Raw genomic sequence first — 111868 nt, forward strand, 5'->3', positions numbered from 1 at the left:
TGGCGATCGAGACGCCGGCGCGCGCGGCGACGTCGTAGACGGTCACGGACCTGCTCACGATGAATGCTCCGTCCTGGTGGTCGCGCCCCGGCGCCGGGACGTCAGGCCAGGGTACCCGGCGGATCACACCGCACCGCGGTCAGCGCACCGTGCGGGCGCGAGCTCGCCTCGCCCGGCCGACGATCACGGCGCTCGGCCGACACCACCGTGAAGCCCGCGTCGACGAGCAGCGCCCCGAGAGCCTCGGCCGACCAGAAGTACGCGGTCGTCACCCGGTGCCCGAACTCCTCGCGTGCGGTGCCGTCGAAGTAGCCGAGCAGCAGGCTCCCGCCGGGCCGGAGCACCCGCGCGAACTCCGCCAGCACGGCGGGCACCTCGGCGGGCGGGGTGTGGATCAGCGAGTACCAGGCGAGGATGCCGCCGAGCGAGGCATCCGCTGCGGGGATCTCCCGGAACGATCCGACCGCGAAGGTCGTCTCCGGGAAGCGCGCCCTGGCCGAGGCGACGAACGCCTCGGTGACGTCGAGGCCCCAGACGTCGCGCCCGCCTTCGTCGCGCGTGCCGCCGCCGAGGAACCGCGTCCACATGCCCGGCCCGCTGCCGGCATCCAGCAGCGTTCCCGTCGTGGAGTCGCGCCAGGCCGCGATGGTCGCGCGGTCCGCAGCATCCAGCTGCTCGATATCACCCAGCACGCGCACGTACTCCTCGGCGCGGGCGGAGTACGCCGCGGCGATCACGCTGTCCGATGTGACCGCCTCCGACGCGACCGCGTCCGACATGCGCGTGGCTAGCCCTTCTTCGCGGCGAGCGCGGCCTGGTACAGGTCGCGCGACGACAGCCCCGTGAGTCCGGCGACCTCGGAGGCGGCATCCTTCAGGCGGATGCCGTCGGCGACGAGCCGCTGCACCTGCGCGAGCGCGTCCTCGGGCGAGGCATCGCGACGCGGCGCCCCCTCGACGACCACGACGATCTCCCCCTTCACGCCGCCCTCGGCCCAGGCGACGAGTTCGGCGGCCGTTCCCCGGCGCACCTCCTCGTAGAACTTGGTGAGCTCGCGGCAGACGGCGATGCGCCGGTCGTCGCCGAAGGCCGCCCCCATGTCGGCGAGCGCCGAGGCGAGGCGGGCCGGCGACTCGAAGAACACCATCGTGCGCGGCTCGGAGGCGAGCGCCCGCAGCGCCGTGCGGCGCTCGGCGGGCTTGCGGGGCAGGAACCCCTCGAAAGTGAAGCGGTCGGTGGGAAGGCCCGAGATCGCCAGTGCCATCAGCGGCGCGCTCGGCCCGGGGATGGCGGTGACCGTCACTCCCTGGGCTACCGCCTCGGCGACGAGCCCGTAGCCGGGGTCGCTCACCGTCGGCATGCCCGCATCGCTCATCACGACGACGTCGGTCTCGATCGCGAGGGTCGCGAGCTCGGCGGCCTTCTGCTTCTCGTTGTGATCGTGCAGCGCGATCAGACGCGGACGGTTGGCGATCTCGAGCGCCTTCAACAGCTTCTGCGTGGTGCGGGTGTCCTCCGCCACGACGACCTCCGCGTTCTCGAGCACCTCGATGAGGCGGCGCGAGGCATCGCCGAGATTTCCGATCGGGGTCGCAGCGAGGATGATCACCCGCCCAGCCTAGGCTGTACCCGTGACGTCGCCCGATCCCGCTCCTGCGCTGCCAGTGCACCTGCCTGCACACGTGGAGCGCACGACCTGGTGGGGGCGCACCCGCGACCGTCTGCTGCTCGATCCGGAGTGGAACAGCATCCTGAACTGGCTCGCGCCGTTCGCGGTGACCCTGCTCGCGGCCTTCCTGCGACTGGTGAACGTCGGGCACCCGCACGAGCTCGCCTTCGACGAGACGTACTACGTCAAGGACGCCTGGTCGCTGTGGACGCTCGGCTACGAGGGCACGTGGGGCGACGGCGCGAACGAGGCGTTCGTCGCGAACCAGGATCTCCCGCTGTCGGAGAAGGGCTCGTTCATCGTCCACCCGCCGCTCGGCAAGTGGCTGATCGCGCTCGGCATGGCCGCCGGCGGACCGGCCGACAGCCTCGGTTGGCGCCTCGCCACCGGCATCCTCGGCACCGCCTCCGTGCTGCTGGTCTACCTGATCGCACGCGTGCTGACGGGATCGACCGTCGCCGCGACCGTCGCCGGCTTCCTGCTCGCGATCGACGGCCTGAGCATCGTGCTCAGCCGCATCGCCCTGCTCGACGGCCCGCTCACCTTCTTCGTGCTGCTCGGGGTGCTCTTCGTGCTCCTCGACAGGCGCCGCACGATCCCGCTCCTCGAACGGGGCGACCCCGACAGACCCGAGCCGCTGTGGGGTCCGATCCTGTGGCGGCGCCCCTGGCTGATCGCGGCGGGCGTCGCCCTCGGCGCCGCCTCCGCCGTGAAGTGGTCGGGCCTGTACGCGCTCGCGGGCTTCGGCCTGTACGTCGTGGTGACGGATGCCCTCGCACGGCGCCGGGCGGGCGTCGTGGTCTGGCCGTCCGACGCGGTCTTCCGGCAGGGCCCGGTCTCGTTCGCGCTGCTGGTCTTCCCCGCGCTCGCGACCTACCTCGTCAGCTGGACAGGATGGCTGGTCACCGCGGGAGGGTACGACCGGCAGAGCGACCCGAATCCGCTGATCGCGCTGTGGAACTACCACCAGTCCATGCTCGGGTTCCACGTCGGGCTCACCCGCGGGCACCCCTACGCGAGTCCCGCGTGGGAGTGGCCGTTCCTCCTGCGCCCCACCGCGGTGTGGGTCGACAGCGACCCTGGCCCCTGCGGCACCGACCACTGCATCGCCGTGATCTCCTCGATCCCGAACCCGCTGATCTGGTACGCCGGAGTCGCGGCATCCGTCTACCTGCTCTACCGGCTCGTGCGCGGCTGGGTGCTGCGGCAGCCGGTCGGCGCCGAGATCGGCATCCCGCTCGTCGGCCTCGCGGTGACGTACGTGCCCTGGCTGATGTTCCCCGAGCGCACGATCTTCCAGTTCTACACGGTCGTCATGATGCCGTTCCTCGTGATCGCGCTCGCCCTGACGCTGCGCACGATCGCCGGTCGGCGCGACGACCCTCTTTACAGACGGCAGTCCGGCGAGCGCACCGTGATCGTCTTCCTGGTCGTCGCCGTGCTGGTGTCGATCTTCTTCCTACCGTCGTGGGTCGGCATGAGCGTGCCGTACCCGTTCTGGCTCGTGCACAACTGGCTGCCCGGCTGGGTGTGATCAGCGCCGGCGTGTGAGGCGTGCGACGACCCAGAGCGCGAGCGTCAGCCCGGCCGTGAGCAGCAGTTGCGTGCGAGCCGCGGCATCGAACGCCGCGAGCACGACGACGCCGGCGATCAGAGCGACGCACAGCCACGACAGCCAGGGGAAGCCCCACATGCGGATCGGCAGCTCCGTGCCCGTGCGCTCGGCGCGGCGGCGCAGGATGATCTGCGACACCGCGACGGCCGCCCACGTCACGAGCAGCGTCGAGCCCACCACGTTCAGCAGCACCGGGAGCACGACGTCGGGGAACGCCCAGTTCAGCCCCACGGCCACGAAGCCGAAGGCGACCGAGGCGACGACGGCGATCCGCGGGACCCCCTTCACGGTGGTGCGCGTGAGCGCGCGGGGCGCGAGGCCGCGCTCCCCCAGCGAGAACACCATGCGCGAGGCGCCGTAGATGTTGGCGTTCATGGCCGACAACAGCGCCACGACGACGATGATCGACATCACCAGATCGACGCCGGGAAGGCGCAGGGTGGCGAGCACGGCCGAGAACGGCCCGTCGAGCACCGCCGGGGTGTTCCACGGCAGCACGGCGACGATCACGAAGATCGAGCCCAGGTAGAACACGAGGATGCGCACGAGCACCTGGCGCACGATCCGGCGGATGCTGCGGCCGGGGTCCGCCGATTCCGCCGCCGCGATCGCGACGAGTTCGGTGCCGCCGAACGCGAAGACGACGATGAGCAGGGCGGCGGCGATGCCGGCGGCGCCGTTCGGGGCGAAGCCGCCCTCGTCGAAGAGATGCGCGATGCCGGTCGCCGGCACCCCGGGGAACAGCCCGAGGATCGCGCAGACGCCGATCACGAGGAACACGATGATCGCGGTCACCTTGATCGCCGCGAACCAGAACTCGAACCGTCCGTAGCCGCTCACCGCGAAGAGGTTGATGGCGGTGAACGCGGCGACGAACAGCAGTACCCACACCCACGCGGGCACGGCCGGCACCCACCCCGCGACGATCCCCGCGGCGCCCGTCGCCTCGGCGGCGATCACGACCACGAGCTGGATCCAGTACATCCATCCGACCGCGCTGCCGGCGCTGCGCCCCATCGCATCCTGCGCGTAGGAGCTGAAGGCGCCGGAGCTGGGGCGCGCGGCCACCATCTCGGCGAGCATCGCCATCACCAGCACGACGATGGAACCCGCCACGAGGTACGAGATCAGCACCGCGGGACCGGCCAGACCGATCGCCTGCCCCGAGCCGACGAAGAGACCGGCACCGATCGCGCTGCCGAGCCCCATCATCGAGATCTGACGGCGCGTCAGCCCCGGCTTCAACGAGGTCGATGCGGTGCTCGACGCGGGGGCGGGTGCGGTGGGGGCGGAGTCGGTCACCGCGCCACCCTAGACGGCGACCCTCTCGCGCGACAATTCGTGAGGCTCGCTCACCGGAAGCAGGCACACGAAGCCGCGGCAGTCGTAGGCCAGACCCTCCGTGCCCGAGCGCCCGGCGAACAGCTCGAACCCGGCCGCGGCGAACTCCTCGGCCTGTGCGGGCGACACGACGCCGACCACGTCGGCATCCGCACGTCGGGCGGCGACGGCGAGTGCGCCCGCCGGATCGTCGGTGACCACCACGATCTGCCGCGGCGGATCGACGAGCCCGGCCGCGACACGCAGCAGACTGCCGTGCGCGAACGGTTGGGACAGGGCGGATGCCGCGTAGGCGTGCACCACGGACGCGGCCGCCTCGCGATACCGTTCCCCCACCCCGAGGCGCCACGCGGTCAGCGCTGCCTGAGCGAGTGCTGCGGAGCCGGACGGTAGATCGCCGTCGGTCTGATCGGGAGACGAGGCGATCCCCTGCGCGCTCAGCAGCGGATCGCCGGCGATGCCGTCGAGGGCGAGATCGACGATGCCCTGTGCGGCGATCGCCCACGTCGCCTCCCCCGTCGCGAGAGCCAGCGCGAAGAGGCCGTCGGCGAGGAGGCCGAGATCGGAGGGGGTCGCGACGGCCGTCGATGACACACCGTCGAGCGACGCGCGCACGAGGGCACCGCTCGCATCGCGGTTGGTGGTGAGCACGGCATCCGCGGCCCGCCGGGCGGCGTCGACCCAGGATGCTTCGCCCAGAGCAGCGCCCGCGCGCGCGAGGGCACCGATCGCGAGGCCGTTCCAGCCCGTGATCACCTTGCCGTCGACGGCCGGCGGTTCGAGACCTCGACGCCCGGCGGCATCACGGAGGTAGTAGCCGCCCTCGCTGCGCTCGCCGTCGATCCATGACTCGGAATCCTGGGCGGCTCCGAACCCGCCGCCTTCGCGCCCGAGGACGTCGATGAGGAAGCCGGCGACCCCGCGCACGGTGGGCTCGTCGCCGTCGTCCAGCGCGACATCCAGCAGCTGCGCGTTGTCGGTGAGCATCCGCTCGTAGTGGGGCACCGTCCAGTCGCGCTGCGTCGCGTAGCGGAAGAACCCGCCCTCGACGTCGTCGCGCAGATCGCTCGCGGCCATCGCGGAGAGAGCCCGCCGCCCCGCCTCCGCCGCCGGCGCGTTCTCCCGGCACACGAGCGGCGCCTGCAGGAACCGCAGCACCGTCGCGACGGGGAACTTCGGAGCACCCCCGAAACCGCCGTGCTGCGGGTCTTCGCGGTCGGCGATCGCCGATGCCGCGCCCGCGAGCGCCGCGGCATCGGGCAGGTCCGAGGGCGTCGTCTCGGCGGCGCGCGCGAGTGCTTCGATCACGGCATCCGCCGACTCCTCGGCCTGCGCCCGGCGCTGCGTCCACCCCTCCTGCACCGCCGCGAGCACCTCGCGGAACGAGGGCATCGGCGGGCGGGAGTCCGGCGGCCAATAGGTGCCCGCGAAGAACGTGCGCCCGCGCGGGGTCGCGAAGACGGTGAGCGGCCAGCCGAGGTTCTGGGTGAAGGCGGATGCCGCGGCCATGTACGCCCCGTCGACCTCGGGATGCTCCTCGCGGTCGACCTTCACCGCCACGAAGTCGCGGTTCACGATCTCCGCGGTCTCGGGGTCGGCGAAGGACTCGCGCGCCATCACATGGCACCAGTGGCACGTCGAGTACCCGATCGAGATCATCAGTGGCACGTCGCGGCGCTGCGCCTCGGCGAACGCCTCCTCGCCCCACGGGTACCAGTCGACGGGGTTCTCGGCGTGCGCGCGGAGGTACGGGCTGAGCGTGTCGGCGAGCCGGTTGGTCATGCCCTCACGCTACGCGCCCCGACCGACATCGCGGCCGGAACGTCACTCAGATCGCGAGAGCCGCGAGGGGCTGCGAGGCCGCGTAGTTCACGAGCGGCAGCGCACGATCGGCGGCGAGGTCGATGCGCGAGCGCAGCACGTCGGAGTTGATCTCGTAGCCGTCGAAGTCGGTGTTGCTCGCGTACACGCCGATCGGCAGCGTGAGCGCCTGGAAGAACGCGAACAGCGGGCGCAGTTGGTGCTCGATGATGAGGGCATGGCGCTCGCCGCCGCCCGTCGCCGCCAGCAGCACCGGCTTGCCGACGAGCTCGTACTGCCCGACGAAGTCGAAGAGGTGCTTGAAGAGTCCCGTGAACGACGCACGGTAGACGGGGCTGCCGACGATCAGCAGATCGGCCTGCTCGATCGCGACGAGCTTCTCCTCGACCCGGGCCGGCAGCTGATCGCGGCTCAGAGCGCCCGCGAGGTCCGGGCCGATGTCGGTGAGCTCGATGACCTCGACCTCGACCGCCGTGCGCTCGGCCACGGCGGCGGCGATCGCACGGATGAGGGCGGTCGTCTTGCTGGGCTCGTGGAGCGACCCGGACACGGCGACGACGCGGTAGGGAGCTGTCATGTCCTCGACGGTACCCACGAAGACGCCCCGTGTCGCGGGCTGGCGACACGGGGCGTCATCTGTGGATTCCTGTCGAATCCGCGACGGGATCAGTTCACCTCGTCGGGGTGCGCACCGACGCGGCCCGAGCCGTCGAGCGGGTCGAGGGCGTCGATCGCGGCGATCTCGGCATCCGTCAGCTCGAACCCGAAGACGTCGAGGTTCTCGCGCAGGCGCTCGGCGCGCACCGACTTCGGGAACACGATCACGCCCTTCTGCAGGTGCCAGCGCAGCACCGCCTGCGCGGGGGTGACGCCGTGGGCCGCCGCGGCCTCCGCGATCGCGGGAGTGCCGAACAGGTCGTACTTGCCCTGGCCGAGCGGACCCCAGGCCTCGATCTTGATGCCGTGCGCGTCGGCCCAGGCCACGACCTCACGCTGCTGGTAGGCCGGGTGCAGCTCGATCTGGTTCACGGCGGGGGTGACGCCGGTCTCGGACACCACGCGCTCGAGGTGCGGCACGAGGAAGTTGGAGACGCCGATGCTGCGGGTCAGGCCCGCCTCACGCAGCTCGATGAGCTTCGCGAACGCGTGCACGTAGTCGTCCTTGGCGGGGGTCGGCCAGTGCACGAGGTACAGGTCGACCTTCTCGAGTCCGAGCTTGTCGAGGCTCTCGCCGATCGCGGCGCGGGGCTCGTCGTCGTGGTGGCGGTCGTTCCACAGCTTCGTGGTGATGTAGAGCTCGTCGCGAGCGATGCCCGAGGCCGCGATCGCCGCGCCCACGCCCTCTTCGTTGCCGTAGATCGCGGCGGTGTCGATGTGGCGGTAGCCGATCTCGAGCGCTTCGCTCACCGCGCGCTCGGTCTCGTCGGCCGGCACCTTGAAGACGCCGTAGCCGAGCTGGGGGATGGAGGAGCCGTCGTTCAGTTCGAGGGAGGGAATCGTCATGCATCCAGCCTAGGACGCGTGATGTCGGGCCGGGCCGGAACCTCCGCCATTCTGCGCGCGGCGAAACCGACCAGGCGCTCGAGCGGACCCCGCCCGACGAAGATCGACCACGCGGTGGTGACGAACAGCATCCCGATCGCGAGCACGCCCCAGAACACGTTGCTCGTGTAGTACCCACCGGGCCCCGTGATCAGCGCGATCGCCAGCACGTGTCCGCTGTATGCCGACAGCGGCATGGACCCGAGCGCGCCGATCGGCAGCAGCGGCCAGCGCAGCGGACGACTGAGCAGCAGGCACAGTGCGATCACGGCGAGGGCGAAACCACCCGAGCCCAGGATCTCGGCGGTGCCACCGCTGTGCGGCTCGACGGCGAAGATCGCGTGCAGCAGCGCCCCGAGCGGATCGGCCTGAGCGAGCGCATCGGCGTATCCGGGCCACCCCGACGCAGGCGGCTCCTCGAACGACGAACCCGACTCGAAGCCGCGCACGATGTCGCTCCCGACGGCGCCGAGACCGTAGCCGACGATCGCCAGCACGACGCCGGTGACCAGGGCGATCACCGCGGTGCGCACGGTCGCGACGTGCAAGCGCCCGAGCGCCATGCCGCCGAGCACGAACGCCATCCACACCGTGAGGGGGTAGCTGCCGTAGAGCACGAATCCGATGCCCGCCCCGAACGGGTTCAGCGTGACGGCGCCGAGGAGGGCCAGCAGCGCGGGCCCCGCGAGCGCGAGCACGCCGGCTCCGAGCAGCAGCTGCCACGGCTTCCACCGCAGGAACGGGATGACGGCGACGTAGAGCAGCCCGTAGACGGTGAGGATCACCGCGATCGGGGTGTTGAGGAACTCGAGGGCGAGGCCGATGAGGAAGATCACGGCGCCGCGGCCGATGAGCCCGAGACGGATGCCGGGCAACCGGGCGGGGTCGGGCAGCGCGCTGCGACCGGTCATCAGGGCGATCGACACCCCAGCGAGCACGGCGAAGAGGATCGAGGAGCGCCCGTGCACGAGGTCGGTCCAGGTCGCAGGGTCGAGCCAGTCGAACGTCGACGTCTCGCCGATGTGCGCTCCGGCCATGCCGAGGATCGCGAGGCCGCGGGCCACGTCGAGGCCGAGGATGCGCGGCGGGCGGCCGAACTCGCGGAACCAGCGCACGGGAGCGCTGAGGGAAGGCGGAGCGGTGGTCACCCGATGCATCGTAGGGGGTCGAGGTCGGCATACGATGAAGGGCTATGTCCTCTCCCGTGATCTCCTTCCCCCCGGAGCTGCCCGTCAGCGCGGCCCGGGCGGAGATCGCCGACGCCATCCGCGACCACCAGGTCGTGATCGTGGCCGGTGCCACGGGTTCGGGCAAGACCACGCAGCTCCCCAAGATCGCCCTCGAGCTGGGGCGCGAGCGCATCGCGCACACGCAGCCGCGACGTCTCGCCGCCCGCACGATCGCGGAGCGCGTCGCCGAGGAGCTGCAGGTCGAGCTGGGCACCCTCGTCGGCTACAAGGTGCGCTTCACCGACAAGGTGTCCGACGACACCCGCATCGCGCTGATGACCGACGGCATCCTGCTCAACGAGATCCACCGCGACCGGCTGCTCACCCGCTACGACACGATCATCATCGACGAGGCGCACGAGCGCTCCCTCAACGTCGACTTCCTGCTCGGCTACCTCGCGCGCATCCTGCCCGAACGCCCCGACCTCAAGGTGATCATCACCTCGGCGACGATCGACCCCGAGAGCTTCGCGAAGCACTTCTCCGTTCCCGGCCCGGGCGACGACCGAGTGCCGGCGCCGATCATCGAGGTCTCCGGCCGCACCTATCCGGTCGAGATCCGCTACCGCCCGCTGGTCGCCGACGCCGACGACGACGAGACGGACGACGCTTCACGGGTCCCTGAGCCTGTCGAAGGGCCCGAGGACGAGGTCTCGGCGATCGTCGCGGCGCTCCGCGAACTCGACCGCGAGGAGCCTGGCGACGTGCTGGTCTTCCTCCCCGGCGAAGCCGAGATCCGCGATGCCGCCGACGCCGTGCGGGGCGCGTATTCGAAGGACCGCTCCCCCACCGAGGTGCTCCCCCTGTACGGGCGCCTCTCCGCCGCGGAGCAGCACCGCGTGTTCGAGCGCAGCCGAGTGGCGGGTGTCCGCCGCCGCGTGATCCTCGCGACGAACGTCGCCGAGACGAGCCTCACGGTTCCCGGCATCCGCTATGTGATCGACACGGGCACCGCCCGCATCTCGCGCTACAGCAACCGATCGAAGGTGCAGCGTCTGCCGATCGAGGCGATCTCGCAGGCATCCGCGAACCAACGCTCCGGTCGCGCCGGTCGCACGAGCGACGGCATCGCGATCCGCCTGTACTCGGAGGACGACTTCGCCAAGCGGCCGGAGTTCACCGAGCCCGAGATCCTGCGCACCTCGCTCGCCTCCGTCATCCTGCAGATGCTGTCGCTCGGATTCGGCGACATCTCGGACTTCCCCTTCCTCACCCCGCCCGACTCGCGGGGTGTCAAGGCGGCGTTCGACCTGCTCACCGAACTCGGTGCGGTCGAACCGTCGCGGCGCGACGGGTCCCCGCACCTCACGCGCATCGGCCGCGACATCTCGCGCATGCCGATCGACCCGCGCTTCGCCCGCATGCTGATCGAGGCCGGGCGCCACGGCGTCACCCACGATCTGCTGCCGATCGTGTCGGGCATGACGATCCAAGACGTCCGCGAGCGACCGGAGGAGCGCCGCGAGGAGGCCGACCGGCTGCACGCGCGCTTCGTCGACCCGACCAGCGACTTCATCACCCTGCTCAACCTCTGGAACCACCTGCGCGAACAGCAGCGCGAGCTCGGATCCAGCGCGTTCCGCCGCCTCTGCCGCGCCGAGCACCTGAACTACGTGCGCGTGCGGGAGTGGTTCGACGTGCACCGTCAGCTCAAGACGCTGGTGAAGAGCGCCGAGCTGAAGGGCGACGGCAGCAGCGATCCCGACGCGATCCACCGGGCGATCCTCGCGGGACTCCTCTCGCAGATCGGACTCCTCGACGAGCGCACCGCCCCCGCCGGCAAGACGCACGCACCCGCGAAGGACAAGGGGCGCCGCATCGCCGAGTACCGGGGAGCGCGCGGCATCCGCTTCTCGATCTTCCCGGGGTCGGGTCTGCGCAAGAAGAGCCCGCGCGCGGTCATCGCGGCCGAGATCGTCGAGACCTCGCGCACCTTCGCCCGCACCGTCGCCGCGATCGATCCGGCGTGGGCCGAGCCGCTCGCCGGCGACCTCGCCAAGCGCCAGGTCACCGAGCCGCACTGGTCGAAGGATGCCGGCGCGGCCGTCGCCTACGAGAAGGTGACGCTGTTCGGCCTCGAGATCATCCCGCGCAGACGCGTGCAGTTCGCGCGCATCGACCGCGCGGCCTCGCGCGAGCTGTTCGTGCGGCACGCGCTCGTCGAGGGCGAGTGGGATCCGAGCCGCATCGACAAGCGCGTGAGCGCCTTCTGGCGTAGCAACGCCGAACTGCGCAAGCGTCTCGAGAAGCTCGAGGAGCGCGAACGCCGCCGCGACATCCTCGCCGGTGACGAGGCGGTGTTCCGTTTCTACGACGAGCGCATCCCCGCCGAGGTCTTCGACGTGCGGTCGTTCGAGACGTGGTGGCGGGAGGCGCTGACGACGACGCCGAAGCTCCTCGTCATGCGCGAAGCCGACCTGATCGACGACGAGGGGCGGGCCTCGCAGAACGAGTTCCCCACCCGCTGGACGCAGGGCGACCAGGTGCTCGGCCTCGCCTACCGGTTCGAGCCGGGCGCCGCCGATGACGGCGTGAGCGTCGTGGTGCCGCTGGCCCTGCTCGCCCAGATCGAGGACACCGGGTTCGACTGGCAGGTGCCGGGGCTGCGCGCCGAACTCATCACGGGCCTGCTGCGTGCGCTGCCGAAGGCGATCCGGCGTCACGTCGTGCCCGCCGCCGATTGGGCCGACAAGTTCGGCGCCGAGCTCGCGGGCCAGGGACCCGAAGACCACGACGGTCGCCCGAGCAGGTCGTTGAAGGAGGCGCTCGCGCGCCTGATCCAGCCGCTGGCGAACCAGCTCGTCTCGGCCGCCGACTTCGAGGACGAGCGGGTGCCCGCTCATCTGCGCATGAACTTCCGTGCGGTCGACGAGCGCGGGCGCGTGGCCGGTTCCCACCGCGACCTCGCGACCCTGCAGGCGGAACTCTCCGATCGCGCGCGCAGCAGCGTCGCGCGCTCGATCGCGAAGCCCGAGCGCGGACCGCGCGCACGGGGTGGTTCCGAGGCGGTGGCCGCGGCATCCGCTCGGGGTCCGATCGAGCAGGCGGGTCTCACCGCCTGGACGTTCGGCGACCTTCCCGAGGTGCTCGATACGCGCGTCGCCGGTGGCGTCGTGCGCGGCTACCCGGCGATCGTCGACGAGGGCAAGAGCGTCGCGGTGCGCGTGGAGTCATCGGCGGATGCCGCGGCCGACGCCACCCGTGACGGCGTGCTGCGTCTCGTGCTGCTGGCCGTGCCGTCGCCCTCGTCGTACGTGCAGCAGCACCTCACCAGCCAGGAGAAGCTCGCCCTCGCGGCCTCGCCGTACCCGTCGGCGGCCGCGCTCATCGAGGACTGCCGTGCGGCCGTGGCGCGGAAGGTGATCGACGCTTCGACAGGCTCAGCGACCGGGGGTGTCGGCGTCGTGCGCACCGAGGCAGACTTCGGGCGGGTGCGGGATGCCGTGTCGGCCGCGCTCGTCGACCAGCTGTTCGCATGCGTGTCGCTCGTCGCCCGCATCCTCACGCAGTCGCGCGAGGTCGAGCGCGGCATCAAGTCGCAGAACTCCCTCGCCCTCCTCGGGCCGTTGAACGACATCCGCACGCAGCTCTCGGGGCTTCTGCATCCGGGCTTCGTGTCGGCCGCCGGGGTCGACCGGATCGCGCACTTCCCCCGCTACCTCAGCGGCATGGTCGACCGGTTGAAGACCCTCTCGTCGGAACCCGGCAAGGACCGCACGCGCATGAGCGAGTACGAACGGATGGCGAAGGCCTTCGAGGATGCCGGGGGAACGATCCCGCTCCCCCGCGGTGCCGCTGCGTCGCTCGTCGAGACCCGCTGGCTACTGGAGGAGTACCGGGTGAGCGTGTTCGCCCAGCGCCTCGGCACCGCGCAGCCCGTGTCGCCGCAGCGCATCATGAAGGCCCTCGCGGGGAAGTAGCGCGGGTAGCGAACCAAAAGTCACAGATGGGTCGGCAGATAGCGGAGACTCCATTAGCATGAACGCGTGACAGACGGCGCAATCGACCCCTTGCACGGCTTGCTTCCACCAGGAGGTACTTATTTCGGGCGCCCAGAACGCGTGGATACCTCAGAGTGGCCCGCGCGACATGCGCTCTCATTCCACGTCGGAGATGTGCTCCTCGCTGCCGCCGATCTGGATGCCAACCTGACTACGTTGATTGCGGTGCTCGTGAATCGGGACCACCCAAATCGAGAACTTGCGAAGGGTCGTTTCGTCAGCGACAAGATCCAGATCCTAGAGAGCGTCTATCCGCAGGGATGGCGCGACACTAACGCCCTCACTCGGAGTCTCAAGCGGGTAACTCAGGACCGGAACTCATTAGCGCACGCATTTTGGGAACCGGACCTTGAAGCGCTCAAAGAGACGGATCCCTCCGCGATGGAGGACGAGCCTCAGGAGCTGAAGCTACGACTCCACCGAGAAAAATCCAAGAAGAGCACCCCAGTGGACTTTAACGCTCTTTATCAAACGCGAGTGGACGTCGGACTCCTCAACATGGTCTGCCTCGACATCACGAATCGGTGGCTTTTCGGCGAACTCGACGACGTCTCTATTCCAGAGTATGTACAGAGTTTGGGTGAGAACCCGCTCTACATCGGTTGGCCAAAGTCGGCGGAATGGGCCGCTGACGTGAATCGGGTGTTCTCCTCCTGATCTTCACCGATCGCTCCTCTCCGTAAACGGGCACGCACGAGCATCATCGGCATAGCGAACAAGTCGGCTGCCGCGCCGAGCCCCGCAGCCGGAGGTTCCACACAAGGCGGGTGGACGTCGTACCCGTATCGCCAAAGCCTCGGCCTCGTGAACATCTCGACTAGCGTGGGGTGATGGCTCGCGCGATCGTCTACACCGAAATCGGCTCCCCCGACGTCCTCCACCTCACGGAGGTGCCCGATCCCCTCGCCGGTCCCGGCGAGATCGTGGTGCGCATCGAGGCCGCGGGCGTCAACCCGATCGATGCGAAGATCCGCGGCGGACGCCGCCCCTCGCCGCCCATCACCGAACCCCGCCCGGTCGGCTTCGACGGTGCGGGTGTCGTCGATCAGGTCGGCGACGGTGTGGAAGGCTTCGCGGTCGGCGACCGGGTCGCGATCCGCGACGCCCACGGCACCTACGCGTCGGCCCTGCTCGTGCGCCCCGAGAACCTCGCCCTCCTGCCCGACGCGGTGACCGCCGCGGAGGGCGCCGGCATCGGCATCCCCGCCGGCACCGCCTATCAGGTGCTGCGCTCGCTCGCCGTGGGCCCCGACGACGTGCTGCTCGTGCACGCGGGTTCCGGTGCCGTCGGCCAGGCGGCCGTGCAGTTCGCCGTGGCGTGGGGCGCGACCGTGATCGCGACCGCCAGCCCCTCGCGCCACGCGCAGCTGCGCGAGCTCGGTGCGATCCCCGTGGCCTACGGCGACGGCCTGCTCGAACGCGTGCGCGACGCCGCACCTTCCGACGTCACCGTCGTGTTCGACGGCGCCGGCACCGACGAAGCCATCGAGGTGTCACTCGCGCTCGTCGCCGACCGCGACCGCATCGGCACGATCGTGCGCGGACCGGACGCCGCATCGTTCGGCATCCGCGCCTTCTCGGGCGGCTCGCCGGTCCCGCTCACCGACGAGGAGCAGGCCTGGCGCGCCGAGGCGCTGCCGAAGACCATCGAACTCCTCGCCAGCGGCGACTTCGTGATCGAACTCGGACCCGAGCTGCCCCTCGCCGAGGCCGCCCGGGCCCACGAACTCGTCGAGGCGCACGTCGCGGGCAAGATCGTGCTGCTGCCGTAGGGCGCGTTCCCATGTCGGTCACACCCTCTACGCTGGGGACATGACTGGTCTTCGATGGGGAATCCTCGCGACGGGCGGCATCGCCGGCTCGTTCGCTTCCGACCTGCGCGCCGCGGGTCTCGACCTGGTGGCCGTGGGGTCGCGTTCGCAGGAATCGGCGGATGCCTTCGCCGCCCGCTTCGACATCCCGCACGCCCACCCGTCCTACGAGGCTCTCGTCGCCGATCCCGACGTCGACATCATCTACGTCTCGACCCCGCACCCGATGCACCACGCGAACGCGCGCCTGGCGCTCGAGGCCGGCAAGCACGTGCTCGTCGAGAAGGCCTTCACGCTGAACCAGGCCGAGGCCGCCGACCTGCAGGCCCTCGCCACCGAGCGCGGTCTGCTCGCGACCGAGGCGATGTGGACCCGCTATCTGCCGCACATGATCCGGGTGCGTGAGATCGTCGCCTCCGGCATCCTCGGCGAGGTGCGCTCGGTGAGCGCCGACCACACGCAGCTGCTGCCCTCCGACCCCGAGCACCGTTTGAACGCGCTCGAGCTCGGCGGGGGCGCCCTCCTCGACCTGGCGATCTACCCGATCTCGTTCGTCTGGGACATCCTCGGTGCGCCCACCAGCATCCACAGCGTCGCGCGTCTGATCGAGACCGGTGCCGACGCCGAGGTCGCGACCGTCATGACCCACGAAGGCGGCGCGGTCTCGACCACGCTCTCCTCGTCGCGCACGGCCGGCCCGAACCGCGCGACGATCCTCGGCACGAAGGCCCGCATCGAGATCGATCGCTTCTTCTGGTCGCCGTCGGTGCTGCGCGTGATCGACCCCGAGGGCACGGTGCTCGAGGAGTTCGACGGGCGTCTCGACCCCGAGGCCGGCGGCCGCGGCATGCAGTTCGAGGCTCTCGCCGCCGAACGCCTCGTGCGCGAGGGGAACCTCGCCGGCGACATCCTGCCGCTCGCCGAGTCCGTCGCGATCATGGGCACGCTCGACGAGATCCGCCGTCAGATCGGCGTCCGCTATCCCGGCGAGTCGACCGGCGAGCAGGCCTGAGCATGGCCGAGCCCACCGACGTCCGCGTCGCGGTCTACCTCGACTTCGACAACATCGTCATCTCCTGGTACGACCGGGTCCACGGTCGTAACGCCTACGGCAAGGACCGTCAGCGCATCAGCGAGAACCCGAACGATCCCGAGGTCGCCGAGCGCCTGAGCCTCGCGATGATCGAGGTCGGCGCGATCATCGACTACGCCGCCTCCTTCGGCACGCTCGTGCTCACCCGCGCCTACGCGGACTGGTCCTCGCCCGTGAACGCGGTCTACCGCTCGCAGCTCGTCGCCCGCGCGGTCGACCTGGTGCAGCTGTTCCCGGCCGCCGCATACGCGAAGAACGGGGCAGACATCCGCCTCGCGGTGGATGCGGTCGAAGACATGTTCCGCCTGCCCGACCTCACGCACGTGGTGATCGTCGCCGGCGACAGCGACTACGTGCCGCTCGCCCAGCGCTGCAAGCGTCTCGGCCGGTACGTGATCGGCGTCGGCGTCGCCGGGTCCACCGCGAAGTCGCTGGCCGCGGCCTGCGACGAGTTCGAGGCCTACGACTCGCTCCCCGGCGTGCACCGTCCCGTCAAGGCCGCCCCGGTGGCCGAGGTCGTCGCCGCGCCCGCCGAGACGGCCGAAGCGGAGGCCGAGCCGGCGGCCGAGGCTCCGACCGACACGGTCAAGAAGAGCACCCGCTCGCGTCGCGCCAAGTCGGCACCGGCCGCGCCGCCGCCCGAGCCCGTGATCGACCCGCAGAACGAGGCGACGCAGCTGCTCGAGCGGGCGCTGCGCCTGGGGCACGACAAGGCGGATGCCGACGAGTGGCTGCACAGCTCGGCGGTCAAGACGCACATGCGCCGCATGGATCCGTCGTTCAGCGAGAAGGGACTCGGCTACCGGTCGTTCTCGGACTTCCTGAAGTCCCGCGACGACATCGCCGAGCTCGAAGAGACCGGGCACGAGCGCTTGGTCAGGCTGCGCGACCGCTGACCTCGTCGCCGCTTCCGTCGCCGCTCCCGTCGTGACGCCCGAGGGCGCGCCACGAGAGGGCGGCCACGACGACCGTGACCGCGCCGACGACGGCGTAGGCGAGGCGCGGGTCGGTGAGTTGCGCGAGCGCACCCACGAGCACGCCGGTCACGACGGTCGATCCCGGCAGCGCCATGGCCCAGATGCCCATGACGCGGCCGCGGATCGGCGTCGGGGTCGAGAGCATGACGAGCGCGTTGGCGCGCGCGATGAACCACATCACGATCGCCCCGACCACCGCGAGGCCGATGAACAGAAGCGGCAGACTGGGTGCCGCCGCCGACAGCAGCACCGCCAGGCCCATCAGCGCCGCCAGCATCCGCACCTCGCCGCCGCGCGGTGTCGTCGGCCCGGTCGCCGAGAAGAATGCGCCGGGCAACGCGCCCAGACCGAAGGCGACGGCCAGCAGCCCGTAGGTTCCGCCGTCGGCGCGGAAGACGTTCGCGACGATCAAGGGGATCACGACCGCGATGTTGTACCCGGCCGCCGCGCACACGGCGAGCAGGAGCGTCTGCCGCACCGCAGGCGCGCGGGCCACGAACCGCCAGGCGCCCGTCGTCGGCGGGTCGGGCGCGGCCGATTCCTCGACCACCGGAGCCGACGTCGGCCGCGACCGCGGCCGCAGCGTCAGCAGCACGATGATCGACGGCACGAACACCAGGGCGTTCACGACGAAGCACCACGCGGCATCCGCGAACACGAGCAGCACTCCCGCCACCGCGGGGCCCAGCACCCGCGCGCCGTTGATGATGACCTCGTTCATGCTCACCGCGCTCGTCACGCGCTCGCGCCCGACGAGGTCGAGCACCAGCAGCTGACGCGCCGGGTTGTCGGCGGCGAACGCGAGGCCGTGCGCGAGCGAGAGCGCCATCAGCATCCAGATCTCGAGCGCACCGCCGAAGGCGAGCGCGGCCAGCACGGCGGCCACCGCCATCTGTGCGACGGCCGTCACCAGCAGCACCGAGCGCCGCGAGTAGCGATCCACGAGCACGCCGATGAACGGGCCGAGGGCGAGCGTCGGCACCATCATGCAGGCCGTCACGGCACCGAGCGCGAGCCCATCGCCCCCGAGTTCGACCACGAGCCACGCGATCGCGATCTGCGAGGCGGCCCCGCCCGCCGCCGACAGCAGCTGCGCGATGCTCCATCGGCGGTAGTCGCGGATGCGCAGCGCGGCGAACGACCGGGTCAGGGCTTCGCGCGTGAAGCGATCGCGCCAGGAGCTCACTGGTTGCTGAATGCGGCGTCGAACGAGGCCGTCGGCTTCGGCCACAGCAGCGACCGCACGTACTCGGCTGCCTGCGCTGCGCCGTGCAGACGATCCATGCCGGCGTCCTCCCACTCGATCGAGATGGGGCCCGCGTATCCGATGGCGTCGAGCGCGCGGAACGAATCCTCCCAGGGCACGTCACCGTGCCCGGTCGAGACGAAGTCCCAGCCACGGCGCGGGTCGCCCCAGGGCAGGTGCGAACCGAGCACGCCCGCGCGTCCGTTGTGCGGGCGCAGTCGGGTGTCCTTGCAGTCGACGTGGTAGATGCGGTCGGCGAAGTCGACGATGAAACCCACCGGATCGATGTTCTGCCACATCATGTGCGAGGGGTCCCAGTTGAAGCCGAAGGCCTCCCGGTGGTCGATCGCTTCGAGGGCCCGCACCGACGACCAGTAGTCGTAGGCGATCTCGCTCGGGTGCACCTCGTGCGCGAACCGCACGCCCTCGGCGTCGAAGACATCGAGGATCGGGTTCCAGCGTGCCGCGAAGTCCTCGAATCCTCCGTCGATCACCGACTCGGGCACCGGCGGGAACATCGCCACGTAGGGCCAGATCGACGAACCGGTGAACCCGACCACGGTGTCGACGCCGAGCTTGCGGGCCACGCGCGCGGCGCGCTTCATGTCGTCGGCGGCACGCTGACGCACGCCTTCGGCCTCGCCGTCGCCCCACACGTAGTCGCGGAGGATCGCCTGATGGCGGAAGTCGATCGGCGCATCGCACACCGCTTGACCGGCGAGGTGGTTCGAGATCGCGAAGACCTGCAGGCCGTGGCGGTCGAGGATCTCGAGGCGGGAGGCCGCATAGGCGTCGTCCTCGTCCGCGCGCTGCAGGTCGAGGTGGTCTCCGGATGCCGCGATCTCCAACCCGTCGTAGCCCCACGAGGCGGCGAGCCGGGCCACCTCCTCGAACGGCAGATCAGCCCACTGGCCGGTGAACAGGGTGACGGGATGCGTGCTCATCGATGTGCCTCCGTTGGCGCTGCGGGGTAGTTCTCGGCGATCCACGCCCAGCTCGTCTTCGCGCTCTCGAACGGCTCCATGCTGGGCTTGTCGACCTCGATCAGAACCGTACCGCCGAAGTCGTCCGGCAGCTCGGCGAGCGCCTCGCGGATCGGCACGTCGCCGAGCCCGGGCTCGAGGAAGAAGCGCTCGGCCATGACGTCGAAGTAGGGCGTCTTCTTCTCGCGCGCGGTCTTCGCGAGCGCGAGATCCATGTCCTTCACGTGCAGGTCCGAGATGCGATCGGCGTGCGCGGCGACCCAGGCCACGACATCCGTGCCCGTCCACGCGAGGTGCCCGATGTCGGGCCCGGCGGCGAGCAGGGACGGCGAGATCGCGTCGAGCACGTGGTCGTACTCGGCCTCGGTCTCGATCCACGTGCCGACGTGGTTGTGCAGCGCGGGCGTCACGCCCTCGGCCGTCAGCACCTCCGCCGCCTCGCCGATGACGTTCACGACCCGATCGAGCCGCGCGGCGTCGAAGGCATGGCCGGAGGCCGCCGCCTCGTCGATGCGCGGCCGCCCGGGGGCCATGTCGGCCGCGAGGAACACGCGGTCGAGACCGAGGTACAGCGACTCCTCGGCACGCCGACGGATGCCGTCGAACCAGCGGAAGTGCGCCTCGTCGTCACCCGTGTGATCGCGCCCGAACTCCTCGGGGAGCCCGATGTGCACGTAGCCCGGTGTGACCTTCAGCCCCGAGTCCGCGACGACGCGGGCGTACGCCTGCAGGGTCTGGGTCGGGAGCACCTCGAGCATGACCGACGAGAACCCGGCGTCGCGCACCTGACCGAGCACGATCGGCTGGCGGGCGAGGAAGCTCGGGCGGTCGAACTCCCATCCGACGCTGCCCGGGTCGCCCGTCGAGTCGCCGAGCGAGACGGTGATCCACTGGAGGGTGTTGAGCGAGAAGTGATCCCTGGTGAGTGTCATCGTGTCACTCCGTGATCTCTGCGACCCAGCGGGCCGTGTGGTGGGCGCTGGCGACCGGGTCCATGCTGGCGCGATCGACCTCGATGATCACCCAGCCGTCCCATCCCTCGGGCAGCTGCTCGAGCGTGCCCCGCAGGTCTACCTGCCCGAGCCCGGGCTCGAGGTAGAGTCCGAGGTCGGTCGCCCGCTCGTAGCTCAGTCCCTCCTCGCGGCTGCGCCGAGCGAGTTCGAGGTCGAGATCCTTCAGGTGCAGATCCTGCACGCGGTCCGCCCAGCGCGCGATGGTGTCCTTCGCGCTGATGCCCGCCCACTCCAGGTGACCGATGTCGAAGGCCGCGCCGAGGCGCTGCGCGTCGATCGCGTTCAGCACGTGCTCGTACTCGTGCTGCGTCTCGATCCAGGTGCCGACGTGGTTGTGCAGCCCGGGCTTCACTCCCTCGGCGTTCAGCACGTCGACGGCCTCGTCGATCAGGTCGGTGAGCTCGTCGAGGCGATCCTGCGAGAAGTCCGCGCCGATGGCCGGCTTCTGCCAGCGGATCGCCGTCTGGTCGACCTCGGCGGCGAGGAAGATCGTGCCGATCCCGAAGTAGTTCGACTCCTCGGCCTTGCGACGCACCGCGTCGAACCAGTGGATGCGCTCGAAGGTGCCGCGCTCGAGCCGTCCGCCGTGATCGCTCGCCAGCGGAACCTGCACGTACCCCGGGGCGAGGGTCAGACCCGACTCCCGCACCATCGCCGCGTAGTTCTGCAGGGTCTGCGTGTCGAGCACCTCCATCATCGTGGCCCCGAACCCGGCCTGTCGGATCTCGCGGAGCACATCGGGGTACTCGGCGACGAACGCGGGGTCGGCGAAGCGCCACAGACTCGCGCTCTCGAGGTCTTCCGGGTCCTCCTTCACGTTGATCCACTGGATCGCGTTGAGGGCGAACTTCAGGTCCTTCACGGCCATGGGAGGGGTCCTTTCGAGGGGGTCGCTGCAGGGGTCACGACGCGGCGGTCACTTCAGACCGGTGGCGGCGACGCCCTGGATGAAGTACTTCTGCAGGAAGAGGAACAGGATGAGGATCGGCAGCAGCACGACCATCGCACCGGCCAGCAGCAGACCGAAGGAGATGGTGTTGGATGCCTGCGACGCGACCGAGAGTCCGACCGGCGCGGTGTAGGTGTCCTGCGACTGGGCGACGACGAGCGGCCAGAGGAAGTTGTTCCACGAGGTGAGGAACGACAGGATCGCGACGGTCGCGAGGCCGGGACCGGTGAGCGGCAGGAAGACCCGGAAGAAGATCCGGCCCTCCCCCGCGCCGTCCAGACGCGCGGCCTCCATGAGCTCGAACGGCACGCCGTGCGCGAACTGGCGCATGATGAACACGCACAGCGGCAGCACGAGCACCGGCAGGATGATCGCGATGAGCGAGTTCACCAGGCCCATCTGCACGACGATCACGAACTGCGGCACGAAGAGCGCCACGTACGGCACGATCATCGATGCGATCACGAGCGGGAACACGAGGCCGCGTCCGCGGAAGCGCAGCTTCGCGAGCGCATACCCGGCCATCGCGCTGAAGAGCACGTTGCCCACGATCGCGACGCTCGAGACCACGATGCTGTTGAGCATGTAGGTGCCGAAACCGCGGTCGGCGAACAGCTGGATGTAGTTCTGGATCTGGAACGACTCCGGGAACCACGCCCCCGGGTTGCCGAGGAACTCGGCCTGCGTCTTGAACGATCCGAAGAACACCCAGACGAAGGGCAGGAGCATGAAGACGGTGATGACGGTGAGCGCCGTGTAGTTCAGCGCTTGACGCGTCGGAGACAGAGTTTTCAATGTTTCGGCCTCAGGATTCTGAACTGGACGATCGCGACGATTCCGACGAGCACGAGCAGCAGCACCGATCCCGCCATCGAGGCGGAGACGTTGCCGAACCCGAACTGCTCGTACACCCAGACGGCGATCGACTTGGTGGATCCGAGCGGGCCGCCCTTGGTGAGCAGGTACGGCTCTTCGAAGATGTTGAGGAACGAGACCGTCTGCAGCACCGTGACGAGCAGGGTCGTCGGGCGCAGCAGCGGCAGCGTGATCGACCAGAGCCGGCGCCAGGCACCCGCCCCGTCGGTGGCCGCGGCCTCGTAGATCTCCTCCGGCACGGCCTGGAGGCCGGCGAGGAAGAGGATCATGCAGGTTCCGGTCGTGCGCCACACGCCCATCATCACGACGGTGGTGATGGCCCAGCCCGGCTCGCCGAGCCAGTTCGGCGCTCCGAGTCCCAGATCCGTGAGGGTCGTGTTCACCGGCCCGGTGATCGAGAACGCGTACTGCCAGATCACGGCGGCGGCGACGATGTTGGTGATCACCGGCACGTAGGCCGCGGCCCGGAAGAAGTTGCGCAGGCGACGGATGCCGTTGTTGAGCATGAGCGCCAGGGCGAGGCCCAGGGCCATGCTGATCGGCACGCAGATCACCACGAACATCACGGTGTTCAGGAACGCGCTCTGGAATCCGGGGTTGTTGATGATGTCGATGAAGCCCTGGAAGCCCGTGAAGTTCACATTGAACGGATCGCGGATGTCACGGGCGCTGATGTCGGTCAGGCTCGCCCCGATCGCGAGCACGGCGGGGATGCCGGTGAAGAGCAGGAAGATCGCGAGGAACGGGGCGAGGAACAGCCACGCGGTGGTGGCTTCGGCCCGCGATCCCTCGTGCACCTTCCTGATCCGTCGAGGACCGGTGCCCCGGGGGCGTCGCGAGGACGCCCCCGAGGTGACCATGGTGCGGGTCGCAGTGGTGGACATGATCGGGGTCAGTTACCCGTCCCGATGGACTCGGCCTGCGCCTGAGCCTCGTCGAGAGCGTCCTGCGCCGACACTCCGCCGCGGACGACCTTCTCCATCTGCTCACCGATCACGGTGCCGACCTGGCTCCAGGTCGAGACCTTCGGCAGGGTGACGCCGGTCTCGAGACCGGCCTCGACCGTCTGCAGCAGACGGTCCCCGGCGAGCGCCGGGTCCTCCCACGCCGACTTCACGGCCGGCATGTTCTTGAAGATCTCGAACCACTTGACCTGGCTCTCGGGCTCCGACATGAAGCGGGCGAACTTCCACGCCGCGTCCTTGTTCTCGGAGTCCGAGGGCACGAACCAGCTGCCGCCGCCGACCGTGGTCGCGGCGTCGCCGTCGGGGCCGACGGGCATCGTGGCGAGCGAGAGGTGCTCGTCCGCCCAGCCCTCGCCGTTGGCATCGTCGAACCAGCCGACGAACCAGGGGCCGCCGTCGATGATCGCGGCGTTCTTGCCGGTGGTCGACCACGAGACCGTGTCGAGGAAGGCGGGGCCGTCGGGCGAGGCCAGGCCGTCGGCCATCAGGCCCGCCCAGTACTCGAGCGCCTCGACGTTCTCGGGCGAGTTGATCGTCCACGTCGAGAGGTCGTCGGAGATGAACCCGCCGCCGTTCTGCTTCGCGAAGGTCAGCAGCTGACGGGCGGTGTACGAGTCGTAGGCCGCGTAGAGCGCGAGCGGCCACTCGACACCGGAGGCCTTGAGGTCCTCACCGAAGGTGCGCAGACTGTCCCAGTCGGTGGGGGCCTCGGCACCCGCGGCCTCGGCCAGGTCGGTGCGGTAGATGACCATGTCGGCGTAGGCGTACCACGGCACGCCGTAGGCCACGTCGTCGTAGACCGAGTTGTCCCAGATGACCTCGAAGAAGTCGTCCGGGTCGACGAGGCCGTCGGGCACGGCGTCGAATCCACCGGTCGAGATCAGCGACGACTGCGTCTCGGTGAACGCGTAGATCAGGTCGGGCACGGTGCCCGCGGTGATCGCCGCGGTCATCTTCGATGCGAACTCCGCTTCCGGGATCTGCGTCATGTTGATCTCGACGTCGGGGTTGTCCTTCGTGAACTCCTCGAACATCTGGGGCAGTTCGGCGCCGTCGGCGCCCTGCGTCCAGATCTCGAGGGTTCCGGTGGCCGGCTCGTCGTCGACCTTCGTGGAAGCGCCGGCATCGCCGCCGCCGCTGTCGCCGCCGCGGCCGCAGCCGGTGAGCAGCAGGGCGCCGGACGTGACCAGCGCGATTCCGAGCATCGTCGCCCGGCGTCGCGAAGTGGTGTGGAAGTGCATCGCGATCATCTCCTTGGTGGGTAGGGGTACTGCAGGGTCAGAGGGAAGCGGCGACCGCGCGCGCGATGCGCACCGAGAGCGTGGCTCCGGTGAGCGTCGAGTTGCACGTCAACGCGGTCGGGATCACGCCGTTGCCGGCGAGATACAGGTTGTCGAAGCCCCAGACACGGCCGTCCGTGTCCACGACGCTCGTGCCGTCGTCATCGGGCCCCATCCGGACGGTGCCGGTGTAGTGCAGGGATGCCCCGGGGGGCTGCACCTCGCGGTCCTCGGTCGGGAAGTCCCCGATCACGGCCGCTGCCGTCCGCTGCACCTCCTGGGTGCGGCGGATCTCCTCGAGGTCGGCGTCGGAGTACGAGAAGTGCACGGTCATGTGCGGCATGCCGAGGGCATCCGTCAGCTCGTCGGAGAACTCGATGCGGTTCTCGGCGCGGATCTCGGTGGCGCAGTACCATCCGACGCTGAGCTTGTGGCGCCCCTCGAACTCGCGCTCCATGAGCTGGCCGTGCGCGGGGCGGGCGGCGCCGATCGACGGGCTCCAGAACGAGCCGATGAACGGCTCCCCCGCGGGCGGCTGGAGGATGTCGGCATCCGTCAGCCCGAAGCGGGAGGCGTCGATGTCGACCTCGCCGTCGATCGTCGCGTGCTCGTTGAGGTAGGCGCCGAGGGCGGTGGGGCGGATGCCGGAGGCCCAGAGCAGCTGCGGGGTGCGCAGCGCGTCGCCCGCGATCAGCACCTGCGCGCCGTGGGCGGTCGCTTCCTCGCCGGTGACGAGGTCGCGGTAGGAGAGTCCGGTGACGCGCGTTCCGTCGTGCTCGATGCGGTGCACCAGCACGCCGCTGCGGAGCGTGACGTTCGGCTCGCTGCCGTCGAAGACGAAGGGCGCGATGTCCCGGGGGCCGGTGCGGGCGAAGGGCTCGCCGACGCGCGGCACGCCGCCCATCGGCATGTACCCGAACTCGCGGGCGGGATCGGGGCTCGGCACGGCCTCGCGGAGAGCGGCGAACAGCGGCTGCTCGAACGGGTTCGGCACGCCCGCGACGAGGGGCCCGACGTAGGTGCGCAGCAGACCGCGCGCCGTCTCGAGGTCGGCGTCCCATTCCGTGCGCGGCAGGAAGGCGGGGATCTCCTCTGCGTAGGGCCAGGGGGTCGCGGCGGTCCAGTGCACGCCCATCCCGCCGATGTTCCAGGCGACGGACGCCCCCGGGAAAGCGGCGAAGTTGTGCCCGAAGAACGCGGCGGGGAACACACCCGAGGACTCGGGGTCCCATCCGTCGCCCTCGATCGCGCTCATCGAGACCGCGTCCTTGACGTACTCGATCTGGCGCGCGCGGCGCATGAGGTCGTCGTACGAGGCGTTCATCGCGCTCTCATCGGCCTCGACGAGGTGCTCGCCCGGCACCGAGGTGATCTCGCGACCGGCCTCGAGCACCAGGATCGTCGCCTCGGGCACCTGCTGGTGCACCTGCTGCGCGATGATCGCGCCGTTCGGACCGGTGCCGACGATCACGAGGTCGAAGTTGTCAGTCATCTGTGTTCCTTCTGTTCTGCGTTGAATCAGGAGAGGTGCATGCACCGGGGGTCAGAGTGCGGGGGTGTCGACCCAGCGCTGCTCGTCGGCGGCGATCAGCACGGCCTCGGTGAGCTGAGCGGCGCGCACACCGTCGTCGAAGGTGGGTAGGCCGTCGGGTGACTCACCGCGGATCGCCGCGTAGGCGTCGGCGACGAAGCCGTTGAAGGCGTCCTGATAGCCCTGCGCGTGACCGGCGGGAACGGTCGAGAACCGGGCGACTCCGGGGTGAGCGGTCTGCGGGTCGCGGAAGAGGTGCCTGCTGCCCTCGCGCTCGCCGATCCACAGCTCCTCCGGGCGTTCCTGGTCGAAGCGGATGCTGGCCTGCGCACCGTGGAGTTCGAGGGTGAGGGAGTTCTTGCGGCCGGCGGCCATCTGCGAGATCAGCAGCGTGCCGATCGCGCCCGACTCCATCTCGACGAGGATCGACACGGCATCCTCGTTGGTGACGGCGCGCCCGGCGCGCTCGGCGTAGACGCGGCGCGTGCGGGCGGTGAGGCGCACGATCCGCTCCCCCGCGACGAACTCGAGCAGGTCGCACAGGTGCGAGCCGATGTCGGCGAAGGCGCGGGAGGGTCCGCCGTCGGCGGAGGTGACGCGCCAATCGTCGTCACCGGGCAGGAGCATCCAGTCCTGCAGGTATCCGCAGTCCACCGTGAGGAGATCTCCGATCTCACCGGCGGCGACGCGGGCGCGGGCCTCGCGCACCATCGGGTGGTACCGGTAGACGAAGGGCACCACGGCGACCACACCGCGCTCGGCGGCTGCGGCGGCGAGCGCGCGGGCGTCGTCGACGTGCGTGGCGAGCGGCTTCTCGCAGATCACGTGCACGCCGGCCTCGATCACCGCGAGGGCGAAGGCGGCGTGGGTGGCGTTGGGGGTGCACACGTGCACCACGTCCACGTCCTGGGTGAGCAGTTCGGCGAGATCCTCGGCGGCGCGTTCGATCCCGAGGTCCTGAGCGGCGGTGAGGGCCCGCTCCCGCGAGGAGCTCGCGAGCACTGCGGTGGTGGCACCGGCGGCGCGTGCTGCGCGGCTGTGCACCTGGGCCATGAATCCTCCGCCGAGGAATCCGGATCGGATCGTCCCGACGCCGGTAGCTGTGACGTCCGTTGTCATGTCGATGATTCTGACACGAGTCCTCCTACTTTTGCTAGATCTTCGTCAAAAGATTTTTCTCCATCGTCAGATCTCCTCCGCTGAGCAATGGAAGTCCTGTGATTTACTGACCCCTATGAGTGATGCGGAACGCCACCTCCCGAACGCCTCCACGGGCGCGGGCGACATCTTCCAGCTCCTGCTGGACGGTCAGGCGCGCACCAAGGCCGACCTCGTGCACCTCACCGGCCTCGCCCGTTCCACCGTGTCGGCGCGCGTCGATGCCCTCCTCTCCGCCGGACTGCTCGTCGCCGCGGGCGAGGCCGCGTCCACCGGCGGGCGACCCCCGTCGCGCGTCGCCTTCAACCCGCGCGCGGGCCTCGTGCTGGCCGTCGACCTCGGCGCCTCACACGCCACGATCGCCATCGCCGACCTCGGCGGCAGGATCCTCGGCTCCACCACGCATCCGCTCGACATCGCCGGCGGGCCCGAGCCGGTGCTCGATCGGATGCTCGTCGAGGCCGAGGCCCTTCTCTCCAACCTCGAGACGCCCACGAGCGCGCTCGTCGGCGTCGGGATCGGCGTGCCCGGCCCGGTCGAGCACTCGACCGGCCGCCCCTACAACCCGCCGATCATGCCGGGATGGGACCGCTTCGACATCCCCGGGTACGTGCAGCGCACGTTCGACGTGCCGGTGCTCGTCGACAACGACGTGAACGTGCTCGCCCTCGGCGAGCAGACCACCAGCTTCCCCGACACCACCGATCTCATCTTCGTCAAGGTCGCCACCGGCATCGGCGCCGGCATCATCGCGGGCGGCCAGCTGCAGCGCGGCGCGCAGGGCTCGGCCGGCGACATGGGGCACGTCCGCGTGCCGCACTCCGCCGAGTCCACGCACGCCGCCGATGAGGAGCGAGACCTCGAGGACCTCGCCAGCGGCAGCGCGATCGCCGCGTCACTGCGCGCGCAGGGGATCGACGCCGAGACCAGCCGAGACGTGACCGAGCTGGTGCGGGCGGGGAACACCGCGGCGATCGAAGCGCTGCGCCAGGCAGGGCGCGACGTCGGCGAGGTGCTCGCCACGGTCGTGAACCTGCTCAACCCCTCGATCGTCGTGCTCGGCGGCAGCATCGCTCGAGCGGGCGAGCACCTGCTGGCCGGTGTCCGCGAGGTCGTCTACCGCCGCTCGATCCCCCTCGCCACCCAGCATCTCGCCATCGTGCAGTCCCCGACCGGGGAGCGCGCCGCGGTGCTGGGCGCGGCGATCATGGTCGCCCGCGAGGTGCTCTCCCCCGCCAACGTCGAACGATACGTGTCAATGAGAACCCGATGAGTTCACCGTATGAGCGCGCGCTCGGAGATCGCATCTCCGAGCTCCACCCGAAGACCGCCTGGTACTTCCGCACGATCCCCGATGGTCAGGTCGGCATCGGCACCGGGGTCTTCACCCGAGCCGGGTCCCCGCATCGCTGGCTGTGGCCGGTCTTCCGCATCGCCGAGTCCCTGGGCGTCGCGTTCGCCGGGTGGGAGCGCGACGTGCCCTTCCGCATCGAGAACCGCACGATCGGCGGCACGGCCGTCGCGGTGCGGTACTTCGACCTCCCCGGCCGCACCTGGGTCATGCCCGACACGGTCGCCCTCGGCGAGAATCGCGTCCTCCGCAACGAGATCGGCCCGCACCGCACCGTCGTGACGACCTTCGACCTCGACGTTCACGACGGCGCGGTCGTGCTCACCATCCGACGTGTCGGGATGCGGTTCGGGCGGCTGCGCATCGCCGCTCCGCGCTTCCTGCGCCCGCGCATCGGCCTCGTCGAGCGCTGGGACGAAGACCGGCAGCAGCACCACGTGAACATGACCATCGACGCGCCACTCCTCGGTCGCGTCTACGAGTACACGGGCTACTTCGACTACGTGATCGAGAGCGAGACCCCGTGACCGATGCCACGCCCCTCCCCGCGGGCCCCGTCGTCATCGGCGGCTCCTCGGGATTCATGGGCAGGCACCTCGTCCCGCGCCTGCGGTCCGCCGGACGCGAGGTCATCACGATCTCGCGATCGGGAGCCGACATCTCCTGGGGCGAGCAGCGCGCGATCGATCGCGCCGTCGACGGCGCGTCGCTCGTGATCGGTTTGGCCGGCAAGAGCGTGAACTGCCGATACACGCCCGAGAACCGCGCCGAGATCTTCCGGTCGCGGCTCGACACCACCGCGTCGCTGAGCTCGGCCATCGCCGACGCGACGGACCCGCCGCCCCTGTGGATCAACTCCTCGACGGCGACGATCTACCGCCATGCCGAGGATCGACCGATGACCGAGTCGTCCGGGGATCTCGGCGCCGGTTTCTCCGTGGACGTGGCGAAGGCCTGGGAACGCGCTTTGTTCGCCGACGATCTGCCGCACACCCGACGGGTCGCACTGCGCAGCGCCATCGTGCTCGGCCACGGCGGTGTGCTCGGTCCGCTCGAACGCCTGGCGAGACTCGGGCTGGGCGGCGCACAGCACGACGGACGCTGGCCCGTCAGCCGGGCGCGCCGCGCCGCCGGAACCGGGCACTTTTCGGGAGCACTCCACGGCACGCAGAGGTTCAGCTGGGTGCACGTCGACGACGTGGCCCGGATCATCGACTTCCTCGAGGTCACCCCCTCGATCGAGGGCCCGGTGAACGCGGCCTCCCCGAACCCCTCCGACAACGCCGGGTTCATGGCCACCGTGCGCCGAGTGCTCGGCGTCGGCTTCGGGCCCCCGCTCCCCCGATGGATGCTCGAACTCGGCGCCATCGGCATCCGCACCGAGACCGAACTGGTCCTGAAGAGCCGCTGGGTCATCCCCGAGAGGCTCACGACCGCCGGGTTCGCCTTCGCCTATCCGGAGCTCGAGGGCGCGGTCCGTGAATCCTTCTCGCGCACGTCGCGCAGCGCCGGCTCCAGCTCGGGGAAGGCGAAGGCGTAGCCTGCGTCCTCGAGCACTCTGGGAGCGATCCACCGACTGTTGAGCACCAGATCCGGCTCGGCGCGCAGCACCCACATCGCCGGCTCGAGCATGAACCGCCACGAGGGCAGCCCGATCGGCATCCCGACGACACGACGCAGCGCCCGCATCAGTCCGCGGTTGTCCACGACGCCCGGCGCCGACATGTTCACCGGACCCGAGACGCGCGCGTCGTCGCGGATGAACCGCACGGCGCCCACGAGGTCGTCGATGTGGATCCAGCTGAACCGCTGATGCCCGCGGGATCGCCGTCCGAGCGGCTTCCGCGGCTCGGTCGGGTGCGGGCCGATGCCGCGATAGCGCCGGTGCGGGAACCACCAGCCGTCGAACTGCGGCCCGCCGACGCCGAAGCGAGCGAGGCGGAAGAGCAGTGCCGGCGCGGGACCGTCGCCGACCACGAAGGTGATCCGCAGCGCCACCCGCCTCGTCGACGGCAGATCGCCCCGGAACAGCTCGGCTTCCCAGGCCCGGGTCACGTCCGGCAGGAAGCCGGTGTCGCGCTCGGTGTCGGCCTCGGTCTGAGCGCAATCGAGCGCGTAGCGGTAGACCGCCGCGCTGGAGGCGTTCATCCAGACGGCGGGCGGACGCTCGGCTCCCGCGATGGCGTCGTGGAGCGCGCGGGTCGTGTCGATGCGCGACTGGAGGATCTCCTCGCGATTGCGATCGGTGAACCGCGCGTTGATGCTCTTGCCCGCGAGGCCGATGACCAGGTCCGCGCCGTCGACGACGCGCCGGATCGACGCGGGGTCGTCCCAGCGGGCGTCCGGGCCGTGGCGGCCGATCACGCTCACCGCGTATCCGTCGGCCTCGAGCGCCCGCGTCAGCGCCGTGCCGACGAATCCACTCCCGCCGCCGATGACGGCCCGTTTCGCCATGTCAGAGGCCTTCCCCGCCGGATTCGCCGGCATCTCGCTTGCGCTTCTCGATCTCCTCGCGCAGGCGCCATTCCTCGATCTCGCGATCGAGGTCGGCGATCTGCTGCTCGGTCGTGCGGATGTCGCGGGGCGGCGCCGGGGGTGCCGCGGTGCCCGTCGACGGGGCCGTGCGAGGAGCCCTCCGCAGACGCGGGATCGCGATCCCCGCGTCGCCGTAATCCCGACCGAGGCCGAACCACAGCAGGGCTCCGAGGAGGGGCAGCAGGATCACCACGATCAGCCAGACGAGGCGGGGCAGGAACCGCACCTGCGAGTCCTCGCGCCGCACGATGTCGACCACCGCGCCGATCGTCAGCGCGAGAGTGATGATCGTGAACAGGAACGGCATGAACTCAGAGTAGATCAGGGAAGCAGGTGCCCGGCAGCCCGGAACAGCTCGTACCACTCCTCACGGGTGAGTTCGACATCCGCCCCGGCCGCGGCATCCGTCACCCGCTCGGGCGTCGTGGTGCCGAGGACGACCTGCATGCGCGCCGGGTGACGGACGATCCACGCCGTCGCGATCGCGATCGGCGTCACGCCGTGCGCGGCGGCGAGCCGGTCGATGACCGCGTTCAGCTCGGCGTACTGCGGGTTGCCGAGGAAGACGCCGGTGAAGAAGCCGCCCTGGAACGGCGACCACGCCTGGATCGTGATGCCGTTGATGCGGCAGTACTCGATGATCCCGCCGCCGTCGCGCACGATGCTCTGGTCCTCGGCCGCCATGTTCATCGCGATCGGCTGGGCGATGATCGGGGCGTGCGTGATCGAGAGCTGCAACTGGTTCGCGACGAGGGGCTGGCGCACCGCGGTGCGCAGCAGGTCGATCTGGCGCGGCGTGTGGTTCGACACCCCGAATGCGCGCACCTTGCCCGAGGCTTCGAGCTCGTCGAACGCGCGCGCGACCTCCTCGGGTTCGACCAGCGCGTCCGGGCGGTGCAGCAGCAGCACGTCGAGGCGGTCGGTGCGCAGCGAACGCAGAGATCCCTCGACCTGCGCGACGATGTGCTCGTACGAGAAGTCGAACATCCCCTTGTCGGGCACGATGCCGCACTTGGTCTGCAGCACGATCTCGTCGCGCTCGGCGGCGGTGAGACGCAGAGCAGCGGCGAACCGGGACTCGCAGTGGTGCATGCGTCCGCCGTAGATGTCGGCGTGATCGAAGAAGTCGATCCCGGCGGCGCGCGCCGTGTCGTACAGGGCCCGGATGTGGGCGTCGTCCTTGTCGTCGATGCGCATCATCCCGGCGACGACGGCGGGTGCGGTGGTGGTTCCGAAAGGCACGGTCTTCATGGCGCCACGATATCGCGGCGGCGGGCACCCGCGTCAGTGATCAGCGGTCGGCGGTCAGCGGTCAGCGACCCGAGCGCAGGTCGGGGAGGAGGGATGCCGGCGAACGATCCAGCGCCTCGGCGATGCGCGCGAGGTCGACGACGCTGATGTCGGCCTGCGCGTCGAGCTTGCGACGTAGGGTGGAGTAGGCGATTCCGGAGTGCTCCGCGAGCCATCTCTTCGAACGCTGACTCTCACGCAGGGCGGAGACGATCGCGGATGCCACCAATTGTCGATCATCTGCCGTCACACGTAGACAGTATCCTCCCGATTGGCGACACGCAACACGGCATGTGTCCAATATGACGGCATACTGCATCCATCACGGTGCTATCGTGACTCGTGTGAAGACATCAGCGGAGCTGTTCAACGCGGCCGTCGGCCGTCAGCTGCGGGCCGAGATCGCCGCCGCAGGAAGCAGCATCGCCGCCATGGCGCGCGATGCGGGAGTCGCGCGGAGCGCGCTCGACAACTACGTCACCGGCAAACGCGCCATCCCCGTCCCGGTCGTCTACACGGTCTGCGCGATCATCAACGTGGCTCCGCACCTCGTGCTCGCGCGCGCCGAAGAGCGCCTGAGCGCCGACATCGCGAGCGCTCCGGCGACGATCACTCCCCTGCACCGCCGCCCCGATGTCGCACCCCTCGGCCAGGATGTCCCTGAAGTCGCCTTCGGCTCTCCCCTGCCGCACGATCGCGATACCGACGACCTCTATTCGTAGGAACGACATGGACCCGCAGCTCCTCCGCCTCGCCGAGGAGCGCGGGCTGCACATCGTCGAACGCGCCGGCCCCACGCGTGGCGGCTTCGACCCCGCGCACAGCATCATCCGCGTCACCCCCGGCATGAGCGCCCGCACCACCCGCAGCGTCCTGGCCCACGAACTCGGGCACGCCACGCTCCGTCACGCGCCGACGACGCACGCGCGCCTGCGCGCTCGCCAGGAGCGCCAGGCCGATGCCTGGGCCGCACGCCTCCTGATCTCCCCGCAGGCCTACGCCGCCGCCGAGAACCTCCGTGGGCCGCACCCGGCGAGCCTCGCGTTCGAGCTCGACGTCACGGTCGAACTGGTGATCGCCTACCAGGCGCTCCTCGCCCGCGCGAGTGAACGACAGCGCCGCGCTGGTTGAATGGCCGCATGGCTTTTCTCGTTCCCCCCGCGCCCGTCACGCTCACCGGCCACCTCGTCGAACTGCGTCCGCTCGACGCGTCGTACCGCGACTCCCTCATCGAAGCCGTCGAAGAGGGCGACCTCTGGCAGACGGCCTGGTACACCTCGGTACCCGCACCCGACGGGGTCGCCGCAGAGATCGATCGGCGGCTCGATCACTGCGCGAAGGGCGAGATGATCCCCTTCGTCGCCGTCGATGCGACCGGTCGCGTGCTCGGCATGACCTCGTACTATGACATCGCCGAGGACGTGCCCCGCCTGCACATCGGGTACACGTGGAACCGCCCCTCCGCCCACGGTACCGGCACGAACGCGGAGTCGAAGCTGCTGCTCCTGCGCCACGCCTTCGAGACGCTCGGCGTCTTCCGCGTCGGACTCACGACCCAGTGGGTCAACTTCCAGTCCCGTGCGGCGATCGAACGCCTCGGGGCCAAGCAGGACGGCGTGATGCGCGCGATATCTCGCTACCGCAACGGTGCACTCCGCGACAGCGTCGAGTATTCGATCATCGAGCCGGAGTGGCCGGCCGTGCGCGCGAACCTCGAGATGCGGTTGTCGCGCAGGACGTGAGGGCGCCGGCGCTGGCCGTGATCAGTCGGTGGAGGGGCCCGACCAGTTCTTCGAGCGCCGCGTGGCCGAGCCGCGCTCGCGCATCATGAAGGCGAGCGACAGCATCGTGATCAGGAGACCCGCGACGAAGATGATCGCCTGGTAGTCCTCGGCGGTCTGCGCGAAGGCCATGAGGTAGATCCCTCCGAGGAAGAGGATCAGGAAGAAGATGAAGCTGAGGATCACGGGATCTCCTGTCGTAGCGGCCGCCTCTCCAGCCTACCGCGCGTAGCGCAGGGCACCGATCCGCGGAAGCCCCTTCGCGCGCGCGGCATCCGCTGCTCTACTCGTCATCATGGATACCGCGCTCACCGCACTCGCCATCACCTGCACGCTCAAGCCCTCCCCCGCCGACTCGAGCTCCGACCTGCTCGCCACGCAGATCCTCGACGCTCTCGCCGACCACGGCGTCACCGGTGATCTGGTGCGCGCCGTCGACCTCGCCGTGAAGCCGGGCGTCGAGACCGACATGGGCGACGGCGACGAGTGGCCCGCCATCCGCGAGAAGGTGCTCGGCGCCGACATCCTTGTGCTCGTGACCCCGACGTGGATGGGGCAGCACTCGAGCGTCGCCCAGCGGGTGCTCGAGCGCCTCGACGCCGAACTCGCCGAGACGGATGCCGAGGGGCGCCCGATCCTGTTCGACAAGGTCGCGATCGCCGGGATCGTGGGCAACGAGGACGGCGCGCACCACATCGCCGCGATCCTCTTCCAGTCGCTCAACGACGTCGGGTACACGATCCCCGCGCAGGCGTCGGTCTACTGGAACGGTGAAGCGATGCAGGGCGTCGACTACAAGGACCTCGACGAGACGCCGGAGAAGGTCGTGGAGACGATCACGACGGCGTCGCGGAACGCCGCGCATCTCGCCCGGGCGCTGAAGACGAGCGCGTATCCGGCCGACTGAACGTGACGACCTCGTCGCGACGCGATCGATCCACCGAGAGACCTGCGAGCTCCAGCCGACGGAACGCGCGCTTCGGCAGACCCGGCAGCCCGCGCTCCACACCGCGCGGAGGTGTGACGAGCCCCAGGAGGAGCGACAGGTCGACGCCTTCGGCGCGCACCTCGATGCGCGCATAGTCGCTGCGTGGCCTCCACAGCAGGCGGTCGAGGTCGCGATAGGGGACGCGATGGTGCACCGAGCCGACCGTGAGGCGCAGCTCGTCGTTCCCGAACTCGATGACGGTGGGAACGGACCGACGCCGCGCACAGGCGGTGAACACGAAATACACCGGCAAGCCGACGAGCAGGCCCAGCGCGATGATCACGATGCGCGGGCCGAGCCTCATCGCGAGGTCGTCGAAGACGACCATCAGCACGAACGCCACGAGCCCGGCCGGCAGGATCATCCCGACGATCGCCAGCGTGAGGGCGCGCATGCGCATCTCGACCGCGTCGACGCGCAGCTCCGAGCCGTCGCCGCTCGGCGCACGCTCCCAGGTGCGGAGAACCGGAGCCGGACGCTTCGCGGCATCTCGACGGCTCATCACCGAGGTCACGCGCGAGAGCAGCCCGAGCCAGATCCATCCCGCCGCCGGGATCGCGGCCATCTGCAGTACCACCACGACCGCGCGCACCGGCTCGGAGAGCGTCGCGAGCCAGGGCCCGGCGAACTCGACCACGACGATCATCAGCGCGGCCAGCACCACGGCGACCCCGATGTGAAGGGGAACGCCCGTGCGATTCGGCATCCGCAGCGTGAGGCCCACGAAGGCGAAGCCGAAGCACCACCCGCCCACCAGCATCAGGAGGAACGGGAAGAAGCTCAGGTCGTCGCCGGCCAGGGTCGCCGCGAGGGCGGCGGCGAGGAGGACGACTCCCCAGAAGAGCGGACGGCGCAGCACGGGACAAGCTTAGGATCAAGCCCGCCCCGTGCTGCGCCGGGTGTCGGTTGCGGATCAGCTGCGGCGCGCGCGGCGCACGGCCATCGTCGCTGCTCCGGCGAGCAGCAGCATCAGACCGAAGCCGACGGCGTACCAGGGCAGGTCGCCTCCGGTGAGGGCCAGGCCGGCGCCTGCCTGGCCGGCCGCGTTCCCTCCGACGGCGGCAGCAGCCGGCACGGTGACGGTCACGGCCGCGGATGCCGATCCGGTGAGGAGGTTCTCATCGGGGTCCACCGCGGAACCCGCGGCACCGTTGGTCAGCGTTCCGACGTCGGCGGCGCGCACCTCGTACGACACGGTGCAGGTGAGCACATCGCCGGGGGCGAGCGTCACGGGTGCGGTCGTGTCGCACTCGAGGTCACCCAGCGGAGCCGATCCCGAGAAGTCGGTGTCCGTCAGCGTGACATCGGAGAGGGTCACGGCGCCGGCGTTCGTCGCGGTGAGCGTGTAGAGAACGTCGTCGCCGACCGCGGCGGTCGATACCGATGCCGTCTTGGTCACGGCGAGGGCGGATTCACCCTCGACCGCGACGAGCGCGGTGGACGCAGCGGATGCCGACGACACCGTGGTGTCGGCGATCAGCGCCGTCGCGACGGCCTCGTTGCTCACACCACCGGCGTCGACATCGGCCTGCGTGATCTCGTAGGGCGCCTGGCACGTGGTGCTCTCGCCGACGGCGAGTTCGGTGACGGGGCACACGATCTCGCCGAGCTCGCCCGTACCCGAGAAGGCCGTCTCGTCGATCGCGAGACCGTCGACCGGCAGGTCGCCGTCGTTCGTGACGGCGAAGTCGTAGACGACCGTGTCGCCCGCGACCGCGGTGGTCGGGCTCACGGTCTTCACGAGGCCGAGCGACGCCGCCTTAGCGGTGTTCGTGACCGTGCAGCTGACCGCGTCACCGGCGACCAGGGCGAGCTGCTGGCTCGCGCCCGCGCCCTCCGGCAGCTCGGTGGTGCTGGTCGCATTCGCGTTGGTGCACGCCCAGTCGGCGTCGTAGTAATCCACCGGGCTCGCAGAGCCCGCGGTCGACGCTTCGGAGAGCGTGAGCGGACCGCTCGGGATCACCGGCACGACGTCGGTCGACGCCGAGTCGGAGTCGCCCGTCGAGGCGGATGCCAGAAGCGGACCCTCGCTCGATGCGACACTCAGGTCAAACGAGTCGGTGGGGTCGACGCGGCTGGCGACCTGCTTGTCGACCGAGACGCTGGCGGTGCGGATGCCGAAGGCGAGGCCTTCGCGCTCACCGCGTGCGTACATGAAGAGCGATCCGGTGATCGAGGTCGCCGACGGGGCGGCGAGGATCGACCCGTAGGCCGACGGGCTACCCGCGACACCGGGGTTGCACTGCACCGCGGTCGTGCCGTTTCCGTTGAGCGGTATCGCGCACGCGCCCCCACTGGTGATCGGGGCGTGGCTGTCGATCAGCGTGAGAGGAGTGTTGGCAGACCAGTAGACGAACTCTCCCAGGTTGCCGGTCACGGCATCCGTCGTCTCCGGCGCCGCCGTGACGAGGTCGTAGCCCGTCACGGGGGTGCCGTTCAGCGAAACCTGGAAGTTGGTGACGTTGATCTGCACCGCGCCGTACAGTGCTCCCGACGACGAGTAGAGGAACGGCTGACCCGGGATGCCGTTGTAGTACCCGGGAACACCCATCACGAATGGACCGGCGTTGGCCGGCTGCGCGGTGACCGCGCGGGTGCTCCACCCGGCTACCGGGCGCTCGGTCACGGTGTAAGAGACGTCGTACGCCCCCAGCGACATCTCGAACTGCTGCCCCTCGGCGGTCAAACCGACGGTGGAGTCGTAACCGGCGAAGTCGAGCCAACAGATCGAGTCGGGGAACTTCCCGCCCCCGTCCGGGTTGGCGTACCCGCAACTGGACTCGATCGGAGCGGCGGATGCCGGAACCGCCGCGACTCCCGTGAACAATATGGCCAACAGTGCTGCTGCGCCGGCGAACGCCGACAGTTTCTTGACGCTCACAAGCGCTCTCCCCTGGGTAAAGGTGGGCAGCGTCCCATCAACGCCTCCCCTTCAAGAGACGCCGGAACGGCCCGATCATTACGCGCATCTGTCGGATACCGATGCGCGCACCACCGGCACATCGCGTTCTTTCGAATCCCCCGCGATATTTCGGTCAGCTCACCCTATTGGACAGGAAGTGTCGAATGCGAGATGTGCGCCACACGTCATCCGCAATTTACTTTGAACGTTGATTCAGTCTTGCCGCCCGGGCGCGATGCGGGTGTATGTTTCGGAAATGGAGCCGTTGCGCGTAGGGCTCGTCGCAGATCCGGCTTCGCCCACGGCCGTGGCTCGTCGGATGACCGACCTCGCGCCGCCGATCACCGCCGAGGCCGTCGGCTGGACGGTCGAAGTCGTCAGCGAACCGTTCACCCTCGGATCCGAAGATGTCGACGTCGCCGTGGCTCGACTCGGCGAGCACGCCGAGCAGAACGGGTGGGATCTCGTCGTCGGTGTCACCGAGCTCCCGCTGCGCGCCGACGACGGCCGCTATCTGCTGGCGGCGATCGACGCGCGGCGCCGGTCCGCGGTGCTGTCACTGCCCGCTCTGGGCGGCGTGCGGGTACAGGCGCGAGCACGCCACGCCGTGCGAGGGCTCATGGATGAGATGGCCGAACCCGCCACGCGCGAGGATCAGCGCCTGCCGCTCCCCCGGATCAGCGCCCGCGGGCGCCTGCTCATGGCCATGGTGCTGGCGAACCGCCCGTGGATGCTCGCCGCGGGACTCAAGTCGGCATTGGTTGCGGCCCTGGCGACTGGCGCCGTGGCGACGATCGAACCGACGGTATGGTCGCTCGCGATCTCCCTGTCGGGCTGGCGTCTGGCGGCGGCGATGGTCGCCTCCATCGCTATCCTCATCGCCTGGATCGTGATCGACGGCGAGCTCTGGGACCGCCCCGAGGACGACTCGCCCGCGTCGCGGGAGAGATCCCGGCTCTACAACACCTCGACGATTCTGACTCTGACCGTGGGGATCGTCATCTGCTATCTGGCCCTGTACGCCGTGAACCTCGCCTGGGCCCTCTTCGTCCTCGATACGGCGGTGATGAGCGACGCCCTCGGTCGCGCCGTCGAGCTTCCCGACCTGTTCTTGCTCACCTGGTTCGTCGCGTCGGCCGCGACGCTCGGCGGGGCACTGGGCACCGGTTTGGAGTCGGACGATTCGATCCGCGCCGCCACCTACTCGAAACGCGAGGAGGAGCGGCGCGCTCGCCTTGCCGGCGAGCGCGCCTGAACCGATCACGAGCGCGCCGGAACCGATCAGGCGAGATGATCGCCGAGCGGACCGCCCCGCTGACAGGACCTCAGAAGTCCCAGTCGTCGTCTTCCGTCGCCTCGGCCTTGCCGATGACGTAGGAGGAACCCGAACCCGAGAAGAAGTCGTGGTTCTCGTCGGCGTTCGGCGACAGGGCCGACAGGATCGCCGGGTTCACGTTCGTGACCGTCGACGGGAACATCGCCTCGTAGCCGAGGTTCATGAGTGCCTTGTTGGCGTTGTAGTGCAGGAACTTCTTGACGTCCTCGGTCAGCCCGACGCCGTCGTAGAGGTCCTGCGTGTACTGCACCTCGTTGTCGTAGAGCTCGTAGAGGAGCGAGAAGGTGTAGTCCTTCAGCTCGTCGCGGCGCTCCTGGGTCTCGTTCTCGAGACCCTTCTGGAACTTGTAGCCGATGTAGTAGCCGTGCACGGCCTCGTCACGGATGATGAGGCGGATGAGGTCGGCCGTGTTCGTCAGCTTCGCCTTCGACGACCAGTAGATCGGCAGGTAGAAGCCCGAGTAGAACAGGAACGACTCGAGCAGGGTCGAGGCGATCTTGCGCTTGAGCGGGTCGTCGCCCTGGTAGTAGTCCATGATGATCTGAGCCTTCTTCTGAAGGTTCGGATTCTCGGTCGACCACCGGAACGCCTCGTCGATCTCCTTCGTCGACGCGAGCGTCGAGAAGATCGAGGAGTAGCTCTTCGCGTGCACCGACTCCATGAACGCGATGTTGGTGTACACCGCCTCTTCGTGCGGGGTGATCGAGTCGGGGATGAGCGACACTGCGCCCACGGTTCCCTGGATCGTGTCGAGCAGCGTGAGACCCGTGAAGACGCGCATCGTCAGCAGCTGCTCCTCGGGGGTGAGCGTGTTCCACGACTGGATGTCGTTCGACAGCGGCACCTTCTCGGGCAGCCAGAAGTTGTTCACCAGACGGTTCCAGACCTCGAGGTCCTTGTCGTCTTCGATGCGGTTCCAGTTGATCGCCTGCACGCTGTCGACCAGCTTGAGCGGAGGGTGAGGAGTCATGTTCGTCGTTTCTCGATAATCAGTGACGGGTCAGAGCATGCAGGAGACGCACTCGGTCATGTCGGTGCCCTCGAGCGCCATCTGACGCAGACGGATGTAGTAGATCGTCTTGATGCCCTTGCGCCATGCGTAGATCTGCGCCTTGTTGATGTCGCGCGTCGTGGCGGTGTCCTTGAAGAACAGCGTCAGCGACAGGCCCTGGTCGACGTGCTGCGTCGCCGCGGCGTACGTGTCGATGACCTTCTCGTAGCCGATCTCGTAGGCGTCCTGGTAGTACTCCAGGTTGTCGTTCGTCATGAACGCCGCCGGGTAGTAGACGCGACCGAGCTTGCCTTCCTTGCGGATCTCGATCTTCGACGCGATCGGGTGGATCGACGACGTCGAGTTGTTGATGTACGAGATCGAGCCGGTCGGCGGCACCGCCTGCAGGTTCTGGTTGTAGATGCCGTGCTCCTGGATGGACGCCTTCAGCGCCACCCAGTCGGCCTGCGTCGGGATGTGCTTGCCCGCGAAGAGCTCCTTGACCTTCTCGGTCGCCGGAACCCACTCCTGGTCGATGTACTTGTCGAAGAACGCGCCCGAGGCGTACGTCGAGTCCTCGAAGCCGTCGAACGCCTGCTTGCGCTCGATCGCGAGGTTGTTCGAGGCGCGCAGCGCGTGGAACAGCACCGTGTAGAAGTAGATGTTCGTGAAGTCGATGCCCTCTTCGGAGCCGTAGTAGACGTGCTCGCGAGCGAGGTAGCCGTGCAGGTTCATCTGGCCGAGGCCGATGGCGTGCGAGCGGTCGTTGCCGTCTTCGATCGAACGGACCGAGCGGATGTGGCTCTGGTCGCTCACCGCGCTGAGCGCACGGATCGCCGTCTCGACGGTCTGACCGAGGTCGTCGGCATCCATCGACAGCGCGATGTTCATCGAGCCGAGGTTGCAGGAGATGTCCTTGCCGATCTGGTCGTACGACAGGTCGTCGTTGTACGTGGTCGGCGTGTTCACCTGCAGGATCTCGCTGCAGAGGTTCGACATGTTGATGCGGCCCTTGATCGGGTTGGCCTTGTTCACCGTGTCCTCGAACATGATGTACGGGTAGCCCGACTCGAACTGGATCTCGGCGACGGTCTGGAAGAACTCGCGCGCGTTGATCTTGGTCTTCTTGATGCGCGAGTCGTCGACCATCTCGCGGTACTTTTCGGTGACCGAGATGTCACCGAAGGGCACGCCGTAGACCTTCTCGACGTCGTACGGCGAGAAGAGGTACATGTCCTCGCCGTTCTTGGCGAGCTCGAAGGTGATGTCGGGAACGACGACACCCAGCGAGAGGGTCTTGATGCGGATCTTCTCGTCGGCGTTCTCGCGCTTGGTGTCGAGGAACCGCATGATGTCGGGGTGGTGCGCGTTGAGGTACACCGCACCCGCGCCCTGACGGGCACCGAGCTGGTTGGCGTAGCTGAAGCTGTCTTCGAGCAGCTTCATCACGGGGATGATGCCCGAGGACTGGTTCTCGATCTGCTTGATCGGGGCGCCGGCCTCACGGATGTTCGAGAGCAGCAGCGCCACGCCGCCGCCGCGCTTGGAGAGCTGCAGCGCCGAGTTGATGCCGCGGGCGATCGACTCCATGTTGTCTTCGATGCGCAGCAGGAAGCAGCTGACGAGCTCGCCGCGCTGCGCCTTGCCCGCGTTGAGGAACGTCGGCGTCGCCGGCTGGAAACGGCCGGAGATGATCTCCTCCACCAGGGCGACGGCGAGCTTCTCGTCACCGTCGGCGAGTCCGAGGGCGGTCATGACGACGCGGTCCTCGAAGCGCTCGAGGTAGCGCTTGCCGTCGAACGTCTTGAGCGTGTAGCTCGTGTAGTACTTGAAGGCGCCGAGGAACGTCTCGAAGCGGAACTTCTTGCCGTAAGCGAGGTCGTTGAGCTTCTGGATGAACTCGAGCGAGTACTGCTCGATCACGGCCGGCTCGTAGTACTCCTTCTCGACCAGGTAGTCGAGGCGCTCCTTGAGGGAGTGGAAGAAGACCGTGTTCTGGTTGACGTGCTGCAGGAAGTACTCCCGCGCCGCACGCTTGTCGGCGTCGAACTGGATCTTGCCGTTCGCGTCGTAGAGGTTCAGCATCGCGTTCAGGGCGTGGTAGTCCAGCCCCTCGTACGCCTGGTTCATCTTGAACGCCGCCTGCTGTGTCACGGTCTGCTCGTCAACTGCGCTGCCCACACTCGTTCCAATCCGTCGCTGACGCGATCCACGTCGTCCTGTGTGCCGAAGATTTCTAGCCGATACAAGTGAGGCACGTGGCACTTGCGGCTGATGATGTCGCCGGCGAGGCAGAATGCCTCGCCGAAGTTGGTGTTGCCTGCGGAGATCACTCCGCGGATGTGACGACGGTTGCGCTCGTCGTTGAGGAACCGGATCACCTGCTTGGGCACGGCGCCCCGCTCGACGCCTCGCCCCTCGCCCCCGCCATAGGTCGGGGTGACCAGAACGTAGGGCTCGTCGATGACGAGCTCTCCGTCGTTCCGGTGGAGCGGGATACGTCGGGCGGGAAGGCCCAGTTTCTCGATGAAGCGCGCCGTGTTTCCGGACACGCTCGAGAAGTAGACGAGGAGCGGTGCTGCGGTCGCGATGGCGTTCATGCGTCGATTCGCTCTCTCACCCCGCTGCGCGGCTGCCCGATCAGGCCAGACGGGTCGCGAGCTCGTCGATCTTGTCGGGACGGAAGCCCGACCAGTGGTCCTCGTCGGTGACGACGACCGGCGCCTGCATGTAGCCCAGCGCCTTGACCTGCTCCAGGGCCGTCGGGTCCTCCGACAGGTCGTGGATCTCGTACTCGATGCCCTTGGCATCCAGGGCGCGGTAGGTCGCGTTGCACTGGACGCAGGAAGGCTTGGTGTAGACCGTGATCGACATCTGTTTCCCCTCAGAATCGTTGTGTGGCCGGCAGTCCTCCGCCGGGAGTTCAATACTACATATAGGGACGGACACTCTGAGTGACCACAAGGGGTAGTAGTTACATTCGTGTAGTTTTTCCACCGCTCTCCCCAGATACAACACAGGTTCTCCACCGTTTCTTCCACAGGCGGAGGGGCGGGCGCAGGGCTCCCGAACCGCGAGAAATCGCGGCTGGGAGGCACCTGTGAGAGATCCATCCACAGGTCGCACGCTACGCCGGGCATCCGACATTCGGATTCCTGTGGAAACTGCTCCTCGGCGTGTCGTCGGCGTGTCGCCGATGCCGGGGCATCCGACCGTTCCCGTAGCGTCCGCGGCTGCCGGTACCGTTGTCTGGTGGCGGGATATCAGGACCTTCTTCGCACGCCCGGAGTGGCGCGCATGATCGCGGCTCAGCTGACGGCGCGATTCCCCAACGGCATGTCCTCGCTCGCGATCCTGCTGCACGTCGAGCAGCAGACCGGGTCGTACGGCGCCGCGGGCCTCGTGCTCGCCGCGACGAGCGTCGGGCAGGCCGTCGCCGGCCCCGTGACCAGCCGCTGGATGGGCGCGTGGGGCATGCGTCGCGTCCTCACCCTCACCCTCTCGGTCTGCGTCGTCGCCGTGCTCTGCCTGGCCCTGCTCCCCCTGAGCCTGCCGGGCTACATGGCGCTCGGTCTGATCGCCGGGCTCTCGACACCGCCCGTGCAGTCGGCGGTGCGCACGATCTACCCCAAGCTCGTCAACGCCAAGCAGCTCACTCCCCTCTTCTCCCTCGACGCCTCGCTGCAGGAGATCATCTGGATCCTCGCCCCGGTGGTCATCACGCTGGTCTCGACCCAGGTCGGCACCACGCAGGGTCTGCTCCTCGTGGCGGTGTTCCTCGTCGGCGGCGGCTCGTGGTTCATCCTCTCCCCCGAGGTCGGGCGCGTGCGCATTCCGCGCAGCCGCAGCGCGCTCGGCAAGGTGGTGCTCAAGCCCCCGGTGCTGATGGCCACCATGATCGGCTTCCTCCTCATCGGCGCGTGCTCCGCGGTCGAGGTGGGCGTGGTCGCGACCTTCGAGCACGGCAGTCTCGAGGCGGGCCTGGTGCTCGCGGTCTTCGCGGTGGGGAGCCTCGCGGGGGGTCTGTCGTTCGGGCACATCCCGATCGGACCGTGGGCGATGGCGCGCCGCCTCACGATCGTGACGGTCGGCCTCGCGCTCACCATGGTCTCGCTCAATGTGTTCTGGCTCGGCGGCACGCTCATCCTCGCCGGTATCGGCATCGCGCCGGCCCTCGCGGTGCTGTTCGCGATCACGACGGCGAGCGTCAAGTTCAGCGAGACCGCCGAGGCCTTCGGCTGGGCGGGCACCGGTCAGCTCATCGGCGCCGCTGCCGGATCCGCGGTGGCCGGCTTCCTCGTCGATGCCACCGACGCCCGCGGAGCCTACTTCGCCGCCGTCCTCTTCGCCGCGCTCGGTCTGGTCGTCTCGATCGTCTTCGTCCGCGCCCTCCCCGACCTGCGTCATCGCGACGCGAGCCCCTACCCCGACACCGAACCCCTGGCGGTCACCCCCTCATGAGCACGCTCCCCTCTTCTCCGTCCGCGCCCGAGGTCGTCTGCATCGGCGAATCCATGGGCCTCGTCACCGCGCTGGGCGCTCCCCTGGCCGAGACCGAGACCGCCGCCCTCGGCATCGCGGGCGCCGAGGGCAACGTCGCGGTCGGCCTGGTCGCCGCGGGGCACCGGGCCGTGTGGGCGTCGCGCCTCGGCGACGATCCCATCGCTGAGCGCATCACCGGCGAGCTGGCTCGGCGCGGGGTCGAGCTCTGGGCCGAGAAGGACGCGGATGCTCCCACCGGCGTCATGTTCAAGGATCCGGGCGTCGAGTCCTCGTCGGTGTACTACTACCGCCGCGGATCGGCCGCCTCCCTGATGGATTCCGGCTTCCTCTCCGTCGACCGGCTGCGGGGCGTGCGCGTCGTGCACACGACCGGCATCACGCCCGCGCTCTCCGCCTCGTGCCGCGCCATGGTCGACGACCTGTACGTCGACGCCCGCGAGGCGGGGGCCCTCGTCTCGTTCGATGTGAACGACCGCCGAGCGCTGTGGTCGATGGACGACGCGCAGGCCACTCTGACCCGCCTCGCCGACGCCGCCGACATCGCCTTCGTGGGCCGTGACGAGGCCGAGCGGCTCTGGGGCACCGCGACCGCCGCCGATGTGCGCGCCCATCTGCCGAACTGCGCTCTCCTGATCGTCAAGGACGGCGACGTCGGCGCGACCGCCTTCGCTGCGGGCGAGGAGCCCGTGTTCGTCCCCGCTCCACGCGTCGACGTCGTCGAGCCCGTCGGAGCCGGCGACGCCTTCGCCGCGGGTTTCCTCGCCGCGACCCTCGATGGCACGGCCCTCGCCGACCGGCTCTCCGCCGGGCACGCGGCCGCCGCGCGCGTGCTCCGCACCCACGGAGACCTGCCGCCGCTCGGATGACGGCGATCGACGCCCGACGGAGACTCCCTCCCGTCGCGGTTCTAGGCTGAGGGCATGGCCGCACCGCTCATGCTCCCCCGCCTCTCCTGGGGCGATCCGACCGCCGACCGCCATGCGCTCCTCGTGCACGGGCTGGGGTCGTCCGGCGCGCTGATGTGGCGCCTCGGCGAGGCCCTCGCCGAGTCCGGGTGGCACGCGGTCGCCGTCGACCTGCGCGGTCACGGCGACGCACCGCGGGCGCTCGACTACACCGTCGCCGCGTACGCCGCGGATCTCGGGATCGCGCGACCGCAGCGCGGAGGCGCGTGGGATGCCGTCGTCGGCCACTCGCTCGGCGGCGCCGCGAGCACGGTGGCCGCGGCCTCCGACCCGGACTGGACGCGCCGCCTGATCCTGCTCGACCCCGCGATCTTCGTCGAGGGCCGCGACGCGAAGATCGTGCGCAAGAGTCAGGAGCGCGCGTTCGCGGACCAGCGGATCGAGGTCGTGCAGCAGGAGCATCCGCACTGGCACCCGCAGGACTGGGAGCTCAAGGTCGACGCGGTCCGTCGGGCGAGCGCCTGGGCGGTCGAGCAGACCAGCGTGCAGAACACCCCCTGGGACGTGCGAGCGGATGCCGCGCGCCTCGCCGTTCCCACGCACGTGATCGCCTCGGATCCCGAGGTCTACAGCATCTTCACCGGCGACACCGCGACCGACGTGCTGAGCGCGAACCCGCTCGTGACGATGTCGATCGTCGACGGCGCCGGACACTCGCTGCACCGCGACAAGCCGGAGGAGTCGATCCGTCAGCTCCGGGAGGCCCTGGCATGAGCGCCTTCGACCCGGCCGCCTTCCTGCCCGACGATCTGCTCGAGCGGATCCGCGAACGCGCGCCGATCCACGACCGCGAGAACACGTTCCCCCAGCAGGATCTCGACGAGCTCCGCGCCGCCGGGTACCTCGCCATCCTCGTCCCGGCCGACCGCGGAGGTGCGGGACTCGGGCTCGCCGAGGCGGCGATCCTGCAGCAGCGCCTCGCCACGGCCGCGCCGGCGACCGCGCTGGCGATCAACATGCACCTCGTCTGGACGGGTGTCGCGAAGGTGTTCTCCGACCGCGGGGTCCCCGGCCTCGAGTTCGTGCAGGACGGCGCAGTCGCGGGCGAGGTCTTCGCCTTCGGCATCAGCGAGGGCGGCAACGACCTCGTGCTGTTCGGCAGCGACACGGATGCCCTGCCCACCGCCGACGGCGGCTACACGTTCACCGGCACGAAGATCTTCACCTCGCTCGCCCCGGTGTGGACGAAGCTCGGACTGCACGGCCTCGACACGACGAGCGCCGACGCTCCGAAGCTTGTGTTCGCGTTCGTGGAGCGCACGGATGCCGTCGTCACCGGCGACGACTGGGACACCCTCGGCATGCGCGCCACCCAGAGCCGCACCACTCGCCTGTCGGGGGCAGTGGCCTCCCCCGAGCACGTCGTGCGGCGCATCGACCCGGGACCGAACCCCGATCCGATCGTGTTCGGCATCTTCAGCGTATTCGAGGTGCTGCTGGCCTCGGTCTACACCGGGCTCGCCCGCCGCGCGCTCGATCTCGCGGTCGAGACCGCCCACCGGCGCCGCTCGAAGAGCACCGGTGCCGCGTACAGCCAGGACCCCGACATCCGCTGGCGGATCGCCGACATGGGCCTCGCCTACGACGCGCTCCCGCCGCAGATCCGGGCCCTCGCGCGCGACGTCGACGAGCGCGTCGATCACGGCGCCCGCTGGTTCACGCTGCTGTCGGGGCTCAAGCACCGCGCGATCACGACGGCGAAGCAGGTCGTCGACGAGGCGATGCTCGTCGCCGGAGGCGGCTCGTACTTCTCGAGCAACGAGCTGTCCCGCCTCTACCGCGACGTGCTCGCCGGGGCCTTCCACCCCTCCGACCCCGAATCCGCCCACGCGACGGCGGCGAGCGCCTGGCTTGGCCCCCGCGAAACCTGACACTTCCTGCCGAATTCGCAGATTGAATGAATCGATCCTGCGAAATCGGTTGAAATGACCAGCCACGGGTGCGAGGATCGCACCATGGTCTCCTCGAAGAAGCAGTCCCCCCTCGATGCCGTCTCCAAGACGATCATCGAGCTGCTCCAGGACGACGGGCGTCGCTCGTACTCCGACATCGGCCGCGTCGTCGGCCTGAGCGAAGCGGCGGTCCGTCAGCGCGTGCAGCGGCTCACCGAATCCGGGGTGATGCAGATCGTGGCGGTCACCGACCCCATGCAGCTCGGCTTCCACCGGCAGGCGATGATCGGCATCCGCGTGTCCGGCGATGCGCGCCGCGTCGCCGAGGCCGTCGCCGAGATCGAGGCGATCGACTACGTCGTCATCACGGTCGGCGCCTTCGACGTGCTCGCCGAGGTCGTCTGCGAGGACGACGAAGACCTGCTGTCCCTGATCAACGACGTCATCCGACCGATCGACGGCGTGCTGTCGACCGAGACCTTCATCTACGCCAAGCTGCAGAAGCAGCTCTACAACTGGGGGACCCGATGAACACCGCTCTCTCACCCGAGGCCGAGGCCGCACTCCAGGCGAAGGCTCAGGACCACCTCTGGATGCACTTCACGCGCCAGTCGACCATGGCCACCTCCGGTGTGCCGATCATCGTCAAGGGCGAGGGCCACCGCATCTGGGACGCGAAGGGCAAGGAGTACTTCGACGGGCTCGCCGGCCTCTTCGTCGTCAACGCCGGCCACGGGCGGCAGCGTCTCGCCGAGGCCGCGGCGAAGCAGGCATCCGAGCTCGCGTTCTTCCCGCTGTGGTCGTACGCGCACCCGGCGGCGATCGAACTCGCCGACCGCCTCGCCGACGAGGCACCCGGCGACCTCAACCGCGTCTTCTTCTCGACCGGTGGCGGTGAAGCCGTCGAGACCGCGCTCAAGCTCGCGAAGCACTACTGGAAGCTGCAGGGCAAGCCCACCAAGCACAAGGTGATCTCGCGCTCGGTCGCCTATCACGGCACCCCGCACGGCGCCCTGGCGATCACCGGCATCCCCGCGATGAAGGCGATGTTCGAGCCGGTCGCCCCGGGCGGATTCCGGGTGCCGAACACCAACTTCTACCGGGCGGCCGAGATGGGTGCCCCCGCCGACGACCTCGAGGCCTTCGGCCGCTGGGCCGCCGACCGCATCGAGGAGATGATCCTCTTCGAGGGCGCCGACACCGTCGCCGCGGTCTTCCTCGAACCGGTGCAGAACTCCGGCGGGTGCTTTCCGCCCCCTCCCGGCTACTTCCAGCGGGTGCGCGAGATCTGCGACCGGCACGACGTGCTGCTCGTCTCGGACGAGGTCATCTGCGCCTTCGGGCGCCTCGGCCACACCTTCGCGTGCACCGGACTCGGCTACGAGCCCGACATGATCACCTGCGCGAAGGGCATGACGAGCGGGTACTCGCCGATCGGCGCGACGATCGTCAGCGACCGCATCTACGAGCCGTTCTCGAAGGGCGACCTGTCGTTCCCGCACGGCTACACGTTCGGCGGCCACCCGGTCTCGGCGGCGGTGGCGCTCGAGAACCTCGCGATCTTCGACGAGGAAGGCCTCAACGCCCGCGTCCGCGAGAACTCGCCGCTGTTCCGCACCGAGCTCGAGAAGCTGAGCGATCTGCCGATCGTGGGCGATGTGCGCGGCGACGGCTACTTCTTCGGCATCGAGCTGGTGAAGGACAAGGCGACGCGCGAGACCTTCGACGACGCCGAGTCCGAGCGCCTCCTGCGCGGTTTCCTCTCCCCCGCACTGTTCGAGGCCGGTCTCTACTGTCGCGCCGACGACCGCGGCGATCCCGTGATCCAGCTCGCGCCGCCGCTGACCGTGGGGCCGGCCGAGTTCCGCGAGATCGAGCAGATCCTGCGCGACGTGCTCACCCGCGCGCAGGCCGTTCTCTGAGCAGCCCCTCTCCCCCTTCCCGTCATACCCCCAGGAGCACTGTGGACGTCGTCCGTCATGTCATCAACGGTTCGGAGACCGCCGAGGCGGCCCGCACCGGTCAGATCTTCAACCCCGCGACCGGTGAGGTGACCCGCGAGGTCGCGTTCGCCTCGACCGCCGAGGTCGACGGCGCGATCGCCGCCGCCGCGGCCGCCGCCCCCGCCTGGCGCGAGACGAGCCTGATCAAGCGCGCCGACGTGTTCTTCCGGCTGCGCCAGCTGCTCAAGGAGCGCACGCCCGAGCTCGCGGCGATCGTCACCTCCGAGCACGGCAAGGTGCTCTCCGATGCCGCGGGCGAGGTGTCGCGCGGCATCGAGAACGTCGAGTTCGCCGCCGGTCTCGTGCACCTGCTCAAGGGCGAGCGCAGCGAACAGGTCTCACGCGGCGTCGACGTGCACTCGGTCAAGCAGCCGGTGGGGGTGGTCGCCGCGATCACGCCGTTCAACTTCCCCGTGATGGTGCCGCTGTGGATGGTCGCCTCGGCGATCGCCTGCGGCAACACGGTCGTGCTCAAGCCCAGCGAGAAGGACCCGTCGGCCGCCGTGTGGCTGGCGAAGCTCTTCCAGGAGGCGGGCCTCCCCGACGGCGTGCTCAACGTCGTGCACGGCGACAAGGAGGCCGTCGATGCCCTGCTCGAGTCGCCCACCGTGTCGGCCGTCAGCTTCGTGGGCTCCACGCCGATCGCCCGCTCGATCTACCAGCGGGCCTCGGCCGCGGGCAAGCGCGTGCAGGCCCTCGGGGGCGCGAAGAACCACATGGTCGTGATGCCGGATGCCGACATCGACGCGGCGGCCGATGCCGCGGTCTCCGCCGCCTACGGCTCGGCCGGCGAGCGCTGCATGGCCGTGTCGGTGCTCGTCGCCGTCGGCGACGTCGCCGACGACCTGGTCTCGGCGATCGCCTCCCGCATCGACGGACTCACGATCGGCGACGGCACCGATCCCTCCAGCGAGATGGGACCGCTCATCACCCGCGAGCACCGCGACCGGGTGGCCTCGTACGTCACGGGGGCGGCGGCCGAGGGCGCCACGGTCGTCGTCGACGGCACCGCGAAGGAGTTCGACTCGAACGGCTTCTTCCTGGGCGTCAGTCTGATCGACCACGTCACCTCCGGCACGAAGGTGTACGACGATGAGATCTTCGGCCCGGTGCTGTCGGTCGTGCGCGTCGACACCTACGCGGATGCCGTGGCGCTCGTGAACGCCAACGCCTACGGCAACGGCACCGCGATCTTCACCCGCGACGGCGGAACGGCCCGTCAGTACGAGTTCGACATCGAGGTCGGGATGGTCGGGGTCAACGTGCCGATCCCCGTGCCGATCGGTGCGTACTCGTTCGGCGGCTGGAAGGACTCGCTGTTCGGCGACTCCCACATCTACGGCCCCGAGTCCGTGCACTTCTACACGCGTTCCAAAGTGGTGACCACTCGCTGGCCCGACCACACGCCGTCGCAGATCGACCTCGGCTTCCCGAGCAACCACTGATCGAGGAGCACGACCGATGACGAACTTCACCGACCGCCACGGTGCGGCCCACGCGCTGCCCGCTCCGGATGCCGAGGCGCGGGTGCGCGCCGACGATCGCGGACACGTCTTCCACTCGTGGAGCGCACAGGCTCTGATCGATCCTCTCCCCGTCGCCGCCGGCGAGGGGTCAACGTTCTGGGACTACGCGGGCAACGCCTACCTCGACTTCTCGAGTCAGCTCGTGAACCTCAACCTCGGCCACCAGCATCCCGATCTGGTCGCGGCGATCCAGCAGCAGGCCGGCCGGCTCGCGACCATCCAGCCGTCGATGGCGAACGACGTGCGCGGCGAACTCGCCCGCCTGATCTCCGAGGTCGCGCCCGCGGGCATGCAGAAGGTGTTCTTCACCAACGGCGGCGCCGAGGCCAACGAGTACGCCGTGCGCATGGCTCGCCAGTTCACCGGCCGCCGCAAGGTGCTCTCGATGTACCGCAGCTACCACGGGTCGACCTCCACCGCGATCTCGCTCACCGGCGACCCGCGGCGCTGGGCGAACGACGGCGTCGACAACGGCACGGTGCGCTTCTTCGGCCCCTACCTGTACCGGTCGCCCTTCCACGCCGAGACGCCCGAGCAGGAGTCCGAGCGCGCGCTCGCACACCTCGAGCAGACGATCCAGCTCGAGGGTCCGGCCACGATCGCGGCGATCATCATCGAGACGGTCGTGGGCACCAACGGCGTGCTCGTGCCGCCGCCCGGGTATCTCCAGGGAGTGCGCGAGCTGTGCGACCGCTACGGCATCGTCTACATCGCCGACGAGGTGATGGTCGGGTTCGGCCGCCTCGGCGAGTGGTTCGGCATCGACGCGTTCGATGCGGCACCCGACCTGATCAGCTTCGCGAAGGGTGTCAACTCCGGCTACGTACCGCTGGGCGGCGTGGTGATCTCGGATCGCATCTCCGCGGCGTTCGACGAGATGCCGTTCGCGGGCGGACTCACCTACTCCGGGCATCCGCTCGCGTGCGCGGCGGGCGTCGCGACCTTCGAGGTGTTCCGTCGCGACGGCATCCTCGAGCGCGTGCGCGATCTGGGCGAGCGCATCGTCGAACCGACCCTGCGCCGCTGGACCGAGACGCATCCGAGCGTCGGCGAGGTGCGCGGACGCGGCCTCTTCTGGGCGATCGAGCTGGTGCGCGACCGCGCGACCCGCGAACCGCTCGTACCGTTCAATGCGTCCGGAGCGGATGCCGCGCCGATGGGTGCCTTCGCCGCCGCGGCGAAGAAGGGCGGCGTCTGGCCGTTCGTGCACTTCAACCGCGTGCACGTCGCGCCGCCGCTGATCATCTCGGAGGACGACCTGGTGCGCGGACTCGCCGTGATCGATGAGGCGCTGAACGTCGCCGACGAGGCGGCCGCGCGCTGACGGACGGCGCGGCTGCCGGGATTCAGATCAGGAACCCGCGCAGCAGGGCCTCGGAACCGGCGAGGTGGTCGCGCATCGCGGCCTCCGCGACGTCGGGCCGACCCGCGAGGATCGCCGTGACGATGCGCTCGTGCTGCTCTCCCGAGTGCTGGATGTTGCGCGGCAGGAGGGGGAAGGTGTCGAGCCAGGCGTTGACGTCGGCCCGGTTCTCGGCGACGAGCGCCACGAGTGACGGGATGCCCGCGGCCTCGGCGATCGCCAGGTGCAGCAGCGTGTCGAGTCGGCGGTACTCCTCGGGGCCGGCCGGAAGCGCCGATTCGTGCCGTGCCCACAGATCCGCCCGCGTCGCGGCATCCAGCGTGCGGCTCGCCGCCGCGCGCACGGCACCGGTCTCGAGCACGCGCCGGAGGCCGAGCACGTCGTCGATCTCGGCCGCGGTCACCGCCCCGGCATCCGAGGGTTCCGGCAGCGGATCCGCGACGAACGTGCCGCCGTACCGCCCGCGCTTCGGCACCAGATACCCGGTGTCGGCGAGCTCACGGATCGCGTCACGCACGGTGTCGCGGCTCACCCCGAAGGACGCCGCGAGCTCGCGCTCCGGCGGCAGCGACTCCCCCGGAGCGACGACGCCGAGTCGGATGGTCTGCACGAGGCGAGCGACCGCATCCTCGAGGGCGTTCCCGCGGCGCAGCGGGCGGTAGACCGCCCGGCGCACCTCGACGAGATCGCCGTCGAAAGGGTGCTCGCTCATGCTTCTCAGCCTGTCACAGCGACATGATCCCGCTTCACAGCATCCGACATCACCGCATCCCGCTTTACAGTGGAGTGACGTAGGCGTTGGTGATGCCGCCGTCGACGACGAAGGCGCTGGCGGTGATGAACGACGAGTCGTCGGAGGCGAGGAAGGCGACAGCGGCGGCGAGTTCGGACGGCTCGGCGAAGCGCCCCATCGGCACGTGCACGAGACGCCGCTGCGCGCGCTCGGGGTCCTTCGCGAACAGCTCCTGCAGCAGCGGGGTGTTCACCGGCCCCGGGCAGAGCGCGTTGACCCGTACGCCCTGCCGGGCGAACTGCACGCCCAGCTCGCGCGACATCGCGAGCACGCCGCCCTTCGACGCGGTGTAGCTGATCTGCGAGGTCGCCGATCCCAGCAGCGCGACGAACGAGGCGGTGTTGATGATCGATCCGCGGCCCGCCGGCACCATGTGACGCAGAGCCGCACGGCTGCACAGGTACACGCTCTTGAGGTTCACGTCCTGCACGCGGTCCCAGGCGGGCAGCTCGGTCGTCTCGATCGAGTCGTCGTCGGCGGGCGAGATTCCGGCGTTGTTGAAGGCGATGTCGATGCGCCCGAACTCCGCTGCCACGCCGTCGAACAGCGCGTCGACCTTGGTCTGGTCGGCGACGTCGACCGGGCGGAACGCCCCGCCGACCTCGGCCGCCGCCTTCTCGCCCGAGGTGGGGTCGACGTCGGCGATGACGACGAACGCCCCCTCGGCGGCGAAGCGCTGGGCGGTGGCGAAGCCGATGCCGCTCGCTCCACCGGTGATGATGGCGACGCGGTCCTTCAGGCGCTGGGTCAGATCGATGCTCATGTGTGTTTCTCCGTTGCAGGTGGTCGAGGGGGTCGGGGTCGCGCTCAGTCGATCGCGAAGAAGACGTTCTTGGTCTCGGTGAAGTGCTCGGCAGCGTCCGGCCCCAGCTCGCGTCCGAGTCCGGAGGCCTTCATGCCGCCGAAGGGCGTCGCGTAGCGCACCGAGGAGTGCGAGTTCACCGACAGCACGCCGCTCTGCACGCCGCGCGAGACGCGGACGGCGCGGCCGAGGTTCTCGGTCCAGAGGGAGCCGGCGAGGCCGTAGGCGGTGTCGTTCGCGAGACGGATCGCGTCGGCTTCGTCGTCGAAGGGCATGACCGCGACGACCGGACCGAACACCTCCTGCTGCGCGATCCGATCGGCGGGGTCGGCCAGCACCACCGCGGGCGCGAACCAGAACCCATCGCCCTCCGGTGCACTCCCCCGGAATGCGATCGTCGCGTCGTCGAGGAACCCGGCGACCGTGTCGCGGTGACCGGCGGAGATGAGCGGACCCATGTCGGTGTCGGCACTCGACGGGTCACCGACCCGCCACGCCGCGACCGCCGGCTCCAACAGCTCGAGGAACCGGTCGTACACCGAACGCTGCACGAGGAGCCTGCTGCGCGCGCAGCAGTCCTGCCCCGCGTTGTCGAACACCGATCCCGGGACGGCCGCGGCGGCCTTCTCGAGATCGGCGTCCGCGAAGACGATGTTGGCGCTCTTGCCACCGAGTTCGAGGGTGACGGGCTTGAGCGCCCGCGCGCAGCCGGCTGCGACCTCGATGCCGACCTCGGTCGACCCCGTGAAGACCACCTTGCGCACGTCCGGATGCTCGACGAGACGCTGCCCCACCACGGAGCCCGAACCGGTCACGACCTCGAAGAGTCCCGCGGGCAGCCCCGCTTCGAGCGCGAGCTCGCCCAGACGGATCGCGGTCAGCGGGGTCAGTTCGGCGGGTTTCAGCACCACCGCGTTGCCCGCGGCGAGCGCCGGAGCGAACGCCCACGCGGCGATCGTCATCGGGAAGTTCCACGGCACGATCACCCCGACCACGCCGTAGGGATCGTGGAAGGTGACGTCGAGCCCACCCGCCACCGGGATCTGCCGGCCCGAGAGTCGTTCGGGGTCGGCGGAGTAGTAGTTGAGCACCTGGGCGACGTGACCCGCCTCCCAACGGGCGGAGCCGATCGGATGCCCGGAGTTGAGCACCTCCAGGTGCGCCAGCTCCTCGGCGGCGCCCTCGACGGCGCGCGCGAACGACCGCAGCGCATCGGCGCGCGCGACGGGGGCGAGCCCCGCCCACCGGCGCTGAGCGGACACGGCGCGCGCGATCGCGGCATCCGTCTCTCCGACATCTGCGCGGGCGATCTCGCGGATCGCCGCGCCCGTCGACGGGTTGATGACCGTGAACGCGCTCATCGGGCGTCCTCCTTCCGCCGCGCGGCGAACGCGCGTGCCTGTGTGACGAGATCGGCGAAGAGTCGCCGGTCCTCGGCGTTCTCCTCGGGGTGCCATTGCACGCCGACGATGTGGGCGCCTGCCGTGTCGACGAAGGCCTGAACGAGGCCGTCATCGGAGTGCGCGGCGGCGACGAGCCCGTCGCCCAACCGGCCGACGCCCTGGTGGTGGTAGCTGTGCACGCGCATGTCGGTCTCTCCGAGGATTTCGGCGAGCGCCGTATCGACCTCGACCGCGATGTCGTTCTCGGCGAACACGCCGCCGCCGATCCGGTACCTCTCGGTCCCGAGCGATTCGGGCAGGTGCTGCTGCAGCGTGCCGCCGCGGGCGACGTTCACGAGCTGCAGCCCCCGGCAGATCGCGAGCACCGGGATCCCGCGACGCTCGGCCGCATGGAACAGCGCGAGCTCCCACGCGTCGCGATCGACCCGCGCGGGGTCGGTGAGCGGATGCCGCCGCTCGCCGTAGAGTTCGGGGGCGACGTCCGCGCCGCCGGAGAGCACGAGCCCGTCCATTCCCGCGATGGCCGCGTCGGCGGCATCCGGATCCTGCGGCGGCAGCAGCAGCGCGATACCGCCGGACGACGTCACACTCGTGAGGTACTGCTCGGGCAGGAAGGCCGCCCGTACGTCCCACACCCCCTGCTGCGCGCGCTCCAGGTACGTCGTGATGCCGATCAGCGGCGCGGAGTCAGAGGCGCTCGAAACCACGGATGCGCTCCCAGTCGGTGACGGCCGCGTCGTAGGCCTCGACCTCGATGCGCGCCTGGTTCAGGTAGTGCTCGACCACGTCGTCGCCGAACGCCGCCCGAGCGATCGTCGACTCGCGGAAGAGCTGCGCGGCCTCGCGCAGCGTCGTGGGCAGGTGATCGACGCCCGCCTCGTAGGCGTTGCCGGTGAAGCGCTCGGGCAGCGGCAGCTCGTTCTCGATGCCGTGCAGACCGCCGGCGATGATCGCCGCGATGCCGAGGTAGGGATTCACGTCTCCGCCCGGCACCCGGTTCTCGACGCGCAGACCCGATCCGGATCCGACGACGCGCAGGGCGCAGGTGCGGTTGTCGATGCCCCACGCGACCCCCGTCGGGGCGAAGCTGCCCTCGGCGAAGCGCTTGTAGGAGTTGATGTTCGGGGCGAACAGCAGGGTGAACTCGCGCAGCGTCGCGAGGATGCCGGCGATCCAGTGCTCCATGACGGGGCTGAAGCCGTGCTCGCCGTCACCGGCCATCACCGGAGCGCCCGACCGATCTCGCAGGGACAGATGGATATGGCAGCTGTTGCCCTCGCGCTCGTTGAACTTGGCCATGAACGTGAGCGACTGACCGTGCTGTTCGGCGATCTCCTTCGCGCCGTTCTTGTAGATCGCGTGCTGGTCGGCGGTCTCGCGCACCTCGGCGTAGCGGAAGGCGATCTCCTGCTGACCGAAGTTGCACTCGCCCTTGACGCCCTCGCAGTAGAGACCTGCGCCGTCCATGCCGTTGCGGATGTCGCGCAGCAGCGGTTCCATGCGGGTCGATGCGAGCAGGTTGTAGTCGACGTTGTAGTCGGTGGCGGGGGTGAGCCCCTCGTACTTGCGCGCCCAGGCCTCGCGATAGGTGTCTTCGAACACGATGAACTCGAGCTCCGTGCCCGAGTACGCGGTCCAGCCGTGTTCGGCGAGCCGGTCGCGCTGACGGTCGAGGATGGCCCGGGGTGACGGTCCGACCGGCTCGCCGTTCTGCCAGACGAGGTCGGCCATCACGAGCGCCGTCCCCTCGAGCCACGGGATGTTGCGGAGCGTCTCGGCGTCGGGCCGCAGCACCATGTCACCGTACCCGCGGTCCCATCCCGACATCGCGTAGCCGTCGACGGTGTTCATGTCGACATCGACCGACAGCAGATAGTCGCAGGCCTCGGCGCCGTGCGACAGGATGTCCTCCTGGAACAGGCGGGCCGAGACGCGCTTGCCGACCAGACGCCCCTGCGCATCGGCGAAGGCCACGATCACGGTGTCGATCTCGCCGGCGGCGATGCCGGCGTCCAGCTGCTCGATGCTCAGGTTTCCCGACATCTGACGCTCCGTTCTCCTGCGGTGAAGCGATCGGCCGACCGGCTTCGCCCTCAGAGTAGATCACCTCGACGTTTAAAGGTAGACGAAACCACCATTGACTGTCACAATCATCCGCAAGGTGCACCCGGCGCCTGCATGCGAGTGAGCGGAGAACGTATGTCTGGGCAGAGCAATGAATCCCGCAAGGTCGCCGGAGCGACCTATACACGTGCCGGGAGCGAATACTTCGAGAAACGCACACTGAAGAGGTCGGCCGGCGTCTGGGGCCTGTGGGGACTCGCGGTCGCCGCCGTCATCTCGGGCGACTTCTCGGGATGGAACTTCGGTATCGACTTCGCGGGGTTCGGCGGGATGCTCATCGCCTTCGTCATCCTCGTGGCGATGTACTACGGCATGATCTTCGCCATCGGCGAGATGGCGGCTGCGATGCCGCACACCGGTGGCGCCTACTCCTTCGCCCGCTCGGCCATGGGGCCCTGGGGCGGTCTGGTCACCGGAGCCGCCGAGACGATCGAGTACGTCGCGACCACGGCGGTGATCGTCTACTTCTCGGCGTCGTATGCCAATGGGATCACGAGCGAACTGCTCGGTCTCGAACTCCCCGGATGGGTCTGGTACCTCATCCTCTACGTCGTCTTCATCGCACTGAACTCCGCGGGAGCGGCCATCTCGTTCCGCTTCGCGATCGTCGTCTCGGTGATCTCGATCGGCATCATCCTCGTCTTCTCGCTCATGGCGCTGTTCTCCGGTGCGTTCTCGTGGGATGCCCTGTGGGACATCGTCCCCGACGAGGGCCAGTCGACCTTCCTCCCCCACGGCGTCCTGCCGATCCTGTTCGCCCTCCCGTTCGCGATGTGGTTCTTCCTCGGCATCGAAGAGCTGCCGCTCGCGGCCGAGGAATCGCACAACCCCACCCGCGACATCCCGAAGGCCGGGTTCTGGGCGCGCGGCACCCTCATCGTCACCGGACTCCTGGTGCTGTTCCTCAACACCGGCGTGATCGGTGCCGAAGCGACCGGAACCGCAGGAGAGCCCCTGCTCGACGGCTTCCGCGCGATCGTGGGAGACCAGCTCGCCGCCGTGCTCGCGTTGTTCGCCCTGATCGGCCTGCTCGCCTCGCTGCAGGGCATCATGTTCGCCTACGGCCGCAACATGTACTCGCTGTCGCGCGCCGGGTACTACCCGCGCTTCCTCTCGCTGACGGGCAAGCGCCAGACACCGTGGGTCGCTCTCACGGTCGGCGCCGCGATCGGGTTCGTCGCCCTGATCGTGCTCGACGTGCTCACCGCGGTCGACTCCGAGGGCGCGGGCACCGTGGCCGGGGCGATCGTGCTGAACATCGCGGTCTGGGGCGCGGTCGTCGCCTACGGGCTGCAGCTCGTGTCGTTCATCATCCTGCGCAAGAAGTTCCCGAACGTCGATCGCCCGTACGTCAGCCCCTGGGGCATCCCGGGTGCGGTCATCGCGCTCGTCATCGCGGCGCTCATCTTCGTCGGCTTCCTGCTCAACCCGACGTTCGGGCCGGCCATCATCGCGATCGCGATCGTGTACGCGATCATCCTGCTCGGATTCGGGCTCTTCTTCCGCCACCGCCTCGTACTCTCCCCCGAAGAGGAGTACGCGCTCTCGGGCGGCTCGCACGGAGACCCGCAGGCCGAGGGCTACGACGCGATGGAGGGCGAGGTCTTCGACGGCAAGGCGTGAGCGGCGAGGAGCGCTACTTCGAATCGAAGTCGAATGCCTTGAGCAGCTCGGCGACGGCCTGGTCGCGCTCCTCCCCGCCCGCCTCGAACATGTGCGTCACGTGGGTGCGCAGATGGTTCTCGAGCAGCAGCCGGTTGAGGGACTCGAGCGACTTCTGGATCGCGCGGGACTGCGTGATGATGTCCATGCAGTAGTCCTCGCTCTCGATCATCCGAGCGACCCCGCGGAGCTGCCCCTCGAGGATGGCGGTGCGGTGCAGGGCGCGCTTCTTGATGTCTTCGATCACGCATCGAGGTTACCCCGCTCATGAGTCGCTGAGCCCGTCGAAGGGATCGACCACCGGGAGCCCGGGAACGTCGAAGTCCTTCACGTTGCGGGTCACCAGCGTGAGCCCGTGGTGAAGAGCGGTCGCGGCGATCAACGCATCACCGAGGGGACGACGATCGGGCACCTGGATCGCCGCCGCCAGCTGCGCGACCGCACCGGTCACCTCGAGCGCGGGATTGGCGAGGCCCTGCAGCACGGACCGGAACCATCGGTCGAGTGATGCTGCGGCGACGGCATCACGACGCTGCACGAGAAGGATGCCGCGTCGGAGTTCGAGCTCGGTGACCACGCTGATCCGCAGGGATCGCCGCGGCGTCGCCTCGAACCAGCGCACGACACCGGCATCGGGCCGCGGTCGACGGGTCTCCGAGACCACGTTCGTGTCGAGCAGGAACCCCGTCACAGGTCGACCTCCCGCCCGAGGTCGCGCGCTCGCTCCGACGCGAGGTCGTCCATGATGCGGCCGAAGACGTCGTCGGGATCCGCGCTCGTCGGCACGGGCGCGATCACATCGAGCAGCGACCGATCGTCGCCTGCGGGCGACTCCGACCGCAGCCGCTCGTATTCGTCGATGTTCAGCAGCACGTAGGCCGGCTCGCCTCGGCGGGTCACGAGCACCGGCTCCTCGTCGGCGATGCGCTGCGCGCGCGCGACGGACTGATTGAAATCTCGAGCGGTCATACGGAACACGATGCACCTCGTTTTCTGATGTAGTGAGGGTACTACACAGACACGGCGTGAAAGGATGCCTTCATGCCGCGCACACCGATGGCGATGCTCTCGCCCGCCGATCAGGTCCGTCTCCGCGCGCTGCGCCGTATGAAGGCGGTCGCCCTGGGGGCGCTGATCTTCATGGCCGTCGTGTTCGTGTTCGCCTTCGCGTTCCAGGAGCGGATGAGCTGGCTCGGGTACGTGCGCGCCGCGGCCGAGGGCGGAATGGTGGGTGCTCTCGCCGACTGGTTCGCGGTGACGGCGCTCTTCCGCCGCCCGCTGGGCCTACCCATCCCGCACACCGCGATCATCCCGAGCCGCAAGGACGAGATCGGCCGCAGCCTGGGCGAGTTCGTCGAGACGAACTTCCTCGAGGCGAGCGTCGTGCGCACGAAGCTGTCGTCCACCGCCATCGCGCAGCGTGCCGGCGAGTGGCTGCGCGAGACGCCGCACGCCGAGCGGGTCGGCGCCGAAGGCGCGACGATCGCCACCGCGATCCTCAACGGGCTCAGCGACGACGACGTGCGCGATCTCATCTCCGACCTCGCGCGCGAGCACCTCGTCTCCCCCGAGTGGGGCCCGCCCGCGGGTGCCTGGCTCGAGAAGATCGTCGAGGCCGACGCCCATCACGGCGCGGTCGACCTCGCCGCCGACAGCATCGGGCGCTGGCTCGAGGCGAACGCCGAGTCGTTCTCCGGCCTCGTCTCCCGGCGCCTGCCTTCATGGGTGCCGCGGCTCGCGCACCGCTTCGTCGACGACACCGTTTACAACGAGGCCGTGAAGTTCGTGCAGGCGGTGCAGGCCGACCCCCGGCATCCGGCCCGTCTGGCGATCGACGGCTACCTCGGCCGTCTCGCCGACAGTCTGCAGAACGACCCGACCACCCGCGCGAAGCTCGAGAACGCGAAGGCGTCGCTGTTCGACAGCCCCCGCGTCGGTGCCCTCGCCGCCGAGGCGTGGAACACCGCGAAGAACGGCCTGCTCACGGCCCTGGCCGACCCCGAGAGCGGGCTGCGCCGCCGGGCCGTGCAGGCGCTCCAGGAGGTGGGCGAGCGTCTGACGACGGATGCCGCGCTGCAGCGCCGCGTCGACACCTGGGTATCGGATGCCGCGGTCTTCCTCGTCGACCGCTACCGCCACGACATCGCCTCGATCATCACCGACACCGTCGAACGCTGGGACCCGGCCGAGACGACCGAGAAGATCGAGCTCATGGTCGGCCGCGACCTGCAGTACATCCGCCTGAACGGCACGTTCGTCGGTGCTCTCGCCGGCCTCGCCATCTTCTCGATCGCCCACGCCCTGATCCCCGGAGTCTGACATGGCCCTCTCGCACGATCCCCTCTGGCCGCGCGCCGGATCCTGGCCCTCTCCCGACGCCGTCGACGACGCGGATGCCGTGCTGCTGGGTGTCCCGGTCTGGCGCACGTCGCTCTCGCCCACGGGTGCCGGGGCGACTCCGGCCGCGGTCCGCGACGCACTCCCCCGCTACGGCACCGCGCTGGTGGGCCCGCCGGCGATCGACCTGAACGAGGTGCTGCGCATCGCGGATGCCGGCGACGTGCACGAGCCCGACGGCGACGAGGGCGAGGCATCCGTCATCGCGCGGGTGCGGGAGCTCTCGGAGTCGTTCGTCATCGCGCTCGGCGGCGACAATTCCCTCACCTACCCCGTGGCGCTGGGCGCCCAGGCGACCGGGTTGATTACCTTCGACGCGCACTTCGACCTGCGCGACGGCGTCTCGAACGGAACCCCGGTGCGCCGGCTCGTCGAAGACGTGCCCGTGCTCTCGGCGCTCGACACCGCCCGCATCGACCCGACGCGCATCGTGCAGATCGGCATCGCCGACTTCGCGAACTCGGTCGCTTACGCCCGCCGGGCAGCGGACTGGGGCATCCGGGTGATCACGCTCGACGAGGTGCGCCGCCGCGGTGTCGACGACGTCGTGAACGAAGCCCTCGAGATCGCCGGTGCCGGATCAGATGCCCGCGTCCACCTCGACATCGACGTCGACGTCTGCGACCGCTCGGTCGCCCCCGGTTGCCCCGCGAGCGTGCCCGGCGGCCTGCAGGCGTGGGAGCTGCGCGCCCTCACCCGCGCCGTCGCCGCCGACCCGCGCGTCGTCAGCGCCGACCTCGCCGAGGTCGATGCCGCAGCGGATGCCGACGACGCCCGCACCGTGCGCCTCGCCGCCCTCTGCGTGCTCGAGCTGCTCGCCGGACTCGCCTCGCGCTGAGTACTCCAGCCAGCCGTCGGAAAAGCAGAAACCCCCGGGCGACTGCCCGGGGGTTTCTGCGGTGGTGGACCTAAGGGGATTCGAACCCCTGACCTCCTCGATGCGAACGAGGCGCGCTACCAACTGCGCCATAGGCCCTTACGGAGATCAACATTATCACGACGCCGACCCCACCTCGGACGTCGCGATCACCCGGCCGCGCGACGGGCGAGCATGTCGCGCACGTGCGCCTCGATCTCGGCGTCGTCCACGAAGCCCATCTTCGCGTAGGGCGAAGCCTCGGCGGCGGGAGCGGTACGCGGGGCGGGAATCTGCATGGGCGCCGGAGCCTGCTCGGCGGCGATCTGCTCGGCGCGGGCGCGGAGTTCCGCGAGGCGGGCGGCCTTGCGCAGCTGCTCCTGCGCGTCGATCTCGGCGCGGGCGGTCTGAGCTCGCGATCCGGCGACCGCGACGAGCGGCTCGGGCAGCGGGCGCGGGGTCCACGTCGCACGACCCTGGTCGTGGATCTCGGGCGCGACGCGCTCTCGCGGCGCCTCGGCGACCACATGACTCGCACGGGCGACTCGACCAGCGACGGCGGCCATCCGCTGCAGCGCGATCGCGCCGAGCAGGGCCAGAGACCCGCCGACCCACAGCAGGGTCGACGCTCCGGTCGCGAGCAGTTGCCACACGCCGAGTCCCGCGAGCACCACTCCGACGAGCGCGGCGACGGTCGACAGCATCCGCACCCGACGGCGCGCACGCGCCTGACGGATCACCGGATCGGCCCGCGTCGCCGCGAGTTCGGCACGCAGCGCCTCGAGTTCTGCGGACTCGCGCTCGGACTGCACGCGCTTGGCGAGCTTCTGCTGCGCCAGGGCGGTGCGAGCGCTCAGCTCGACGCGCACCTCTTCGGGGGTCTCGCTCGTCTCCGCGAGGATCCGCAGTGCCTGGTTCAGGCGAACGGCGTTGCGCTCGGCGGCGTTGTACTGGAAACGGCCGCGCCACGAGGGCAGTAGATAGAGCATCCACAGGAGCACGGCGACGAGCACGATCACTCCCCCGCTCAGCACCGGCCCGTCCATATCGATAACGGTAAGGGTACGAAGGTCGCTCGGCCCCCAGCCGGGCGCGTGTCGCGACCAGACGGATGCTTCCGACGGCGTGTCGTCAGACGGAGAGCCGGTCCGACGGAGGGATCGTCGCGGCATCCGGAGGAACCTGACCGCTCAACCAGCGCGCCAGCACCCCCTGCGGCACGTCCTCCTTCGTCAGCGCGAACGCGTAGTGGTCGCGCCAATCGCCGTCGATGTGGATGTACCGACGACGCAGTCCCTCGTAACGGAAACCGAGCTTCTGCACCACCCGCAGGCTCGCCGCGTTCTCGGGGCGGATGCAGATCTCCATGCGGTGCAGGCCGTACTCGACGAAGCACGCGTCCGTCGCGAGTGCGACCGCGGTGGGGGTGATGCCCTTGCCCGCGAACTTCTCGCTGACCCAGTAGCCGATCGTCGCCGAGCAGAGCGACCCGCGTGAGACTCCCCACACGTTCAACTGACCGGCGACCTCGCCGTCGTACTCCATGACGAACGGATATCCGGCGCCGTCGCGGTACTGCTGGAGCAGACGACGGATACTCAGGCGCATGTCGAAAGACACCGAGCCGTAGGGAACCGTGGCCTCCCACGGCTGCAACCAGGACCGGTTCGCGAGCAGCTCCTGCTGGAGCACGCGGGCATCCTTCGTGCGCACGAGGCGCAGCTCGATCGATCCGTGTCGCATGCCCGCCATGAGATCCATCATCTCGCGCTCGACCCGCCGGAGGCCTAGAGGCGCTCGGCGAACTCCTTCAACCACGGGCGCAGCTCGCCGCCGAGGTCGTCGCGGTCCGAGGCCAACTGCACGATCGCCTTGATGTACTCGACCCGGTCACCGGTGTCGTACCGCCGACCGCCGAAGATCACGCCGACCACTCCGGGGCCCGACGGGTCGGCCGCCATCTCCTGCAGCGCATCGGTCAGCTGGATCTCCCCTCCCTTGCCGGGTTCGGTGTGCTCGAGGATGTCGAAGATCGACGCGGGAAGCACGTAGCGCCCGATCACCGCGAGGTTCGACGGGGCGTCCTCGCGCGCGGGCTTCTCGACGAGGCCGGTGACGCGCACGGCATCCGATCCCTCGATGTCCTCGACGGCCGCCGTGCCGTACATGTGGATGTTCGCGGGATCGACCTCCATGAGGGCGATCACGGCGGCGCCGGAGCGCTCGTGCTCGGCCAGCATCTCGGTGAGCAGCGGATCGCGCTCGTCGATGAGATCATCGCCCAGGAGCACGGCGAAGGAGCTGTCGCCGACGTGTGCGCGGGCACGCAGCACGGCATGGCCGAGTCCCTTCGGCTCGCCCTGTCGCACGAAGTGGATGTCGGCGAGGTCGCTCGAGCGCACGACGCGCTCCAGGCGACCGTGGTCGCCCTTCTCCATGAGCTTGACCTCGAGCTCGGGCACCGAGTCGAAGTGGTTGGAGATCGCGTTCTTGTTGCGCCCGATGATGACGAGGATGTCGTCGATCCCGGCGTCCGCCGCCTCTTCGACCACGTACTGGATGGCCGGCTTGTCGACGACCGGCAGCATCTCCTTCGGCATCGCCTTCGTCGCCGGCAGGAAGCGCGTCCCCAGACCTGCCGCAGGAATGACCGCCTTGAACTTCTGTGTACCCATCCCGACAGCCTACCGGTGGGCGCCGCGTAGACTCTGAGCCATGTCGAACGAGGTCGAGCACGCCAAGCGCGCACTGCGCGCCGAGCTCCGCGAACGCCGGGCGCTCCTCTCCGATGCGCAACGCGATGCCGCCGCCTCCTCGATCGGCGAACGCCTCGACGAACTCGTCGAGAGCCTCGGTGCCCAGTCGATCTCCTGCTACCTCTCGGCGACCGCCGAGCCGGGCACCCGTGAGTTCGTCACGCGAGCGGTGCGCCGCGGCATCCGCGTGTTGCTCCCCGTCACCCGCGCCGACGGACTGCTCGACTGGGCCGTCGCGAACGACGACGACGATGTCGCCGAGGGACTCTTCGGCCTGCCCGAACCGACCGGCGAGGTGCTCGGCCCCATCGCGGTGAACGACGTCGACCTGATGATCGTGCCCGCCGCCGCGGTCGACCGTTCGGGCATGCGCATGGGCTGGGGCCGCGGCTATTTCGACAAGACCATCGGGTCGATGGAGAAGTGCCCTCCCGTGTACGCGGTCATCTATGATTCCGAGATACTCGACTCCCTGCCTCGCGAGGTGCACGACCAGCCGGTCGACGGCATCGTGACGCCGACGCAGACCCTCTCCCTGTCGCAGACGCGACGCTGACCCTCCGAGGACACCATGCCCACCTACGCCTATGCCTGCACGTCGTGCGGCCACCGCTTCGACGCCGTGCAGAGCTTCGCCGACGCGTCGCTCACCGTCTGCCCCGAGTGCGGTGGCACCCTGCGCAAGCAGTACGGGTCGATCGGCGTGACCTTCAACGGCTCCGGCTTCTATCGCACGGACTCGCGGGCGAAGAGTGGCGGATCATCGGATGCTTCGACATCATCGAAGAAGGAGTCGACGACCACCAGCGCCCCCGCGCCGACGTCGAGCCCGACCTCATCCTGATTCCCCACCACTCGGAGGTTCGCATGCTCAAAGGATTCAAGGACTTCATCCTCCGCGGCAACGTCATCGACCTCGCGGTCGCCGTCGTCATCGGCACGGCGTTCACCGCGATCGTCAACGCCGTGGTCGCCAGTGTCATCAACCCGCTCGTCGCCCTCTTCTTCAAGGCCGACGCGATGGGCGGCTTCGGCCCGCAGGTCACCAACATCTACGGCGACACGGTCACGTTCCCGCTCGGCGACCTGATCTCGGCCGTCATCAGCTTCCTCGCGGTCGCCCTCGTCGTGTACTTCGTGTTCGTGCTGCCGATGAACACCTTCAAGGCGCACGTCGAGGCCCGCAAGGGAACGTCCGCCGAGCAGCCCGAAGAGGAGCCGGCCGCCGCGACCGAGGCCGAGCTGCTCGTCGAGATCCGCGACCTGCTCGCGAAGAGCAACGCCCGCGACTGACGGGCACACCCTCGCTGCACAGGCAGCCGCACCGGACGTCCCGTTCCGCTCCGCAGCGTCACCACGACGCTCAGTAGTGGGGCGGGACGTCCTGCATCATGCGGTCGTCATTGGGACCCGCGGGGCCGTCCGGGCGCCGCTTCCGGTCTTTCGCGACCGAGTCGGGACCGCTCTCGGGGTCGGGATCGCTTCCCTCCACCGGCGTCAGGCGTGCGCGGCGGGAACCCGGCACGCGCTCGACCCGCTGCCGCGGAGCATCCGATGCGGGCTCCCCCGGAGAGGCATCCTCAGGCATCCGCTCGGTCAGCCGTTCGCGCCGTCATCGAGGTCGAGCGGCTGCGTGTCGTTCTCGGCACGCGCGGTCGACGGCGAGATGCCGAGCACCGAGGCGATCCGCGTCGCCGCCGTGGCCGGGTCGCTGTAGAGGTCGAACGCGTGCACGCGCACGTAGTGCCAGCCGAGTCGGCGCAGCACGTGCGGGCGCAGACGCAGGGTCTCGCGCAGCGAGTCGCCGCGCGATTCCGGATCGCACTCGATCACGACGGCCTTGCCGCCGTGCTGCGCGACTAGCGGCAGCAGACCGCGGTAGTCCACGTCGACGGATGCTCCGAGCCGGCGCAGCTCGCGGGCGAGCGCGAGGGTCAACGGGTCGGCGAGGTCTTCGAGACGCGCGTCGCGGGCACGGGCAGCCAGGCCGCCGAGGATCGACATGAGCGTCGCGGCGCCGTGCTCGAGGCGTCCATCGTCGAAGGACGACGGACGGATCGACGACACGATCACCATGGAACGGCGCGCGCGGGTCATGCCGACCGTGAGCAGCCGCTCGCCGTCGGGCGTCGAGAGATCGCCGAAGTCGCTGAGCACACGGCCGTGCTTGGTCAGACCGAAGCCGAGCGAGAAGATCACCCGGTCGCGGCTCTCGGCAACGGACTGCTCGAGGGTGAGAACGGCGAAGGGCTCCGCGGTATCGCGCCCCACGAAGTCGGCGACGTCGGAGCGTCCGGCGAAGGCTGCCGTGACCGCGGCGCGCACGCGCTCGGCATGACGGGCGCTGGCGGTCACGACCATGAGCGACTCGGACGGGCGGTGCACGGCATGCTCGACCACGAGCGTCACCACGCGGGCGACCTCGGCGTCGGGGCTCTCGACCGCACCCGAGATCGGGTCGGGCGTGCCCGTGCCTCCTTCGACGTAGTCGACCGTGAGGCTTCCCCGACCGAGATACGACCCGGCCCAGGGCAGCGACACGATCTCGCCGCCGTAGAAGGCGTCGTTGATGAGCTCGGCGAGGTCTTCTCCCCCGGCGCGGTAGCTGCGCGTGAGCGTCATCACCGGAAGCAGCTCCGAGAGACGTTCGAACACCGAGGTCTCGTCGAACTCGACCTCGGGCTCCCAGAGGTCATCGGGGTCGACGGCGATCTGGAACGGCGACGGGCGCTGGGTCACCGGGTCGCCGAACGCGACGACCTGCCGCGCACGACGGATCGCGGGCGCGGCCTCGGCGAGGTTGATCGCCGCGGCATCCACCAGGAGAACGGCGTCGAACTCGACGGAGTCCGGGATCTCGGGAACGAGGTACGGCGAGGAGATCCAGACCGGAGCGAGCGTGGAGACGAGAGTCGGGGCGGCGCTGATCACCTCGGCGGACGTCGTCGTGCTCTGCGTCAGGGCACGACGCAGGTTCGTGGACTCCTGCGGCTCGTCGACGATCGCGATCTTCCACTGGTTGGCGAGCTGCCAGGCCAGCAGCGGGCCGGCCATCGCGGCGTGCGCCTCGTCGACGAGACGGAAGTCGCGCTCGAGCCGATCGACGACCGCGGTGTTCGCGCCGAGGAGGGCGCGGTTGTCCTGGAGGGCGCGCTCGAGGAGAGACTGCCACCACGCGAACTCGAGCTCGTCGCCCACGCGCGACTCGGAGACGTGACGCACCGAGAGGTCGGTGAGCAGGGGCTCGAGGCCGAGGAGGGCGAGTTCGTCGCGCAGCTCCGCACGCTCGACGAGGTTTTCGAAGACATCGGACTTCGCCGCGAGACCCGCGAGCGTGCGCACCAGACGCGCCACGGGCAGCGTCGCCAGCGGTTCACGTCGGCCGAGGGCCGCGTCGAGTTCGGCGAGTTCGGCCTCGACGCGCTGCCACGCGGCCGCGACCTCGCCGAGACCCAGCGGGATCTCGGGGGCGACGCCCGCATCGACGCAACGCTGCCACTGCGTGCGCTGGGTCTGGATGCGCAACAGCGCCTCGTGCATCTCGGTGACGTGCACACCGGGGCGCACGTACTCCTTCGCCAGGCGGCGCAACCGCCGACGGTTCGCCGACGACATCCCCGGTGCATCGCGGCGGGACCCGTGCGCCTGGATCAGCTCGCCCAGCGGGCGCTCGAACACGGTCGGGCTGAAGCGGTCGAGCGAGTCGCGGATGCCCTCGAGCAGCCGCAGGTAGTCGCCGAGCTCGTCGATGGTCGAGAACGGGCGCATGTGGGTCTGGGCGATGAGTTCGTAGCCCCGCTCGAGCAGCGCCGGAACGCTGTCGGAGTGCAGGCGGCCCGCCAGCTCGTGCGCGGCGCGTGCGGCCTCGGTCGTGGCGAAGGTGACGCCGTACCAGGGCGAATCGTCGGGGCCGAAGCGGAACTCCCCGAGACGCGCGGCCTGCGCGAGGGCGGCGGCGGCCGGCCCGCGATCGCCGGCGAGACGCCGCAGGGACTCGTTGCTGAGTCGCGCCGTGGTCGACGGCGGGGTGGGCAGAGAGGCGAGTCGGGTGAGGTGACGGGTCGCCTCGAGCACGGAGGCATCCATCCCGGGCACGGGAGACGTGAGCGCGTGACGGTAGTCGCGGAGCACGGTGCGCAGGCGCACGAGCGCGTCGTCGACCTCTCCAACCTTGGGAGCGCTCGCCTTCTCGTTGCGACCGATGGCGCGCACGAGGTCACGACGCACGCTCACCGGCGAGATCGCGAGGCTGTCGAGACCGATCCCGGCCAGGCGGTGGCGGACTCCGTCGAGCGTCGAGCGGCGGGCCGAGACGACGAGCACGCGCTTCCCCGCCCGGACGAGCTCGCCCAGCGCGTTGATCACGGTCTGCGTGCCGCCGGTGCCGGGCAGCGTCGCGACGGTCAGCGAGTGGCCGGCAGCGATCCGCGAGAGCACGGCCTCCTGCTCGGCATCCGCATCGAGCAGCAGGGTGTCGGACGCCGGCGCGCGGTCGTCCGGCCCGGTGAAGTGCGGCGTGGCCCGCGGGGCCCTGACCCGCTCGCGGTCGCCGACGTGACCGGCGAGGGCGTTGAGCACCTGGTGGTCGAGCGTTCGGGTGTCACGCGACATGGAGCCCGCGACGTCGGCGAAGGTCGACACGACCAGGCGCGGTTCGACCGAGAAGGTGTCGATCGTGCGGGTGATCGCACGCAGGCTGTCGATGACCGGCTGAGGCTTGAAGATGCCCCCGTCGTAGGCGAGGGATGCCAGGGTCGACGCGTCGATCGAGATGCCGAAGTGCTCGCGGGCGATGCGGACGAGTTCGGGATTGACCTCGAACGCCCCCTGCAGCTTCAGCTCGTAGTCGGAGTGGTGGCGGCGGATCGCGAGCGGGCGCAGCAGCACGGGGGCGGCGAAGAACGCGCCCCCGATCCGCCAGCGGGCGACGCCGACGGCGAGGTGCACGGCCTCGATGCCGCGCACGGTGCGCAGCTCGGTGTTCTTCGCGGTGATCCGCTCGGCGGCGAGTCGCGCGGTGCGCAGACCGACCTCGTCGCGGAAGAGGTTCGACAGTAGCGTCGATTTTCCGGTGATGAACTGCGGGAGACTGCCGGGATGCGCCTTGGAGATGTCGATACCGGACTCGGCCCCGTCGCGGAAGCTGGTCAGCGGCGAGGGGCCACCCAGATCGGCGGCTTCACTACGGAGTCGCGAGCGCTCGCCCTCGGCGGCGTGGGTCACGATGACGCCGGTCGACGAGGACCGGAGGTCGCTGAGGGTCACGGCGAGCGCTGCTCCCGTGTCTTCTACCGTCTTGCCTTCCCGTCGCCACACAACTCACACACTAAGCGCGCCGGGCGCGAGGCCCGGTATCCCGGGCGGGTTTCGCGGAATTCCGGTCGCGGATGCCGCGGCGAACTCCTTCTGCACCGCCACCCTTCGAGAGCGACTCTCCCCCGTCCGTGGACCTGCCCTCACGGCAGGCGATCGCCGGGCGTCAGGATGGACGCATGACCTTCCGCTACGACTTCGCCCCCACGCCCTTCGGCGATGCGCTCGCGGTGTTCTCCGAGGAGGGCATCGTGCGCTTCGATCTGTCCGAGTCGGAAGACCCCTCGGTCCCGTGGCTCCTCGAGAACGTCGCCCGGGAGCTGCGGGCGGTGCCCGAGCCCGACCCGGGTGCGGCCGATGAGCTGGCCGACCTCCTCGACCGCTACTTCGACGGCGCGCCGATCCGGTTCGACGAGCACCTCTCTCTCGACTGGCGCCTCGTCGACGGCTTCCCTCGACGCGCCCTCGAGGCGATCGGAACGATCGAGTGGGGCGAGACCCTGAGTTACGGGGAGGTCGCCGTCCTCGCCGGCCACCCGGGCGCGGCCCGCGCCGTGGGATCGGCCTGCCGCATCACCCCGTTCTCGATCATCGTGCCCGTGCACCGCGTCATCCGCTCCGACGGCTCTCCCGGTCACTACGGGGCGCACCCCGAGCGCAAGCGGTTCCTCCTCGACCTCGAATCGGGCGGGCGGAGCGTCTAGCGCCACAGGATCGGCGCGGGTCCTGCCGAGTAGGCCGTCGGGATCCGCGCCGGAGGGGCGCCGGTGGTAATCTCACCGCGTGACGGGAACGGCGCCGTCGCGCGGAAGGCAGGTGGCCGTGAGCACTCCGACCGGAACCGAATCCGACACCGAGCTCATCGCCCGCGCCGTGCGGGAACTCGCCCGCCGCACCCGGTTCCCGGTCGCCTTCGGCGGCCTCCTCGATGACGGTGTCGTGCACGTGACGACGATCGTCGGCAACCGCACCCGCAGTCTCGACGGCCTGCGTGTTCGACCCGAGCGAGGACTCGGAGGGCGAGCGATGATGGAGCTCCGTCCGCGCATGACCAGCGACTACGGGTCCTCGCAGCAGATCACGCACGACTACGACATCTTCGTGCTCGGCGAAGGGCTGCGCACACTCCTGGCGGTTCCGATCGTCGTCGCGGGACGATCCCGCGGCGTGCTCTACGCAGGCGCCTGGGACGACGAGCAGATCGGCGGGATCACCACCGCCCCGGCCATGCAGGTCGCGCAATCGGTCGCCGACGAGTTGCGCATCCGCGAGGAGGTCGAACGCCGACTTCGCGCCGGCGCCCCGGCATCCACCCCCCTGCCGGCCGGTCAACAGGAGCAGTTGCGTGAGTCCTTCGCCGATCTGCGCAGCATCGCCGCGTCGATCGACGACGACGAGCTGCGCGCCCGGCTCGCTCGCGTCGAGGGGCGTCTGCTCGCCCTCTCGGGTGAGCAGACGACGACCGCGACCGGCCCGTCGTCCGTGGTCCGCCTCTCGCCGCGCGAGACCGATGTCCTCTCGTGCGCCGCGCTCGGGGCGACGAATGCCGAGATCGCATCGCAGCTCGGCCTCCGCGAGGGGACCGTCAAGGCATACCTCGGCACCGCCATGTCGAAGCTCGACGCATCGACCCGGCATTCCGCTGTCGCTCGAGCCCGGCGGGCGGGGCTCCTGCCGTGATCGCCTAAATCACACCGGAATTCCATTTGCATTCACTCCTGTATGCAAAAGGAATCGCCGTCCAATTGATTGCCGCAATTAGATTCGGCGAGTAATGTTCACTCCATGGCGAGACGAATTGTGCATCAACTGGTCGACGATATCGACGGCAGCGTTCTGGAGATCGGCGAGGGAGAGACCGTTCATTTCTCCCTCAACGGCACCGCGTGGGAGATCGATCTGAACTCGGAGCACGCCGCGGAACTACGCGCAGCCCTCGAGCCCTACATCTCCGCCGGGCGTCGTGCGGGTTCCGCGAGCTCCCCGCGCAGCTCTTCGGGTTCCGCCCGTAAGCGACCCGCGCGCAACCCCGAGGTCGCGGCCATCCGCGCCTGGGCGAATGACAACGGATACTCGCTCTCGGAGCGCGGACGAATTCCCGCACCCGTCATCGAGGCATACAACAAAGCGCACTGATCGCGCACGAATACCACGAATGAAGGCTCTCCTCCGGGGGAGCCTTCATTCGTCGTGCTCGGTGACCCAGGCCTCATCGGGCAGGGCGATCTCCTGCGTCATGTCCTCGAGGAAGCGAATGACGACCGCACGCTCCTCGCGCGTGAGCCTGGCCGCGGCGTAGAACCGCTTCGCCTGCTGACGCCCCACGGTCTGCATCGCCGCGTGGCGGGTCTCCTCGGTGATCGTGATCGCGAGCGCCCGGCGGTCGGTCGGGTGGGGCGAGCGCACGATGTGACCGCCCTTCTCGAGGCGGTCGAGCAGCTTGGTGGTCGACGCGGTCGAGATCGCAAGGTGCTGCGCGATGCCGCCCGGGGTCGCGATCGCGTGCCGGTTGGCGCACACGATGAGGTAATGCAGGGCACGCATGTCGGTCTCGTTGAGCTGCATGTAGCGACGCGAGGCGCGGGACAGCTTCTGCTCGGCCTCGCGCAACTCGCCGAGCGCTCCCATCACGAGCGCGATCTGCTGCAGGTCCTCCGGCGCGACCCCCGAGCGATCGACGAGTGCACTGCGCGGGTCGCTCGCCTCGACGTCGTAGATCGCGGCGTGGCTGAGCCCGTCGGCCGCGGCATCCGCTCGCGTACCGTCGACCGGCGCCCCCGTCTTCGGGGTAGTGCCGGGTGCAGTGTCCATGCGATCATGTTACACAACGATCTATTTCATGCTAAGTTAATTACTCGCCAAGCTAGTGAAATGACCTGCAGAGGACGCCATGGACGACGTGACCCTTCTCGACGAGAACGGAACCGCGATCGGTTCCCTGCCGAAGAGCGACGTCCACACCACCGACACCCCTCTTCACCTGGCCTTCTCCTGCCACCTGCTGAACGAGCGCGGACAGGTTCTGCTCACCCGCCGTTCGCTCGCCAAGAAGACCTGGCCCGGCGTGTGGACGAACAGCTTCTGCGGGCATCCCCGCCCGGGTGAGGCGATCGCGGATGCCGTGCACCGCCGAGCACACGAAGAACTCGGTGCGCGCGTCGTCGATCTGCGGCCCGCGCTCCCCGATTACCGCTACCGCGCCGTCGACGCGAGCGGCATCGTCGAGAACGAGGTGTGCCCCGTCTACGTCGCCCGACTCGACGGCGACCTCTCCCCCCGACCGGACGAGGTCGCGGAATGGGCGTGGGCGGATGCCGCCGACATCGCCGCCGCCGTCGCCGGGACCCCCTTCGCCTTCAGCCCCTGGCTGGTCGAGCAGCTTCCGCTGCTCCGAGAGAGCGGAGCACTCTGATCATGGCTTCCGTCGCGACTCAGGACGAACTCGGCACCCGCGTCGAGGATGCCCTCCGGCAACGCTTCGCCGAGCGCAGCTCCGCCGCCGAGAACTACGGAGAACCGTTCGCCGCGCTCTGGCGTGCCGCCGCGGCGCACGCGATGGGCGGCAAGATGATCCGTCCTCGCCTGCTCCTCGACGCGCACCGAGCGCTGTCGGCATCCGGTTCGGAGGTCGACCAGACAGCAGCCATCGAGATCGCCGCAGAGGTCGAGCTGCTCCACTACGCCTTCCTCCTGCACGACGATGTGATCGACGGCGACCTCGTGCGTCGCCGGCAGCCGAACCTCATCGGCACCCTCGCGGCGTCCACGGGCCGGGCGCGCGAGGATTCCGAGCTGCACTGGGCGCGCTCGAGCGCCATCCTCATGGGCGACCTGCTGCTGGCGACCTCGGTTCTCGGCTTCGCGCGCGCCCGCGTCTCGACCGCCGCACGTCTGCGCCTGCTCGACCTCATCGAGCACACCATCGTCGAGACCGTCGCCGGGGAGCACATCGACGTCGGCCTGGGCGACGGGATCATCGAACCGGACCTCCGCACGATCCTGGAGATGAGCACCTACAAGACCGCGACCTACTCGTTCTCGCTCCCTCTGCGGGCGGCGGCGATCCTCGCCGGCGCCTCGACCGAGCTCGAAGACGACCTGGCGGCGATCGGCCGTCATCTCGGACTCGCCTTCCAGCTCCAGGACGACCTGCTCTGCGTGTTCGGCGATCACGAGGTGCACGGCAAGGATGCGTTCTCCGACCTGCGCGAGGGCAAGGAGACGGCCATCATCGCCTATGCGCGGATGACGACCGCCTGGCCCCACATCCGGCAGCACTTCGGCTCCACGATGCTCGACGAGCACGAGGCCGTGCGCATCCGCGAGCACCTGCGCGACTGCGGGGCCGAGCGATTCGTGCAGGGCCTCGTCGCCGATGAGCTCGCCGCGGCATCCGCGGTCGCGGTCGACATCGAGTCCGCGCACATCGTCTCGGGCGACGTCATCGACAGCATCCGCACCCTGATCGCGCGCATCGAGGGGCGCGCATCGTGACCGCATCGTCCGCGCCCGGCGGCGACGAATCCCTGCGCCGGTTCAGCAGGACCGCCGAGATCGCCACCGCCGGCGTGATCCGCGCCTATTCCACGTCGTTCGGCATGGCGACCAAGCTGCTCGGCCCCCGCCACCGCCAGCACATCCGCAACATCTACGCGATGGTGCGGATCGCCGACGAGATCGTCGACGGCGTGGCCGCCGAGGCGGGGCTCGACGCCGGAGCGCAGGCCGACGCCCTGACGTCGTACATCGCCGAGACCCACCGCTCTCTGCGCACGGGGTACAGCAGCGACCTCATCCTGCACGCCTTCGCGCAGACGGCGCGCGCGTGCGGCATCGGGGAGGACCTCACGCAGCCGTTCTTCGACTCGATGCGCGCCGACATTCCCTCGGCGGACGCGGCGGCGGCGTACGACGCCGACGCCCACGCACGGTACGTGTTCGGATCCGCAGAGGTGGTGGGCCTGATGTGCCTGCGCGTGTTCCTGCGAGACGCCGAGCGCACGCCCGCGCAGCTCGAGACGCTCGAGCACGGCGCACGCCAGCTCGGCGCCGCGTTCCAGAACGTGAACTTCCTGCGCGACCTCGCCGACGACACCGATCGTCTGCGCCGCAGCTATCTCGGCACGGCCGAGCGCCTCACCGACGCCGATCGCGACACCTGGGTCGCGACCGTCGAGACCCAGCTCGACGACGCCCGCGCCTCGATCCCGCTCCTCCCGAAGGATGCGCGCGCCGCCGTGCGCAGCGCGCTCGCCCTGTTCGCCGCGCTCACCCGACGCGTCGCGAAGACCCCCGTCGACGACCTCTACCGACGGCGCGTGCGCGTGCCCGACCCGCTCAAGGCAGTGCTCGCCGCACGCTCCGTGCTCGTCACCGCGGTGGAGCCCCGATGAGCCGGGTGGTGGTGATCGGCGCCGGCGTCGCAGGACTCGCGACGGCGGGCCTGCTCGCACGCGACGGCCACGAGGTGCTCGTCCTCGAGAAGAACGCACAGGTCGGCGGGCGCGCGGGCAGCATCGAGCGCGACGGCTTCCGCTTCGACACCGGCCCCTCCTGGTATCTGATGCCTGAGGTCTTCGACCACTGGTTCGCGATGATGGGCACGTCGGCCGCCGAACAGCTCGACCTCGTGCCGCTCGACCCCGGCTATCGCGTGTTCCGTCAGCCGCAGGGCGATGCGGCGACCTCGGAGGTGACGGTGCCGGCGGGGCGCGACGCCGTCTCCCGGCTGTTCGAGTCGCGCGAGCCGGGTGCGGCGAGCGCGCTGTCCGACTACCTCGACTCGGCCCACCACGCGACCTCGATGGCCGAGAAGTACTTCCTCTACAACCCGTTCACTCGGCTGACGACGCTGACGACCGGAGAAGTGCTGCGCGCTGCTCCGCGGCTGTTCTCCCTCCTGGGCACGCGCCTGCAGTCCTTCGCGGGCCGACGGTTCCGCGATCCGCTGCTCCGGCAGATCCTCGGCTATCCGGCGGTCTTCCTCGGCACCGATCCGCGCAGCGCCCCCGCGATGTACCACCTCATGAGCGCGCTCGACCTCGACGAGGGCGTCAGTTACCCCCAGGGCGGTTTCTGGGGCGTCGCTCTGCGCATCGAGGCGCTGGCCCGCGACGCGGGCGCGCGCATCGTGACCGAGGCGGAGGTCACCGGCATCCGCACCACCGGCCGCGGTCGGGCGACGCGCGCGACCGGCGTGGAATGGACGGATGCCGCCGGCGAACGCCACGTCGAAGACGCCGACATCGTGGTCTCCGGCGCCGATCTGCACCACACCGAGACCGCGCTCCTGCCCGCCGAGCAGCGCAGCTATCCCGAGTCCTGGTGGAGCCGACGCACGAGCGGCCCCGGCGCGGTGCTCGTCATGCTCGGCGTGCGCGGTGCGCTCCCCGAGCTGCCGCACCACTCCCTGTTCTTCACCGACGACTGGGACGCGAACTTCGACGCCATCTTCGGATCCGAGCAGCGCATCCCCTCCCCCGCCTCGACGTACGTCTGCCGCCCCAGCGCGACCGACGACGCCGTGGCCCCGGCCGGTCACGAGAACCTCTTCATCCTCGTGCCGGTCCCCGCCGACCCCGACCTCGGCCACGGCGGCTCCGACGGCACCGGATCGGCGACGATCGAGCGCGCGGCCGACGCCGCGATCGACCTCGTCTCGACGTGGGCGGGCATCCCCGACCTCCGAGAGCGGATCGTGGTGCGCGAGACCAAGGGACCGGCCGATTTCCGCGACGACTACCACTCGTGGAGCGGGGGGATGCTGGGGCCGGCGCACATCCTGTCGCAGAGCGCGATGTTCCGCGCGCAGAACGCCTCGAAGCGGGTGCGCGGCCTCTACTACGCGGGGGCGACGACGGCGCCGGGCGTCGGTGTGCCGATGTGCCTGATCAGCGCGGAGATCGTGCTCAAGCGCATCCGCGGCGATCACTCCGCCGGCCCCCTTCCGGAGCCCGCGCGCACTCCCCGCGGATCGACGGGGCGCTGATGGGCTTCGTGTACCTGGCCGCCCTGCTGGTCTCGACGGGCTGCATGCTGCTGCTCGACCGGCGCTTCCGACTGTTCTTCTGGCGGGATGCGATCGCGGCGACCGTCGTCACGATCGCGGGTCTGGCGTTCTTCCTGATCTGGGACGTCTTCGGCATCGTCACCGGCATCTTCTACCGGGGCGAGGGCGCGATCGCGACGGGCATCGTGATCGCTCCCGAGATGCCGCTCGAGGAGCCGGTCTTCCTCACGTTCCTGGTGATCTGCACGATGGTCGTCTACACGGGGGCGGTGCGCCTGCTCACCCACGGCCGCGCTCGCCCGGTGCCGAGCGAGGAGGCGCGATGACCTACCTGCAGCTCGCCGCGTGGTTCCTCGGCGCCGCCGTGGTGATCGCGATCGGCCTGACGCTCCTCGCTCGCGGTCGAGGTCCGCATGCCGGTGCCGTCGCCCTGACCGTCCTGGTGATGCTCACGCTGACGGCGGTGTTCGACACGATCATGATCGCGAGCGAACTCTTCCACTACGCCGGGCCGCAGCTGCTCGGCGTGCACATCGGCCTCGCCCCGATCGAGGACTTCGCGTATCCGCTCGCCGGCGCTCTGCTGCTGCCGGCGCTGTGGTCTGCGCTCCGCTCGCGGCGTACCGCCCCGGAGGACGCTCCTTCCTCTGAGAGGACCCGCGCATGACCGCACCCGCCGCCCGCCCGTCGCTCGCCCGCGACCTGGGGCAGATCCTGCTCTCGTCGCGCCCCATCAGCTGGATCAACACCGCGTTCCCGTTCGCCGCCGGTTACCTGCTCACGACGCGCGAACTCGACCTCACCGTCGTGATCGGCTTCGTGTACTTCCTGATCCCCTACAACCTCGCCATGTACGGGATCAACGACGTGTTCGACTACGCCTCGGATCTCGCGAACCCGCGCAAGGGGGGCATCGAGGGTGCGCTCCTCGCCCCGCGGATGCACCGCCCGACGCTGTGGGCTGCGGCGGTGTCGAACATCCCGTTCCTGGTCTACCTCGTCGTGGTGGGCAACGCCGCGTCGACCGCGTGGCTCGCGGTCAGCGTGTTCGCGGTGATCGCGTACTCCGCGCCTCGTCTGCGATTCAAGGAGCGCGCGTTCCTCGATTCGGTGACCTCGAGCCTGCACTTCGTGACCCCGGCGATCGTCGGACTGGCCCTGGCGGGCTCGGGCGTCACGCGCGACACCGTGCTCGTGCTCGTGGCCTTCTTCCTCTGGGGCATGGCGGCGCACGCGTTCGGCGCGGTGCAGGACGTCGGCCCCGACCGCGAAGCCGGCATCGGCTCGGTGGCGACCGTGATCGGCGCAGCCGCGACCGTGCGCCTCTCGCTGGGCCTGTGGGCGCTCGCCGGCATCCTGATGCTGCTGACGGCCTGGCCGGGACCGCTCGGTGCGCTGCTCGCCCTCCCCTACCTGATCAACGCCGCGCCGTGGTGGCGCGTGAGCGATGAGGACTCCGGCGCGACCAACCGAGCCTGGCGCCGCTTCATCTTCCTGAACTACTTCGCCGGCTTCCTGGCGACGATGATCCTCATCCTCGCCTGGGTCTCCTGACCCTGCACCACCCGAAAGGCCCTCACCATGCCCCGATCCGACCGCGCCACGACGCCGACCATCCGCGAACGCTCACGCCGCCACTCCTGGGTGCGCGTGTTCCTGCCGGTCGCCCTCATCCTGGTCTGGCTCGTGGGCGCGTCGCTCGGCGGCCCGCTCTTCGGCAAGGTCGACGAGGTCTCCTCCAACGACCAGACCACCTACCTCCCCGAGTCGGCGGACGCCACCCAGGTGCAGGAGCTGCTGGGCGATTTCCGCGACAGCGATGAGATCCCCGCGATCGCCGTCTTCACCTCCGAGTCGACGCTGACGGATGCCGAGATCTCCGCGATCACGGACGCCGTCGCCGACACCCCCTCGCTCGAGGGCATCGCCGACGACGTCTCGCCCGCGCTCGTCTCCGACGACGGATACGCGGTGCAGGCGTTCATCCCGATCAGTGGAGACGCCGAGCTGAAGGACGTCACGGCCGAGCTCGGCGACGAGCTGCGCGCCTCCGCCCCGGACGGCGTCAGCGTGTACATCACCGGCCCCGCCGGATTCACCGCCGATCTCGCCGCCGGGTTCGCGGGCATCGACGGACTCCTCCTGGGCGTCGCGCTCCTCGCCGTTCTGGTGATCCTCGTGCTCGTCTACCGCTCGTTCCTGCTGCCGCTCGTGGTGCTCTCCACCAGCCTCTTCGCGCTCTGCGTCGCTCTGCTGGTGGTGTGGTGGCTCGCGAAGTTCGAGGTCCTGCTGCTGAGCGGGCAGACCCAGGGCATCCTCTTCATCCTCGTCATCGGCGCCGCGACCGACTACGCGCTGCTGTTCGTCGCGCGCTTCCGCGAGGAACTGCGCATCGCGGAAGACAAGGGCACGGCGGTCATGGCCGCGTGGAAGGGGTCGTTCGAGCCGATCGTCGCCTCCGGCGGCACGGTGATCGCGGGTCTGCTGTGCCTGCTGCTGAGCGATCTCAAGTCGAACAGCACCCTCGGTCCGGTCGCGGCGATCGGCATCGTCTTCGCGATGCTCGCGGCGCTCAGCCTGCTGCCCGCACTGCTGCTGCTCTTCGGCCGCGCGGTGTTCTGGCCGCGGCGGCCGCGATTCGAGCCGGAGGTCGTCGCCGAAGAGCACGGCATGCGCACCACGGGCCTCTGGGCGCGCCTCGCGGGAGTCATCACCCGTCGCCCGCGTGTGATCTGGATCGTCACGACGCTGGTGTTGCTCGCCGGCGCCGCGGGCATCACTCAGCTCAACGCGGTGGGCGTGCCGCAGTCCGATCTCGTGCTCGGCGCGTCCGACGCGCGCGACGGCCAGGCGGCGCTCGGTGAGCACTTCCCGGGCGGTTCGGGCAGCCCGGCCTACGTGATCGTCGCCGAGGACTCCCTGCAGGATGCCGCAGACGTGCTGCTCGCGAACGACGGCGTCGACAGCGTCGCGGTCACGGCATCCGATTCCCCCAGCGGAACCGCGAGCGTGACGACCGATGGCATCGTCGCGGTCGGCCCTCCCGGAACCGCCGCCCCCGATCCGACGGTCGTCGACGGTGAGGTGCTGCTGCAGGCGACGCTCACCGACGCCGCCGATTCGGATGCCGCGGCCGAGACCGTCCGCTCCCTGCGTACCGAGCTCGCCGGCGTCGACGCCCTGGTCGGCGGCGTGACGGCGACGGCGATCGACACGAACGACGCGTCGATCCACGATCGCAATCTGATCATCCCCGTGATCCTCGTCGTCATCATGCTGATCCTGATGCTGCTTCTGCGCTCGATCCTCGCGCCGGTGCTCCTGATCCTCACCACGGTGCTGTCGTTCGGCACCGCGATGGGCGTCTCGGCTCTGGTCTTCAACGGCATCTTCGACTTCCCCGGGGCGGACCCCGCCGTGCCGCTCTACGGTTTCGTCTTCCTCGTCGCCCTCGGCATCGACTACAACATCTTCCTGATGACGCGCGTGCGCGAGGAATCCCTGGCGCACGGCACGCGCGAGGGTGTGCTGCGCGGACTGTCGATCACGGGCGGCGTCATCACCTCGGCGGGCCTCGTGCTGGCCGCGACGTTCGCCGCGCTCTCGGTGATCCCCATCCTCTTCCTCGTGCAGCTCGCGTTCATCGTGGCGTTCGGGGTGCTGCTCGACACGTTCATCGTGCGGTCGCTGCTCGTGCCCGCGCTCGCCTACGACATCGGCAAGAAGATCTGGTGGCCGTCGAAGCTCTGGCGCCGGGGCCTGGACTGAGTCTCTGCCGAGCCTCGGGGGCCTGACGTATCCGGTCGCTAGACTGGATTCCAGGCCCCCGTAGCTCAGCAGGATAGAGCAGCCCTCTCCTAAAGGGCAGGTCGCAGGTTCGAATCCTGTCGAGGGCACCGATGATCATCCGACGACGAGTGGGGACACGACGATGACCGATCCGACACAGAACCCGTACGTTCCGCCGCCGGCACCGGACGCGGGCATACCCCCGGTCTCGCCGGCTACGTCGGTGCCGCCCGTTCCCCCGGCACCCACCGCGAGCCCGCTCGGGTACCAGCCGCCGCCCGCGCCGCAGTATGCGCCGCCGGTCGCACCGCAGTACGCAACGCCGCCGCAACCCGTCCAGCCCCCGCAGCAGGTCGCGCCCTACGGCTACCCCGGCCAGGCCCCCGTACCCGCCGGTCGGAAGCAGACGTCACCGCAGACCAGCAGCATCATCTCGGTCGTCGCCGGAGCGGTCTCGATCATCGTCCTGCCCTGGATCGCCGGATTCATCGGCATCGGGATGGGCGTGTTCACCCTCCGCACGCAGTCGACCGCACGTCGTCAGGGGCTTCCCACCAGCGGTGCCCATACGACGATGGCGATCATCGGGATCGTGCTCGGCTCGATCGGCATCCTCGCGAAACTCGCGCTCGACTACTTCCTCTGATCCGTTCCGAGTCGCGCCTGTCGCTCGCGGTCAGGCCGCCAGCGCCAGGTACGGCTCCCACCGCGGGTCGCTGCGCTCGGTGCCGCGCACGGTCCATGCCGTGCCGTGCGGTGGCCGAGGAACGAACCGCAGTTCCCAGCGCATCTCCTGCGGTGTGCGATTGCTCTTCACGTTGTTGCAGCGCAGGCAGCAGGCGACGAGGTTCTCCCACGAGTCGGCTCCGCCTCGCGAACGCGGCATCACGTGGTCGATGGTCGATGCCGCCTTGCCGCAGTAGCCGCAGCGGTGATTGTCGCGGCGCAGCACGCCGCGACGCGTGACCGGCACGCGTCTGCTGTTCGGCACGCGCACGTAACGCGAGAGGATGATCACCGCCGGGCGGTCGTAGGCACCGCGGCTCCCCCAGACGGGGTCCCCCTCGATGCGTTCGATCACGGAGGCCTTGTCGTTCATCACGAGCACGAGGGCCCGCTTGAACGACACGATCGCCAGGGGCTCGTAGCCCGCGTTCAGGACAAGTGTGCGCATTCGTCATCCTCTCGATCCGCCGGGACGGCTTCCCGGCACTCTCGACTCACACGACGTCGTGCTGGCGGAGGAATGATCGCAGAGACGAAAAAAGGCGCTGTCTAGAGACAGCGCCTTCTGCGCGCGGAAGAACCGCGGCGTCCCTGCGGGCAATGCCGGAGGACGTGACGACCGAGGTCATCCATGGTGCGGATACTCGGTTGCGTGTCCATCGGCTTCTCCCGTCAGTTCGACGACGGGTTCAGGCTAACCCATTACGGACGGTGCAGGGCGAAACAGCCGGTGAACGTTCGGGCGTGTTCGCCCAGCGATCGCCCCGCCGAGCGGCTCAAGAAAGGTCAGCCGGCGTTGGCGCCGAGCCAACCGATGGGCTCGACGAGTCCGCCGTTGACCCAGACCTCGAAGTGGAGGTGGTTGGCGGTCGAGCGACCGGTGCTGCCGACGTAACCGATGAGCTGGCCGGCTTCGACGGTCTGCCCCTGCTGCACCATACGGGAGCCGTAGATCATGTGGCCGTACGTGGTCTGCACGCGCTGGCCACCGATGACGCTGTCGAGCATGACGCAGACGCCGTATCCGCCGATGCTCTCGGCCGAGGCGCGCACGACGCCGGCAGCGGCCGCGTAGATCGGGGTGCCCGCGGGGGCGAGCATGTCGGCACCGTTGTGACCGCCGCCGACCGTGCGGCTGACGTTCCAGGAGCCGAGGGGAAGCGGGTAACGGACCTCGCCCGACCCGGGCGCGACGAGCGCGTAGCCCGCGGTGTTGAAGCTGGTGCTGGTGCTGGCAGCGGCGGCCTTCGCCGCCTCAGCGGCACGTGCGGCGGCGGCTTCTTCGGCCTTCTTCTTCTCGATCTCCTCCGGCGTGGTCGCCGTGAAGGTTCCGCGATCGAGGGGAGCTGCAGTGGCCTCGGATGCCACGACGAGCGACTGCGCGTCGACGGCGGCGAGCTGCTGGACAGTGGTGGCGGCCTCTGCGGGCTTGGTGGCGGCGTAGGCGGGCAGAGCGACGGCGGCGACCAGAGCACCGACTGCCCCGAAGATGGCGACCGACCGGATCGGCTTCGCGATGGAGCGGGTGCCATTCTTCCCACCGGTACGGCGGGCGACAGCGCGGTCTTCAGATTTCTTCACGGGCAATTCGTTGTCTGCGACCAAAACATCCTCCAGCGCCTGCGCGCTCGGGTAGCGCTGACTCGTCGGCACTCTGCTCTCGTGGCACGTGTGTATCTCGGGTACGTTGTGCGTTTCTCACCGCGTCGACGACGAGCCTGGGAGGCAACCGACGCGATTCATCGTCTGCGGGCTTCGCGGACGACTCGACCGAGGTTACCGGAAGATAACGATCATGTCACCCTGTGAACCTGGCAATCCTCGGAGAGCCAGTTCAGGAGCCATTTTCAGGCAGGCTCCCCCACGAGGAAGATGTGCGAGGCCAGCTCGACGGGAAGCTCGAGTCCGTCGTCCTTGCCCTCCATCTGGATCAGGACGTATCCCTCGTTGAAGCGGAAGTCGCCGCGCGCACCGGGCATGACGCCCGCGTCGCGCAGCTGCTCGAGCAGTTCGGGGTCGACCTGCGCGGGCTCGGCGAGGCGACGGACGGTGCCGTCGATCGGCTCACCCGCCGCATTCAGCTTCTGCACGAGGCCGATGACGCCCTCGTCGAAGGTGCGCGCCGGAAGGTCGCCGAGCTGGTCGAGACCGGGGATCGGGTTGCCGTAGGGCGACTCGGTCGGGTGCCCGAGGAGCTCGACGAGGCGACGCTCGACCTGCTCGCTCATGACGTGCTCCCAGCGGCAGGCCTCTTCGTGCACGAACGCCCAGTCGAGTCCGATCACATCGGACAGGAGGCGCTCGGCGAGGCGATGCTTGCGCATCACGTCGACGGCCTTGCGGCGGCCGGCATCGGTGAGCTCGAGCGTGCGATCCTCGGAGACGATCACCAGGCCGTCGCGCTCCATCCGGCCGACGGTCTGCGAGACCGTGGGACCCGAGTGGCCGAGGCGCTCGGAGATGCGCGCACGCAGCGGAACGATGTTCTCCTCCTCGAGTTCGAGGATGGTGCGGAGGTACATCTCCGTGGTGTCGATCAGATCCGTCATGTTCTGGCCCTCCGAGGTTCTTAGGCAAGCCTACATTCCCGCGCGGACATCGGGCTCGCGCACGGTGAAACACGCCCTGCGCGCCCCCGTAGAATCTACGCATGGCGATCGAGATTCCGCGTGACCTCCTGCCCGACGACGGCCGTTTCGGCTGCGGACCCTCGAAGGTGCGCCCCGCGCAGCTCGAGGCCCTGGTGACCGCGGGAGCGTCGATCCTCGGCACCTCGCACCGCCAGGCACCCGTGAAGAACCTCGTGGGCAGCGTGCGCGAGCAGCTCTCCGCCCTGTTCCGTGCGCCGGAGGGATACGAGATCCTGGTCGGCAACGGCGGGTCCACGGCGTTCTGGGACGCGGCGGCCTTCGGCCTCATCGAGCGTCGCAGCCAGAACGTCGTCTTCGGCGAGTTCGGTGGCAAGTTCGCCGCAGCTGCGGGAGCCCCCTGGCTCGACGCCCCCGACGTGCGCAAGGCCGAGCCCGGATCGGCGACGACCGCGCAGATCGTCGACGGCGTCGACGTCTACGCCTGGCCGCACAACGAGACCTCCACCGGCGTGGCCGTTCCCGTCGAGCGCGTCGCCTCCGAGGGGGCACTGACCGTCATCGACGCGACCAGCGCCGCGGGCGGCATCGACTTCGACGCCACGCAGGCCGACCTCTACTACTTCGCGCCGCAGAAGAACCTCGGGTCCGACGGCGGGCTGTGGTTCGCCGTCGCCTCGCCGGCGGCGATCGAGCGGATCGAGCGGATCGCGGCATCCGATCGGTACATCCCGGAGTTCCTGAGCCTGAAGAACGCGCTCGACAACTCGCGTCTGAACCAGACGCTCAACACCCCGGCGCTGACGACCCTGCACCTGCTCGACAGCCAGCTGCGGTGGATCCTCGACAACGGGGGCCTGAGCTGGGCCGCCGCCCGCACCGCCGAGTCCTCCGGTGTGCTGTACGACTGGGCGGAGGCCTCCTCGGTCGCGACACCCTTCGTCACGCAGGCGGCGCACCGCTCCCCCGTCGTCGTCACGATCGACTTCGACGACAGCATCGACGCGGCGGCGATCGCGAAGACGCTCCGCGCCAACGGGATCGTCGACACGGAGCCGTACCGCAAGCTCGGGCGCAATCAGCTGCGCGTCGCGACCTTCGTGTCCATCGAGCCCGACGACGTGCGCCAGCTCACCCGCGCGATCGACTTCGTGCTCGCGAACACCGCCTCCTGAGGTGCGGGCGCGGGCCCTGAGCCCGCGCCCCTCCCGGATGCCGGGGAGGATCACTCCTCGTCGTCGGAGTCCTCGTCCGAATCGTCGTCGTCGTCGGAATGGTCATCCGATTCCTCGTCGGAATCGTCTTCTTCCGAGTCGTCATCTTCCGACTCCTCGTCCTCCGACTCCTCATCTTCAGACTCCTCGTCGAGCTCGTCGATGTCGACACCGTCGAGATCCCCGGCGTGGAGGATGTCCGGCTCGTCGTCGTCGAGATCGTCGTCGTCGAGATCGTCGTCCGCGTCGTCGCTCTCGTCCTCGACGGCACCGTCGACCGCCGCGCCGGAATCGTCACCGGCGGCTGCGGCCTGCTCGGCCAGTTCGACCTGGTGCGCACGGTAGTCGGCGAGACGCTCGGCCCACGGCACCCACTCGGGTGCGAGAAGCGCACCGTCGCCGGGCAGCAGCTCGACCTCGAGCACCGTCGGGTCCTCGTCGTCGACCCGTGCGACCGTCACGATCCAGTACCAGCCGGGATAGCCGGCGAGGCGGTTCTCGAAGCGCAGCGAGACCGAGCCGTCCTCCTCGGGGAGGAAGCCGGCAGCGGGGCCGATGGTGTTCGCGGGAGTGATCTCGCGCAGTGCGGCGACCGCGAGATCGTGGGCTCCGATGAGACGCTCGTCGGCGTCAGGCTTCGAGGTCATCAGCGACCTTGCGCAGGACGGCCGCGATCTTGCGGCCGTGGGAGGAGGACGGGTAGCGTCCGCGACGCAGATCGCCGCCGATGCCGTCGAGCAGCTTCACGAGGTCCTCGACGATGATCGCCATGTCGTCGGCCGGCTTCCGCTTGGCCTTCGCGAGGCTCACCGGCGCTTCGAGCACGCGGACCGAGAGCGCCTGCAGACCGCGCTTGCCGTCGGCGACGCCGAACTCGACGCGGGCGCCCGCCTTGACGGCGGTGCCGGCGGGCATCGCCGACGCATGCAGGAAGACGTCCTGGCCGTCATCGGATGCGATGAAGCCGAAGCCCTTGTCTTCGTCGTAGAACCTGACCTTGCCGGTGGGCATGGGAGAAACCTCGCTGAATCGGTGCAGAACAAGACAGCCGCGCACGTGCGCGACCCCCTCCAGCCTACCGGTCACCGGCCGCGAGATCTCGAAGGCCCCGGTGCGGGTAGGGTGAGACTGATGAGCACGCAGAACTCCCAGCCGGATGTTCCGATCCGCCGAGTGGATCGCATCCTGGCCTTCACGGCGCTCGGCATCGCCGCGGCATCCGTCATCTGCTTCTTCGCGATCATCATCGGAACCGCGCTCGGCATGGATCAGAAGGCGTTCGGCCACGGCGCCTGGCCCGTCATCGCGTTCATTCCCTATTGGGGGCTCCCCCTCGCCTTCGCGATGATCATCACGCTGCTGACCATGAGCTTCATCCGGAAGGGTCGCGCATCGCGACCCTGAGGGCGGCCTCGTCATGAGTACGCACGCACGACCGCTGGCCGATCGCCTGGCTGCGGCGGGCGACGACGACCTCACGCGGCTCTTCGCCGCGCGCGGTGTGCGCGCCGACCCCGGGTGGCACGATTTCTTCGACGCCGCCGAGGCCCTGCTCGATCCGTCGTCACTGGCCAAGGCGCTGCCCCGGCTGACCTCGGATGAGGCGGCGGCCCTGCTGCGTGCGGACGGTACGGGCGACGCCGGCGATCAGCGCGAGGCCCTCGACGCCCTCGCGCTCCTGACCGCCGACGGCTCGACCTGGCCTGAGCTCGCGACGGCGCTCGAGGGTCGCCCCGCCCCCGCACCGCTCGACGCATCGGCGCCGCACCCTTCCGACCCTGCGGCGTCGGCGCACGCCGCCGAGCGCGCCTTCACCACGGTCGCCGTCCTCGCCGACCTGCTGATGATCACCCGGGATGCCCCGTTCTCGCTCCTCGCGGGCGGCACCGTGAGCGCCGCGGAGAAGCGCCAGCTCGCCGAGGCGGGGATCGCGGTCGACCTGGTGGACGCCCTCGTGTCGATCGCCGTCGATGCGAAGCTCGCCACCGCGGCCGAGCGTCGACTGCGCGTGACCGCGGACGGCGACGGCTGGCTGCGCTCCTCCGCATCCGATCGCTGGACGAGACTCGCGACGTCGTTCCGCGACGTTCTTCCGCGCGGCGTGCGCACCCCGAGCGGCGGATGGATTGCCACCGACGCCTGGATCGACGCGCACCCGTGGGATCCCGCCTGGCCCGACCGCAGCCGCGCGCTGCGGGAGACGGCCCGACTGCTCGGACTCGTCGCCGGAGACGGCAGCGAGCCCGCGTGGGCGACGCCGCTGCGCGAGGGAGCCCCCGCGGACACCTCGGCGCTCAGCGTCCTGCTGCCCGCCGAAGTCGATCGCATCTTCCTCCAGAACGACCTCACGGCGATCGCCCCCGGCCCCCTCGCCCCCGCGCTCGACGTGCGGCTGCGCACGATCGCCGCTCGCGAATCCGCGGCGCAGGCATCCTCCTACCGCTTCACCGCGGAGTCGATCGCGCACGCCTTCGTCGTCGGCGAGAGCGAACAGGGCATCCTCGACTTCCTCGGCGGTATCTCGCTGACCGGCATCCCGCAGCCGCTCGCCTACCTCATCGCCCAGACCGCCCAGCGTCACGGGCTGGTGCGCGTCTCGACCGACGACGAGACCGGACGCACGCGCATCGAGAGCGACGACCGGCACCTCATCGACGCGATGGCCGTCGACCAGAGCCTGCGCCCGCTCGGGCTGACCGCTCACGTCGCCTCTCTCACCACCAAGGTCGGTCGCGACACGGTGTACTGGGCGCTCACCGATGCGCGGTACCCGGCCACGCTCATCGGCGCCGACGGCGCGCCTCTCATCGGCGACCGGCATCCGCCGCGAACGGCGTCCGCGCCGGCGACGGCCACAGTCGACTACGCGCCGCTGATCGCCCGCCTGCGCTCCCGACAGGGTCCCGACGCGGATGCCGCCTGGCTCGACCGCGAACTCGAGGCCGCCGTCCGCGCGCGTGCCGTGGTGCGCGTCACCGTCGGCATGCCCGACGGATCGACCCGAGACCTCCTCCTCGAAGCGACCGGGCTCGGCGGCGGACGCCTGCGCGGTCGCGATCGAGCGGCCGACGTCGAGCGCACCCTGCCCGTGTCGAGCATCCGCAGCGCGACGATCGTCGCCCCGTAGGCGCCCGCACAGCCGGGCGCGGGTAGGATTGTCTGCTATGTCTGATGGCCCCCTGATCGTCCAGAGCGATCGCACCGTGCTGCTCGAGGTCGCCCACGCGGATGCCGAGAGCGCGCGCCACGAACTGGCGATCTTCGCCGAGCTCGAGCGCGCCCCCGAGCACATCCACACGTACCGCATCACGCGCCTGGGACTGTGGAACGCACGCGCCGCCGGGCACACCGCCGACGACATGCTCGAGACCCTCGACCGCTGGTCGCGCTTCCCCGTGCCGCCCTCCGTGGCCGTCGATCTGAAGGAGACGGTGAACCGTTACGGCCGTCTGGTGATCGAGCGCGACGACGAGGGCGTGCTGATCCTGCGCTCCACCGACCCCGCCGTGCTGTCGCAGGTCGCGCACAACAAGCGCATCCAGCCGCTGCTGATCGGTCACCCGACTCCCGAGACCTTCGTCGTCGACGCCTGGGCCCGCGGCCAGATCAAGCAGGAGCTCCTCAAGATCGGCTGGCCGGCCGAGGACCTCGCCGGGTACACGCCGGGCACACCGCACGAGATCGACCTCGCTGAGAGCTCGTGGAAGATCCGCCCCTACCAGCAGGATGCCGTCGACGCCTTCGCGAAGGACGGCTCCGGGGTCGTGGTGCTCCCCTGCGGCGCGGGGAAGACGATCGTCGGCGCCGGCGCCATGGCCGCCACCAAGACGACCACGCTCATCCTCGTCACGAACACGGTGTCGGCCCGCCAGTGGCGCGACGAACTGCTCAAGCGCACGAGCCTCACCCCCGAGGAGATCGGCGAGTACTCCGGCCAGTCCAAGGAGGTCAAGCCGGTCACGATCGCGACGTACCAGATCCTCACGGCCAAGCGGAAGGGCGAGTACGCGCACCTGGCGCTCCTCGACGCGCTCGACTGGGGTCTGATCGTCTACGACGAGGTGCACCTCCTTCCCGCGCCGGTGTTCAAGCTCACCGCCGACCTGCAGGCCCGCCGCCGCATCGGCCTGACCGCCACGCTCGTGCGCGAGGACGGTCGCGAGGGCGATGTCTTCAGCCTGATCGGCCCCAAGCGCTTCGACGCACCGTGGAAGCAGATCGAGGCGCAGGGCTTCATCTCCCCCGCCGCCTGCTACGAGGTACGCGTCGACCTGCCACCGGACGACCGGCTCGAGTACGCGGCCGCCACCGACGACGAGCGCTATCGTCTCGCCGCCTCGGCGCCGGCCAAGATCGACGCCGTGCGCGAGCTGATCGCGAAGCATCCGGGCGAGCGGATCCTCGTGATCGGTCAGTACCTCGACCAGCTCGAAACGCTGTCGCAGGCACTCGATGCGCCGCAGATCACCGGAGCGACACCGGTCGACGAGCGCGAGGAGCTGTACCGCCAGTTCCGCGAGGGCGAGATCGAGCTGCTCGTCGTGTCGAAGGTCGCGAACTTCTCGATCGATCTGCCCGAGGCATCCGTCGCCATCCAGGTGTCGGGATCGTTCGGATCGCGCCAGGAGGAGGCCCAGCGCCTCGGCCGTCTGCTGCGCCCGAAGCAGTCGGGTCACACCGCCAGCTTCTACACCCTGATCGCCCGCGACACGATCGACCAGGACTACGCGCAGAACCGCCAGCGCTTCCTCGCCGAGCAGGGCTACAGCTACACGATCCTCGACGCGCACGACCTCGCCTCATCGTTCGCTGACCGCTGATCGACGGGGCGCACCGGCAGATAATCAGCCAGAGCATCGGCGGAGTCACCATAATGGGGTCATGACTGCTGCGCGCATCCTTGTCGTCGACGACGAGCCGAACATCCGTGACCTGCTCTCCACGGGCCTCAGCTTCGCGGGGTTCCAGGTGAAGACGGTCGCCAACGGCGCCGCCACCATCTCGGCCGTGCTCGAGGAGGAGCCGGACCTCATCATCCTCGACGTGATGCTGCCCGACATGAACGGGTTCAGCGTCACCAAGCGACTGCGCGGCGCCGGATTCACCGCGCCGATCCTCTTCCTCACGGCGAAGGACGGCACCGACGACAAGATCGAGGGGCTGAACGCCGGGGGTGACGACTACGTCACGAAGCCGTTCAGCCTCGACGAGATCGTCGCGCGCGCCCAGGCGATCCTGCGCCGGACCATGCAGGCCGACGAGGAGTCGATCATCCGCGCCGGTGAGCTCGCGATGGATCAGGACACGCACGACGTGCACGTGGGCAAGGAGCCGATCGAGCTGAGCCCGACCGAGTTCAAGCTGCTGCGCTACCTCATGCTCAACCCGAACCGCGTGCTGTCGAAGGCCCAGATCCTCGACCATGTGTGGGAGTACGACTTCAACGGCGACGCCGGCATCGTCGAGAGCTACATCTCGTACCTGCGCCGCAAGATCGATCCGCACACCGAGGAATCCCTCATCCAGACCAAGCGCGGATTCGGCTACATGCTCAAGGTCGGCAAGTCCGCCTGACCCGAGTCCGCTCGACCACAACCACGCCGCACCGGGAGGACCGCATGGCGCACAAGCCGGATGCGGTCACCGCATGGTGGCGTCGGATCAGTCTGCGCGCCAAGGTCACGGGCGTCACGGTCGCGATCCTCGCGCTCGGGCTGCTCGTCGCCGGCGTCGGCACCGTCCCGGTGCTGCGCAACGCGCTCGTGCTGAACATCGACGCACAGCTGCCCGCCCTGGTGTCGAGCAACCTCGCCGATCGGTACTTCGTGCTCGCCGACGACGGCGAGACGCTGACGCCCCGCGACACCCCGCGCGACTTCGCCGTCGCGATCTACAACGCGGACGGGGATCTGCTCGCGTCGTCCGGAGCGATGCCGCTGGAGTCCGCCCCGCTCTTCCCCTCGTCGTACTCCCCGCAGAAGGCCGCGGCGAACGAGGACGAGGTGACCGACCTCCTCGGCAAGGACGGCAGCGTCTACCGCAGCGCCGTCGCGATCATCCCCGCCGACGGCGGTGCCCTGCGCATCCAGCTCGTCGCGATGCCGCTCGACGAGGCCGACCGGATCATCTCGCAGTACTTCGGCATCTACATCACGATCGCCCTGATCACGATCCTGATCGCCGCCCTCGCCACCCGCGGGCTCGTCACCCTCACCTTCCGCCGGCTGGGACAGGTCGAGGCGACGGCCATGTCGATCGCCGCGGGTGACTTCAGCCAGAGACTCACCGATCTGGAGCCGACGACCGAGGTCGGTCGTCTCAACACCGCGATCAACACGATGCTCGACCGCGTCGACCGCTCGCTCGCGCAGCGCGAGCGCACGGTGCGGCACATGCGCAGGTTCATCGGCGATGCGAGCCACGAGCTGCGCACGCCGCTGGTGAGCGTGCGCGGCTACGCCGAGCTGTACCGGATGGGTGCGATCCAGGGCGACGAGGACACCGCCCGCGCCATGGAGCGCATCGAGAAGGAGGCGATCCGGATGGGTGTGCTCGTCGAGGATCTTCTCGCTCTCGCCCGTCTCGACGAGGAGCGCGAGCCGGAGATCGCCGCTCTCGACCTGCGCCCCGTGGCCCGCGACGCCGCCCTCGACCTGCGCGCGGCCGCTCCGGGACGCACCGTGACGGTCATCGACCGCACCGCCGAGACGAGCGACACCACGAGCGTGCGCATCGCCTCGGTTCCCGCACCCCCGCCGCCGCCCCGCGGGCTCTCGCGCGCGGCCCTCTCGCGTCTGCGACGGCGTCCGCGTTCGACACCCACGCCGACCGAGCAGATCCCCGCGATCGACTTCTCGGAGACCCCCGACACCCCGGTCCGGACTCCCCCGATCGTGCTCGGCGAGGAGAACAAGGTGCGCCAGGTCGTCACCAACCTGCTCGGCAACGCGCGCCGGTTCTCTCCCGAGGACGGTCCGATCGAGATCGTCGTCGACGCGAACCGCGTGCAGGGCACGGCGAGCATCGCGATCGTCGACCACGGAGAGGGCATCCCTCCGCAGATCCGCGAGCAGATCTTCGAGCGCTTCTGGCGCGCCGACACGTCTCGCGCACGGGAGACCGGCGGGTCGGGCCTCGGCCTCGCGATCGTCGCGTCGATCATGAAGGCGCTGCACGGCAGCGTCGCCGTCTCGGAGACCCCCGGTGGCGGCGCCACCTTCACGGTGACCCTGCCCCTGGCACCGTCGCGCGCGACGCCCGCGCACCTGCTCGAGGACACGCAGCCGCTCGAGCCGCTCGACCTCTGACACGGCCGCGCCCGGCACACGCCACGTCGCGCCCGGCACTCGTCCTGCACGGACGGGCGATCGCACAGGTTCTTCCGCGACGCCGTCGAGCACGCGAATCGCGGGGACGGACGGGCGGATGCTCGGCCTAATCTCGGAACTCCCATCACGAAGGAGAATCCAGATGTCCGTCTTCACCGTCGACACCGAGGCAGTCCAGGCAGCGAACAGCGCGGCCCGCGCCACCATGGAGCGCCTGCAGTCCGAATCGACCACCCTCATGGCGCAGCTCACGCAGCTGCAGTCGTCATGGGTCGGCAGCGCCTCGACCGCGTTCCAGGGATGTGCGGAGCAGTGGCGCACGGCGGCCCTGCAGGTCGAGCAGGTGCTCGACTCGATCGGCACCTCACTCGGTTCGGCCGCGATGCAGTACAGCGACGCCGACCAGTACTCCGCGAGCCTGTTCCGCTGATGCCCGTCGGCCGATGCTCGCCGGCCGACACCGACCTCCTGTGGACGGTGGTTCCTCCCCGCCGTCCACAGGAACGCAGAACGCCCCCGGCCGAAGCCGGGGGCGTTCTGTCATGCGCGATGGATCAGAAGTCCATGCCACCCGACGGGTCGCCGACCGGAGCGGACGCCTTCTCGGGCTTGTCGGCCACGACGGCCTCGGTGGTGAGGAACAGCGCGGCGATCGACGCGGCGTTCTGCAGCGCGGAGCGCGTCACCTTCGCCGGGTCGATGATGCCGGCGCCGAACATGTCGACGTACTCGCCGGTGGCGGCGTTGAGGCCCTGGCCCGCGGGGAGCTCGGAGACCTTGTTCGCCACGACGCCCGGCTCGAGGCCGGCGTTGAGTGCGATCTGCTTGAGCGGAGCCTCGATCGCCACGCGGACGATGTTCGCACCGGTCGCCTCGTCACCCGTGAGCGACAGACCGTTGAGCGCCTTCGTGCCCGACTGGATCAGCGCGACGCCACCACCGGGGACGATGCCCTCCTCGACGGCTGCCTTCGCGTTGCGGACGGCGTCCTCGATGCGGTGCTTGCGCTCCTTGAGCTCGACCTCGGTGGCCGCGCCCGCCTTGATGACGGCGACGCCACCGGCGAGCTTCGCCAGGCGCTCCTGCAGCTTCTCGCGGTCGTAGTCGCTGTCGGTGTTCTCGATCTCGCGACGGATCTGGGTCACGCGACCCTCGATCTGCTCGGCCTCACCGGCACCCTCGACGATCGTGGTCTCGTCCTTGGTGACGATGACCTTGCGGGCACGACCCAGCAGGTCGAGCGTGGCGTTCTCGAGCTTCAGGCCGACCTCTTCGGTGATGACCTGACCACCGGTGAGGATCGCGATGTCCTGCAGCTGCGCCTTGCGACGGTCGCCGAAGCCGGGAGCCTTGACGGCGACCGACTTGAAGATGCCCTTGAGCTTGTTGAGCACGAGAGTCGCGAGAGCCTCGCCCTCGACGTCCTCGGCGATGATGACGAGCTCCTTGCCGTCCTGGATCACCTTGTCGACGATCGGCAGGAGGTCCTTGATGTTGGAGACCTTCTGGTTCGCGATCAGGATGTAGGGGTCCTCGAAGACGGCTTCCTGACGGTCGGGGTCCGTGACGAAGTACGGGTTCAGGTAGCCCTTGTCGAAGCGCATGCCCTCGGTGAGCTCGAGCTCGGTGCCGAAGGTCTGCGACTCCTCGACGGTGACCACACCCTCCTTGCCGACCTTGTCGATCGCCTCGGCGATGAGCTCGCCGATCGCGGGGTCTGCGGCGGAGATGGATGCCGTGGCGGCGATCTGCTCCTTCGACTCGATCTCCTTGGCGCTGGAAAGCAGCTCCTCGGTGATCGCGGCGACGGCCTTCTCGATGCCGCGCTTGAGCGAGATCGGGTCGGCGCCGGCTGCGACGTTGCGCAGTCCCTCGCGGACCAGGGCCTGTGCGAGGACCGTGGCGGTGGTGGTTCCGTCACCGGCGACGTCGTCGGTCTTCTTGGCGACCTCCTTGACGAGCTCCGCGCCGATCTTCTCGTACGGGTCGTCCAGCTCGATCTCCTTGGCGATGGACACACCGTCGTTCGTGATCGTGGGGGCGCCCCACTTCTTCTCGAGCACGACGTTGCGACCGCGCGGGCCGAGGGTCACCTTGACCGCGTCGGCGAGGATGTTGAGGCCGCGCTCGAGGCCGCGGCGGGCCTCCTCATCGAAAGCAATGATCTTTGCCATGAGTTTTTTCGTCCCTCCTGGACGTAGACGTTGGGTTTAGCACTCAGAGTGAGAGAGTGCTAACGCCATTCTGGCACTCGACCCCTGCGAGTGCAAGCCGCGGGCGGAGGGTGCCCGACGCGTCTCAGGGAGCGGGCGTCTCGGCCGAAGTCTCGGGCGCCGTGGCGGAGCGATCGAGGCCGACGACGATCGTGAGCTGCTTCGCCTCGCCGTCGTTGAGGTCGGCGTAGAAGTCGCTCTGCTCGACCGCCGCTCCCCCGATGAGATCGGCGACGCCGAGTGCGGCCGGACGATCGGCCTCGTCGACGTAATAGACCGTGGTGGTCTCGAAGTCCTGGCTGCCGCTGTCGCTCGCGTACACGGTGGCGAACCCGGCGTTGAGCAGGGTGTCTCGCATCTGCTCGTCGAGACCCTCATCGGGCGTCGCGTTGAGGATCGTCACCTCGAACGTCGTGTCGACCACACCCGTCTCGACCGGGGTCGGCTCGGCGGTCGGTACCGCTTCGGGGAAGAGGTCGATCCGCCCCATCACGACCAGCGAGCCGAAGATGCCCACGATGATGAGCACGAGCGCCGCGACGAACGACCACAGCAGCACCACCCATCCGTTCATCCCCGGCGCTTCGGCGCGGTGCGCCCCGACGCGGCCGGATGAGCGGGGGACGTCGTCGAAACGATCACGGGTGGGCTTGGACACCCCACGATGCTATCCGAGAGCGCGGTCAGCCCACGAAACCGGGCGTCCGTGCCGAACGGCGCACGACGCGCGCGTCGCGCAGACGCCGCAGCCGACGGATCAGCATCGGATCGAACTCGAGGGCGGCATCCGACTCGATCAGCCGGCCGAGGAGCTGGTAGTAGCGCGCGGCACTCATGCCCAGCTGCGCCCGGATCGCCTCCTCCTTGGCCCCGCTGTGCCGGGGCCAGACCGTCTCCAGCGCGAGGATCGCGCGGTCGCGCTCCGTGAGGTCACCGATCATGTGCCCAGGTTAGGACGGGTGCGGCCGCTCGGCCGCGCGCCACTCCCACCACGCGCCGAGCGGGTCGGCCGCCGCACGCACCCGCCCGTCGAGTGCGACCGCGAATCCGGGCCACTCCTCCACGTCGATCGGCGGCTCCCAGACGTCCAGCAGCCCGGGCGGGTCGATCGTGACCCACCGCGCCGGGAGCTCACGGATGCGGGCGACCAGAGCCGACCGGGCGGCGCGCGGGATGTGCACGAGCACGCCGGGGGTGGTGATCACGAGCGTCGCCCCGACCGGCGCCCGGGTGACGAGAGCATCGAGGCGTTCGAGCGCGTCGCCGGCTACGAGCATCGGCGGATCGGATGCCGCGATGTCGAGCGCCGCCGCGATCCGCTGCTCGCGGCCGGTCTCCCCCGGCCACACGAGCCCCTGCAACCACCGACGATCGTCGGTATCGCGGGCATCGAGCGGTGCGAGATCGATCCCGGCGCGCCACACGATCTCGGGGAGCCGCAGCTCCGGAAGCTCCCCGTCGACCCGACTGGCGAGCACGACCGGGGAGACCCCGTCGAGCGGATCGAGCGCCACCCGCAGCTCGCCATCGGAGCCGGTGAAGCGGTACGAGTAACGATCCGGGTAGAGGCAGAGGCCCGCGGATGCCCCGATCTCCAGCAGCGCGATCGGTCCGTCGATCTCCGACAGCACCGGGAGGAGCGCCGCGAGCCGGAGCGGCTCGTTGGTCTGCAGCGAGCGCGCGGAGCACTCGGCGACGACGGCATCCGCGTTCCGGAGCACGAAGTCCCGCCACACCGAATATCCCTCGAGCGCTGCTCCGAGAAGCCGGGTCACCGCGAAGACCAGCGGCGGCTGACGCCGGTTCTCGGGGATGCGCGCGAGCACGTCCTGCACCGGGCCGTCGCCGGCGACGCCCGCCGCCCACTCCGCGTACAGCGCGCTGCGACCGGGCGCCTCCTTCTCGGCGAAGCGCGCGTAGCGCTCGCGAACAGCATCCGTCATCCCTCCATTGTGGATGCACGCAGCCCGGCGCCCCGTGACAGGGGAGAATGGAGAGGACCCCAGGAGGACTCATGTCGTACAGCGTGGAAAAGACCGAAGACGAGTGGCGCAAGGAGCTCGGCGACGACCAGTACGCCGTGCTGCGCCAGGCGGCGACCGAGCGCGCCTGGACCGGCGAGCTGCTCGACGAGGGACGCGCCGGCCTCTACACCTGCGGCGCATGCGGCGCCGAGCTCTTCCAGAGCGGCACGAAGTTCGACTCCGGCTGCGGCTGGCCGAGCTTCTACGAGTCGATCCGCCCCGAGGCCGTCGAGCTGATCGAGGACACCTCGCTCGGCATGGTCCGCACCGAAGTGCGGTGCGCGACGTGCGGGTCGCACCTGGGCCATGTCTTCCCCGACGGCTTCGGCACCCCGACCGGCGACCGCTACTGCATGAACTCGCTGGCGATGAACTTCACTCCCGAGGCCCCCGAGGCGTGAGCGCGCTCGACGCCGTCCGCTCGCGGCAGTCCTGGTCGAAGGTCACCGAGGAGGCGCCGTCCCGCGAGGAGCTCCTTCCGCTGATCGCCGCCGCCGGGCGCGTGGCCGACCATTCGTCGCTGCGGCCGTGGCGACTGATCGAGCTGCGCGGTGACGACCGGCTCGCCCTGGGCGCCGCGATCGCGAAGGCCGAGGGCGAGAAGAAGCCGTCGACCAAGCCGCTGCGCGCGTCGCTGCTGATCGCGGTGGTCGGCAGCTATCGCACGAACCACAAGGTGCCGGTGTGGGAGCAGGAGGCGGTCGCCTCCGGTGTCGCGCACACGCTGAGCCTGCTGCTCGACGAAGCCGGGTGGGGCGTGTTCTGGCGCACCGGCGGATACACGCGGTCGAAGGCGGTCGCGCGAGCGCACGGACTGGCGAAGAACGAGGTGCTGCTGGGGTGGCTCTACGTCGGCGGCAAGCCGGCGAAGTCCCCGGGGCGGCGCACGCCCGTCGACGCCGACGCGCTGCTCACGCGGATGCCGCCGGACGGGGCGACGAAGGGCGAGAAGTCCGAGAAGAAGAAGAAGAACAAGTAGTCAGCGCCGTCGGCGCACGACCGCCACGAGCACGGATGCCGCGGCGATCACCACCATCGTGACGATCTGCCAGGTCGCGGGCCCCGCCTCGGTGGGCCAGATCAGGTCGATCGCGACCGCGGCGACGAGCTGCCCCAGCACCGATCCCAGTCCGAGCAGCAGCACGCCGGTGTGCGCGACGAGGAACGCCCCGAGGAAGATGTAGACGACGCCGAGGAAACCGCCCGTGTACAGCCACGGTTCGGCGGGCAGTCCGTGCGGGGCACCCTGCGAGACGACGCTGATCGCGGCGGCGACGGCGAGCACGACCGTGCCGGCGATGAAGCTCGTCATGGTCGCCACCATGGGCGACGACACCCGCTGCGCCAGGCGTCCGTTCACGGCCTGCTGCCACGCGATGCCCACGCCGGCGGCGAACGGGAGCACGAGCATCCACAGCGGGGCGGTGCGCAGCACGTCTCCACCCAGCGAGACGCCGACGGCCACCAGCGCGAGCGCGGCACCGGCGACACGACCCATCGTCACGGCCACCACGCCCGCGGGTCCGAAACCGATCCGGTCGAGCACGAGTCCGTGCAGGGTCTGCCCCGCGACCACTCCCACGGTGAACAGCGAGACCCCGAGCACGGCGGCGGTGAGCCCCTGCGTCGAGACGGTGAGCGCGCCGCAGGCGCCGCCGAGGAGCATCCACGGCGGGATGGTCCTGGCTCGTACTCCGCGGACGAGCCGGACCATACCGGCGCGGCCGGACGGGAGGGAGGCGACGATGACGGCGAGGACGGCCGTACCGACGGCGAAGGAGACGAGACCGGCGACGATCCCATCGCCCAGACGGATGCCGAGGACGCCGTTGATGCGCGCCTGGATCGCGGTCATGACGCCGATCGTCACGGCGCCGCCGATCGCGAGCGGCGCGGGGAGCGATCGGGTCGGAGTCACTCGTTTCACGGTACCGGATCCCCCTCCCGCGCCCTGACGGATGTCGGTGGCCCGGGCTAGCCTGTGGGCATGTGCGCGAGCTATGGACTGGATCCCCGATTCACCGACGCCGAGCTGCTGGCCGAGGCCGACGCCGACGTGCTCGACGGCCTGCGCCAGTGGGCGCAGCAGAACGCGGGTGAGACCCTGCGCCCGACCGGCAAGAACCTCCGCAACCTCAATCCCGTGGTCGTCGACGCCGACGGTCAGACCACGCTCGAGCCCGCGTGGTGGGGGTTCCTCGTGAACGGCGAACCCGCGAAGTTCCCCTCGATCAACACCCGCTCCGAGCGCCTGCAGGAGCGCCCCGGCTCGCTCAAGACCCGCGCGCTGGTGCCGGCGACCGGCTGGTTCGAGATGAAGAAGCCCGAGCGCGTGTGGCACGAGTTCGGCATGGGCGAGGGCACCCTGTTCGGTATGGCGGCCGTCACGCAGCGCGGCCGCACCGCCGATGGCGAATGGTTCACCTGCTACTCGATCGTGATGCGCCCCGCGCCCGCCCATCTCGCCGACGTGCACGACCGCATGCCGGTCCTCATCCCGACCGCGTTCGCCCACGAGTGGCTCACCGCGCAGGGCGATCGCGAGCTCATCGACGAGGCGCTGCTGGCGGCGGCATCCCTCGACGATCGCGTCGCCGTCGCCGCGCGATCCGACGACAAGGGAACGGATCGGCTGTTCTGACGATGGATGCCGATGCCCTCACCACCACGGCGGCCGAACGCGCCGAAGAGCTCGCCGGCGCCGAGCTGACCAACCCGTTCGGCCCCGAGTGGGACGTCTACAAGGTGCGCGGACGCGTCTTCCTGCTCCTGCCCCTCGACGGCACGGGTCGGGTGACCGTCAAGTCGCATCCCGACGACGCGGTCGCCCTGCGCGAGACGTTCGCCGACATCCTGCCGGGGTACCACATGAACAAGAAGCACTGGATCTCGCTGCGCCCGGGCCCGTCGCTCGAGCCGGGACTCGTGACCGAGCTGGTCACCGAGTCGTACCTGCTGGTCGTCGAGAAACTGCCCCGAGCGCAGCGGCCCGTGGATCCCGAGCTGTTCGCGAGACCCGCCCCCGAGATCCCGCCGGTTCCAGATCCAGCCGGGTCCTAGATCCAGCCGGGTCCTAGATCCACCCCTTGTCGCGGGCGATGCGGGCCGCCTGCGCACGGTTCTCGGTCGCCGTCTTGCCGATGGCCGACGACAGGTGGTTGCGCACCGTCCCGGCCGACAGGAACACCTCGGCGGCGATCTGCGCGATCGCGCGCCCGTCCGCCGACAGCCGCAACACCTGCTGCTCGCGCTCGCTCAGCGGGTTGGCGCCCTCGAACAGCGAGGCCTCGGCGAGCGCGGGATCCACGACGCGGAGCCCCTGATGCACCCGCCGGACCGCGTGCGCGAGTTGCGCGGCCGGAGTGTCCTTGGCGATGAAGCCGCTCGCCCCCGCATCCAGAGCCCGGCGCAGATACCCGGGACGCGCGAAGGTCGTCACGATCAGCACACGCGTCGACGGGCTCACCTCGCGCACGGCGCGCGTCGCGGCCACCCCGTCGACACCGGGCATCTGGATGTCCATCAGGCACACGTCGGGCCGCGCCTGCGCCGCTCGGTCCGCCGCTTCGGCACCGTCGGCGGCTTCCGCGACGACCGTCAGATCGTCCTCGAGCTCGAGGAGGGCGCCCATCGCGCCCCGCACGAGGGCCTGATCGTCGACGAGCAGCAGCCGGATCGGATCGGTCACCAGGTCACGCTCACTCTCGTCCCGCCGGTCGGGGCATCCTCCACGGCGAGCACGGCCCCCGCCGCCGCGGCGCGTTCGGCCATCCCGCGCAGACCGTTGCCCGCGGGCCCCCGTGCGCCGCGGCCGTCGTCCTCGATCGCCACCACACCGGGGGCCATCGTGATCCGCACCCGCCGCGCCTTCGCGTGGCGCAGGATGTTCGTGGTCGACTCCCGCACGATCCACCCGGCGGGCAGGGCCTGCGCGGGCGACAGCGCCGCCGCGTCTCCCTCGACGTCGACGTGCAGCCCCGCCGATTCGAGCGCGACCGTGCTCGCGTCGACCTGCTCCGCCAGGGCGACGCTGCGGATGCCGGTGACGGTGCTGCGCACGCCGGCGATCGCCTCGCCCGTGAGGTGCACGATCTGCGCGAGTTCGGCCTTGGCGCGCACGGGGTCGTGGTCGACGAGGCGTTCGGCGAGCTCGGCCTTGAGCTTCACGGCTGTGAGGGTGTGCCCGAGCAGGTCGTGCACGTCGCGCGCGATCGAGGTGCGCTCCTCGCTGGTGGCGAGGTCCATCCGCACCTTGTCGGCATCGACCGAGCGCCCGATCAGCCAGGTGTTCACGGTGTTCACCACCGCGATGAGCAGCACGATGACGAGGATCTGGAAGTGGTCGCCGAACCTCCCCGTCGCGACGATCGTGCCCGCCGCGATCGCGATCCCCGCGAGGGTCGTCACCCAGTGCCAGGCACCCCGCAGTCCGTAGCTGGCGTACGACATGAGGTACGGGAGGAAACTGAGGGCGTTCGTCTCGATCGCCGGGATCGTCGCGAGCGCGCACGCGATCTGCACCCAGAACAGCGTGCGCACGATCGGGCGCGGTCGTCCCCACGACGAGCGCATCCCGATGACGAATCCGACCACGTACACGGTGGCGAATGCCACGAGTCCCGCCCATCCGAGCACGACCCATCCGGTCGCGGCATCCGAGGCGAGCAGCGCCAGCACCGGGTAGACGAGGAAGACCATCCAGACGACGGCCATCAACCATCCCCAGCGCTCCCAGGGGCCGGTGTGCGCCGGGGTCGCGGCAGCCTCGGTGGTCATCGGCCCAGCCTAACGACGGCTGCGCGAGCGCATCACGCCGAGACGCACGAGCGCGGCGAACAGCACGGCCCAGACGACGACGTTCAGCAGCACGGCCCAGAGCGGGTCGGCCCCGCCCGCCACGAGGGTGCCGTCGGTGGCCGGCCAGCGCACGAGCGCGACGTAGCCGTACATCGGGGTCCACTTCGCGATGTCGAGCATCACGCCGTCGAGCGGGATGAAGACGTTGCCGAAGAAGCCGAAGAAGGTGATCGAGATCGAGGCGAGAGCGGCCGCCGAGTCGGAGTTGAAGGCGAGGCCGACCCCGAGTCCGAACAGGCCGTAGATCAGCCCGAGCCCCAGGGTGGTTCCGGCGGCGGCGAACCAGCGCCAGGTGTCGGATGCCTCGGCACCCGTCGCGAGACCGGCCGCATAGACGAAGAGCACGGCGAGCGCCGAGAACGACACCGCGGCGAGCACCTTGGTCACCGCGTATCCCGCGGTCGAGAGCGGGGTGAGCGCGAGCTGACGCCCCCACCCCTGTCCGACCTCGGAGGCGGCGAGCGAGCACAGCGAGCTCATCGCGGTGGCCGTGCCGTACGCCCCCATCGACACCATCACGTAGAACGAGACGTTCGCCTGGCCCACGCTCTGCGAGGCGTACGACATGCTCGCGCCGAAGAGCAGATACATGGCCACCGGCATCGCCAGGGTGAAGGCGAGCGTGTACGGGTTGCGGATCTGCCGCACGAGTTCGGTGCGGTAGAGCGCGGGGGCGACGAGCGTGGTCATGACGGGTCCTCCGTGAGCGAGGTGAAGGCGGATTCGAGGGTGGGAGCGGTGATCTCGAGATCGCAGGCACCGAGCGACAGCAGCCGTCCGGCGAGCAGATCGGATGCCTCGGTGCGCACCGTGAGCCGATCGGCGTCGGTCGACACCTCGGCGACGGAGGCGTCGGCGCGGAGTTCCGCGGCGAGCGCAGCGATCCCGCCGGGGATCGCCGCCGAGACGATGCGGCCACCCAGTGACGCGCGCAGGCGGGCGGTGGCGCCATCGGCGACCACACGGCCGTGGTTCATGACGATCGTGCGCCGCGCGAACTGCTCGGCCTCTTCGAGGTAGTGGGTGGCGAACACGATCGTGCGGCCGGCGTCGGCATCCGCCCGCATCGCCTCCCAGAAGCGGCGACGGGCGGTGACGTCCATCCCCGCGGTCGGCTCGTCGAGCACCAGCACGTCCGGGTCCGGCAGCAGCGCGAGCGCGAACTTCACGCGCTGCTTCTCGCCACCCGAGCATTTGCCGACGCGGCGACGCGCGATCGCGGTGAGGTCGGCGCGATCGATGACCTCGGCGATGCGACCGGAAGCGCCGTGCAGCCCGGCGACCACCGAGATCGTCTCGCGCACGGTCAGGTCGGAGAGCAGTCCGCCGGTCTGCAGCACCGCCGCGAGGCGCCCCGCCGTGACCGCGCGGTGCGGATGCGTACCGAGCACGCGCGCCGTGCCCTCGTCGGGTTCGGAGAGTCCGAGGAGCACGTCGATCGTGGTGGTCTTGCCCGCGCCGTTCGGGCCGAGCAGAGCGACCACCTCGCCGCGCTCGATGCGGAGGTCGACATGATCGACCGCGACGATCCGATTCGCGCCGTGCCCGAAGCGTCGGACGATGCCGGTGAGATCGACGGCGGGCGCGGAGTCTGCGGGAGGGCGATCGGCGGGGGCGACGAGGGGCTGGCTCATGCTCCCAGTGAAGCGCCGCGAGCACGGCCCGCACCGGAGGTCGATGTCACGCGGTGCGGATGACATCCGTCATGTTCCCGGTGCGCTGTTCGCCTGCCGTTCACCCCTGCGTCGGCATCCGTTCGTCCGCTTCCGTTTGTGTCGGATCGACCCGACCCCCGACCGGAGGTACTCGCCGTGCCCATCCCCCGCTCCCTCTCCTTCGGCCTCGCCGCGCTCGTCGCGGCGAGCGCGGCGATCGTCGCCCCGCAGGCGGCCGTCGCCGCCGATGCCCCCGCCGACCAGCTCGCCGTCTCGGTCGTCGGCGACGGCGCGACCACCGGCAACGACGCGGTTCCGGTCGCGATCCAGCTCCTCGACGGACAGGGCGAGCTCGGCGACACGATCGCGCTGCCGACGACGGATGCCGGCGATCAGCACGCGTTCACCCTCGGGGCGAACCGCGACCAGCAGGGGGCACTGCAGCAGTCCGCCGATCACCGCTACGTGACGCTCGGCGGATACGACGCGGCCCCGGGATCGGGCTCGCTCAACGACACGGCCGCCCCCGACACGCTGCGCGTGATCGCCCGGATCGGATCGGAGGGCGACGTCGACACCGCCACGACGCTCGCCGGAGGGTTCTCGCTGCGTCACATCCGGGGCACCGCCACGGTCGACGGCACACGCTACTGGGCGGGCGGGCACGGCGGCGACTCCACGGCTCCCGCCGGCGGCGTCCTCACGGTCGAAGCCGGTGGGATCACCCCCACCGCCGTCGTCTCCGGCAGCAGCAACCTCAACAACGGCCGCGTGGTCGACATCCACGACGGCCAGCTCTACCTCACGAGCGACCGCAGCGGGTTCTCGGGGCTGAACACGGTCGGCACCGGCATCCCCACCGCCGCGGGAGCACCGCTCACGCTCGTGGCCGCGGCCCCGGCCGGGGCCTCCGTCGCGCACGACTTCGCCTTCGCCGGCGAACACCTGTACGTCGGCTACACGGAGGGGGCGAACGAGGGCATCGCGAAGTACCGCCGGACCGGTGCCACCTGGACCTGGGTCGACACCCTGCCGGGCGACTTCTGGGGCCTCGAGGCACGCCCGGCCGGCGACGATTCGGTGCTGTACGCCGTGCGCGGGCTCAACCAGGGCAACGAGATCGTGCGGATCGTCGATTCCGGTGACGACTCCGCGTTCACCGCGCAGACCGATGTGCTCGCGACGGCGGCGCCCCAGACCGCGTTCCGCGGTGTCGCCTTCGCGCCCGGGTTCGAGCCGGGCACGGATGCGGTCGGCCCCATCCTCGCGAAGCCGACCCTGTCGTGGGACGTGCGCGTTCCCGGCGGTGCCGGCAGCGCCCTCGCCGCCGTGCTCGGGCAGGACACCAACCCCGCGGCCACCGGTGTGATCGCCGATGCCGCCGGTGAGGCCGTCACGGCGACCGTGACCAGCAGCAACCCCGCGGTCGTGCCCGACGAGGCGATCCGCCTCGACGTCGCCGACGACGGATCTTTCCGGCTCGCGGCGACACCCGCGACCACCGGCACCGCCGTGCTCACCGTGCATCTGCGCACCGATGACGGACGCACCGCGATCTCGCAGCTCCCCTACCGCGTCGCCCCGGCCTTCGCCGATGGCGGCGCTCGCGGGCACTTCGGCATGTCGGATGCCTCCGCCGCGATCGACGCCGGGGACGGATACTTCTTCGCGGCCGACGACGACTCGAACGCGATCCGTCTCTTCTCGGAAGAGGGCGGAGAAGCCGTCGCGGCGTTCGACTTCAGCGATCGCATCGAGTTCGAACGCGCAGGTGAAGCCCACGACTTCGAGGCCGTCGCCCAGGCCGGCGACCAGGTCTTCTGGATCGGATCGACCGGCAACACCCGCAGCGGCAACGTGCGACTCGACCGCGACATCGTTCTCCAGACGCGGATCTCCGGATCCGGCGCGGACGCGACGCTCACTTTCGTCGGCTACCGCAACGTGCTGCGCGACGCGCTCGTCGCCTGGGACCACGAGGACCAGCACGGTCTGGGCGCCGACCGCTTCGGGTTCCTCGCGGCCACCCAGCCGGGGGTCTCGGCCGAGGGTCCCGACTCGCTCAACATCGAGGGAGCGGCGATCGCGCCGGACGGCACGACGCTGTGGCTCGGCTTCCGCTCGCCCGAGGTCGGCGACGACGCGGATGCTCTCATCGTGCCCGTCGCCGACATCGCCGACGTCGTCGCCGGGGCGGATGCCGTCGTCGGCGACCCGATCCTCCTCGACCTCGGCGGGCGAGCGATCCGCGACATGGCCCGCGCCGAGTCCGGTGACTACCTGATCGTCGCCGGCAGCGCCGACGACACCGGTCGCTTCGCCCTCTTCGGGTGGTCCGGCTCGCTGGACGACGCCCCGGTCGCGGCATCCGGCCCCCTCGGACTCGCGAACTGGCCCGGCTCCTACGAGGGCATCGCGGGCGTGCGCGACCTCGCCGACGGAACCTCCGTGCGCCTGCTGCTCGATTCGGGAACGGTCGACATCTACGGCGACGGCACCGAGGCGCAGGACCTCTCCCCCGTCGAGTTCAAGCTCTTCCCCTCGCAGACCGTCGAACTGTCGTTCGGCACGGCGTTCACCGAGAAGCGGATCGCGGTCACGGGCGGCACCCTTCGAATCGGCTCGCCCTCCGAGATCACCGTCTCGGGCTTCGCGGAGGGCGAGCAGATCGAGCTCGTGCTGAACTCCGACCCGGTGCGCCTCGCGACCCTCACCGCGGGAGCCGACGGCACGGCACGCGCGGTCGTCGTTCCCCCGGCATCCGTCGCTCCGGGTGCGCACACCCTGACCGCCACGGCGGCCTCGGGCGTCGCCGAACTCGCGGTCACGGTGCTCGCCCCGGTCGCCGACGGCGGTGGCGGTGACGGCGGCAGCGGTGACGGCACGGACGGCGGCGACAGCGGTGCCGGAGCGGGATCCGGCGCAGGATCGGATGCCGGTGACGCCCTCGCCACGACGGGGTCGGACTTCCCCGCGGGGCCGGTCGCGCTCGTCGCACTCGCGCTCCTCGCGCTCGGTGCGCTGGCGCTGCGCCGCAGGGGTGTCGCTTCGGAGTGACCCGTTCTCGTCGGCTACTCTGCATCGGGTGACCGTGCAGAGTACCGACGAAGAACAGCACCTCCGGCGAGCGCTGAGCAACCGCCACATCCAGCTCCTGGCGATCGGCGGTGCGATCGGGACCGGGCTCTTCATGGGCAGCGGCAAGACGATCTCGGTGGCCGGCCCCTCGGTGATCTTCGTCTACATGATCATCGGGTTCATGCTCTTCTTCGTGATGCGCGCGATGGGCGAGCTGCTGCTGTCGAACCTCAAGTACAAGTCGTTCAGCGACTTCGCCAGCGACCTGTTGGGCCCGTGGGCCGGGTTCTTCACGGGCTGGACGTACTGGTTCTGCTGGGTGGTGACGGGCGTCGCCGATGTCATCGCGATCGCCGGGTACACGAACACCCTCATCCCCGGCATCCCGCTGTGGATCCCCGGTGTCGCCGTGGTCGTCATCCTGCTCGCGCTCAACCTCCCCACGGTCGCCGCGTTCGGTGAGATGGAGTTCTGGTTCGCGCTGATCAAGATCGTGGCGATCGTCGCTCTCATCGTCACCGGTCTCGTGATGATCTTCACCGGCTTCGAGCACGACGCCGGTACCGCGTCGTTCGCGAACCTCTGGAGCCACGGCGGCATTTTCCCGCACGGGTTCATGGGGTTCGTGGCCGGTTTCCAGATCGCGGTCTTCGCGTTCGTCGGGATCGAGCTGGTCGGCACCGCCGCCGCCGAGACGAAGGACCCGAAGCGGAACCTCCCCAAGGCGATCAACGCCATCCCGATCCGCATCCTGCTCTTCTACGTCGGCGCGCTGATCGTGCTGATGGCGGTGACCCCCTGGACCGAGTACGTCGCCGGGGAGAGCCCCTTCATCGCGATGTTCGCCCTGGCCGGCCTCGGCATCGCCGCGACCGTCGTGAACCTGGTGGTGCTGACCTCGGCGATGTCGAGCGCCAACTCGGGCATCTATTCCACCTCGCGCATGGTCTTCGGGCTCGCGCACGACGGTGACGCGCCGAAGCTGTTCGGTCGCCTGTCGAAGCGCCGCGTGCCCCAGAACGCGCTGTTCCTCTCCTGCATCCTCCTGCTCTCGGGCGTCGTACTGCTCTACGCGGGCAAGGACATCGGCACCGCCTTCGACATGGTGACGACGGTCTCCGCCGTGTGCTTCATGTTCGTGTGGACGATCTTCCTGCTCAGCTATGTGGTCTACCGCCGCCGGCGCCCGGAGAAGGCCGCGACCTCCGCCTTCCGGATGCCGGGCGGAGTGTTCATGGTCTCCGTCGTGCTGGCGTTCTTCGTCTTCATCCTGTGGGCGCTGACCACCCAGCCCGATACCCTCACGGCTCTGCTCGTGACGCCGATCTGGTTCGCGCTGCTCGTCGTCGCCTGGCTGTTCGTGCGCCGCTCGCCGAACCATCTGCAGCGGCACGCGGCCCACATCGCGCATCTGCGCAGCGACGACGAGGACGACGAGGACCAGTCAGCGGCGTAGCTCTCCGCGGATCGCCCAACGCCCCGTCGCCTGGTGGAACTGCAGCTGTGCGAGCAACGGCGAGGCGTCGTACATCCGGATGTTGAGGCTCAGCCGCACTCCGAGGGCGGTGCGCACCGTGAGCATCGGCCCCTGATCCGAGCGCCGTACCGAGTAGTCGGCGATATCGGAGTAGCGGAAGCTGCGCGTGACACCCGCGAGCGTGCGGAAGGTCACCTCCTCGTCGCCGAACGCGACGTACCAGTTGCGGTACATGACGAGGAACAGGATGCCGCCGCCGAGGATCGCGAACGAGGCGATCGCCATGGCGGTGCGATCATCGTCGCGCGAACCGTCCGAGAGCAGGATCATGGGGATGCTGAGCAGGAGCAGGGTCCACCCGCCGATCGGCAGGATCTTCATCAGTCGGAGGCGGCGCGGATCGCGACGATCACGATTCGGATGCTTCCGGGCGTAGTGCGCGGCCTCGACGGCCAGCCACCCCGCGATCGCGGCGACCGCGATGTGCACGACGACCGCCAGCATCCGCTTCTCCTCTCCGGAGCGCGATGCGCTCCCCTTCTCCTTGACGAGTACTGCCCAGGAATCCGTCGGACACAGCCGGTAGAATACTGGGTGTGCACGGTGCACGCTGCGGCCGGGACGACCCGGATCGCGTCATCACCCGGGGACGGCCCCGCGAAGGAACCGGATGATGATCCCCACCGCTGTGAAGCAGTTCGTCGGACGACCCGATATCACCCGAATCGCCCTGGGCTGGGGCGCCTACATCCTGGTGCTGCTGGCGCACCCCCTGCTCGCGGCCCCTGTCGCAGTCCCCCTGCTGATCGTCGCCCTCGGGGTGATCATCGGTGTGATCCTGGTGTGCGCGTTCGGCGTGGTGAAGCAGGCCGAAGCCCTCGCCCACCGTTTGGGCGACCCCTACGGATCGCTCGTACTCACCCTGTCGATCGTGCTGATCGAGGTGATCCTCATCTCGGCCGTCATGCTCGGACCGGGCGACCATGCCACCATCGCCCGGGATTCGGTGATGGCCGTCGCGATGATCATCCTGAACCTCGTGATCGGTCTCGCACTGCTGCTCGGCGGTCTCCGCCACCGCGGCATGGCGCACAACCGCACGGGAACCTCGGCCTACCTGGCGATGCTCGTGGTGCTCGTCGCGCTCGCGTTCGCCCTCCCGGCTCTCATCGGCCGCGACGGCTCGTACACCCTCGGCCAGGAGATCCCGATCGTGATCCTGACCCTCGGGATCTACGCATTCTTCCTCTTCCGGCAGATGGGGGCGCAGGCGGGCGATTTCACCGAGGTCGACGAACGCCTGCGGCGACGGACGGATGCCGCCGACGCTGCGCCGCGCACGAGCATCCGCGAGACTCTCGCCGCGCACCGCACCGAGGTCCTGGTGCGCCTCGCCCTGCTCGTGGTGACGGTCACCCCGATCGTGCTGCTCTCGCACGACATGGCGGCGCTCCTCGACGACGGCCTCGGTCGTCTCGGAGCCCCGGCCGCACTTGCCGGCGTGCTGATCGCCGCGATCGTGTTCCTGCCGGAGTCCCTCACCGCGGTGCGGGCAGCTCTCGGGGGCGAGGCGCAGCGGGTGGTGAACCTCTGCCACGGAGCGCTGGTGTCGACGGTCGGGCTCACGATCCCCGCTGTACTGGTCATCGGCATGCTCACCGGCCAGACCGTGGTGCTGGCCGAGTCTCCGGCGAACCTCCTGATGCTGGGTGTGACGCTGCTGCTCTCGGTGACCACGTTCGCGGCGAAGAGGGTGACGGCCATGCACGGTGCCGCGCACCTCGCGGTCTTCGCGGTGTACGTGATCGTGCTGTTCAGCTGATCATAGACGTTCGATTTCTCCGTAATTACGAACTATTGCTACGGTTGCAGCCATGGAACGTGACGCGCTGCACGCGATCGAAAGCCGGGTCGACACCCTCGAACGCGAACTCGAGCGTTTGCGTGCGCAGGTCGAGGAGCCGTCGGCCGACGCCTCGACCGCGACACCGGAACCGGGGGCTGCGACATCGGACCCCGCCGCCGATCCGCTCTGGTTCGTCAATGAACTCGGACGCCGGGCTCCCGGCGCGGTGATGATGGCGGGTGCCGTCGAGGTACCGGCCGGGCCCATCCACTGGCAGTACGGCCTCTACGCGGAAGAGCTCCTCGGCAAGGACTGGGGCGAACTCGCTCGACCCCTCGAAGCACTGGGGCACCCGGTGCGTCTCGAGCTCGTGCGCGTCATCCTCACCGGCACCCAGACCACCGCTGAGCTGCTCGAACTGGAGCAGTTCGCGTCGTCCGGCCAGCTCTACCACCACCTCCGCCAGCTCGTGAGCGCGGGGTGGCTGTCCTCCCCGCGCCGCGGGTTCTACGAGGTGCCGGGGGCGCGCATCGTGCCGCTCCTCGTCCTGACCATGATCGCCTCGAGCTGAGGAGCAGCCGCACCGTGACCTCCCCCACCCCCGCACTCACAGGCCCCGCCCCGACAGCGACGTCGCCCGCGCGACGCTCCCCCGGTCCCGTGCTCGGCCTCCTGGCGGGCGGCGCGGTCGCCGCGATCGCCCTCGGCGCGGCCGTCGGGCCGCAGCAGCAGACCGTGAGCTCGGCCTGGAGCGGTGACGAGACCCTGGCGGAGAGCATCCGCACTCTGCCCGGAGGCCTCGACGGATTCCGCTCGCTGTCGGTCGCGGAGATCGATCCGGACGGCGTCGTCTTCGCCGGTCTCGGTGACGCCGATCCCGCACACCCGGAGGCACCCGGGCCCGACACCGTGTTCGAGCTCGGTTCGATCACGAAGACCTTCACCGGAGCGCTGTTCGCCGACGCGATCGAACGCGGAGAGGTGGCCCCCGATGATCGCCTCGCGGAGCACCTCACGGCCCTCGAGGGAACGGATGCCGGCGACGTCACCCTCGCGTCGCTGTCGCAGCACTCCTCCGGACTCCCCGGCCTGGGCGCGACGGCCGCCGACGGCGCGGTGACGAGCCTGATCCTCAACGACAACGCCTACGCGTCGTCGACCACGGCGCAGCTCATCGCCGACGCGGCCATCGCCCCCGTCGACCCCGACCAGGGCGCCGTCTACTCGAACTTCGGCGTCTCGCTCCTCGGCACCGCACTCGTCGAGGCGGCCGGCGCCGACGACTATGCGACATTGCTCGACGAGCGCCTCACCGGCCCGCTCGGGATGGAGCACACCACGGTCGCGGCGACGGCCGCAGAGGTGCCGGTCGATGCGGTTCCGGGCTTCCTCCTCAACGGCACACCCGCACCGCGCTGGTGGGGGGAGGGAT

112 protein-coding genes and 2 tRNA genes (2 of these 114 cut by a window edge) are annotated in these 111868 nt (G+C 69.7%); 57 read left to right on the forward strand and 57 right to left on the reverse strand.

Going from position 1 to position 111868, the window contains the following annotated elements:
• The 3 genes in view from KV396_RS01415 to rsmI are tightly spaced (at most 43 nt apart) and all read right to left on the reverse strand, a layout consistent with a single transcriptional unit that may run on beyond the window.
• Nucleotides 1-58: the beginning of a LacI family DNA-binding transcriptional regulator gene (locus tag KV396_RS01415; protein WP_247956603.1), read on the reverse strand. It extends 1043 nt beyond the left edge of the window; the window shows 58 of its 1101 coding nt (coding positions 1-58); it begins with the start codon at nucleotides 56-58; its stop codon lies beyond the left edge, outside the window.
• Between the two features lie 43 nt (nucleotides 59-101).
• Nucleotides 102-779, reverse strand: a complete 678-nt coding sequence (locus KV396_RS01420) for a class I SAM-dependent methyltransferase (protein ID WP_247956604.1) — start codon at nucleotides 777-779, stop codon at nucleotides 102-104.
• A gap of 8 nt (nucleotides 780-787) precedes the next feature.
• Nucleotides 788-1609, reverse strand: coding sequence for a 16S rRNA (cytidine(1402)-2'-O)-methyltransferase (gene rsmI, locus KV396_RS01425; RefSeq protein ID WP_247956605.1), 822 nt, complete (start codon nucleotides 1607-1609; stop codon nucleotides 788-790).
• Between the two features lie 22 nt (nucleotides 1610-1631).
• On the opposite strand from rsmI, the gene KV396_RS01430 reads away from it, so the two are divergent.
• Nucleotides 1632-3203, forward strand: a complete 1572-nt coding sequence (locus KV396_RS01430) for a dolichyl-phosphate-mannose--protein mannosyltransferase (protein ID WP_247956606.1) — start codon at nucleotides 1632-1634, stop codon at nucleotides 3201-3203.
• Here KV396_RS01430 and KV396_RS01435 read toward each other — a convergent pair whose 3' ends face one another.
• From KV396_RS01435 to KV396_RS01455, 5 genes are all read right to left on the reverse strand, one after another.
• Nucleotides 3204-4586 carry an amino acid permease gene (locus KV396_RS01435; protein ID WP_247956607.1) on the reverse strand — a complete coding sequence of 461 codons (1383 nt, stop codon included), beginning with the start codon at nucleotides 4584-4586 and terminating at the stop codon, nucleotides 3204-3206.
• Between the two features lie 9 nt (nucleotides 4587-4595).
• The gene (locus tag KV396_RS01440; RefSeq protein ID WP_247956608.1) at nucleotides 4596-6407 is read right to left on the reverse strand and encodes a thioredoxin domain-containing protein; all 1812 of its coding nucleotides are present in this window, start codon (nucleotides 6405-6407) and stop codon (nucleotides 4596-4598) included.
• 46 nt (nucleotides 6408-6453) lie between these two features.
• Nucleotides 6454-7023, reverse strand: a complete 570-nt coding sequence (gene msuE / locus KV396_RS01445) for an FMN reductase (protein ID WP_247624898.1) — start codon at nucleotides 7021-7023, stop codon at nucleotides 6454-6456.
• Nucleotides 7024-7112: 89 nt separating this feature from the next.
• Nucleotides 7113-7949, reverse strand: coding sequence for an aldo/keto reductase (locus tag KV396_RS01450; protein ID WP_247634270.1), 837 nt, complete (start codon nucleotides 7947-7949; stop codon nucleotides 7113-7115).
• Entirely contained in the window at nucleotides 7946-9136 is a 1191-nt protein-coding gene (locus KV396_RS01455) for a heparan-alpha-glucosaminide N-acetyltransferase domain-containing protein (RefSeq protein ID WP_247956609.1), read from the reverse strand. The genes KV396_RS01450 and KV396_RS01455 overlap by 4 nt, the downstream gene beginning before the upstream one ends.
• A gap of 44 nt (nucleotides 9137-9180) precedes the next feature.
• On the opposite strand from KV396_RS01455, the gene hrpA reads away from it, so the two are divergent.
• From hrpA to KV396_RS01480, 5 genes are all read left to right on the forward strand, one after another.
• Nucleotides 9181-13137 carry an ATP-dependent RNA helicase HrpA gene (gene hrpA, locus KV396_RS01460; RefSeq protein ID WP_247956610.1) on the forward strand — a complete coding sequence of 1319 codons (3957 nt, stop codon included), beginning with the start codon at nucleotides 9181-9183 and terminating at the stop codon, nucleotides 13135-13137.
• A gap of 66 nt (nucleotides 13138-13203) precedes the next feature.
• On the forward strand, nucleotides 13204-13875 hold the full coding sequence (locus KV396_RS01465; protein ID WP_247956611.1) for a hypothetical protein: 672 nt from the start codon (nucleotides 13204-13206) through the stop codon (nucleotides 13873-13875).
• A gap of 173 nt (nucleotides 13876-14048) precedes the next feature.
• Entirely contained in the window at nucleotides 14049-14990 is a 942-nt protein-coding gene (locus tag KV396_RS01470; protein ID WP_247956612.1) for an NADP-dependent oxidoreductase, read from the forward strand.
• 40 nt (nucleotides 14991-15030) lie between these two features.
• On the forward strand, nucleotides 15031-16041 hold the full coding sequence (locus KV396_RS01475; RefSeq protein ID WP_247634266.1) for a Gfo/Idh/MocA family protein: 1011 nt from the start codon (nucleotides 15031-15033) through the stop codon (nucleotides 16039-16041).
• Nucleotides 16042-16043: 2 nt separating this feature from the next.
• Complete coding sequence (locus KV396_RS01480; RefSeq protein WP_247956613.1) at nucleotides 16044-17018, forward strand: NYN domain-containing protein; 975 nt, start codon at nucleotides 16044-16046, stop codon at nucleotides 17016-17018.
• On the opposite strand, the gene KV396_RS01485 is transcribed toward KV396_RS01480, so the two are convergent.
• Genes KV396_RS01485 through KV396_RS01525 form a run of 9 tightly spaced genes read right to left on the reverse strand, consistent with a single transcriptional unit; the run spans nucleotide 16999 to nucleotide 27061 of the window.
• The gene (locus tag KV396_RS01485; protein WP_247956614.1) at nucleotides 16999-18285 is read right to left on the reverse strand and encodes an MFS transporter; all 1287 of its coding nucleotides are present in this window, start codon (nucleotides 18283-18285) and stop codon (nucleotides 16999-17001) included. The two genes, KV396_RS01480 and KV396_RS01485, sit on opposite strands and share 20 nt — an antisense overlap.
• A complete protein-coding gene (locus KV396_RS01490) occupies nucleotides 18282-19289 on the reverse strand; it encodes a sugar phosphate isomerase/epimerase family protein (RefSeq protein ID WP_247956615.1) in 1008 nt (335 codons plus the stop codon). The genes KV396_RS01485 and KV396_RS01490 overlap by 4 nt, the downstream gene beginning before the upstream one ends.
• A complete protein-coding gene (locus KV396_RS01495; RefSeq protein ID WP_247956616.1) occupies nucleotides 19286-20260 on the reverse strand; it encodes a sugar phosphate isomerase/epimerase family protein in 975 nt (324 codons plus the stop codon). Before KV396_RS01495 ends, KV396_RS01490 begins: the two co-directional genes overlap by 4 nt.
• A 4-nt stretch (nucleotides 20261-20264) precedes the next feature.
• Nucleotides 20265-21209 (reverse strand): sugar phosphate isomerase/epimerase family protein, encoded by a 945-nt coding sequence (locus KV396_RS01500; RefSeq protein WP_247956617.1) that lies wholly within the window; start codon nucleotides 21207-21209, stop codon nucleotides 20265-20267.
• Nucleotides 21210-21257: 48 nt separating this feature from the next.
• Nucleotides 21258-22085: a carbohydrate ABC transporter permease gene (locus KV396_RS01505; protein ID WP_247624917.1), complete on the reverse strand. Its 828-nt coding sequence runs from the start codon at nucleotides 22083-22085 to the stop codon at nucleotides 21258-21260.
• On the reverse strand, nucleotides 22082-23050 hold the full coding sequence (locus tag KV396_RS01510) for a carbohydrate ABC transporter permease (protein ID WP_247634260.1): 969 nt from the start codon (nucleotides 23048-23050) through the stop codon (nucleotides 22082-22084). The genes KV396_RS01505 and KV396_RS01510 overlap by 4 nt, the downstream gene beginning before the upstream one ends.
• Nucleotides 23051-23058: 8 nt before the next feature.
• Complete coding sequence (locus tag KV396_RS01515) at nucleotides 23059-24381, reverse strand: sugar ABC transporter substrate-binding protein (protein ID WP_247956618.1); 1323 nt, start codon at nucleotides 24379-24381, stop codon at nucleotides 23059-23061.
• Nucleotides 24382-24409: 28 nt separating this feature from the next.
• On the reverse strand, nucleotides 24410-25903 hold the full coding sequence (locus tag KV396_RS01520) for a GMC oxidoreductase (RefSeq protein WP_247956619.1): 1494 nt from the start codon (nucleotides 25901-25903) through the stop codon (nucleotides 24410-24412).
• Between the two features lie 51 nt (nucleotides 25904-25954).
• Nucleotides 25955-27061 (reverse strand): Gfo/Idh/MocA family protein, encoded by a 1107-nt coding sequence (locus tag KV396_RS01525; RefSeq protein ID WP_247956620.1) that lies wholly within the window; start codon nucleotides 27059-27061, stop codon nucleotides 25955-25957.
• A 115-nt stretch (nucleotides 27062-27176) separates the two neighbouring features.
• On the opposite strand from KV396_RS01525, the gene KV396_RS01530 reads away from it, so the two are divergent.
• The 3 genes from KV396_RS01530 to KV396_RS01540 are packed head-to-tail and all read left to right on the forward strand — an operon-like array spanning nucleotide 27177 to nucleotide 29991.
• Entirely contained in the window at nucleotides 27177-28373 is a 1197-nt protein-coding gene (locus tag KV396_RS01530) for an ROK family transcriptional regulator (protein ID WP_247956621.1), read from the forward strand.
• The gene (locus KV396_RS01535; protein ID WP_247956622.1) at nucleotides 28370-28978 is read left to right on the forward strand and encodes a DUF4166 domain-containing protein; all 609 of its coding nucleotides are present in this window, start codon (nucleotides 28370-28372) and stop codon (nucleotides 28976-28978) included. Before KV396_RS01530 ends, KV396_RS01535 begins: the two co-directional genes overlap by 4 nt.
• A gap of 56 nt (nucleotides 28979-29034) precedes the next feature.
• Entirely contained in the window at nucleotides 29035-29991 is a 957-nt protein-coding gene (locus KV396_RS01540) for an epimerase (protein ID WP_247957549.1), read from the forward strand.
• On the opposite strand, the gene KV396_RS01545 is transcribed toward KV396_RS01540, so the two are convergent.
• From KV396_RS01545 to KV396_RS01560, 4 genes are all read right to left on the reverse strand, one after another.
• The gene (locus KV396_RS01545) at nucleotides 29904-30905 is read right to left on the reverse strand and encodes an epimerase (RefSeq protein WP_247956623.1); all 1002 of its coding nucleotides are present in this window, start codon (nucleotides 30903-30905) and stop codon (nucleotides 29904-29906) included. The genes KV396_RS01540 and KV396_RS01545 overlap by 88 nt on opposite strands.
• Before the next feature lies 1 nt (nucleotide 30906).
• The gene (locus KV396_RS01550) at nucleotides 30907-31293 is read right to left on the reverse strand and encodes a PLDc N-terminal domain-containing protein (RefSeq protein WP_247634253.1); all 387 of its coding nucleotides are present in this window, start codon (nucleotides 31291-31293) and stop codon (nucleotides 30907-30909) included.
• Nucleotides 31294-31307: 14 nt separating this feature from the next.
• Nucleotides 31308-32237, reverse strand: coding sequence for an aldo/keto reductase (locus tag KV396_RS01555; protein WP_247634252.1), 930 nt, complete (start codon nucleotides 32235-32237; stop codon nucleotides 31308-31310).
• 61 nt (nucleotides 32238-32298) lie between these two features.
• A complete protein-coding gene (locus KV396_RS01560; RefSeq protein WP_247956624.1) occupies nucleotides 32299-32502 on the reverse strand; it encodes an XRE family transcriptional regulator in 204 nt (67 codons plus the stop codon).
• A 118-nt stretch (nucleotides 32503-32620) separates the two neighbouring features.
• Here KV396_RS01560 and KV396_RS01565 point away from each other — a divergent pair, with 118 nt between their 5' ends.
• From KV396_RS01565 to KV396_RS01575, 3 genes are read left to right on the forward strand one after another with little or no spacing between them, the layout of a single operon-like run.
• Nucleotides 32621-32998: an XRE family transcriptional regulator gene (locus tag KV396_RS01565; RefSeq protein ID WP_247624928.1), complete on the forward strand. Its 378-nt coding sequence runs from the start codon at nucleotides 32621-32623 to the stop codon at nucleotides 32996-32998.
• Nucleotides 32999-33005: 7 nt separating this feature from the next.
• The gene (locus tag KV396_RS01570; protein WP_247634251.1) at nucleotides 33006-33407 is read left to right on the forward strand and encodes an ImmA/IrrE family metallo-endopeptidase; all 402 of its coding nucleotides are present in this window, start codon (nucleotides 33006-33008) and stop codon (nucleotides 33405-33407) included.
• Nucleotides 33408-33415: 8 nt separating this feature from the next.
• Nucleotides 33416-34018, forward strand: coding sequence for a GNAT family N-acetyltransferase (locus KV396_RS01575; protein ID WP_247956625.1), 603 nt, complete (start codon nucleotides 33416-33418; stop codon nucleotides 34016-34018).
• Between the two features lie 21 nt (nucleotides 34019-34039).
• Here KV396_RS01575 and KV396_RS01580 read toward each other — a convergent pair whose 3' ends face one another.
• Nucleotides 34040-34243 (reverse strand): hypothetical protein, encoded by a 204-nt coding sequence (locus tag KV396_RS01580; protein WP_247624931.1) that lies wholly within the window; start codon nucleotides 34241-34243, stop codon nucleotides 34040-34042.
• Nucleotides 34244-34352: 109 nt separating this feature from the next.
• On the opposite strand from KV396_RS01580, the gene KV396_RS01585 reads away from it, so the two are divergent.
• Nucleotides 34353-34964, forward strand: coding sequence for a flavodoxin family protein (locus KV396_RS01585; RefSeq protein ID WP_247956626.1), 612 nt, complete (start codon nucleotides 34353-34355; stop codon nucleotides 34962-34964).
• On the opposite strand, the gene KV396_RS01590 is transcribed toward KV396_RS01585, so the two are convergent.
• The gene (locus KV396_RS01590; RefSeq protein ID WP_247956627.1) at nucleotides 34894-35904 is read right to left on the reverse strand and encodes a hypothetical protein; all 1011 of its coding nucleotides are present in this window, start codon (nucleotides 35902-35904) and stop codon (nucleotides 34894-34896) included. The two genes, KV396_RS01585 and KV396_RS01590, sit on opposite strands and share 71 nt — an antisense overlap.
• Before the next feature lie 54 nt (nucleotides 35905-35958).
• A complete protein-coding gene (locus KV396_RS01595; protein WP_247956628.1) occupies nucleotides 35959-37926 on the reverse strand; it encodes a DUF7507 domain-containing protein in 1968 nt (655 codons plus the stop codon).
• A 340-nt stretch (nucleotides 37927-38266) separates the two neighbouring features.
• Between KV396_RS01595 and KV396_RS01600 the strand changes: the two genes are divergently transcribed.
• Nucleotides 38267-39202, forward strand: coding sequence for a hypothetical protein (locus KV396_RS01600; protein ID WP_247956629.1), 936 nt, complete (start codon nucleotides 38267-38269; stop codon nucleotides 39200-39202).
• 70 nt (nucleotides 39203-39272) lie between these two features.
• Here the strand turns inward: KV396_RS01600 and nrdF are convergent, their stop codons facing one another.
• The 4 genes from nrdF to nrdH are packed head-to-tail and all read right to left on the reverse strand — an operon-like array spanning nucleotide 39273 to nucleotide 43148.
• On the reverse strand, nucleotides 39273-40253 hold the full coding sequence (nrdF, locus tag KV396_RS01605) for a class 1b ribonucleoside-diphosphate reductase subunit beta (RefSeq protein ID WP_247624936.1): 981 nt from the start codon (nucleotides 40251-40253) through the stop codon (nucleotides 39273-39275).
• 30 nt (nucleotides 40254-40283) lie between these two features.
• A complete protein-coding gene (gene nrdE / locus KV396_RS01610) occupies nucleotides 40284-42404 on the reverse strand; it encodes a class 1b ribonucleoside-diphosphate reductase subunit alpha (RefSeq protein ID WP_247625269.1) in 2121 nt (706 codons plus the stop codon).
• Nucleotides 42405-42424: 20 nt separating this feature from the next.
• Nucleotides 42425-42874: a class Ib ribonucleoside-diphosphate reductase assembly flavoprotein NrdI gene (gene nrdI / locus KV396_RS01615; protein ID WP_247624937.1), complete on the reverse strand. Its 450-nt coding sequence runs from the start codon at nucleotides 42872-42874 to the stop codon at nucleotides 42425-42427.
• A gap of 40 nt (nucleotides 42875-42914) precedes the next feature.
• Nucleotides 42915-43148 (reverse strand): glutaredoxin-like protein NrdH, encoded by a 234-nt coding sequence (gene nrdH / locus KV396_RS01620; RefSeq protein ID WP_247624938.1) that lies wholly within the window; start codon nucleotides 43146-43148, stop codon nucleotides 42915-42917.
• Nucleotides 43149-43526: 378 nt separating this feature from the next.
• On the opposite strand from nrdH, the gene KV396_RS01625 reads away from it, so the two are divergent.
• The 8 genes from KV396_RS01625 to KV396_RS01660 all read left to right on the forward strand — a co-directional run bounded on the left by KV396_RS01625 (nucleotide 43527) and on the right by KV396_RS01660 (nucleotide 52487).
• Nucleotides 43527-44735, forward strand: coding sequence for an MFS transporter (locus KV396_RS01625; RefSeq protein WP_247624939.1), 1209 nt, complete (start codon nucleotides 43527-43529; stop codon nucleotides 44733-44735).
• A complete protein-coding gene (locus KV396_RS01630) occupies nucleotides 44732-45643 on the forward strand; it encodes a sugar kinase (protein WP_247624940.1) in 912 nt (303 codons plus the stop codon). Before KV396_RS01625 ends, KV396_RS01630 begins: the two co-directional genes overlap by 4 nt.
• A 54-nt stretch (nucleotides 45644-45697) precedes the next feature.
• Entirely contained in the window at nucleotides 45698-46456 is a 759-nt protein-coding gene (locus KV396_RS01635) for an alpha/beta fold hydrolase (protein WP_247956630.1), read from the forward strand.
• Nucleotides 46453-47613, forward strand: a complete 1161-nt coding sequence (locus KV396_RS01640) for an acyl-CoA dehydrogenase family protein (RefSeq protein WP_247634244.1) — start codon at nucleotides 46453-46455, stop codon at nucleotides 47611-47613. Before KV396_RS01635 ends, KV396_RS01640 begins: the two co-directional genes overlap by 4 nt.
• A gap of 84 nt (nucleotides 47614-47697) precedes the next feature.
• Nucleotides 47698-48165 carry an Lrp/AsnC family transcriptional regulator gene (locus KV396_RS01645; RefSeq protein WP_247624943.1) on the forward strand — a complete coding sequence of 156 codons (468 nt, stop codon included), beginning with the start codon at nucleotides 47698-47700 and terminating at the stop codon, nucleotides 48163-48165.
• The gene (locus KV396_RS01650) at nucleotides 48162-49556 is read left to right on the forward strand and encodes an aspartate aminotransferase family protein (protein WP_247956631.1); all 1395 of its coding nucleotides are present in this window, start codon (nucleotides 48162-48164) and stop codon (nucleotides 49554-49556) included. The genes KV396_RS01645 and KV396_RS01650 overlap by 4 nt, the downstream gene beginning before the upstream one ends.
• A 41-nt stretch (nucleotides 49557-49597) precedes the next feature.
• Complete coding sequence (locus KV396_RS01655) at nucleotides 49598-51082, forward strand: CoA-acylating methylmalonate-semialdehyde dehydrogenase (protein ID WP_247956632.1); 1485 nt, start codon at nucleotides 49598-49600, stop codon at nucleotides 51080-51082.
• Nucleotides 51083-51098: 16 nt separating this feature from the next.
• Nucleotides 51099-52487: an aspartate aminotransferase family protein gene (locus KV396_RS01660; RefSeq protein ID WP_247956633.1), complete on the forward strand. Its 1389-nt coding sequence runs from the start codon at nucleotides 51099-51101 to the stop codon at nucleotides 52485-52487.
• Nucleotides 52488-52509: 22 nt separating this feature from the next.
• Here the strand turns inward: KV396_RS01660 and KV396_RS01665 are convergent, their stop codons facing one another.
• From KV396_RS01665 to KV396_RS01685, 5 genes are all read right to left on the reverse strand, one after another.
• Nucleotides 52510-53238 (reverse strand): FadR/GntR family transcriptional regulator, encoded by a 729-nt coding sequence (locus KV396_RS01665; protein ID WP_247956634.1) that lies wholly within the window; start codon nucleotides 53236-53238, stop codon nucleotides 52510-52512.
• A 64-nt stretch (nucleotides 53239-53302) separates the two neighbouring features.
• Complete coding sequence (locus tag KV396_RS01670) at nucleotides 53303-54082, reverse strand: 3-oxoacyl-ACP reductase (protein ID WP_247624948.1); 780 nt, start codon at nucleotides 54080-54082, stop codon at nucleotides 53303-53305.
• A gap of 44 nt (nucleotides 54083-54126) precedes the next feature.
• Nucleotides 54127-55482 (reverse strand): aldehyde dehydrogenase family protein, encoded by a 1356-nt coding sequence (locus KV396_RS01675; RefSeq protein ID WP_247956635.1) that lies wholly within the window; start codon nucleotides 55480-55482, stop codon nucleotides 54127-54129.
• Nucleotides 55479-56231, reverse strand: coding sequence for a gamma-glutamyl-gamma-aminobutyrate hydrolase family protein (locus tag KV396_RS01680; protein ID WP_247956636.1), 753 nt, complete (start codon nucleotides 56229-56231; stop codon nucleotides 55479-55481). Before KV396_RS01680 ends, KV396_RS01675 begins: the two co-directional genes overlap by 4 nt.
• Nucleotides 56212-57567 (reverse strand): glutamine synthetase family protein, encoded by a 1356-nt coding sequence (locus tag KV396_RS01685; RefSeq protein WP_247956637.1) that lies wholly within the window; start codon nucleotides 57565-57567, stop codon nucleotides 56212-56214. The genes KV396_RS01680 and KV396_RS01685 overlap by 20 nt, the downstream gene beginning before the upstream one ends.
• A 156-nt stretch (nucleotides 57568-57723) precedes the next feature.
• On the opposite strand from KV396_RS01685, the gene KV396_RS01690 reads away from it, so the two are divergent.
• Nucleotides 57724-59271: an amino acid permease gene (locus KV396_RS01690; protein WP_247956638.1), complete on the forward strand. Its 1548-nt coding sequence runs from the start codon at nucleotides 57724-57726 to the stop codon at nucleotides 59269-59271.
• 13 nt (nucleotides 59272-59284) lie between these two features.
• Here KV396_RS01690 and KV396_RS01695 read toward each other — a convergent pair whose 3' ends face one another.
• The 3 genes from KV396_RS01695 to KV396_RS01705 are packed head-to-tail and all read right to left on the reverse strand — an operon-like array spanning nucleotide 59285 to nucleotide 60279.
• The gene (locus tag KV396_RS01695; RefSeq protein ID WP_247624953.1) at nucleotides 59285-59557 is read right to left on the reverse strand and encodes a metal-sensitive transcriptional regulator; all 273 of its coding nucleotides are present in this window, start codon (nucleotides 59555-59557) and stop codon (nucleotides 59285-59287) included.
• Between the two features lie 18 nt (nucleotides 59558-59575).
• On the reverse strand, nucleotides 59576-60001 hold the full coding sequence (locus KV396_RS01700) for a type II toxin-antitoxin system VapC family toxin (protein WP_247956639.1): 426 nt from the start codon (nucleotides 59999-60001) through the stop codon (nucleotides 59576-59578).
• Nucleotides 59998-60279 carry a type II toxin-antitoxin system prevent-host-death family antitoxin gene (locus tag KV396_RS01705; RefSeq protein WP_247956640.1) on the reverse strand — a complete coding sequence of 94 codons (282 nt, stop codon included), beginning with the start codon at nucleotides 60277-60279 and terminating at the stop codon, nucleotides 59998-60000. The genes KV396_RS01700 and KV396_RS01705 overlap by 4 nt, the downstream gene beginning before the upstream one ends.
• Before the next feature lie 72 nt (nucleotides 60280-60351).
• On the opposite strand from KV396_RS01705, the gene KV396_RS01710 reads away from it, so the two are divergent.
• A complete protein-coding gene (locus tag KV396_RS01710) occupies nucleotides 60352-61629 on the forward strand; it encodes a DUF445 domain-containing protein (RefSeq protein WP_247956641.1) in 1278 nt (425 codons plus the stop codon).
• A gap of 1 nt (nucleotide 61630) precedes the next feature.
• Nucleotides 61631-62545 carry an arginase family protein gene (locus tag KV396_RS01715; RefSeq protein ID WP_247956642.1) on the forward strand — a complete coding sequence of 305 codons (915 nt, stop codon included), beginning with the start codon at nucleotides 61631-61633 and terminating at the stop codon, nucleotides 62543-62545.
• 62 nt (nucleotides 62546-62607) lie between these two features.
• Here the strand turns inward: KV396_RS01715 and KV396_RS01720 are convergent.
• The 4 genes from KV396_RS01720 to galU form a co-directional block, all read right to left on the reverse strand.
• Nucleotides 62608-62683: transfer RNA gene (locus KV396_RS01720), tRNA-Ala, on the reverse strand.
• Between the two features lie 50 nt (nucleotides 62684-62733).
• Nucleotides 62734-63609: a hypothetical protein gene (locus KV396_RS01725; protein ID WP_247956643.1), complete on the reverse strand. Its 876-nt coding sequence runs from the start codon at nucleotides 63607-63609 to the stop codon at nucleotides 62734-62736.
• Between the two features lie 85 nt (nucleotides 63610-63694).
• Entirely contained in the window at nucleotides 63695-64306 is a 612-nt protein-coding gene (locus KV396_RS01730; protein WP_247625270.1) for a GNAT family N-acetyltransferase, read from the reverse strand.
• Nucleotides 64307-64350: 44 nt separating this feature from the next.
• The gene (galU, locus tag KV396_RS01735; protein WP_247624959.1) at nucleotides 64351-65238 is read right to left on the reverse strand and encodes a UTP--glucose-1-phosphate uridylyltransferase GalU; all 888 of its coding nucleotides are present in this window, start codon (nucleotides 65236-65238) and stop codon (nucleotides 64351-64353) included.
• Nucleotides 65239-65278: 40 nt separating this feature from the next.
• Here galU and KV396_RS01740 point away from each other — a divergent pair, with 40 nt between their 5' ends.
• From KV396_RS01740 to mscL, 3 genes are read left to right on the forward strand one after another with little or no spacing between them, the layout of a single operon-like run.
• A complete protein-coding gene (locus KV396_RS01740; protein WP_247956644.1) occupies nucleotides 65279-65875 on the forward strand; it encodes a 5-formyltetrahydrofolate cyclo-ligase in 597 nt (198 codons plus the stop codon).
• A gap of 15 nt (nucleotides 65876-65890) precedes the next feature.
• Entirely contained in the window at nucleotides 65891-66163 is a 273-nt protein-coding gene (locus tag KV396_RS01745; RefSeq protein WP_247624961.1) for an FmdB family zinc ribbon protein, read from the forward strand.
• A 23-nt stretch (nucleotides 66164-66186) separates the two neighbouring features.
• Nucleotides 66187-66612, forward strand: coding sequence for a large conductance mechanosensitive channel protein MscL (gene mscL, locus KV396_RS01750; protein WP_247624962.1), 426 nt, complete (start codon nucleotides 66187-66189; stop codon nucleotides 66610-66612).
• Between the two features lie 303 nt (nucleotides 66613-66915).
• Here mscL and KV396_RS01755 read toward each other — a convergent pair whose 3' ends face one another.
• Nucleotides 66916-70584 carry an AAA family ATPase gene (locus KV396_RS01755; protein ID WP_247956645.1) on the reverse strand — a complete coding sequence of 1223 codons (3669 nt, stop codon included), beginning with the start codon at nucleotides 70582-70584 and terminating at the stop codon, nucleotides 66916-66918.
• 227 nt (nucleotides 70585-70811) lie between these two features.
• On the opposite strand from KV396_RS01755, the gene KV396_RS01760 reads away from it, so the two are divergent.
• The 3 genes from KV396_RS01760 (at nucleotide 70812) to KV396_RS01770 (ending at nucleotide 72768) form a co-directional block, all read left to right on the forward strand.
• Nucleotides 70812-71336, forward strand: coding sequence for a methylated-DNA--[protein]-cysteine S-methyltransferase (locus KV396_RS01760; protein WP_247956646.1), 525 nt, complete (start codon nucleotides 70812-70814; stop codon nucleotides 71334-71336).
• 118 nt (nucleotides 71337-71454) lie between these two features.
• Nucleotides 71455-72312 (forward strand): LuxR C-terminal-related transcriptional regulator, encoded by an 858-nt coding sequence (locus KV396_RS01765; RefSeq protein WP_247956647.1) that lies wholly within the window; start codon nucleotides 71455-71457, stop codon nucleotides 72310-72312.
• Between the two features lie 105 nt (nucleotides 72313-72417).
• A complete protein-coding gene (locus tag KV396_RS01770) occupies nucleotides 72418-72768 on the forward strand; it encodes a histone-like nucleoid-structuring protein Lsr2 (protein WP_247624966.1) in 351 nt (116 codons plus the stop codon).
• A 45-nt stretch (nucleotides 72769-72813) separates the two neighbouring features.
• Here the strand turns inward: KV396_RS01770 and KV396_RS01775 are convergent, their stop codons facing one another.
• A complete protein-coding gene (locus KV396_RS01775; RefSeq protein WP_247624967.1) occupies nucleotides 72814-73443 on the reverse strand; it encodes a MarR family winged helix-turn-helix transcriptional regulator in 630 nt (209 codons plus the stop codon).
• A gap of 79 nt (nucleotides 73444-73522) precedes the next feature.
• Between KV396_RS01775 and idi the strand changes: the two genes are divergently transcribed.
• The 10 genes from idi (at nucleotide 73523) to KV396_RS01825 (ending at nucleotide 82076) form a co-directional block, all read left to right on the forward strand.
• Complete coding sequence (idi, locus tag KV396_RS01780) at nucleotides 73523-74044, forward strand: isopentenyl-diphosphate Delta-isomerase (RefSeq protein ID WP_247634230.1); 522 nt, start codon at nucleotides 73523-73525, stop codon at nucleotides 74042-74044.
• A gap of 2 nt (nucleotides 74045-74046) precedes the next feature.
• Nucleotides 74047-75126, forward strand: coding sequence for a polyprenyl synthetase family protein (locus KV396_RS01785; RefSeq protein ID WP_247956648.1), 1080 nt, complete (start codon nucleotides 74047-74049; stop codon nucleotides 75124-75126).
• A complete protein-coding gene (locus KV396_RS01790) occupies nucleotides 75123-76025 on the forward strand; it encodes a phytoene/squalene synthase family protein (RefSeq protein ID WP_247634229.1) in 903 nt (300 codons plus the stop codon). The genes KV396_RS01785 and KV396_RS01790 overlap by 4 nt, the downstream gene beginning before the upstream one ends.
• On the forward strand, nucleotides 76022-77620 hold the full coding sequence (gene crtI, locus KV396_RS01795; protein ID WP_247956649.1) for a phytoene desaturase family protein: 1599 nt from the start codon (nucleotides 76022-76024) through the stop codon (nucleotides 77618-77620). Before KV396_RS01790 ends, crtI begins: the two co-directional genes overlap by 4 nt.
• The gene (locus KV396_RS01800; RefSeq protein WP_247956650.1) at nucleotides 77620-77967 is read left to right on the forward strand and encodes a lycopene cyclase domain-containing protein; all 348 of its coding nucleotides are present in this window, start codon (nucleotides 77620-77622) and stop codon (nucleotides 77965-77967) included. Before crtI ends, KV396_RS01800 begins: the two co-directional genes overlap by 1 nt.
• Nucleotides 77964-78308 carry a lycopene cyclase domain-containing protein gene (locus KV396_RS01805; RefSeq protein WP_247956651.1) on the forward strand — a complete coding sequence of 115 codons (345 nt, stop codon included), beginning with the start codon at nucleotides 77964-77966 and terminating at the stop codon, nucleotides 78306-78308. Before KV396_RS01800 ends, KV396_RS01805 begins: the two co-directional genes overlap by 4 nt.
• Nucleotides 78305-79195, forward strand: coding sequence for a prenyltransferase (locus tag KV396_RS01810; RefSeq protein ID WP_247624974.1), 891 nt, complete (start codon nucleotides 78305-78307; stop codon nucleotides 79193-79195). The genes KV396_RS01805 and KV396_RS01810 overlap by 4 nt, the downstream gene beginning before the upstream one ends.
• 27 nt (nucleotides 79196-79222) lie before the next feature.
• A complete protein-coding gene (locus KV396_RS01815; protein WP_247956652.1) occupies nucleotides 79223-81409 on the forward strand; it encodes an MMPL family transporter in 2187 nt (728 codons plus the stop codon).
• A gap of 54 nt (nucleotides 81410-81463) precedes the next feature.
• Nucleotides 81464-81537: transfer RNA gene (locus tag KV396_RS01820), tRNA-Arg, on the forward strand.
• Between the two features lie 35 nt (nucleotides 81538-81572).
• Nucleotides 81573-82076, forward strand: coding sequence for a hypothetical protein (locus KV396_RS01825; RefSeq protein ID WP_247956653.1), 504 nt, complete (start codon nucleotides 81573-81575; stop codon nucleotides 82074-82076).
• A gap of 30 nt (nucleotides 82077-82106) precedes the next feature.
• Here KV396_RS01825 and KV396_RS01830 read toward each other — a convergent pair whose 3' ends face one another.
• From KV396_RS01830 to KV396_RS01840, 3 genes are all read right to left on the reverse strand, one after another.
• The gene (locus KV396_RS01830) at nucleotides 82107-82604 is read right to left on the reverse strand and encodes an HNH endonuclease (RefSeq protein ID WP_247624977.1); all 498 of its coding nucleotides are present in this window, start codon (nucleotides 82602-82604) and stop codon (nucleotides 82107-82109) included.
• 338 nt (nucleotides 82605-82942) lie between these two features.
• Nucleotides 82943-83737: a M23 family metallopeptidase gene (locus KV396_RS01835; RefSeq protein ID WP_247634222.1), complete on the reverse strand. Its 795-nt coding sequence runs from the start codon at nucleotides 83735-83737 to the stop codon at nucleotides 82943-82945.
• Between the two features lie 266 nt (nucleotides 83738-84003).
• Entirely contained in the window at nucleotides 84004-84705 is a 702-nt protein-coding gene (locus KV396_RS01840; protein WP_247624979.1) for a metal-dependent transcriptional regulator, read from the reverse strand.
• Nucleotides 84706-84806: 101 nt separating this feature from the next.
• Here KV396_RS01840 and serC point away from each other — a divergent pair, with 101 nt between their 5' ends.
• Nucleotides 84807-85919 (forward strand): phosphoserine transaminase, encoded by a 1113-nt coding sequence (serC, locus tag KV396_RS01845; protein WP_247956654.1) that lies wholly within the window; start codon nucleotides 84807-84809, stop codon nucleotides 85917-85919.
• 50 nt (nucleotides 85920-85969) lie between these two features.
• On the opposite strand, the gene KV396_RS01850 is transcribed toward serC, so the two are convergent.
• Together KV396_RS01850 and KV396_RS01855 are read right to left on the reverse strand one after the other, a co-directional pair.
• A complete protein-coding gene (locus KV396_RS01850) occupies nucleotides 85970-86605 on the reverse strand; it encodes a DUF3027 domain-containing protein (protein ID WP_247956655.1) in 636 nt (211 codons plus the stop codon).
• Entirely contained in the window at nucleotides 86589-86969 is a 381-nt protein-coding gene (locus KV396_RS01855) for a cold-shock protein (RefSeq protein ID WP_247624982.1), read from the reverse strand. The genes KV396_RS01850 and KV396_RS01855 overlap by 17 nt, the downstream gene beginning before the upstream one ends.
• Nucleotides 86970-87089: 120 nt before the next feature.
• Between KV396_RS01855 and KV396_RS01860 the strand changes: the two genes are divergently transcribed.
• From KV396_RS01860 to KV396_RS01885, 6 genes are all read left to right on the forward strand, one after another.
• On the forward strand, nucleotides 87090-87362 hold the full coding sequence (locus KV396_RS01860) for a multidrug ABC transporter ATPase (protein WP_247624983.1): 273 nt from the start codon (nucleotides 87090-87092) through the stop codon (nucleotides 87360-87362).
• A gap of 13 nt (nucleotides 87363-87375) precedes the next feature.
• Nucleotides 87376-89085, forward strand: a complete 1710-nt coding sequence (locus tag KV396_RS01865; RefSeq protein ID WP_247956656.1) for a helicase-associated domain-containing protein — start codon at nucleotides 87376-87378, stop codon at nucleotides 89083-89085.
• A gap of 37 nt (nucleotides 89086-89122) precedes the next feature.
• Entirely contained in the window at nucleotides 89123-90778 is a 1656-nt protein-coding gene (locus KV396_RS01870) for a DNA repair helicase XPB (RefSeq protein ID WP_247956657.1), read from the forward strand.
• Nucleotides 90779-90839: 61 nt separating this feature from the next.
• Nucleotides 90840-91532 carry a response regulator transcription factor gene (locus tag KV396_RS01875; RefSeq protein ID WP_247624986.1) on the forward strand — a complete coding sequence of 231 codons (693 nt, stop codon included), beginning with the start codon at nucleotides 90840-90842 and terminating at the stop codon, nucleotides 91530-91532.
• 44 nt (nucleotides 91533-91576) lie between these two features.
• On the forward strand, nucleotides 91577-93265 hold the full coding sequence (locus KV396_RS01880; protein ID WP_247956658.1) for a sensor histidine kinase: 1689 nt from the start codon (nucleotides 91577-91579) through the stop codon (nucleotides 93263-93265).
• A 163-nt stretch (nucleotides 93266-93428) separates the two neighbouring features.
• Nucleotides 93429-93716, forward strand: a complete 288-nt coding sequence (locus KV396_RS01885; protein ID WP_247624988.1) for a WXG100 family type VII secretion target — start codon at nucleotides 93429-93431, stop codon at nucleotides 93714-93716.
• A 124-nt stretch (nucleotides 93717-93840) separates the two neighbouring features.
• On the opposite strand, the gene groL is transcribed toward KV396_RS01885, so the two are convergent.
• The 4 genes from groL to KV396_RS01905 all read right to left on the reverse strand — a co-directional run bounded on the left by groL (nucleotide 93841) and on the right by KV396_RS01905 (nucleotide 97442).
• On the reverse strand, nucleotides 93841-95460 hold the full coding sequence (groL, locus tag KV396_RS01890; protein WP_247956659.1) for a chaperonin GroEL: 1620 nt from the start codon (nucleotides 95458-95460) through the stop codon (nucleotides 93841-93843).
• A gap of 124 nt (nucleotides 95461-95584) precedes the next feature.
• A complete protein-coding gene (locus tag KV396_RS01895; protein WP_247624990.1) occupies nucleotides 95585-96157 on the reverse strand; it encodes a LytR C-terminal domain-containing protein in 573 nt (190 codons plus the stop codon).
• Between the two features lie 25 nt (nucleotides 96158-96182).
• The gene (locus KV396_RS01900; RefSeq protein ID WP_247634216.1) at nucleotides 96183-96440 is read right to left on the reverse strand and encodes a DUF3263 domain-containing protein; all 258 of its coding nucleotides are present in this window, start codon (nucleotides 96438-96440) and stop codon (nucleotides 96183-96185) included.
• 9 nt (nucleotides 96441-96449) lie between these two features.
• Nucleotides 96450-97442, reverse strand: a complete 993-nt coding sequence (locus tag KV396_RS01905) for a DUF2332 domain-containing protein (RefSeq protein ID WP_247956660.1) — start codon at nucleotides 97440-97442, stop codon at nucleotides 96450-96452.
• A 71-nt stretch (nucleotides 97443-97513) separates the two neighbouring features.
• Between KV396_RS01905 and msrB the strand changes: the two genes are divergently transcribed.
• Nucleotides 97514-97924 (forward strand): peptide-methionine (R)-S-oxide reductase MsrB, encoded by a 411-nt coding sequence (gene msrB / locus KV396_RS01910; RefSeq protein WP_247624993.1) that lies wholly within the window; start codon nucleotides 97514-97516, stop codon nucleotides 97922-97924.
• Nucleotides 97921-98502, forward strand: a complete 582-nt coding sequence (locus tag KV396_RS01915) for a nitroreductase family protein (RefSeq protein WP_247956661.1) — start codon at nucleotides 97921-97923, stop codon at nucleotides 98500-98502. Before msrB ends, KV396_RS01915 begins: the two co-directional genes overlap by 4 nt.
• Here KV396_RS01915 and KV396_RS01920 read toward each other — a convergent pair whose 3' ends face one another.
• Complete coding sequence (locus tag KV396_RS01920; RefSeq protein WP_407665591.1) at nucleotides 98503-99378, reverse strand: DMT family transporter; 876 nt, start codon at nucleotides 99376-99378, stop codon at nucleotides 98503-98505.
• Nucleotides 99379-99510: 132 nt separating this feature from the next.
• Here KV396_RS01920 and KV396_RS01925 point away from each other — a divergent pair, with 132 nt between their 5' ends.
• A complete protein-coding gene (locus KV396_RS01925; protein WP_247634212.1) occupies nucleotides 99511-100164 on the forward strand; it encodes an SOS response-associated peptidase family protein in 654 nt (217 codons plus the stop codon).
• Nucleotides 100165-100166: 2 nt separating this feature from the next.
• Complete coding sequence (locus KV396_RS01930) at nucleotides 100167-100583, forward strand: MmcQ/YjbR family DNA-binding protein (RefSeq protein ID WP_247956663.1); 417 nt, start codon at nucleotides 100167-100169, stop codon at nucleotides 100581-100583.
• Between the two features lie 13 nt (nucleotides 100584-100596).
• Here the strand turns inward: KV396_RS01930 and KV396_RS01935 are convergent, their stop codons facing one another.
• From KV396_RS01935 to KV396_RS01950, 4 genes are read right to left on the reverse strand one after another with little or no spacing between them, the layout of a single operon-like run.
• Entirely contained in the window at nucleotides 100597-101211 is a 615-nt protein-coding gene (locus KV396_RS01935) for a response regulator transcription factor (protein WP_282185365.1), read from the reverse strand.
• Nucleotides 101208-102299, reverse strand: a complete 1092-nt coding sequence (locus KV396_RS01940) for a sensor histidine kinase (protein WP_247956664.1) — start codon at nucleotides 102297-102299, stop codon at nucleotides 101208-101210. The genes KV396_RS01935 and KV396_RS01940 overlap by 4 nt, the downstream gene beginning before the upstream one ends.
• 9 nt (nucleotides 102300-102308) lie before the next feature.
• Nucleotides 102309-103070, reverse strand: coding sequence for an ABC transporter permease (locus KV396_RS01945; RefSeq protein ID WP_247956665.1), 762 nt, complete (start codon nucleotides 103068-103070; stop codon nucleotides 102309-102311).
• Nucleotides 103067-104014 (reverse strand): ABC transporter ATP-binding protein, encoded by a 948-nt coding sequence (locus KV396_RS01950; RefSeq protein ID WP_247956666.1) that lies wholly within the window; start codon nucleotides 104012-104014, stop codon nucleotides 103067-103069. The genes KV396_RS01945 and KV396_RS01950 overlap by 4 nt, the downstream gene beginning before the upstream one ends.
• Nucleotides 104015-104191: 177 nt before the next feature.
• Here KV396_RS01950 and KV396_RS01955 point away from each other — a divergent pair, with 177 nt between their 5' ends.
• Entirely contained in the window at nucleotides 104192-107092 is a 2901-nt protein-coding gene (locus KV396_RS01955) for a hypothetical protein (RefSeq protein ID WP_247956667.1), read from the forward strand.
• 19 nt (nucleotides 107093-107111) lie between these two features.
• Nucleotides 107112-108569 carry a D-serine/D-alanine/glycine transporter gene (gene cycA / locus KV396_RS01960; protein WP_247957551.1) on the forward strand — a complete coding sequence of 486 codons (1458 nt, stop codon included), beginning with the start codon at nucleotides 107112-107114 and terminating at the stop codon, nucleotides 108567-108569.
• On the opposite strand, the gene KV396_RS01965 is transcribed toward cycA, so the two are convergent.
• A complete protein-coding gene (locus tag KV396_RS01965) occupies nucleotides 108558-109094 on the reverse strand; it encodes a hypothetical protein (protein WP_247956668.1) in 537 nt (178 codons plus the stop codon). The genes cycA and KV396_RS01965 overlap by 12 nt on opposite strands.
• 169 nt (nucleotides 109095-109263) lie before the next feature.
• On the opposite strand from KV396_RS01965, the gene KV396_RS01970 reads away from it, so the two are divergent.
• The 3 genes in view from KV396_RS01970 to KV396_RS01980 are tightly spaced (at most 52 nt apart) and all read left to right on the forward strand, a layout consistent with a single transcriptional unit that may run on beyond the window.
• Nucleotides 109264-110412: a calcium:proton antiporter gene (locus KV396_RS01970; protein WP_247956669.1), complete on the forward strand. Its 1149-nt coding sequence runs from the start codon at nucleotides 109264-109266 to the stop codon at nucleotides 110410-110412.
• A gap of 52 nt (nucleotides 110413-110464) precedes the next feature.
• Nucleotides 110465-111007, forward strand: coding sequence for an ArsR/SmtB family transcription factor (locus tag KV396_RS01975; protein ID WP_247956670.1), 543 nt, complete (start codon nucleotides 110465-110467; stop codon nucleotides 111005-111007).
• Between the two features lie 14 nt (nucleotides 111008-111021).
• A protein-coding gene (locus KV396_RS01980) for a serine hydrolase domain-containing protein (RefSeq protein WP_247956671.1) crosses the window boundary here: on the forward strand, nucleotides 111022-111868 show its 5' portion. The gene runs 674 nt beyond the window's last position; only the first 847 of its 1521 coding nucleotides appear in the window; the start codon lies at nucleotides 111022-111024; the stop codon falls past the right edge of the window.

The organism is Microbacterium galbinum (assembly GCF_023101185.1).
Taxonomy (GTDB): Bacteria; Actinomycetota; Actinomycetes; order Actinomycetales; family Microbacteriaceae; genus Microbacterium; species Microbacterium galbinum.

What these genes read in the sequence shown, in the direction of transcription:
- KV396_RS01860 (WP_247624983.1), top strand. Translation starts at nt 87,090, where the DNA reads ATGAGCACGCAGAACTCCCAGCCGGATGTTCCGATCCGCCGAGTGGAT.
- KV396_RS01925 (WP_247634212.1), top strand. Translation starts at nt 99,511, where the DNA reads ATGTGCGCGAGCTATGGACTGGATCCCCGATTCACCGACGCCGAGCTG.
- KV396_RS01570 (WP_247634251.1), top strand. Translation starts at nt 33,006, where the DNA reads ATGGACCCGCAGCTCCTCCGCCTCGCCGAGGAGCGCGGGCTGCACATC.
- KV396_RS01490 (WP_247956615.1), bottom strand. Translation starts at nt 19,289, where the DNA reads ATGAGCACGCATCCCGTCACCCTGTTCACCGGCCAGTGGGCTGATCTG.
- KV396_RS01675 (WP_247956635.1), bottom strand. Translation starts at nt 55,482, where the DNA reads ATGAGCGCGTTCACGGTCATCAACCCGTCGACGGGCGCGGCGATCCGC.
- msuE (WP_247624898.1), bottom strand. Translation starts at nt 7,023, where the DNA reads ATGACAGCTCCCTACCGCGTCGTCGCCGTGTCCGGGTCGCTCCACGAG.
- KV396_RS01940 (WP_247956664.1), bottom strand. Translation starts at nt 102,299, where the DNA reads ATGACCACCGAGGCTGCCGCGACCCCGGCGCACACCGGCCCCTGGGAG.
- KV396_RS01810 (WP_247624974.1), top strand. Translation starts at nt 78,305, where the DNA reads ATGACCGCACCCGCCGCCCGCCCGTCGCTCGCCCGCGACCTGGGGCAG.
- KV396_RS01555 (WP_247634252.1), bottom strand. Translation starts at nt 32,237, where the DNA reads ATGAAGACCGTGCCTTTCGGAACCACCACCGCACCCGCCGTCGTCGCC.
- KV396_RS01495 (WP_247956616.1), bottom strand. Translation starts at nt 20,260, where the DNA reads ATGACACTCACCAGGGATCACTTCTCGCTCAACACCCTCCAGTGGATC.
- idi (WP_247634230.1), top strand. Translation starts at nt 73,523, where the DNA reads ATGGACGACGTGACCCTTCTCGACGAGAACGGAACCGCGATCGGTTCC.
- KV396_RS01530 (WP_247956621.1), top strand. Translation starts at nt 27,177, where the DNA reads ATGAGTGATGCGGAACGCCACCTCCCGAACGCCTCCACGGGCGCGGGC.
- groL (WP_247956659.1), bottom strand. Translation starts at nt 95,460, where the DNA reads ATGGCAAAGATCATTGCTTTCGATGAGGAGGCCCGCCGCGGCCTCGAG.
- nrdE (WP_247625269.1), bottom strand. Translation starts at nt 42,404, where the DNA reads ATGAACCAGGCGTACGAGGGGCTGGACTACCACGCCCTGAACGCGATG.
- KV396_RS01535 (WP_247956622.1), top strand. Translation starts at nt 28,370, where the DNA reads ATGAGTTCACCGTATGAGCGCGCGCTCGGAGATCGCATCTCCGAGCTC.
- mscL (WP_247624962.1), top strand. Translation starts at nt 66,187, where the DNA reads ATGCTCAAAGGATTCAAGGACTTCATCCTCCGCGGCAACGTCATCGAC.
- KV396_RS01745 (WP_247624961.1), top strand. Translation starts at nt 65,891, where the DNA reads ATGCCCACCTACGCCTATGCCTGCACGTCGTGCGGCCACCGCTTCGAC.
- KV396_RS01965 (WP_247956668.1), bottom strand. Translation starts at nt 109,094, where the DNA reads ATGCTGGCGGTCGTCGTGCACATCGCGGTCGCCGCGATCGCGGGGTGG.
- KV396_RS01640 (WP_247634244.1), top strand. Translation starts at nt 46,453, where the DNA reads ATGAGCGCCTTCGACCCGGCCGCCTTCCTGCCCGACGATCTGCTCGAG.
- KV396_RS01870 (WP_247956657.1), top strand. Translation starts at nt 89,123, where the DNA reads ATGTCTGATGGCCCCCTGATCGTCCAGAGCGATCGCACCGTGCTGCTC.
- KV396_RS01930 (WP_247956663.1), top strand. Translation starts at nt 100,167, where the DNA reads ATGGATGCCGATGCCCTCACCACCACGGCGGCCGAACGCGCCGAAGAG.
- KV396_RS01660 (WP_247956633.1), top strand. Translation starts at nt 51,099, where the DNA reads ATGACGAACTTCACCGACCGCCACGGTGCGGCCCACGCGCTGCCCGCT.
- KV396_RS01475 (WP_247634266.1), top strand. Translation starts at nt 15,031, where the DNA reads ATGACTGGTCTTCGATGGGGAATCCTCGCGACGGGCGGCATCGCCGGC.
- KV396_RS01450 (WP_247634270.1), bottom strand. Translation starts at nt 7,949, where the DNA reads ATGACGATTCCCTCCCTCGAACTGAACGACGGCTCCTCCATCCCCCAG.
- nrdH (WP_247624938.1), bottom strand. Translation starts at nt 43,148, where the DNA reads ATGTCGATCACGGTCTACACCAAGCCTTCCTGCGTCCAGTGCAACGCG.
- hrpA (WP_247956610.1), top strand. Translation starts at nt 9,181, where the DNA reads ATGTCCTCTCCCGTGATCTCCTTCCCCCCGGAGCTGCCCGTCAGCGCG.
- galU (WP_247624959.1), bottom strand. Translation starts at nt 65,238, where the DNA reads ATGGGTACACAGAAGTTCAAGGCGGTCATTCCTGCGGCAGGTCTGGGG.
- KV396_RS01665 (WP_247956634.1), bottom strand. Translation starts at nt 53,238, where the DNA reads ATGAGCGAGCACCCTTTCGACGGCGATCTCGTCGAGGTGCGCCGGGCG.
- KV396_RS01670 (WP_247624948.1), bottom strand. Translation starts at nt 54,082, where the DNA reads ATGAGCATCGATCTGACCCAGCGCCTGAAGGACCGCGTCGCCATCATC.
- KV396_RS01880 (WP_247956658.1), top strand. Translation starts at nt 91,577, where the DNA reads ATGGCGCACAAGCCGGATGCGGTCACCGCATGGTGGCGTCGGATCAGT.
- nrdI (WP_247624937.1), bottom strand. Translation starts at nt 42,874, where the DNA reads ATGAACGCCATCGCGACCGCAGCACCGCTCCTCGTCTACTTCTCGAGC.
- KV396_RS01760 (WP_247956646.1), top strand. Translation starts at nt 70,812, where the DNA reads ATGACCTTCCGCTACGACTTCGCCCCCACGCCCTTCGGCGATGCGCTC.
- KV396_RS01775 (WP_247624967.1), bottom strand. Translation starts at nt 73,443, where the DNA reads ATGGACACTGCACCCGGCACTACCCCGAAGACGGGGGCGCCGGTCGAC.
- KV396_RS01950 (WP_247956666.1), bottom strand. Translation starts at nt 104,014, where the DNA reads ATGAGCCAGCCCCTCGTCGCCCCCGCCGATCGCCCTCCCGCAGACTCC.
- KV396_RS01600 (WP_247956629.1), top strand. Translation starts at nt 38,267, where the DNA reads ATGACCGACCTCGCGCCGCCGATCACCGCCGAGGCCGTCGGCTGGACG.
- KV396_RS01480 (WP_247956613.1), top strand. Translation starts at nt 16,044, where the DNA reads ATGGCCGAGCCCACCGACGTCCGCGTCGCGGTCTACCTCGACTTCGAC.
- KV396_RS01705 (WP_247956640.1), bottom strand. Translation starts at nt 60,279, where the DNA reads ATGACCGCTCGAGATTTCAATCAGTCCGTCGCGCGCGCGCAGCGCATC.
- KV396_RS01855 (WP_247624982.1), bottom strand. Translation starts at nt 86,969, where the DNA reads ATGCCCACCGGCAAGGTCAGGTTCTACGACGAAGACAAGGGCTTCGGC.
- KV396_RS01830 (WP_247624977.1), bottom strand. Translation starts at nt 82,604, where the DNA reads ATGCGCACACTTGTCCTGAACGCGGGCTACGAGCCCCTGGCGATCGTG.
- KV396_RS01515 (WP_247956618.1), bottom strand. Translation starts at nt 24,381, where the DNA reads ATGATCGCGATGCACTTCCACACCACTTCGCGACGCCGGGCGACGATG.
- KV396_RS01785 (WP_247956648.1), top strand. Translation starts at nt 74,047, where the DNA reads ATGGCTTCCGTCGCGACTCAGGACGAACTCGGCACCCGCGTCGAGGAT.
- KV396_RS01730 (WP_247625270.1), bottom strand. Translation starts at nt 64,306, where the DNA reads ATGCGACACGGATCGATCGAGCTGCGCCTCGTGCGCACGAAGGATGCC.
- KV396_RS01470 (WP_247956612.1), top strand. Translation starts at nt 14,049, where the DNA reads ATGGCTCGCGCGATCGTCTACACCGAAATCGGCTCCCCCGACGTCCTC.
- KV396_RS01770 (WP_247624966.1), top strand. Translation starts at nt 72,418, where the DNA reads ATGGCGAGACGAATTGTGCATCAACTGGTCGACGATATCGACGGCAGC.
- KV396_RS01800 (WP_247956650.1), top strand. Translation starts at nt 77,620, where the DNA reads ATGGGCTTCGTGTACCTGGCCGCCCTGCTGGTCTCGACGGGCTGCATG.
- KV396_RS01975 (WP_247956670.1), top strand. Translation starts at nt 110,465, where the DNA reads ATGGAACGTGACGCGCTGCACGCGATCGAAAGCCGGGTCGACACCCTC.
- KV396_RS01825 (WP_247956653.1), top strand. Translation starts at nt 81,573, where the DNA reads ATGACCGATCCGACACAGAACCCGTACGTTCCGCCGCCGGCACCGGAC.
- KV396_RS01685 (WP_247956637.1), bottom strand. Translation starts at nt 57,567, where the DNA reads ATGTCGGGAAACCTGAGCATCGAGCAGCTGGACGCCGGCATCGCCGCC.
- KV396_RS01850 (WP_247956655.1), bottom strand. Translation starts at nt 86,605, where the DNA reads ATGACCTCGAAGCCTGACGCCGACGAGCGTCTCATCGGAGCCCACGAT.
- KV396_RS01645 (WP_247624943.1), top strand. Translation starts at nt 47,698, where the DNA reads ATGGTCTCCTCGAAGAAGCAGTCCCCCCTCGATGCCGTCTCCAAGACG.
- KV396_RS01805 (WP_247956651.1), top strand. Translation starts at nt 77,964, where the DNA reads ATGACCTACCTGCAGCTCGCCGCGTGGTTCCTCGGCGCCGCCGTGGTG.
- KV396_RS01970 (WP_247956669.1), top strand. Translation starts at nt 109,264, where the DNA reads ATGATCCCCACCGCTGTGAAGCAGTTCGTCGGACGACCCGATATCACC.
- KV396_RS01520 (WP_247956619.1), bottom strand. Translation starts at nt 25,903, where the DNA reads ATGACTGACAACTTCGACCTCGTGATCGTCGGCACCGGTCCGAACGGC.
- KV396_RS01715 (WP_247956642.1), top strand. Translation starts at nt 61,631, where the DNA reads ATGGCCCTCTCGCACGATCCCCTCTGGCCGCGCGCCGGATCCTGGCCC.
- KV396_RS01525 (WP_247956620.1), bottom strand. Translation starts at nt 27,061, where the DNA reads ATGACAACGGACGTCACAGCTACCGGCGTCGGGACGATCCGATCCGGA.
- crtI (WP_247956649.1), top strand. Translation starts at nt 76,022, where the DNA reads ATGAGCCGGGTGGTGGTGATCGGCGCCGGCGTCGCAGGACTCGCGACG.
- serC (WP_247956654.1), top strand. Translation starts at nt 84,807, where the DNA reads ATGGCGATCGAGATTCCGCGTGACCTCCTGCCCGACGACGGCCGTTTC.
- KV396_RS01920 (WP_407665591.1), bottom strand. Translation starts at nt 99,378, where the DNA reads ATGACCGCGATCCAGGCGCGCATCAACGGCGTCCTCGGCATCCGTCTG.
- KV396_RS01900 (WP_247634216.1), bottom strand. Translation starts at nt 96,440, where the DNA reads ATGATCGGTGACCTCACGGAGCGCGACCGCGCGATCCTCGCGCTGGAG.
- KV396_RS01815 (WP_247956652.1), top strand. Translation starts at nt 79,223, where the DNA reads ATGCCCCGATCCGACCGCGCCACGACGCCGACCATCCGCGAACGCTCA.
- KV396_RS01710 (WP_247956641.1), top strand. Translation starts at nt 60,352, where the DNA reads ATGCCGCGCACACCGATGGCGATGCTCTCGCCCGCCGATCAGGTCCGT.
- nrdF (WP_247624936.1), bottom strand. Translation starts at nt 40,253, where the DNA reads ATGACTCCTCACCCTCCGCTCAAGCTGGTCGACAGCGTGCAGGCGATC.
- KV396_RS01840 (WP_247624979.1), bottom strand. Translation starts at nt 84,705, where the DNA reads ATGACGGATCTGATCGACACCACGGAGATGTACCTCCGCACCATCCTC.
- KV396_RS01630 (WP_247624940.1), top strand. Translation starts at nt 44,732, where the DNA reads ATGAGCACGCTCCCCTCTTCTCCGTCCGCGCCCGAGGTCGTCTGCATC.
- KV396_RS01545 (WP_247956623.1), bottom strand. Translation starts at nt 30,905, where the DNA reads ATGGCGAAACGGGCCGTCATCGGCGGCGGGAGTGGATTCGTCGGCACG.
- KV396_RS01585 (WP_247956626.1), top strand. Translation starts at nt 34,353, where the DNA reads ATGGATACCGCGCTCACCGCACTCGCCATCACCTGCACGCTCAAGCCC.
- KV396_RS01420 (WP_247956604.1), bottom strand. Translation starts at nt 779, where the DNA reads ATGTCGGACGCGGTCGCGTCGGAGGCGGTCACATCGGACAGCGTGATC.
- KV396_RS01885 (WP_247624988.1), top strand. Translation starts at nt 93,429, where the DNA reads ATGTCCGTCTTCACCGTCGACACCGAGGCAGTCCAGGCAGCGAACAGC.
- KV396_RS01575 (WP_247956625.1), top strand. Translation starts at nt 33,416, where the DNA reads ATGGCTTTTCTCGTTCCCCCCGCGCCCGTCACGCTCACCGGCCACCTC.
- KV396_RS01635 (WP_247956630.1), top strand. Translation starts at nt 45,698, where the DNA reads ATGGCCGCACCGCTCATGCTCCCCCGCCTCTCCTGGGGCGATCCGACC.
- msrB (WP_247624993.1), top strand. Translation starts at nt 97,514, where the DNA reads ATGTCGTACAGCGTGGAAAAGACCGAAGACGAGTGGCGCAAGGAGCTC.
- KV396_RS01650 (WP_247956631.1), top strand. Translation starts at nt 48,162, where the DNA reads ATGAACACCGCTCTCTCACCCGAGGCCGAGGCCGCACTCCAGGCGAAG.
- KV396_RS01740 (WP_247956644.1), top strand. Translation starts at nt 65,279, where the DNA reads ATGTCGAACGAGGTCGAGCACGCCAAGCGCGCACTGCGCGCCGAGCTC.
- KV396_RS01690 (WP_247956638.1), top strand. Translation starts at nt 57,724, where the DNA reads ATGTCTGGGCAGAGCAATGAATCCCGCAAGGTCGCCGGAGCGACCTAT.
- KV396_RS01725 (WP_247956643.1), bottom strand. Translation starts at nt 63,609, where the DNA reads ATGGACGGGCCGGTGCTGAGCGGGGGAGTGATCGTGCTCGTCGCCGTG.
- KV396_RS01865 (WP_247956656.1), top strand. Translation starts at nt 87,376, where the DNA reads ATGAGTACGCACGCACGACCGCTGGCCGATCGCCTGGCTGCGGCGGGC.
- KV396_RS01875 (WP_247624986.1), top strand. Translation starts at nt 90,840, where the DNA reads ATGACTGCTGCGCGCATCCTTGTCGTCGACGACGAGCCGAACATCCGT.
- KV396_RS01945 (WP_247956665.1), bottom strand. Translation starts at nt 103,070, where the DNA reads ATGACCACGCTCGTCGCCCCCGCGCTCTACCGCACCGAACTCGTGCGG.
- KV396_RS01540 (WP_247957549.1), top strand. Translation starts at nt 29,035, where the DNA reads ATGGGCAGGCACCTCGTCCCGCGCCTGCGGTCCGCCGGACGCGAGGTC.
- KV396_RS01905 (WP_247956660.1), bottom strand. Translation starts at nt 97,442, where the DNA reads ATGACGGATGCTGTTCGCGAGCGCTACGCGCGCTTCGCCGAGAAGGAG.
- KV396_RS01500 (WP_247956617.1), bottom strand. Translation starts at nt 21,209, where the DNA reads ATGGCCGTGAAGGACCTGAAGTTCGCCCTCAACGCGATCCAGTGGATC.
- KV396_RS01510 (WP_247634260.1), bottom strand. Translation starts at nt 23,050, where the DNA reads ATGTCCACCACTGCGACCCGCACCATGGTCACCTCGGGGGCGTCCTCG.
- KV396_RS01440 (WP_247956608.1), bottom strand. Translation starts at nt 6,407, where the DNA reads ATGACCAACCGGCTCGCCGACACGCTCAGCCCGTACCTCCGCGCGCAC.
- KV396_RS01550 (WP_247634253.1), bottom strand. Translation starts at nt 31,293, where the DNA reads ATGCCGTTCCTGTTCACGATCATCACTCTCGCGCTGACGATCGGCGCG.